96 protein-coding genes and 1 pseudogene (1 of these 97 only partly in view) are annotated in these 115,343 nt (G+C 66.9%); 50 read left to right on the forward strand and 47 right to left on the reverse strand.

All coding sequences use genetic code 11. The features are described from left to right. Positions 1-25: 25 nt before the first annotated feature. The 6 genes from V9K93_RS05325 to leuB are packed head-to-tail and all read left to right on the forward strand — an operon-like array spanning position 26 to position 6,592. A complete protein-coding gene (locus V9K93_RS05325; protein ID WP_136640140.1) occupies positions 26-1,117 on the forward strand; it encodes a threonine dehydratase in 1,092 nt (363 codons plus the stop codon). Continuing rightward, entirely contained in the window at positions 1,114-2,700 is a 1,587-nt protein-coding gene (locus V9K93_RS05330) for a 2-isopropylmalate synthase (RefSeq protein ID WP_337302169.1), read from the forward strand. Before V9K93_RS05325 ends, V9K93_RS05330 begins: the two co-directional genes overlap by 4 nt. Before the next feature lie 10 nt (positions 2,701-2,710). Continuing rightward, positions 2,711-3,484: a class I SAM-dependent methyltransferase gene (locus V9K93_RS05335; protein ID WP_337302170.1), complete on the forward strand. Its 774-nt coding sequence runs from the start codon at positions 2,711-2,713 to the stop codon at positions 3,482-3,484. Between the two features lie 60 nt (positions 3,485-3,544). After that, the gene (gene leuC, locus V9K93_RS05340) at positions 3,545-4,963 is read left to right on the forward strand and encodes a 3-isopropylmalate dehydratase large subunit (RefSeq protein WP_337302171.1); all 1,419 of its coding nucleotides are present in this window, start codon (positions 3,545-3,547) and stop codon (positions 4,961-4,963) included. Beyond that, entirely contained in the window at positions 4,963-5,541 is a 579-nt protein-coding gene (gene leuD / locus V9K93_RS05345; protein WP_136638940.1) for a 3-isopropylmalate dehydratase small subunit, read from the forward strand. The genes leuC and leuD overlap by 1 nt, the downstream gene beginning before the upstream one ends. Beyond that, positions 5,531-6,592: a 3-isopropylmalate dehydrogenase gene (gene leuB / locus V9K93_RS05350; RefSeq protein ID WP_337302172.1), complete on the forward strand. Its 1,062-nt coding sequence runs from the start codon at positions 5,531-5,533 to the stop codon at positions 6,590-6,592. The genes leuD and leuB overlap by 11 nt, the downstream gene beginning before the upstream one ends. 48 nt (positions 6,593-6,640) lie before the next feature. On the opposite strand, the gene V9K93_RS05355 is transcribed toward leuB, so the two are convergent. Further along, positions 6,641-7,675 (reverse strand): hypothetical protein, encoded by a 1,035-nt coding sequence (locus V9K93_RS05355; RefSeq protein ID WP_337302173.1) that lies wholly within the window; start codon positions 7,673-7,675, stop codon positions 6,641-6,643. A gap of 114 nt (positions 7,676-7,789) precedes the next feature. Then, the gene (locus V9K93_RS05360) at positions 7,790-8,563 is read right to left on the reverse strand and encodes an SDR family oxidoreductase (RefSeq protein ID WP_222388408.1); all 774 of its coding nucleotides are present in this window, start codon (positions 8,561-8,563) and stop codon (positions 7,790-7,792) included. Positions 8,564-8,679: 116 nt separating this feature from the next. Between V9K93_RS05360 and V9K93_RS05365 the strand changes: the two genes are divergently transcribed. After that, a complete protein-coding gene (locus V9K93_RS05365) occupies positions 8,680-9,588 on the forward strand; it encodes a LysR family transcriptional regulator (protein WP_093817962.1) in 909 nt (302 codons plus the stop codon). Positions 9,589-10,110: 522 nt separating this feature from the next. Here V9K93_RS05365 and V9K93_RS05370 read toward each other — a convergent pair. Next, entirely contained in the window at positions 10,111-13,272 is a 3,162-nt protein-coding gene (locus V9K93_RS05370; RefSeq protein ID WP_337302174.1) for an efflux RND transporter permease subunit, read from the reverse strand. 3 nt (positions 13,273-13,275) lie between these two features. Then, positions 13,276-14,403, reverse strand: coding sequence for an efflux RND transporter periplasmic adaptor subunit (locus tag V9K93_RS05375; protein WP_337302175.1), 1,128 nt, complete (start codon positions 14,401-14,403; stop codon positions 13,276-13,278). 123 nt (positions 14,404-14,526) lie between these two features. On the opposite strand from V9K93_RS05375, the gene V9K93_RS05380 reads away from it, so the two are divergent. The 3 genes from V9K93_RS05380 (at position 14,527) to V9K93_RS05390 (ending at position 17,366) form a co-directional block, all read left to right on the forward strand. Further along, positions 14,527-15,207: a TetR/AcrR family transcriptional regulator gene (locus V9K93_RS05380; RefSeq protein ID WP_046985263.1), complete on the forward strand. Its 681-nt coding sequence runs from the start codon at positions 14,527-14,529 to the stop codon at positions 15,205-15,207. Positions 15,208-15,343: 136 nt separating this feature from the next. Next, entirely contained in the window at positions 15,344-15,991 is a 648-nt protein-coding gene (locus V9K93_RS05385; protein ID WP_006390984.1) for a protein-L-isoaspartate O-methyltransferase family protein, read from the forward strand. A 16-nt stretch (positions 15,992-16,007) separates the two neighbouring features. Further along, positions 16,008-17,366: a TolC family outer membrane protein gene (locus V9K93_RS05390; RefSeq protein ID WP_046985261.1), complete on the forward strand. Its 1,359-nt coding sequence runs from the start codon at positions 16,008-16,010 to the stop codon at positions 17,364-17,366. Positions 17,367-17,465: 99 nt separating this feature from the next. Here the strand turns inward: V9K93_RS05390 and V9K93_RS05395 are convergent, their stop codons facing one another. Further along, positions 17,466-18,716 carry an amino acid transporter gene (locus V9K93_RS05395; protein ID WP_337302176.1) on the reverse strand — a complete coding sequence of 417 codons (1,251 nt, stop codon included), beginning with the start codon at positions 18,714-18,716 and terminating at the stop codon, positions 17,466-17,468. Between the two features lie 219 nt (positions 18,717-18,935). Beyond that, positions 18,936-20,234, reverse strand: coding sequence for a lipid IV(A) 3-deoxy-D-manno-octulosonic acid transferase (waaA, locus tag V9K93_RS05400; protein ID WP_046985259.1), 1,299 nt, complete (start codon positions 20,232-20,234; stop codon positions 18,936-18,938). A gap of 59 nt (positions 20,235-20,293) precedes the next feature. Between waaA and V9K93_RS05405 the strand changes: the two genes are divergently transcribed. Next, positions 20,294-21,211: an LpxL/LpxP family Kdo(2)-lipid IV(A) lauroyl/palmitoleoyl acyltransferase gene (locus V9K93_RS05405; protein WP_046985258.1), complete on the forward strand. Its 918-nt coding sequence runs from the start codon at positions 20,294-20,296 to the stop codon at positions 21,209-21,211. A 100-nt stretch (positions 21,212-21,311) separates the two neighbouring features. Here V9K93_RS05405 and V9K93_RS05410 read toward each other — a convergent pair whose 3' ends face one another. From V9K93_RS05410 to V9K93_RS05420, 3 genes are read right to left on the reverse strand one after another with little or no spacing between them, the layout of a single operon-like run. Continuing rightward, entirely contained in the window at positions 21,312-22,643 is a 1,332-nt protein-coding gene (locus V9K93_RS05410; protein WP_046985257.1) for an O-antigen ligase family protein, read from the reverse strand. After that, a complete protein-coding gene (locus tag V9K93_RS05415; RefSeq protein ID WP_295379140.1) occupies positions 22,624-23,739 on the reverse strand; it encodes a glycosyltransferase in 1,116 nt (371 codons plus the stop codon). Before V9K93_RS05415 ends, V9K93_RS05410 begins: the two co-directional genes overlap by 20 nt. 15 nt (positions 23,740-23,754) lie before the next feature. Continuing rightward, positions 23,755-23,952, reverse strand: a complete 198-nt coding sequence (locus V9K93_RS05420) for a zinc-finger domain-containing protein (RefSeq protein ID WP_012512052.1) — start codon at positions 23,950-23,952, stop codon at positions 23,755-23,757. Between the two features lie 421 nt (positions 23,953-24,373). Here V9K93_RS05420 and V9K93_RS05425 point away from each other — a divergent pair, with 421 nt between their 5' ends. Further along, positions 24,374-27,742 carry a GH92 family glycosyl hydrolase gene (locus V9K93_RS05425; RefSeq protein WP_337302177.1) on the forward strand — a complete coding sequence of 1,123 codons (3,369 nt, stop codon included), beginning with the start codon at positions 24,374-24,376 and terminating at the stop codon, positions 27,740-27,742. After that, positions 27,739-28,479 (forward strand): basic secretory protein-like protein, encoded by a 741-nt coding sequence (locus V9K93_RS05430; RefSeq protein ID WP_337302178.1) that lies wholly within the window; start codon positions 27,739-27,741, stop codon positions 28,477-28,479. The genes V9K93_RS05425 and V9K93_RS05430 overlap by 4 nt, the downstream gene beginning before the upstream one ends. Positions 28,480-28,974: 495 nt before the next feature. On the opposite strand, the gene V9K93_RS05435 is transcribed toward V9K93_RS05430, so the two are convergent. Continuing rightward, a complete protein-coding gene (locus tag V9K93_RS05435; RefSeq protein ID WP_136638946.1) occupies positions 28,975-31,266 on the reverse strand; it encodes an NADP-dependent malic enzyme in 2,292 nt (763 codons plus the stop codon). A 229-nt stretch (positions 31,267-31,495) separates the two neighbouring features. Further along, positions 31,496-32,839 carry a dicarboxylate/amino acid:cation symporter gene (locus V9K93_RS05440; RefSeq protein ID WP_253078774.1) on the reverse strand — a complete coding sequence of 448 codons (1,344 nt, stop codon included), beginning with the start codon at positions 32,837-32,839 and terminating at the stop codon, positions 31,496-31,498. Between the two features lie 332 nt (positions 32,840-33,171). On the opposite strand from V9K93_RS05440, the gene V9K93_RS05445 reads away from it, so the two are divergent. Together V9K93_RS05445 and V9K93_RS05450 are read left to right on the forward strand one after the other, a co-directional pair. Then, a complete protein-coding gene (locus tag V9K93_RS05445) occupies positions 33,172-34,341 on the forward strand; it encodes an OprO/OprP family phosphate-selective porin (protein WP_046985251.1) in 1,170 nt (389 codons plus the stop codon). 66 nt (positions 34,342-34,407) lie between these two features. Then, positions 34,408-37,050: a hybrid sensor histidine kinase/response regulator gene (locus V9K93_RS05450; protein WP_046985250.1), complete on the forward strand. Its 2,643-nt coding sequence runs from the start codon at positions 34,408-34,410 to the stop codon at positions 37,048-37,050. A 401-nt stretch (positions 37,051-37,451) separates the two neighbouring features. On the opposite strand, the gene V9K93_RS05455 is transcribed toward V9K93_RS05450, so the two are convergent. From V9K93_RS05455 to V9K93_RS05470, 4 genes are read right to left on the reverse strand one after another with little or no spacing between them, the layout of a single operon-like run. Continuing rightward, positions 37,452-38,102 (reverse strand): response regulator, encoded by a 651-nt coding sequence (locus V9K93_RS05455; RefSeq protein ID WP_337302179.1) that lies wholly within the window; start codon positions 38,100-38,102, stop codon positions 37,452-37,454. 60 nt (positions 38,103-38,162) lie between these two features. After that, complete coding sequence (locus V9K93_RS05460; protein ID WP_046987162.1) at positions 38,163-39,218, reverse strand: ABC transporter substrate-binding protein; 1,056 nt, start codon at positions 39,216-39,218, stop codon at positions 38,163-38,165. After that, on the reverse strand, positions 39,215-40,606 hold the full coding sequence (locus V9K93_RS05465) for a sensor histidine kinase (protein ID WP_046987161.1): 1,392 nt from the start codon (positions 40,604-40,606) through the stop codon (positions 39,215-39,217). The genes V9K93_RS05460 and V9K93_RS05465 overlap by 4 nt, the downstream gene beginning before the upstream one ends. Then, positions 40,599-41,288, reverse strand: coding sequence for a response regulator transcription factor (locus V9K93_RS05470; RefSeq protein WP_046987160.1), 690 nt, complete (start codon positions 41,286-41,288; stop codon positions 40,599-40,601). The genes V9K93_RS05465 and V9K93_RS05470 overlap by 8 nt, the downstream gene beginning before the upstream one ends. A 245-nt stretch (positions 41,289-41,533) precedes the next feature. Between V9K93_RS05470 and V9K93_RS05475 the strand changes: the two genes are divergently transcribed. The 5 genes from V9K93_RS05475 (at position 41,534) to V9K93_RS05495 (ending at position 47,957) form a co-directional block, all read left to right on the forward strand. Next, complete coding sequence (locus tag V9K93_RS05475) at positions 41,534-42,673, forward strand: OprO/OprP family phosphate-selective porin (RefSeq protein ID WP_046987165.1); 1,140 nt, start codon at positions 41,534-41,536, stop codon at positions 42,671-42,673. A gap of 75 nt (positions 42,674-42,748) precedes the next feature. Next, complete coding sequence (locus V9K93_RS05480) at positions 42,749-44,077, forward strand: CitMHS family transporter (RefSeq protein WP_046987164.1); 1,329 nt, start codon at positions 42,749-42,751, stop codon at positions 44,075-44,077. Between the two features lie 24 nt (positions 44,078-44,101). Next, positions 44,102-44,842, forward strand: a complete 741-nt coding sequence (gene phbB / locus V9K93_RS05485; RefSeq protein ID WP_012481221.1) for an acetoacetyl-CoA reductase — start codon at positions 44,102-44,104, stop codon at positions 44,840-44,842. A 149-nt stretch (positions 44,843-44,991) separates the two neighbouring features. Further along, a complete protein-coding gene (locus V9K93_RS05490; protein ID WP_337302180.1) occupies positions 44,992-45,528 on the forward strand; it encodes a hypothetical protein in 537 nt (178 codons plus the stop codon). Between the two features lie 134 nt (positions 45,529-45,662). Beyond that, positions 45,663-47,957 (forward strand): TonB-dependent receptor, encoded by a 2,295-nt coding sequence (locus tag V9K93_RS05495; RefSeq protein ID WP_046987158.1) that lies wholly within the window; start codon positions 45,663-45,665, stop codon positions 47,955-47,957. A gap of 438 nt (positions 47,958-48,395) precedes the next feature. On the opposite strand, the gene V9K93_RS05500 is transcribed toward V9K93_RS05495, so the two are convergent. Then, the gene (locus V9K93_RS05500; RefSeq protein ID WP_136639609.1) at positions 48,396-49,649 is read right to left on the reverse strand and encodes a flavohemoglobin expression-modulating QEGLA motif protein; all 1,254 of its coding nucleotides are present in this window, start codon (positions 49,647-49,649) and stop codon (positions 48,396-48,398) included. A 210-nt stretch (positions 49,650-49,859) separates the two neighbouring features. After that, positions 49,860-50,969 carry a ribosome small subunit-dependent GTPase A gene (rsgA, locus tag V9K93_RS05505; protein ID WP_426355188.1) on the reverse strand — a complete coding sequence of 370 codons (1,110 nt, stop codon included), beginning with the start codon at positions 50,967-50,969 and terminating at the stop codon, positions 49,860-49,862. A 114-nt stretch (positions 50,970-51,083) separates the two neighbouring features. On the opposite strand from rsgA, the gene V9K93_RS05510 reads away from it, so the two are divergent. From V9K93_RS05510 to V9K93_RS05520, 3 genes are read left to right on the forward strand one after another with little or no spacing between them, the layout of a single operon-like run. Next, entirely contained in the window at positions 51,084-52,358 is a 1,275-nt protein-coding gene (locus V9K93_RS05510) for a pyridoxal phosphate-dependent aminotransferase (protein ID WP_046983015.1), read from the forward strand. A 3-nt stretch (positions 52,359-52,361) separates the two neighbouring features. Then, positions 52,362-52,979, forward strand: coding sequence for an SGNH/GDSL hydrolase family protein (locus tag V9K93_RS05515; protein ID WP_046983012.1), 618 nt, complete (start codon positions 52,362-52,364; stop codon positions 52,977-52,979). A 4-nt stretch (positions 52,980-52,983) separates the two neighbouring features. Continuing rightward, positions 52,984-53,700 carry a methyltransferase domain-containing protein gene (locus V9K93_RS05520; protein WP_295381536.1) on the forward strand — a complete coding sequence of 239 codons (717 nt, stop codon included), beginning with the start codon at positions 52,984-52,986 and terminating at the stop codon, positions 53,698-53,700. A 68-nt stretch (positions 53,701-53,768) separates the two neighbouring features. Here V9K93_RS05520 and V9K93_RS05525 read toward each other — a convergent pair whose 3' ends face one another. Further along, positions 53,769-54,548, reverse strand: coding sequence for a polysaccharide deacetylase family protein (locus tag V9K93_RS05525; RefSeq protein ID WP_046983010.1), 780 nt, complete (start codon positions 54,546-54,548; stop codon positions 53,769-53,771). 59 nt (positions 54,549-54,607) lie between these two features. On the opposite strand from V9K93_RS05525, the gene grxD reads away from it, so the two are divergent. After that, on the forward strand, positions 54,608-55,534 hold the full coding sequence (gene grxD, locus V9K93_RS05530; RefSeq protein WP_337302181.1) for a Grx4 family monothiol glutaredoxin: 927 nt from the start codon (positions 54,608-54,610) through the stop codon (positions 55,532-55,534). 120 nt (positions 55,535-55,654) lie between these two features. On the opposite strand, the gene V9K93_RS05535 is transcribed toward grxD, so the two are convergent. Together V9K93_RS05535 and V9K93_RS05540 are read right to left on the reverse strand one after the other, a co-directional pair. Further along, entirely contained in the window at positions 55,655-56,194 is a 540-nt protein-coding gene (locus tag V9K93_RS05535) for a DUF924 family protein (RefSeq protein ID WP_046983008.1), read from the reverse strand. A 43-nt stretch (positions 56,195-56,237) separates the two neighbouring features. Then, complete coding sequence (locus V9K93_RS05540) at positions 56,238-57,014, reverse strand: AMP nucleosidase (protein ID WP_005414446.1); 777 nt, start codon at positions 57,012-57,014, stop codon at positions 56,238-56,240. A 153-nt stretch (positions 57,015-57,167) separates the two neighbouring features. Here V9K93_RS05540 and V9K93_RS05545 point away from each other — a divergent pair, with 153 nt between their 5' ends. The 5 genes from V9K93_RS05545 to V9K93_RS05565 all read left to right on the forward strand — a co-directional run bounded on the left by V9K93_RS05545 (position 57,168) and on the right by V9K93_RS05565 (position 61,945). Then, positions 57,168-58,577, forward strand: a complete 1,410-nt coding sequence (locus tag V9K93_RS05545; protein ID WP_337302182.1) for an amidohydrolase — start codon at positions 57,168-57,170, stop codon at positions 58,575-58,577. Beyond that, complete coding sequence (locus V9K93_RS05550) at positions 58,577-59,839, forward strand: amidohydrolase family protein (RefSeq protein WP_337302183.1); 1,263 nt, start codon at positions 58,577-58,579, stop codon at positions 59,837-59,839. The genes V9K93_RS05545 and V9K93_RS05550 overlap by 1 nt, the downstream gene beginning before the upstream one ends. A gap of 20 nt (positions 59,840-59,859) precedes the next feature. Further along, on the forward strand, positions 59,860-60,492 hold the full coding sequence (locus V9K93_RS05555; protein WP_046983005.1) for a 2-hydroxychromene-2-carboxylate isomerase: 633 nt from the start codon (positions 59,860-59,862) through the stop codon (positions 60,490-60,492). Positions 60,493-60,587: 95 nt separating this feature from the next. Further along, a complete protein-coding gene (locus V9K93_RS05560; RefSeq protein WP_046983004.1) occupies positions 60,588-61,529 on the forward strand; it encodes a DegV family protein in 942 nt (313 codons plus the stop codon). A 77-nt stretch (positions 61,530-61,606) separates the two neighbouring features. Beyond that, positions 61,607-61,945, forward strand: a complete 339-nt coding sequence (locus tag V9K93_RS05565; protein WP_046983003.1) for a hypothetical protein — start codon at positions 61,607-61,609, stop codon at positions 61,943-61,945. 110 nt (positions 61,946-62,055) lie between these two features. Here V9K93_RS05565 and V9K93_RS05570 read toward each other — a convergent pair whose 3' ends face one another. From V9K93_RS05570 to V9K93_RS05585, 4 genes and pseudogenes are all read right to left on the reverse strand, one after another. Then, positions 62,056-63,468 (reverse strand): efflux transporter outer membrane subunit, encoded by a 1,413-nt coding sequence (locus V9K93_RS05570; RefSeq protein WP_337302184.1) that lies wholly within the window; start codon positions 63,466-63,468, stop codon positions 62,056-62,058. Further along, a pseudogene (locus V9K93_RS05575) lies at positions 63,465-64,554 on the reverse strand (HlyD family secretion protein). The gene V9K93_RS05570 and the pseudogene V9K93_RS05575 overlap by 4 nt, the downstream one beginning before the upstream one ends. Positions 64,555-64,575: 21 nt before the next feature. Further along, entirely contained in the window at positions 64,576-66,105 is a 1,530-nt protein-coding gene (locus tag V9K93_RS05580; RefSeq protein ID WP_046983000.1) for an MFS transporter, read from the reverse strand. A gap of 154 nt (positions 66,106-66,259) precedes the next feature. Beyond that, entirely contained in the window at positions 66,260-67,177 is a 918-nt protein-coding gene (locus V9K93_RS05585) for a LysR family transcriptional regulator (RefSeq protein ID WP_012512076.1), read from the reverse strand. A gap of 141 nt (positions 67,178-67,318) precedes the next feature. Here V9K93_RS05585 and V9K93_RS05590 point away from each other — a divergent pair, with 141 nt between their 5' ends. Continuing rightward, entirely contained in the window at positions 67,319-67,765 is a 447-nt protein-coding gene (locus V9K93_RS05590; protein WP_046983014.1) for a universal stress protein, read from the forward strand. Positions 67,766-67,770: 5 nt separating this feature from the next. Continuing rightward, a complete protein-coding gene (locus tag V9K93_RS05595) occupies positions 67,771-68,241 on the forward strand; it encodes a hypothetical protein (RefSeq protein ID WP_046982999.1) in 471 nt (156 codons plus the stop codon). 29 nt (positions 68,242-68,270) lie between these two features. On the opposite strand, the gene V9K93_RS05600 is transcribed toward V9K93_RS05595, so the two are convergent. The 5 genes from V9K93_RS05600 to frmR all read right to left on the reverse strand — a co-directional run bounded on the left by V9K93_RS05600 (position 68,271) and on the right by frmR (position 72,607). Then, positions 68,271-69,716: a GGDEF domain-containing protein gene (locus V9K93_RS05600; RefSeq protein WP_337302185.1), complete on the reverse strand. Its 1,446-nt coding sequence runs from the start codon at positions 69,714-69,716 to the stop codon at positions 68,271-68,273. Between the two features lie 186 nt (positions 69,717-69,902). Further along, positions 69,903-70,733, reverse strand: coding sequence for an S-formylglutathione hydrolase (fghA, locus tag V9K93_RS05605; RefSeq protein ID WP_337302186.1), 831 nt, complete (start codon positions 70,731-70,733; stop codon positions 69,903-69,905). Between the two features lie 63 nt (positions 70,734-70,796). Further along, on the reverse strand, positions 70,797-71,156 hold the full coding sequence (locus V9K93_RS05610; RefSeq protein WP_046982996.1) for a YqcC family protein: 360 nt from the start codon (positions 71,154-71,156) through the stop codon (positions 70,797-70,799). Between the two features lie 8 nt (positions 71,157-71,164). Then, positions 71,165-72,274, reverse strand: a complete 1,110-nt coding sequence (locus tag V9K93_RS05615) for an S-(hydroxymethyl)glutathione dehydrogenase/class III alcohol dehydrogenase (protein WP_046982995.1) — start codon at positions 72,272-72,274, stop codon at positions 71,165-71,167. Between the two features lie 57 nt (positions 72,275-72,331). Beyond that, positions 72,332-72,607, reverse strand: a complete 276-nt coding sequence (frmR, locus tag V9K93_RS05620; protein WP_005411009.1) for a formaldehyde-responsive transcriptional repressor FrmR — start codon at positions 72,605-72,607, stop codon at positions 72,332-72,334. A gap of 212 nt (positions 72,608-72,819) precedes the next feature. On the opposite strand from frmR, the gene V9K93_RS05625 reads away from it, so the two are divergent. After that, complete coding sequence (locus V9K93_RS05625) at positions 72,820-75,912, forward strand: TonB-dependent receptor domain-containing protein (RefSeq protein ID WP_295381562.1); 3,093 nt, start codon at positions 72,820-72,822, stop codon at positions 75,910-75,912. Between the two features lie 47 nt (positions 75,913-75,959). On the opposite strand, the gene V9K93_RS05630 is transcribed toward V9K93_RS05625, so the two are convergent. Further along, positions 75,960-76,865 (reverse strand): LysR family transcriptional regulator, encoded by a 906-nt coding sequence (locus V9K93_RS05630; protein WP_295381564.1) that lies wholly within the window; start codon positions 76,863-76,865, stop codon positions 75,960-75,962. A 131-nt stretch (positions 76,866-76,996) separates the two neighbouring features. Between V9K93_RS05630 and V9K93_RS05635 the strand changes: the two genes are divergently transcribed. After that, positions 76,997-78,100, forward strand: coding sequence for an alkene reductase (locus V9K93_RS05635; protein ID WP_046983013.1), 1,104 nt, complete (start codon positions 76,997-76,999; stop codon positions 78,098-78,100). Positions 78,101-78,199: 99 nt separating this feature from the next. After that, the gene (locus V9K93_RS05640) at positions 78,200-78,616 is read left to right on the forward strand and encodes a VOC family protein (protein ID WP_337302187.1); all 417 of its coding nucleotides are present in this window, start codon (positions 78,200-78,202) and stop codon (positions 78,614-78,616) included. Positions 78,617-78,628: 12 nt separating this feature from the next. Here V9K93_RS05640 and V9K93_RS05645 read toward each other — a convergent pair whose 3' ends face one another. Further along, complete coding sequence (locus V9K93_RS05645; protein ID WP_136639620.1) at positions 78,629-79,324, reverse strand: DAPG hydrolase family protein; 696 nt, start codon at positions 79,322-79,324, stop codon at positions 78,629-78,631. Positions 79,325-79,400: 76 nt separating this feature from the next. On the opposite strand from V9K93_RS05645, the gene V9K93_RS05650 reads away from it, so the two are divergent. Next, positions 79,401-80,063, forward strand: coding sequence for a TetR/AcrR family transcriptional regulator (locus V9K93_RS05650; protein WP_046982990.1), 663 nt, complete (start codon positions 79,401-79,403; stop codon positions 80,061-80,063). Between the two features lie 48 nt (positions 80,064-80,111). On the opposite strand, the gene V9K93_RS05655 is transcribed toward V9K93_RS05650, so the two are convergent. Further along, entirely contained in the window at positions 80,112-80,996 is an 885-nt protein-coding gene (locus V9K93_RS05655) for a LysR family transcriptional regulator (RefSeq protein WP_046982989.1), read from the reverse strand. A 107-nt stretch (positions 80,997-81,103) separates the two neighbouring features. Here V9K93_RS05655 and V9K93_RS05660 point away from each other — a divergent pair, with 107 nt between their 5' ends. Continuing rightward, positions 81,104-82,162 (forward strand): NAD(P)-dependent alcohol dehydrogenase, encoded by a 1,059-nt coding sequence (locus tag V9K93_RS05660; RefSeq protein WP_032129891.1) that lies wholly within the window; start codon positions 81,104-81,106, stop codon positions 82,160-82,162. 91 nt (positions 82,163-82,253) lie between these two features. Here V9K93_RS05660 and V9K93_RS05665 read toward each other — a convergent pair whose 3' ends face one another. Beyond that, positions 82,254-83,618, reverse strand: a complete 1,365-nt coding sequence (locus V9K93_RS05665) for a glutamate--cysteine ligase (protein WP_295381571.1) — start codon at positions 83,616-83,618, stop codon at positions 82,254-82,256. A gap of 152 nt (positions 83,619-83,770) precedes the next feature. Here V9K93_RS05665 and V9K93_RS05670 point away from each other — a divergent pair, with 152 nt between their 5' ends. The 3 genes from V9K93_RS05670 (at position 83,771) to V9K93_RS05680 (ending at position 86,942) form a co-directional block, all read left to right on the forward strand. Continuing rightward, positions 83,771-84,475 carry a VIT1/CCC1 transporter family protein gene (locus V9K93_RS05670; RefSeq protein ID WP_337302188.1) on the forward strand — a complete coding sequence of 235 codons (705 nt, stop codon included), beginning with the start codon at positions 83,771-83,773 and terminating at the stop codon, positions 84,473-84,475. After that, entirely contained in the window at positions 84,472-85,296 is an 825-nt protein-coding gene (locus tag V9K93_RS05675) for a helix-turn-helix transcriptional regulator (protein ID WP_046982986.1), read from the forward strand. The genes V9K93_RS05670 and V9K93_RS05675 overlap by 4 nt, the downstream gene beginning before the upstream one ends. Positions 85,297-85,967: 671 nt before the next feature. Further along, the gene (locus V9K93_RS05680; protein ID WP_337302189.1) at positions 85,968-86,942 is read left to right on the forward strand and encodes an MBL fold metallo-hydrolase; all 975 of its coding nucleotides are present in this window, start codon (positions 85,968-85,970) and stop codon (positions 86,940-86,942) included. A 120-nt stretch (positions 86,943-87,062) separates the two neighbouring features. On the opposite strand, the gene yihA is transcribed toward V9K93_RS05680, so the two are convergent. After that, the gene (gene yihA / locus V9K93_RS05685; protein ID WP_041864681.1) at positions 87,063-87,665 is read right to left on the reverse strand and encodes a ribosome biogenesis GTP-binding protein YihA/YsxC; all 603 of its coding nucleotides are present in this window, start codon (positions 87,663-87,665) and stop codon (positions 87,063-87,065) included. 155 nt (positions 87,666-87,820) lie between these two features. Between yihA and V9K93_RS05690 the strand changes: the two genes are divergently transcribed. From V9K93_RS05690 to V9K93_RS05705, 4 genes are all read left to right on the forward strand, one after another. After that, a complete protein-coding gene (locus V9K93_RS05690) occupies positions 87,821-88,621 on the forward strand; it encodes a c-type cytochrome (protein WP_136638981.1) in 801 nt (266 codons plus the stop codon). A gap of 106 nt (positions 88,622-88,727) precedes the next feature. Continuing rightward, positions 88,728-89,378, forward strand: coding sequence for a thiol:disulfide interchange protein DsbA/DsbL (locus V9K93_RS05695; RefSeq protein ID WP_337302190.1), 651 nt, complete (start codon positions 88,728-88,730; stop codon positions 89,376-89,378). Positions 89,379-89,484: 106 nt separating this feature from the next. Beyond that, entirely contained in the window at positions 89,485-90,312 is an 828-nt protein-coding gene (locus V9K93_RS05700; protein WP_136638980.1) for a thiol:disulfide interchange protein DsbA/DsbL, read from the forward strand. 53 nt (positions 90,313-90,365) lie between these two features. Next, positions 90,366-91,103, forward strand: coding sequence for an endonuclease/exonuclease/phosphatase family protein (locus V9K93_RS05705; RefSeq protein WP_211195202.1), 738 nt, complete (start codon positions 90,366-90,368; stop codon positions 91,101-91,103). A gap of 218 nt (positions 91,104-91,321) precedes the next feature. Here the strand turns inward: V9K93_RS05705 and V9K93_RS05710 are convergent, their stop codons facing one another. Then, positions 91,322-92,197, reverse strand: coding sequence for an EamA family transporter (locus tag V9K93_RS05710; protein WP_295379886.1), 876 nt, complete (start codon positions 92,195-92,197; stop codon positions 91,322-91,324). A 72-nt stretch (positions 92,198-92,269) separates the two neighbouring features. Between V9K93_RS05710 and V9K93_RS05715 the strand changes: the two genes are divergently transcribed. From V9K93_RS05715 to fhuE, 3 genes are all read left to right on the forward strand, one after another. After that, positions 92,270-92,752 carry an Lrp/AsnC family transcriptional regulator gene (locus V9K93_RS05715; RefSeq protein ID WP_295379923.1) on the forward strand — a complete coding sequence of 161 codons (483 nt, stop codon included), beginning with the start codon at positions 92,270-92,272 and terminating at the stop codon, positions 92,750-92,752. A gap of 77 nt (positions 92,753-92,829) precedes the next feature. Beyond that, the gene (locus tag V9K93_RS05720) at positions 92,830-93,381 is read left to right on the forward strand and encodes a M23 family metallopeptidase (protein ID WP_295379888.1); all 552 of its coding nucleotides are present in this window, start codon (positions 92,830-92,832) and stop codon (positions 93,379-93,381) included. A gap of 179 nt (positions 93,382-93,560) precedes the next feature. After that, positions 93,561-95,693: a ferric-rhodotorulic acid/ferric-coprogen receptor FhuE gene (gene fhuE, locus V9K93_RS05725; RefSeq protein ID WP_337302191.1), complete on the forward strand. Its 2,133-nt coding sequence runs from the start codon at positions 93,561-93,563 to the stop codon at positions 95,691-95,693. 131 nt (positions 95,694-95,824) lie between these two features. On the opposite strand, the gene V9K93_RS05730 is transcribed toward fhuE, so the two are convergent. Further along, positions 95,825-98,686 carry a TonB-dependent receptor plug domain-containing protein gene (locus V9K93_RS05730; protein ID WP_337302192.1) on the reverse strand — a complete coding sequence of 954 codons (2,862 nt, stop codon included), beginning with the start codon at positions 98,684-98,686 and terminating at the stop codon, positions 95,825-95,827. A 101-nt stretch (positions 98,687-98,787) separates the two neighbouring features. On the opposite strand from V9K93_RS05730, the gene V9K93_RS05735 reads away from it, so the two are divergent. Further along, complete coding sequence (locus V9K93_RS05735) at positions 98,788-99,390, forward strand: hypothetical protein (protein WP_337302193.1); 603 nt, start codon at positions 98,788-98,790, stop codon at positions 99,388-99,390. A 9-nt stretch (positions 99,391-99,399) separates the two neighbouring features. Here the strand turns inward: V9K93_RS05735 and V9K93_RS05740 are convergent, their stop codons facing one another. Then, positions 99,400-99,807 (reverse strand): ExbD/TolR family protein, encoded by a 408-nt coding sequence (locus V9K93_RS05740; protein WP_337302194.1) that lies wholly within the window; start codon positions 99,805-99,807, stop codon positions 99,400-99,402. Positions 99,808-99,958: 151 nt separating this feature from the next. Here V9K93_RS05740 and V9K93_RS05745 point away from each other — a divergent pair, with 151 nt between their 5' ends. After that, positions 99,959-101,944, forward strand: a complete 1,986-nt coding sequence (locus V9K93_RS05745; RefSeq protein WP_337302195.1) for a transglycosylase SLT domain-containing protein — start codon at positions 99,959-99,961, stop codon at positions 101,942-101,944. A gap of 153 nt (positions 101,945-102,097) precedes the next feature. Continuing rightward, positions 102,098-103,318 (forward strand): multifunctional CCA addition/repair protein, encoded by a 1,221-nt coding sequence (locus tag V9K93_RS05750; protein WP_337302196.1) that lies wholly within the window; start codon positions 102,098-102,100, stop codon positions 103,316-103,318. 241 nt (positions 103,319-103,559) lie between these two features. Here the strand turns inward: V9K93_RS05750 and V9K93_RS05755 are convergent, their stop codons facing one another. From V9K93_RS05755 to V9K93_RS05770, 4 genes are all read right to left on the reverse strand, one after another. Continuing rightward, on the reverse strand, positions 103,560-104,564 hold the full coding sequence (locus tag V9K93_RS05755) for an RHS repeat-associated core domain-containing protein (protein ID WP_337302197.1): 1,005 nt from the start codon (positions 104,562-104,564) through the stop codon (positions 103,560-103,562). Positions 104,565-104,679: 115 nt separating this feature from the next. Then, positions 104,680-105,114, reverse strand: a complete 435-nt coding sequence (locus tag V9K93_RS05760; RefSeq protein WP_136638968.1) for an SseB family protein — start codon at positions 105,112-105,114, stop codon at positions 104,680-104,682. Positions 105,115-105,163: 49 nt separating this feature from the next. Continuing rightward, the gene (locus V9K93_RS05765) at positions 105,164-105,499 is read right to left on the reverse strand and encodes a hypothetical protein (protein WP_337302198.1); all 336 of its coding nucleotides are present in this window, start codon (positions 105,497-105,499) and stop codon (positions 105,164-105,166) included. Positions 105,500-105,502: 3 nt separating this feature from the next. Next, on the reverse strand, positions 105,503-106,540 hold the full coding sequence (locus V9K93_RS05770) for a S41 family peptidase (RefSeq protein ID WP_337302199.1): 1,038 nt from the start codon (positions 106,538-106,540) through the stop codon (positions 105,503-105,505). Between the two features lie 417 nt (positions 106,541-106,957). Here V9K93_RS05770 and V9K93_RS05775 point away from each other — a divergent pair, with 417 nt between their 5' ends. Continuing rightward, on the forward strand, positions 106,958-107,389 hold the full coding sequence (locus V9K93_RS05775) for a hypothetical protein (RefSeq protein WP_337302200.1): 432 nt from the start codon (positions 106,958-106,960) through the stop codon (positions 107,387-107,389). 105 nt (positions 107,390-107,494) lie between these two features. Here the strand turns inward: V9K93_RS05775 and V9K93_RS05780 are convergent, their stop codons facing one another. The 6 genes from V9K93_RS05780 to V9K93_RS05805 form a co-directional block, all read right to left on the reverse strand. Next, positions 107,495-110,521, reverse strand: a complete 3,027-nt coding sequence (locus tag V9K93_RS05780; RefSeq protein ID WP_337302201.1) for an autotransporter family protein — start codon at positions 110,519-110,521, stop codon at positions 107,495-107,497. A gap of 264 nt (positions 110,522-110,785) precedes the next feature. Next, the gene (locus tag V9K93_RS05785; RefSeq protein WP_337302202.1) at positions 110,786-111,853 is read right to left on the reverse strand and encodes an acyltransferase family protein; all 1,068 of its coding nucleotides are present in this window, start codon (positions 111,851-111,853) and stop codon (positions 110,786-110,788) included. Beyond that, positions 111,853-113,001: an N-acetylglucosamine-6-phosphate deacetylase gene (gene nagA, locus V9K93_RS05790; protein ID WP_136638962.1), complete on the reverse strand. Its 1,149-nt coding sequence runs from the start codon at positions 112,999-113,001 to the stop codon at positions 111,853-111,855. Before nagA ends, V9K93_RS05785 begins: the two co-directional genes overlap by 1 nt. Further along, a complete protein-coding gene (locus V9K93_RS05795; protein ID WP_097048877.1) occupies positions 113,001-114,029 on the reverse strand; it encodes an SIS domain-containing protein in 1,029 nt (342 codons plus the stop codon). Before V9K93_RS05795 ends, nagA begins: the two co-directional genes overlap by 1 nt. 7 nt (positions 114,030-114,036) lie before the next feature. After that, positions 114,037-115,104: a LacI family DNA-binding transcriptional regulator gene (locus V9K93_RS05800; RefSeq protein ID WP_006391719.1), complete on the reverse strand. Its 1,068-nt coding sequence runs from the start codon at positions 115,102-115,104 to the stop codon at positions 114,037-114,039. Between the two features lie 39 nt (positions 115,105-115,143). After that, positions 115,144-115,343, reverse strand: the 3' end of a protein-coding gene (locus V9K93_RS05805; protein WP_006391721.1) for a sugar MFS transporter. It continues 1,090 nt past the right edge of the window; 200 of the gene's 1,290 nt are visible here — the last part of the coding sequence; its start codon lies off the right edge, out of view; it ends in the stop codon at positions 115,144-115,146.

Here is a 115,343-nt window from a genome sequence, read left to right on the forward strand (position 1 = left end):
GTCGCCTGCCCCTCGCTGGTGGTCCATGCCGGGCGCTGACACCAGCAAGGAAAGCGATGTCGGCGACGTAAGCGTCGCCGACGTACTGGCAGCGCAGGCACGCCTGCGCCGCTTCCTGCCGCCCACGCCGCTGCACCATGCCGAGCGCTTCGGCACCTGGCTGAAGCTGGAAAACCTGCAGCGCACCGGCTCCTACAAGGTGCGCGGTGCGCTCAACGCGCTGCTGGCCGGGCGCGAGCGCGGCGACACCCGTCCGGTGATCTGCGCCTCGGCCGGCAACCATGCCCAGGGCGTGGCCTGGGCCGCCTACCGCCTGGACGTACCGGCCATCACCGTGATGCCGCACGGCGCGCCGGCCACCAAGATCGCCGGCGTCGCCCACTGGGGCGCGACCGTGCGCCAGCATGGCAACAGCTATGACGAGGCCTACGCGTTCGCGGTTGAACTGGCGCAGCGCCACGGCTACCGCTTCCTGTCCGCCTTCGACGATGCCGACGTGATCGCCGGCCAGGGCACGGTCGGCATCGAGCTGGCCGCGCACGCGCCGGACGTGGTGATCGTGCCGATCGGCGGCGGCGGGCTGGCCTCCGGCGTAGCGTTGGCGCTGAAGTCGCAGGGCGTACGCGTCGTCGGTGCGCAGGTGGAAGGTGTCGATTCGATGGCACGCGCGATCCGCGGTGACGTGCGCGAGATCGCCCCCGTTGCCTCGCTGGCCGATGGCGTGCGGGTGAAGATCCCCGGCTTCCTGACCCGCCGCCTGTGCACCTCGCTGCTGGACGACGTAGTGATCGTGCGCGAGGCTGAGCTGCGCGAAACCCTGGTCCGCCTGGCGCTGGAAGAACACATCATCGCCGAGGGCGCCGGTGCGCTGGCATTGGCCGCCGGCCGCCGCGTCGCCGGCCGCCGCAAATGCGCGGTGGTCTCCGGCGGCAACATCGATGCCGGCGTACTGGCCGGCCTGCTCACCGACATCCGCCCACGCCCACCGCGCAAACCGCGGCGACGGCGCAGTGAATCCCCGCGCTCGCCCAGCAAGGCCAGCGCCATCGTTCCCCCCACCTCTTCCCCTTCCCCCCTGCAAGCCGTCACGCCCGCTGTCGAGGAGATTTCCCTGTGACCACCATCGAACGAATTACCACCCCGCGCATCCGCATCTTCGACACCACCCTGCGTGACGGCGAGCAGTCCCCCGGCTGCAGCATGAGCCCGCCGCAGAAGCTGGTGATGGCGCGTGCGCTGGATGAACTGGGCGTGGACATCATCGAGACCGGCTTCCCGGCAAGCTCGCAGTCCGACCGCGAAGCAATGGCGCTGATCGGCCGCGAACTGCGCCGCCCGAGCCTGAGCCTGGCGGTGCTGTCGCGCTGCCTGCAGGCCGACATCGAAACCTCGGCGCGTGCGCTGGAAGCCGCTGCCAACCCGCGCCTGCATGTGTTCCTGTCGACCAGCCCGCTGCACCGTGAGCACAAGCTGCGGATGACCCGCGAGCAGGTACTGGAATCGGTACGCAGGCACGTAGCGCTGGCCCGCTCCTACATCGATGACGTGGAGTTCTCCGCCGAGGACGCCACCCGCACCGAACTGGACTACCTGATCGAGGTCTCGCGCGTGGCGATCGCTGCCGGCGCCACCACCATCAACCTGCCCGACACCGTCGGCTTCACCACGCCGGAAGAAATCCGCACGATGTTCCAGCAGGTCATCGCTGGCGTGGCCGATGTGCCAAACGCGGCCAACGTGATCTTCAGCGCGCACTGCCACAACGACCTGGGCCTGGCCGTGGCCAACTCGCTGGCCGCCATCGAAGGCGGCGCACGCCAGGTCGAGTGCACCGTCAACGGCATCGGCGAACGTGCTGGCAACTGTTCGCTGGAAGAGATCGCGATGGTGCTGAAGGTGCGCCAGGCCTTCTACGAGCAGGACAGTTCGATCAACACCCCGCGCATCGTCGGCACCTCGCAGCTGCTGCAGCGCCTGGTCGGCATGCCGGTACAGCGCAACAAGGCCATCGTCGGCGCCAACGCGTTCGCCCACGAATCGGGCATCCACCAGCACGGCATGCTGCGCCACCGCGGCACCTACGAAATCATGCGTCCGGAAGACGTGGGCTGGGAGGATTCGCAGATGGTGCTGGGCCGCCACAGTGGCCGCGCCGCCGTCGAAGCGCGCCTGCGTGCGCTGGGCTTCTGGCTGGACGAAGACGAACTGAAGCTGGTGTTCGAGCAGTTCAAGGGCCTGTGCGAGCAACAGCGCGTGGTCACCGATGCCGACCTGCAGACGCTGATGCAGGGCGGTTCCACCACGCAGGGCTATCGCCTGGCGTCGATGACCATCAGCGACGTCGGCAGCCGCGCCAATGCACTGGTCGAGCTGTCCGACCCGGACGGCAACCGCGTGGCCGAGACCGCGCAGGGCGACGGCCCGGTCGATGCGCTGTTCGGCGCCTTGTCTGCCTCCACCGGCGTACAGCTGATGCTGGACAGCTACCACGTGCACAGCGTCGGCATCGGCGCCGATGCGCGCGGCGAAGCCAACCTGAGCGTGCGCCACGAGGGCGTGGAGTACGACGGCACCGGCACCAGCAAGGACATCATCGAAGCCTCCGCGCTGGCCTGGCTGGACGTGGCCAACCGCCTGCTGCGCCAGCGCCAGGCCAGCGCCCCCAGCAGCACCGACGTTGCCACCCCCGCCACCGCCTGAGGAACCCGACATGAGCGCCTTCGACACCACGGCACTGCCCGCAGGGCAGCACTGGAATGCCCAGGACTATGCAATCGACGCCGGCTTCGTGCCGCTGCTCGGCGGCGCGGTATCGCGCCTGCTCGACCCGCGCGCCGGTGAACGCATCCTCGACCTGGGCTGTGGCGACGGCGTGCTCAGCACTGAGTTGGCGCTCAGCGGTGCGCGCATCCACGGTGTGGATGCTTCGCCGGAGCTGGTGATCGCCGCACGTGCACGCGGCGTCGATGCGCAGGTGATGGACGGCCACGCGCTGTCGTTCGACAGTGAGTTCGATGCGGTGTTCAGCAACGCGGCACTGCATTGGATGAGCAACCCCGACCGGGTGATGGAAGGTGTGCGCCGCGCACTGCGCCCGGGCGGCCGCTTCGTTGCCGAGTTCGGCGGCCATGGCAACGTGGCCACGATCATTGCCGCGGTGCAGGCCGCACGCGTGGCCCATGGCCACGGCGCCAGCGCATTCCAGTGGTACTTCCCTACTGCCGACGCCTATGCCGACCGCCTGCGCCAGCATGGCTTCCAGGTGCAGCTGATCGAATCCGTGCCGCGCCCGACCGCACTGCCGACCGGCGTGGCCGGCTGGCTGCGGGTGTTCGCTGCGCCACTGCTGGACGATCTGCCGGCGGAGGCACGCGCCACCGTGCGCGAGGCCGCTGCCGCCCTGCTGGCCGAGCTGCCGCGCGATGCCGCCGGCCAGCCGCTGGCCGACTATGTGCGGTTGCGGGTACTTGCCCGTCGCCGCTGACGTGATCCATTCGTTATCTTTTCCGATGTTCGCAACTTCGTACTTCTGCCAGGCACACGCATGACTTCCGCACCCCGCACCCTGTACGACAAACTGTGGGACGCCCACGTGGTTGTCCCCGAATCCGACAGCGCGCCCGCCGTGCTGTACATCGACCTGCACCTGATCCACGAGGTGACCTCGCCGCAGGCATTCACCGAGCTGCGCGAGCGCGGCCTGGCTCCGCGCCGACCGGATCGCACCAAGGCGACGATGGACCACTCCACGCCGACCCTGCCGGCTGCAGCCGACGGCAAGCTGCCCTATGCCAGCGCCGCCTCCGAAGCCCAGGTCGCCACGCTGGCGCGCAACTGCGCCGAGCACGGCATCGAACTGTTCGACATGGCCTCGGACAATCGCGGCATCGTTCATGTGATCGCCCCTGAACAGGGTTTCACCCAGCCGGGCATGACCATCGTCTGTGGTGACAGCCATACCTCCACCCACGGTGCATTCGGTTCGCTGGCCTTCGGCATCGGCACCAGTGAAGTCGGCCACGTACTGGCCACGCAGTGCCTGCTGCAGCGCAAGGCGAAGACCCTGGCGATCAGCGTCGATGGCACCCTGGCACCCGGCGTTGGTGCCAAGGACGTGGTCCTGCACATCATCGGCGTGATCGGCGTCAACGGCGGCACCGGCCACGTGATCGAGTTCCGTGGCAGCACCATCGAAGCGATGGACATGGAACAGCGCATGACCCTGTGCAACATGTCGATCGAGGCGGGCGCGCGCGCCGGCATGGTCGCGCCGGACCAGGTGACGTTCGATTTCGTCGCCGCCACCCCGCGCGGCCCCAAGGGTGCCGACTTCGAGGCGGCCGTCGCACGCTGGACGCAACTGCGCAGCGACGAAGGCGCGCGCTTCGACAGCGAGGTGCATATCGACGCCGCCGATATCCGCCCGACGCTGACCTGGGGCACCCATCCCGGCACCGCCATCGCGGTGGATGCACCGATTCCCGCTGCCAACGACGCCGCTGCGCAGAAGGGCCTGGACTACATGCACTTCGAGGCAGGCAAGGCGCTGGCCGGCACGCCGGTGGACGTAGTCTTCGTCGGCTCGTGCACCAATGGCCGCCTGAGCGACATGCGCGAAGTGGCCCAGGTGCTGCGCGGTCGTCGCGTCGCTGAGCGCGTGCGCATGCTGGTGGTGCCGGGCTCGGAGATCGTCAAGCGCGAAGCCGAGGCCGAAGGCATCCATGAGATCGTGCGCGCGGCCGGTGCAGAATGGCGCGAACCGGGCTGTTCGATGTGCATCGCCATGAATGGCGACCTGGTTGCCCCCGGCCAACTGGCGGTCAGCACCAGCAACCGCAACTTCGAAGGCCGCCAGGGCCCGGGCTCGCGCACGCTGCTGGCCTCGCCGATGAGTGCTGCGTGGGCCGCTGTGCAGGGCCACGTCGCCGATGCCCGTGAGCTGTTCGCCCAGGAGGTGGCCTGATGAGCGGCTTCCGCACCCTGAGCTCGGCCAGCGTGGTGCTGCGCCAGACCAACATCGACACCGACCAGATCATTCCGGCGCGGTTCCTGTCCACCACCGAACGTGCTGGCCTGGGCCGCAATGCGTTCAACGATTGGCGCTGGCAGGCCGATGGCTCGCCCGTGGCGGACTTCGCCTTCAACCAACCGCACAATGCCGGCCGCAGCATCCTGCTGGCGGGCCGCAACTTCGGCTGCGGTTCCTCGCGCGAGCATGCACCGTGGGCGCTGACCGACCTCGGCCTGCGTGCCATTGTCAGCAGCGAGATCGCCGACATCTTCCGTGGCAACTCGCTGAAGAACGGCCTGCTGCCGATCGTGCTGGACGAGGCCGATGTGCAGGCGCTGATGCAGCGCCCGGACGATGAACTGACCATCGACGTGGCCAGCCGCGAACTGCGCACGCCCGATGGTCGCGTCTATTCCTTCCCGCTGGATGGTTTCTCGCAGACCTGCCTGCTGGAAGGTGTCGACCAGTTGGGATATCTGTTGGGCCGTGTCCCTGAAATCGAACGTTACGAGAGTGAGCATGCACGCTGAAATTGTTGTCCTGCCCGGTGATGGCATCGGCCCGGAAGTGGCCGCCGCGGCAGTCGCCGTCCTGAAGGCCGTCGCCGAACGTTTCAACCACACCTTTGCCTTCAGCGAACACGATATCGGTGGCATTGCCATCGATCGCCATGGTGAACCGCTGCCCGCCTCCACCCTGGCTGCCTGCCAGGCTGCCAACGCGGTACTGCTGGGTGCGGTCGGTGGCCCCAAGTGGTCCGACCCGAACGCCAAGGTGCGCCCGGAACAGGGCCTGTTGGCGATCCGCAAGGCGCTGGGCCTGTACGCCAACCTGCGCCCGGTGCGAACCCATGAAGCCGCGCTGCACGCCTCGCCGATCAAGGCCGAGCTGTTGCAGGGGGTGGACTTCGTGGTCGTGCGCGAACTGACCGGCGGCATCTACTTCGGCGACAAGACCCGCGACGCCGACAGCGCCAGCGATCTGTGCCGCTACACCGTGGTGGAAATCGAGCGCGTGCTGCGCAGTGCCTTCCGCCTGGCGCAGCAGCGTCGCGGCAAGGTCACCTCGGTGGACAAGGCCAATGTGCTGGAAACCTCACGCCTGTGGCGTGACGTGGCCGCGCGCATCGGCCGCGAGGAATTCCCCGACGTTGAACTGGAGCACCAGCTGGTCGATTCGATGGCGATGCACCTGCTGGCCAAGCCGCGCGAGTATGACGTGATCGTCACCGAGAACATGTTCGGCGACATCCTCACCGACGAGGCCTCGATGCTGGCCGGCTCGCTGGGCCTGCTGCCGTCGGCATCGCTGGGCGAGCCGGGCGCGGTCGGCATCTACGAACCCATCCACGGTTCGGCGCCGGATATCGCCGGTAAGGGCATCGCCAATCCCTACGCAACGATCTTCAGCGCGGCGATGCTGCTGCGCCATTCGCTGGGGCTGGAAGACGAAGCAGCAGCAGTGGAAGCGGCAGTGCACGCGGTGCTGGACGATGGCGTTTTCACCGCAGACCTGGCCGCCAAGGGCCACGCGGTGAGTACCGCCGCCGCGACAGATGCGGTGCTGGCGAAGCTGGGCTGATGCATGACGGTGCCGGGCACTGCCCGGCACCGACGCGCACGCATTGGGCTACCGTCCTCTGTAGACCGCCTTGGACGTCGCACACCCCATCAGTGTGCGCCCATCGGTGGTGCGCACCACGAAGCGCTCGCGCGGCCGCTCCTGCAGAGGTGCTGCCGGCAAGGTCCAGATGATTTCCCCGGCCGCCGTAGCACCTGGAATCGCCGCCTGAAGTGCATCGTCGACGGGCACCATGCCCAGGTCCGCTGCAACATGGCCTGACGCGTAACTGGGCTCGATCATCACCGACGCCACGGCCAGGCCATGCACGGTGATCGGCGCATCGAGCGCTATCCGCTCACAACGGGAGCCGCCTTCGCGAGCCATGCATGCAGGTGCGTCCAGCGCGCGTACCTGCGCCGGCCACCCAAGCGGGCTGTGCGCGCTGACACGCGTCCAGAATTCGCCAAAGCGCTGCCAGGCCTCCGCGTCCGCGCGGCACTCCAGAACCGCTACCAGGTCCTCGCGCAGGCGGTCGGCCGCCTGCTGGTCGTCCAGTTTCTGATATCGCTCCCGGTAATCACACGACAGGCGGTTGCCTGCGCCCTCGCTTCGTATCACCCGCCAGGCCTGTGCCGCCGCAGCAACGTCCGACGCTGGTCGCCACCAGGCCCGGAACGGCTCGTGCAGCGTGCTGGTCCGCATCCGCAGGCCGTCCTCGGCCACGATCCGCTCACGCTGCACCGCATCGAGGAACATGCCCAGACCGAGGTCGTCAGCCAGCAGCTCGCGGGTGGTGATGCCGTTGGCGGTGATGGGCGCAGGCAGTTCGATGCGCGTGACCGCGCTCTCGATCTCGGGGTGATCGGCTGCGATGAAGCGCCAGCCACGCAGGTGCGCCGGTCGTTCCGTTGCAGAGCCATAGCGGACGACCCGCAGCTGGCTGCCCAGTGCCTGCCGCACCGCAGGTGTCGCGCGGCATTCCAGCACTGCGATCAGGTTCTGCTGGAACTGCTGGGCATCGGTTCCTGCGGGCGTTGCATCGGCAACGCCGCTGGAGGCAATCAACATCAACGTGAAAGCGTGGAACGTGCGAGGGAACATGCTGGCACTCCGGGCCCAGAACAGCCGGCTATTGTGCCCGTGGACGGCCTGCAGGATGAATCGTCGAGCATGGCGCGACGCTTCAGGTCCGCCCCAATCGCGCGTGATTCGTCTCTACTTGGTGGTGTAACCGCCATTGACCAGGATGGTCTGCCCAGTCATCCACCAGCCATCGGTCACCAGGAAGCGGATCCACGGCACGATGTCGGCGATGTCGGTCAGGCCGGTACGGGTGAAAGGCGACAGCGCCGCGGCAGTCTTGTGGTAGGCCTGCGCATCGGCACTCTCGGCCGGATAGAAGAACGGCGTATCCATCGGCCCGGGTCCGATCGCGGTCACCGAGATTCCACGCTCGCCAAACTCCTTCGATGCCGCGCGGGTGAAGTGTTCCACCGGCGCCTTGGTGCCCGCGTAGCTGGAATAGAACGGCGTGAACGCGCCCAGCAGCGACGTGACCAGCGTGCAGATGCGGCCGCCGTCGTTGACATGGCGTCCTGCCTCCTTGAGGAAGAAGAAGGCCGTCTTCGCATTGACCGCGCTCATCTGGTCGTACTCCGCTTCGCTGATGTCCAGCATCGGCTTCTTCAGCACTTTGCCGACGGTGTTGATGGCGATGTCGGGGCGACCGACGGCGGCGACCGCGTCGGCGAACAGACGCTCCATCGCAGCGGCCGAGGTCAGATCGGCCTGCAACGCCACGGCCTTGGCACCTGCGGCCTGCACCGCCGCAACGGTCGCCTCGGCGTCGGCCTGGGTGGCGGCGCTGTTGTAGTGGATGACGATGGCCTTGGCGCCCTGTTCGGCGAAGTCGCGGGCGATCAGCCCGCCGAGGTTCTTGGCACCGCCGGCGATCAGCACGGTCTTGCCCTGGATACGGTGGTCGGTCATGGCATCGGTCTCGGGAAGAGGCTGCCGGGCTGGCAACCCTGTGCCGACGACGATATCGTGCAGAAATTGCGGATAAAGACCGCAACATTGACTTAACTTTCCAAAGCGGGCGAACAATGGACCGGATCGAGCGTTTCCGCATCTTTGCCCGGGTGGTGGAGTGCACCAGCTTCACCCGCGCCGCCGACCAGCTCGGCCTGCCCCGCTCCACCGTCTCGGCGGCCGTGGCGGAACTCGAGCAGCGCCTGGGCACGCGCCTGCTGCAGCGCTCCACCCGCAGGGTCTCCACCACCCACGATGGCGACACGTTCTATGTTCGCTGCCTACGCCTGATTGCCGAGGTGGAAGACGCCGAGTCGCTGTTCCGCCAGGACGACGCACAGCCGAGTGGCCTGTTGAAGATCGATGTACCCAGCCGGATCGGCCGCCGCATCATCGCCCCGGCGCTGCCGGACTTCTTCGCACGGCACCCCCAGGTCGAGCTGGACCTGGGCATGACCGATCGCGCGGTGAATCTGATCGAGGACGGCTGCGATGCGGTGCTGAGGGTGGGGCAGCTGGGCGACTCCAGTCTGGTGGCCCGCACGCTGGGCCAGCTGGACTTCGTCAACGTTGCCGCGCCGGCGTACCTGCACGCGCACGGCGTGCCGCAGCACCCCACCGACCTGCAGCAGCACCGCGCGGTGAACTATGCGTCGCCGACCACGGCGCGGGTGGAACCGTGGGAATGGCAGGACGGCGACCAGCTGCGCACGCTGCCGATGCCGGGCTGGGTGCGGGTGAACAGCGCCGAGGCGTCGATTGCCTGCTGCGTCGCGGGGCTGGGACTGCTGCAGATTCCACGCTACGACGTGCAGGCCGAACTGCAAACCGGTGCGCTGGTGGAAGTGATGCCCCAGTACGCGGCGCAGCCGCTGCCGGTGACCCTGTTGCTGCCGCACCGGCAGCATCGCGCGCAACGTGTGCAGGTGTTCCTGGATTGGCTGGTGCCGCTGCTGCGTGAGCGGCTGCAGTTGCAGGGGTGATCGGCCGGGCGGCTGCCCGGCGCCCGCCGAGGCAACTGCAACTGCAAAAGCAACTGCAAAAGCCAGAGCGGCTCTGGGTTGTTGCTTGGTTGGCGGGGAGGGGGCAGCTGGCGGGACACGCCGCAAGTACATCCCTGTAGGCTCGGCCACGGCATCCATGCCGTGGACGGTCCCGCCACCTGCCCCCTCCCCGCCTCCGATCATTTCCCGATGACGGTCGGTGGATCCACGCCGTGCGTGGATGAGGTGTATCCGACCCCAACCATCAGCACGCGGCTGTTGCTGTTGCCTTTGCTTTTGATCTTCTACTTTCTCTTCCTGCGGTGCAGGCCACAGGAAACTGTCAGGGGCCGGGTGGGTGGGCTGGGCGGGGGTGTCAGCCGCATGGATGCGGCTGCCAAGCCTACAAGGACGTACTTGCGGCGTCCCCCGAACAGCCCACCCACCCGGCCCGGACCAGCGATCCCGCTTCTGAACCCACCGCAGAGGGGGCTCAGCCCGGTGGCCGGGAAACCCGGGGCGTCACGCCCCGGATTCGTCCGGCTTGACCCGGAACCATGCCGCGTACAACGCCGGCAGGAACACCAGGGTCAGCACCGTACCTACGATCAGGCCGCCCATGATCGAAATCGCCATCGAGCCATAGAACGCACTGCGCGAGAGCGGAATCATTGCCAGCACGGCCGCCAATGCAGTCAGCACGATCGGGCGGAAACGGCGCACCGTCGCATCGATGATCGAATGCCAGCGGTCATGCCCGGCGTCGATATCCTGCTGGATCTGGTCGATCAGGATCACCGAGTTGCGCATGATCATGCCGGCCAGCGCGATCGTGCCCAGCAGCGCCACGAAGCCGAACGGGGCGCGGAACAGCAGCAGGAACAACGTGGCACCAATGATGCCCAGCGGCGCGGTCACCAGCACCATCGCCGCGCGCGAGAAGCTGCGCAGCTGCAGCATCAGCAGCGTGGCCACCACGATCAGGAACAACGGCATGCCGGCCTTGATCGAGTTCTGCCCACGTGCCGAATCTTCCACCGAGCCACCGGTTTCCAGCAGGTAGCCACTAGGCAGTTCGGCACGGATGCCGTCCAGCGTTGGCACGATCTGCTGCACCACGTCCAGCGCCTGCATGCCGTCGCTGATGTCGGCACGCACGGTCACCGTCGGCAGGCGGTTGCGATGCCAGATGATGCCGTCCTCGAAGGCGTATTCCAGGCGCGCGACCTGCGACAGCGTCACCGCCGTGCCGCTGCTGGTGGGCATCGCCAGGCTGCCGATCAGATCCAGCTGCGCGCGCTCGTTGTCCGGGCCACGCAGCAGCATCTCGATCTGGCGGTTGCCTTCGCGGTAGGTGCTGACGCTCATGCCCGACAGCGAACTGCTGAGGAACTGGCTGACCTGCGCGCTGCTGACGCCCAGTGCACGTGCTCGGTCCTGGTCGATCACCAACCGCACCACTTTGCTCGGCTCGCTCCAGTCCAGATTAACGTTCATCACGTGCGGGTTCTCCCGTACCTTGGCCTCGACCTGGCGCGCGATCGCCTGCACCTGTGCGATGTGCTCGCCGGATACACGCATCTGCACCGGGTAGCCGACCGGCGGGCCGTTCTCAAGCCGGGTCACGCGCATCTGCACGTCCGGGAACTGCTTGATCACGTCCTTCAGCATCCAGTCGCGGGTCGCTTCGCGGGCCTTGGCGTCTTCGGTGAGCACCACGAACTGGGCGAAGTTGGTGGCCGGCAGCTGCTGGTCCAGCGGCAGGTAGAAGCGCGGCGAACCGGTGCCGACGTAGGCCACGTAGTTGCTGATGCCTTCGCGCCCCTTCAGCAGCTTCTCCAGCTTGTCGGCCTGCGCCTGGGTGGCGGCCAGCGATGCGCCTTCGGCCAGTTCGATGTCCACCATCAGTTCGGGCCGGGTGGAATCGGGGAAGAACTGCTGCGGCACGAAGCGGAACAGCATCAGCGAGCCGATGAACAGCGCGATGGTCGCACCGATCACCCACCAGCGATGGCGCAGGCAGGTATCCAGGAAACCCCGGAAGCGGGTATAGAACGGCCGCTGGTACGGGTCATGGTCGTGCGCATGCTCCTTCGGCGCGATCCAGCGCGCGAGCGCCGGATGGCGGTCGGCCCACTGCAGGCGCTTGGCGCGCCAGCGACCGGCCAGGCTGTCGGGCTTGGGCAGCTGCGGATTGAACAGGTCCGGCAGCATCTTGTCGCCCAGGTACGGGATGAACAGCACCGCTGCGATCCAGGACACCACCAGCGCGATGGTCACCACCTGGAACAGCGAACGGGTGTACTCGCCGGTGCTTGAGGCCGCCGTTGCAATGGGCAGGAAGCCGGCCGCGGTGATCAGCGTGCCGGTCAGCATCGGGAACGCGGTCGATTCCCAGGCAAAACTGGCCGCGCTCAGGCGGTCGTAGCCCTGCTCCATCTTGGTGGCCATCATCTCCACCGCGATGATCGCATCGTCCACCAGCAGGCCCAGCGCCAGCACCAGCGCGCCCAGCGAGATCTTGTGCAGTCCGATGTCGAAGTAGTGCATGACGAAGAAGGTCATCGCCAGCACCAGCGGAATGGTCACGCCCACCACCAGGCCGGTGCGCAGGCCCAGCGAGAAGAAGCTGACCAGCAGCACGATCACCACCGCTTCGGTCAGCACCTGCACGAACTCACCCACCGACTCTTCCACCGCGTGCGGCTGGTCGGACACCTTGCGCAGCTGCATGCCGGCCGGCAGGGTCTTCTGCAGCCGCTCGAACTCGGCATCCAGGGTGGCACCAAGTTTCAGGATGTCGCCGCCATCCTTCATCGCCACCGCCAGGCCGATCGCATCCTGGCCCATGAAGCGCATCTTCGGCGAGGCCGGATCGGCAAAGCCACGCTTCACCTCGGCGATGTCGCCCAGGTGCAAGGTCCGCTCGCCGGCCTGGATCGGGAACTTGCGGATGTCTTCGATCGAATCGAACTGGCCGGTCACGCGCAGCTGCACGCGATCGGTCGGGGTCTCGAAGAAGCTGGTGGCGGTCACCGCGTTCTGGTCGGCCAACGCCTGCTGCACCTGCTGCAGCGACACGCCCAGCGTGGCCAGCTTGGTGTTGGACAGTTCGATCCAGACCTTCTCGTCCTGCAGGCCGACCAGGTCGATCTTGCCGACGTCGGGCACGCGCTGCAGTTCCAGCTGGATGCGGTCGGCAAAGTCGCGCATCACCGCGTAGTCGAAGCCTTCGCCGGTCAGCGCATAGATGTTGCCGAAGGTATCGCCGAACTCATCGTTGTAGAACGGCCCGACGATCTCGCGCGGCAGCGTCGCCTTGATGTCACCCACGCGCTTGCGCACCTGGTACCAGAGATCGGGAATCTGCTTGGAACGCAGGCTGTCGCGGGCCATGAAGATCACCTGCGATTCGCCCGGGCGGGAGTACGAGCGGATGAACTCGTACTCGCCGGTGTTCATCAGCGCCTTCTCGATCGGCTCGGTTACCTGCCGCGAGACCTGCTCGGCGGTGGCGCCAGGCCACATTGTGCGCACCACCATCGCCTTGAAGGTGAAGGGTGGATCTTCAGACTGACCCAAGTGCTTGTAGGACCAGGCGCCGATGACGGCGAAGGCCAGCATCGCAAACAGCACCAGCGGGCGATTGCCCAACGCCCATTCGGAGAGATTGAAGCGGCGCACGGATCAGTGCCCCTTGCCTGCGGCCGGCGTGGCCGCCGGTGCCAGCACCGGACGATTCTGGCGGTCGACCGGCGTCACCACCTGGCCTTCGCGCAGCAGATGGCCGCCGGCAGCCACCACCCAGTCACCCGCGGCCACGCCGGACAGCACCGGCACCGCCTGCGCACCATAGGCACCGACCGTCACCGGGGTGGCCTTCAGCGCACCATTGGACGGATTGACCACCCACACGCTGGCCTTGCCATCACTGCCGCGCAGCACCGAGCCGAGCGGCAGCTGCAGGGTGCCATTGCGGCCAGCCGCGGCGAACACCCGCGCGCTCTGGCCCAGTTCGACTTCGCTCAAGGCTTCCGGCGCCAGGCTGACCCGCGTGGCATAGGTGCGCGCCTGCGCGTCGGCGGCCGGCGCGATCTCGCGCAGGGTGCCCGGCAGCAGCTGGCCCGGGCGGTTCCACAGTTCCACCTGCACCGACTGACCGACCTTGTAGTCGCGGATGCTGCTTTCCGGCAGCGCGATCAGCACTTCGCGGCCACCATCTGCGGCCAGGGTGAACACCGTCTGCCCGGCACTGACCACCTGCCCGGCTTCGGCCTGGCGGTTGGCGATCACGCCGTCGGCCGGCGCGCGCAGCTGCGCGTACTCGGCCTGGTTGCGGGCCACCGCCAGGTTGGCGCGGGCGGCATTGGCCTGGCCCTGCGCGGCCTTGAACGCGGCGGTCTGCTGGTCCAGCGCCGAGCGGCTGACAAGTTGGTCCTCGGCCAGCTTGGCGTAGCGCTTCTGGTCATCGCGGGCGCGCACCAGGTCGGCTTCCGCCGCCGCCAGCTGCGCCTGCGAGGCGGCTGCCTGCGAGGCGTAGTCGGCCACGTCCAGCTCGGCCAGCAGCTGGCCCTTCTTCACGCGCTGCCCGGCGTCAACATGACGCTTGATCAGGTTGCCGCCGACCCGGAACGACAGCGGGCTCTCCTGGCGGGCGCGTACCTCGCCGGGGTAGGCCGCCGGCGCCTGTCCGTCCTGCGTGGTGGGATGCACCACCAGCACCGGAATGGCCGCCACCGGTTCGGCGGCCTGCCTGCCACAGGCTGCCACCACCACCGCCAGCACGCCAACACCCAACCAACGCATGTTCTTCATGAGGTACAAGACCTGAAAAGGGGATCCGGGGGAACGCGTCGGCAACATACTGTTGCGACACGGACATTAGTGAACCAGTCGGTATAGTATAAATATCGAACCGCTTGGTCTAGTATTGTCGTGATGAGTTCTCCCACTTCCCGCAAGCCGTCGGCCAAGCCCGCTGCCAAGGCCGCCGGACCCGGGCGTCCCAAGGACCTCGGCAAGCGCGCGGCGATCCTTGAAGCAGCCAAAGCACTGTTCATCGAACAGGGCTATACGGGTGTGAGCATGGACACCATCGCCGCTCAGGCCGGCGTCTCGAAGCTGACCGTGTACAGCCACTTCGGCGACAAGGAGACCCTGTTCTCCGAGGCAGTGCAGTCAAAATGCATTGAAATGCTGCCTGACGCGCTGTTCGTGGCCGACGCGGACGGCCCGCTGCGCGACCAGCTGATCGGTATCGGCCTGGCCTTCTTCGAGCTGATCACCTCCGATGCTGCGATTTCCATCCAGCGCATGATGATGGCGCCGGAAACCGATGAGCGCTTGCGCGAGCTGTTCTGGCAGGCCGGTCCGGAGCGCACCTGCGAGGCCCTGGCCGACTTCCTGCGCGCGCGCGGTGCGCGAGGCGAACTGGAGATCCCCGACTATTACCTGGCCGGCCAGCAGTTCCTGACCCTGGTCAAGGGCGAAGTGCACATGCATATGATGTGCGGCATGCCACTGTCACCGGTGGAATGCGACCCTCTCACCCACGTGACCGCCAGCATCGACTTCTTCCTGCGCGCCTACGCGCCAAGAGGGGCCGGGACGGCCGGATAACCAAAACTGAACGAACCGGAGGTCGCGATGACTTCCGGCACTGCGACCCCGGCTACCCGGCAGCTGATGCTCTGGGCGCGCCGCCGGCCTCCGGCACCGGTAAAATGGCCGGCCCACTGCGCTGGATTTGAACCTCATGACGATTGATTACGCCCACGCCCGCGAACTGATGGTGGAACAGCAGATCCGTCCCTGGGACGTGCTGGACATCAAGGTGCTCGACGTCCTGGCCCGCCTGCCGCGCGAGGCCTTCGTCGCCGACGCGCACCGGGCGCTGGCCTACGCCGATGTTGAACTGCCGATCGGCCATGGCCAGAAGATGATGAAGCCGGTCATCGAGGGCCGTACCCTGCAGGCACTGGACCTGCAGCCGGGTGACGAAGTGCTGGAAATCGGCACCGGCAGCGGTTTCCTGTCGGCCTGCATTGGCGCGCTGGCGCGCGACGTGCTGAGCCTGGAGATCGACCCGGAGCTGGCCGCCGCCGCACGCGCGCGCCTGGATGCTTCCGGCCTGGGCACCAACGTCCGCGTGGAAGTGGCCGACGCCCTGGCCTGGCAGACCGAACGCCGCTTTGACGTGATCTGTGTCACTGGTGCCGTCGACGTGGTGCCGTCACAGTTCGCATCGTGGCTGCGTCCGGGTGGTCGCCTGTTCGTGATCCATGGCCGTTCGCCGGCGATGGAGGCCCTGCTGGTCAAGGCCGACGGCAGCAGCGAGTCCCTGTTCGAGACCGATATCGATTACCTGCGCGGTGCCGCCCCGGCACCCCAGTTCCACCTCTGAGTCCAAGGAAGCCGCAATGATCCGCCGATCCCTCGCTGTTGCGCTGGCCACTGCCCTGCTGCCGTTGTCCGCCCATGCCGCCGACCTGCTGCAGGTCTATGAAATGGCGCGCAATGGTGACCCGCAGCTGTCCGCCGCCGAATCCACCCGGCTGTACGACAAGGAAGGCGCCGTGCAGGCGCGTGCTGCCCTGCTGCCGCAGATCGACGGCACGGCCACACTGAACCGCTCGCGCAGCGAAGCCGACCATGACGCCAACTCCGGCACGGTCACCAGCAAGCGCCGCAACTACACGATCAACGGCAGCCAGACGCTGTTCAACTGGACCCAGATCAACAACCTGCGTTCGCAGCGCGAACTGAGCAAGGCAGCGGACTTCACCCTCGATTCGGCCAACGACAGCCTGATCGTGCGCACCTCGGCGGCCTACTTCAACGTGCTGGTGGCGATCGAATCTCTGAACGCCGCACAGACCAATGAAGCGGCCGCGAAGAAGCAGTTCGACTTCGCCGACAAGCGCCTGGAAGTGGGCCTGGCGCCGATCACCGACGTGCACGAAGCACGCGCCCAGTACGACCAGGCGCGCGCCAACACCATCGTTGCGCAGAACACCCTGGCCGATAACTATCAGGCGCTGACCGAACTGACCGGCCAGCCGGTGGTCAACCTGCGGGGCCTGCCGGCGGACTTCCGCCCGGAAGTGCCGGCCAACCGCGGCAACATCGACGAGCTGGTGCACCAGGCCAGCACCCAGAATCCGGCGCTGAAGGCGCAGGAACTCAAGGTAAGTGCCGCCGAAGCCGGCGTGCAGGCCGCCCGTGGTGGTCACTACCCCACCCTGTCGCTGGGCGGCAGCTGGGGCAAGAGCGCGACCTGGGGTGACAGCACCGGCGCCGGTTCGCTGTCGCCGGACGCTCGTACCAACAGCATCGGGCTGACCCTGAGCGTGCCGATCTTCTCCGGCGGTGCCACCCAGTCCGGCGTGCGTCAGGCGTTGGCCCAGCGTGACATCGCCCAGGACGGCTACGAGCAGCAGAAGCGTGCCCTGGACCGCAACACCCGCAATGCCTACCAGACCCTGGTGCAGGGCATCAGCGAAGTGGAAGCCCGCCGCCTGGCGGTGGTTTCGGCGCAGAGCGCGTACGACGCGTCGCAGGTCGGCCTGGAAGTCGGTACCCGTACCGTGCTGGACGTGATCCAGAACCAGCGCATCCTGTTCTCGGCGCAGCTGGACTATGCACAGGCCCGTTACACCTTCCTGCAGAACCGCTTGCTGCTGAGCCAGTCGCTGGGCGCGCTGGACGTGGCCGAGCTGCAGGACGTCAACCGCCTGCTGACCCAGGACGCGGGCAACCCGGCAACGACCACGAACTGAGTCGTCGCCCTGCCGGCAACGAAGAAGCCACCCGCGAGGGTGGCTTTTTTGTGGACGCCGCATGCACACGCATCCACGCATGACGCGGAACTACCGGCATCAGCCGGGCCATGCGCGCAGTTGCAGCACCGCCGACAACAGGCATAGTGCCGCCGCCAAGGGCGCAAGCACCGGCATCGTCGCCGACCATCGCGAGCCGCGCGACACCTCGATGCGGTGCCGCGTGCGCAGCGCTCCCAGGCACAGCGCTGCCGTCACCAGCAAGGCCACCGGGCCAGGCAGCACCGGCAGCCACCCGATCGGCACCCATAGCGCCAGCAAGGCCGAGAGCAGAACGACGACCACGGTCGCCAGCGTTTTCCTGGGCCCGCGTTCCTCTTCCCATGCCACTGACCACATCCCCATTGCCAGATGTGCGGCCAGCAACACCAGCACCAGTAGCAGCGCCGCCAATCCGGTCATGCCGGCGAAAGGCAGCAGCGGCAGCAGCCACTGCAGTTCCGGATGGCCTTGCAGTGCCACCGACAACGGACGCGTGCTGTCCAGTGCCGGGAACGCGACCAGCCCAGCCTGCAGCGCGGCCAGCAGCATCAACAGCAGCATGGCCAGCAGCACCATCACCGCCAGCACCCTGGACTGCTGCGATACCGTTCGAAGGCGCAGGCCGGGAAAGCCCAGCGCCAGACCGACGCTGGCAAACACGCCCAGCAACGACACGCTCGCGGCAAGCACGCCACCCAGCCCGAAGTGATAGGGTGCGGTTGCCTCTGGCAACCAGGGAATCCAATGAGCGTAGTGCACATGCCGCGCCGCCAGCGCCAGCAGCAGCACACCAATACCGATCTTCACCGTCAGCAGCGCGCAGACCAGCAGTGCTGCACGCCGCGGCGGCAACACCGCGAACATTCCCAACGACAGCGCACCGGCAGCCGCCAGCAACGGGCCCGGCAGCCAGCTGTCCGTGCTGATGCCTCGGCTGGCCAGCACCGCATGTAGATGCAGGGCGGCGGACTGCGCGACGCCTGCGGCCGTCGCCACCAGCTCCAGCAGCAATACGGCGCCCAGCAGGCCGGCGAGGCCCCTGCCCCAACTTGCAACCAGCAGCCCGTGCAGGCCATCCGCGCCTGGCCGTTGCTGGCGCACTACCTGCAGGCAACACAGCACAAGTCCGGCAGCCAATGCGGCCAGAAGCAGACTGAGCACGATCGCTGGACCGGCCTGGGCAGCGGTGTACTGGCCGACCCGCGCCACCACGTTTCCTCCCAGCAGCAGCGTCAACGCAACCACCGCCAGATGTTCCTTCCCGGGATGCAGTCCGCCGACGCCATCCCTGCTGCTGCCGCCATCCATCGCAAGTCCTCTTGATATCCGCCCAGATGCGGGCGACCGCAGGCTGGCAGCCCGCGCCAAGGGGCGGTATCAGATTCCGTGCGGTCTATGCCGCGATGTGATCGCACGCACGCTGTCTTCTACACAACCGGTCCGGCGGCGACAGGAATCCAACCGCTAAGCAGAATTGATGCAGGCGTTCACGACAGCCCGGCTGCGGGCAGAGAAACTGCCCCTTGCCTATCGGCGAGGCGGCGGCAGGTGCGGCGCAACCAGCTCCAGCGTGCGCTGCAACGCGCCGCGACCATTGCTGACCAACGTGCACCCGGCACGCGCCATCTCTTCGCGCGCCTGCACGCTGTCGAGCAGATGCTGCAGCAGATCGCCAACCGCCTGCACATCCTCGCCGATCAGCAATGCACCGGCCTCACGCATGCGTCGCGAGATCTCGGCGAAGTTATGCAGGTGCGGACCGGTCACCGTCGCCGTACCCATCGCTGCCGGTTCCAACAGGTTGTGGCCGCCGATCGGCTGCAGGCTGCCACCGACGAACGCAACCTGTGCGCAGGCGTAGAACGGCATCAGCTCGCCCAGGGTATCGATGACGAACACATCGGTATCGGCCTCGGGCCACTGCTTCGCGCGACGGGTCGCCACGTTCCAGCCCTGTTCGCGGGCCAGGGCTTCCACTTTGGGGAAACGCTCGGGGTGACGCGGCGCCCACAACAGCAGCAGGCCGGGGTGCTGCTGGCGCAGGCGTCGATGCAGATCGACCACCGCTTGTTCTTCGCCGTCATGGGTACTGGCCGCGATCCACACCGGGCGCCCGGCCGGCACGCGTGCATGGAACTGTTCGACAAAGCCCTGTACCTCCGGCGTGGCGATATCGAACTTCAGATTGCCCAGCGCCTGCACCTGTTCCGGCACGGCGCCCAGCTGCACGAAGCGCTCGGCATCATCCTGCGACTGTGCGGCAACGCAGGTGACGGTGCGCAGCGCGCGGCGGATCAGTGCGGCCAGCAAACGGTAGCCTCGCAACGAACGCGCCGACAGGCGGGCATTGAGGATATAGACCGGGATGCGGCGGTCGCGGCAGCCGAACAGCATGTTCGGCCACAGTTCGGTTTCCAGGATCAGCGCCAGGCTGGGCTGGAAATGGCCAAGAAAGCGGTTGACGCTGCCCGGCACGTCGTACGGCAGGTAGACATGGTCCAGCGCATCGCCCCACAGCGCGCGCACGCGCTCCGAGCCTGTCGGAGTGATGGTGGTGATGACCCAGCGGATGTCCGGGCGCTGCTGGCGCAGGGCGTTCACCAACGGGGCGGCGGCGTTGACCTCACCCACCGACACCGCGTGCAGCCAGACCCGCGGCTGTCCGCTGGGCTGCGGGTAGGACGCGTAGCGTTCGTCCCAGCGCCGGAAGTATTCACGGACCCGGAAACCCCGCCAGACCAGGTGGTACACCGTGATCGGCAGCAGGATGTAGAGCACGGCTGAATACAGGCCGCGCAGGATCCATTCGACAGGGTCTTTACGCATGCGGCAAGGATACGGGAGCCCCCCGGGAAAGACACGCGGCCGGGTTGGTAGAATGGGGAATGTCCGATGCCTCCACCGCCGTCCGCCCGTCGCTGCGCGATCCCCGCAACTGGCCGATGTTCGCCGTCATGTTCGGCGCTTTCGCCATCGCCCGCCTGCCGTGGATGCTGCAGCGTGCGCTGGGCCGTGGCGTCGGCTGGATCAGCTGGCGCCTGCTTGGCAGCCGTCGCCGCGCCGCCGAGGTCAACCTGCAGCTGTGCTTCCCCGAGAAGGACGAAGCCTGGCGCCAGCGCCTGGTCCGCGACAGCTTCGATGCACTGGGCGTGGGCGTGTTCGAGTGCATCCGCGCCTGGTGGGGCAGCATCGACCGCATCCGCCCGCAGGTGCAGATCGAGGGTCTGGAACATCTGCGGCAGATGCAGGCCGAGGGTCGCGGCGTACTGCTGGTCTCCGGCCACTTCATGACCCTGGAGATGTGTGGCCGCCTGCTGTGCGACTACGTTGACCTGTCGGGCATGTACCGCAAGCACAAGAACCCGGTGTACGAGTGGGCGGTGAAGTTCGGCCGCCTGCGCTACGCCAAGGCGATGTACGCCAACGAAGACATCCGTGCCACGGTGCGCCACCTGAAGAAGGGCGGCTTCCTCTGGTACGCGCCGGACCAGGACATGCGCGGCAAGGACACCGTGTTCGTGCCGTTCTTCGGCCACACCGCGTCGACCATCACTGCCACCCACCAGCTGGCACGGATGACCGGCTGTGCGGTGATCCCGTATTTCCACCGCCGCGAAGGCGGGAAGTATTTCCTGAAGATCGGCGCGCCGCTGGAGAATTTCCCCAGCGAAGACGTGGAAGCCGATACCACGCGGGTCAACCAGGCCATCGAAGCGATGGTGCGCGAGGCGCCCGACCAGTACCTGTGGATCCACCGCCGTTTCAAGCGCCAGCCCGGTGGGCGGAGCGATTTCTACAAATAACCGGATGCGGTGGAATGGCCGGCGTGCTCATGGTAGTCGCCAACCTTGGTTGACACCGATGAACCGAGTCCGGTCCCGAGGAGCCAACCAAGGTTGGCAACTACTGGCTCGGCGGAGATTCATCCGATTCGCGTGCCAGCAGGCTGCCGGCGAACAATGCGGCCAGCAGCACCGTCAGGCCACCCCAGAACGCGGAATAGAACGCGAGGTGGGTGTTGAGCGGAAACACCGTGACCGCCAGCGCCAGCATTGCCGGGCGCGCTCGCTCGCGGGCGGCGGCGGGCGCGAAACGCCACGCACGCCAGGCCTGGGCGACCGCGGCCAACCACAGTAGCAGGCCGAGCACGCCGGTTTCAGCAAGGATTTCCAGCACGATCTGGTGTGCATGCAAGGCCGGAGCATTGCCCCACACCGCAGGGCCCTCCTCAGCCACGCAGTCCGGATAGGCATCGCGGAAGCCACGTGCGCCAACGCCATTGACCGGATGCGCCTCGATCATGCATGCAGCGGCTTCCCATATCCGGGCGCGACCCGACAGCGCTTCATCAACGCCTTGTCCGCCATCGTCCCAGGCCATCGCTGTGCGTGCCATGCGATCGCGCAGCTGCGGCACGCTGGCGGCCAGCGCTCCTGCTCCGAGAACAGCGACCAGGGCCAGCACCGCCAACCGCTTCCAACCGAACTGGCGCACGCCGCTGTAGGCCAGCACCAGCGCGAAAGTGATCCATGACGCGCGCGAGCCGGCCAGCAGCAGCACGCAGCCCAGTGCCACCGCTGCCAGCACCCAGCCCAGGTTGCCGAAGCGGCGCGCCACTGGCAGCAGCAGGAACGGCGACAGGCTGGCCAGCACCTGCCCGAACTTCAGGTTGCACGGACCCAGTGCGCCACTGAGGCGGTCGGCCAGCGCGGCCTCGTCGGCCGGGCACAGTGCATGGCCGCTCACGGCCAGCTTCAGGTGTTCCAGCGACCAGAACCACGGGCTGGTACCGGCGGCGGCCTGCACCAGCGCATCCAGCGTCCAGGCAGCGGTGATCAGCGCCAGCCCGCCGAAGGTCAGCCGCCGCCGTTCCGGCGTGGCCACAGCAATTGCCACCAGCCACATGAAGGGCAGATAGCGCAGGCCGGCGGCGGCCTTGGTCCACGACGCCGCCGGATCGATGGCATCGAACGCGGAGAACGCCTGCGGCAGCCAATAGCCGAGGAACAGGATCGAGGTCAGCGCCCACGCCGCCGTGCTCAACAGGTGCGGGCGGCGCTGCAGCCGACGCATGACCATGCGCGCGGCAGCATACAACGCGCCAAGTCCGAGCACGGTTTCGGCGATGCCCGGCAACGGCCACATCGCCACGTACGCCAGCACCCACCAGGGCGCCCAGCGCCCGGCGCGGTCGTCGCGCACGATGACGGCAGGATCAGCCGGCGAGGTCGGCATAGAGGCGGAGGGTATCGCGCTGCATGGCCTGCAGGGTAAACGGGATGCGGGTCGGCAAGGACGGCGGCTGCGCCAGCAGGGCCAGCGCGCGTTCACCCAGTGCGCGCGCATCACCAAGCGGCACCGCGCCGCTGGGCTGCAGCTGACGCAGTAGTTCGCCGACGCCGCCATGGTCCCAGCCCAGTACCGGGCGACCGACCGACAACGCCTCGACCACGGTGCGGCCGAACGCTTCGGGCTTGTCCGACAGCTGCAGCACCAGGTCGCTGGCGGCATAGGCCTGGGCGATGCGCGCGGTCGGCGTGCTGATCTGCACCGCATCGGCGATCCCCAGCGCCACCGCCTGCCTGCGCAGATCAGCAACGTAGGCTTCGCGGCCGGGTTCATCAGTGCCCAGCATCCACAGCTGTGCCGGCACACCGGTGGCGCGCACGTCAGCCAGCAGCTGCAGCGCGTGTGCGTGGCCCTTCAGGCGGGTACCCCGCCCTGGCAGCAGCAGCAGCGGCCCTTCAACCTGCGTCAGCCACGGGTAATCCGCGGCCAGCGCCAGCCGCGGACGGCGATCGGCACGCGCCACGCGCGGGAACTGGCCGACATCGACGCCGCGCGGAATCACCTTCAGCCTCGCTTCGGGAACCGTCGGATAGTGCCGCTGCACATAGTCGCGCACGGTGTTGGACACGCAGATCACGCGTTCTCCGCTGGTCATCACCGCGCTGTAGCGACTGGGCGAATTCAGGCCGTGCACGGTAGTCACCCAATGTGGGCGCTGTGCGGCGGGCATCGCACGGATCGCGTACAGACCCAGCCAGGCCGGCAGCCGCGAACGGGCATGCACGATATCCGCCCCGACCTCGGTGAACAGGCGACGCAGGGTCGGCAGGTGACGCAGGGTCAGCAGCGACTTGCGGCCGATATCGAGGGTGAGGTGCTCGGCACCACTATCGAGCAACGGCTGTACCAGGCGACCGCCAGCGGACACCACCAGCGCGCGATGGCCGGCAGCCACCAGCGCCGCTGCAATTTCAAGGGTCGAGCGCTCGACACCGCCGGAGTGCAGCGCCGGCAGCAACTGCACCACGGTCAATCGGCGCATCGATCGAAGGCCTGCTTAGTCGGCCAGCACGAACACGGAGCCGCAGTACGCGCACTTCGCTTCGCCGTTGGGCTCGTCTTCAATCGGCAGGTACACGCGCGGATGCGAGTTCCACAGCGCCATTTCCGGCGTCGGGCAGCTCAGCGGAAGATCGCTGCGGTGCACGGTGTAGCGCTTTTCGGCGTTGGCGGGCGCGGTGGCGGTATGGCTCATGGCGGATGTCGATGAACGGGTTGCGAGGCCTGCGATTCTAGCATCCGGGCTGCCCCGACATTGCGCCGCAACAGGTCTTTGCGCACGCCGCGGTCATTCCATGCGTCTTTGCGCTGGGCATCGAAGGGCGCCGCCCCAGGGATTTCGCCGATCGATCCGCCTGGTTGGCACTGGAAATCGTCCGACAGCGATATTTTCCGCATTTGGATCGAACTAAATGGCACTTGTCAGGCCGCGATGGCTGTTGCAGGATCGGGCCAGGTCGTAACCCGACCTGCCCAATCCGACCCGATCGCATGGCCCGCCCCCACCGGACCGGCATCGCCTCTACCACTGCCAGCCTGGCGGACGGAGCGATGCTGCCCGTGGTGTCCGCCGATGCGGGTTCTGCCTGCCGCCTGCCCCTCCGGGAGACCCTTGCATGACCCTGTCCGATCCGCGCCGCGCCCTGCTTCCGCTCGCCCTGGCCCTGGCCTGTGCGACCACTGCGATGCCGGCACTGGCACAGGGGCTGCAGACCTCCTTCGAACCCGGCGAACCGGCGCCAGTGCAGGCAGCAGGTGCGCCGCAGGTGACGATCGGCAACGGCCCCGCCGCGCCCTACACCGCCAAGCGCAACGCCGGCTACAGCGGCCTGCATGCACTGCGCTACAGCAGCGAAGGCGGTAGCGCGCGGCGCGAGCTGTTCAAGGCGGACATGACCATCGAGGCCGATACCACCCTGTCGTGGCTGGTACTGCCGGAGATCGTCGGCAAGGACACCGTGGCCTCGACCTATGTGTCGCTGGACCTGCTGCTGGACGACGGCAGCCGCGTTTCCGCCAGCGCCGCGCGTGACCAGCATGGCGTGGCCATCGGTGCGCGCGCGCAGGGCGATTCGAAGACGCTGTATCCGCAGCAGTGGGCGCGCAAGGCGGTGCGGCTGGGCGACGTGGCCACGCTGAAGGGCCGCCGCGTGGTGGCGATCGAACTGGAAGTAGCCAGTGCCGACGGTGCACCGGTCTCCGGCTGGATCGACGATGTGCGCCTCGACGCGCAGCCACGCCAGCAACCGCAGCGCGTCTCCGACTGGGTGCTGACCACCCGTGGCACCCAGGCCAACGGCACATTCTCGCGCGGCAACAATTTCCCGGCCACCGCTGTGCCGCACGGGTTCAACTTCTGGACCCCGGTGACCGATGCCGGTGCGCTTAACTGGCTGTACCGCTGGAACGAGCAGAACGACGCGCAGAACCGGCCGCAGCTGCAGGCGCTTGCGTTGAGCCACCAGCCCAGCCCGTGGATGGGCGACCGCCAGACCTTCCAGGTGATGCCCTCGGCCAGCCGTGGTGTGCCGGAGGCAGACCGCCGCAAGCGCGCACTGTCGTTCGACCGCGCTCATGAAAGTGCACGCCCGTACCGCTACGACGTGCGCTTCGACAATGGCATCGCGGCCTCGATCGCACCGACCGACCATGCCGCATTGTTCCGCTTCGACTTCCCCGCAGACGGCAATGCCAACCTGCTGTTCGACAATGTCGATGCACGTGGCGGCCTGACCCTGGACGCTGCGACGCAGACGCTGTCCGGCTACACCGATACACGCAGCGGCCTGTCCAACGGCGCCAGCCGCATGTACGTGGTAGCGAGCTTCGACAAGCCCTGGCGCAGCAGCGGCCGTCTCGCTACCGGCCGCCCCACGGGCTACATCACGTTCGACACCGGTAGCGAGCGTCGGGTGACCATGCGCATCGCCACCTCGTTGATGTCGGTGGAACAGGCGCGGCACAACCTCGCGCTGGAGATCGCCACAACCGACACGCTGGAAAGCGTGGCCGGGCGCGCCCAGGACGCATGGGACGCACGCCTGGCCCGCTTCGATATCGGCGATGCCAGCGACGACCAGAAGACCACGCTGTATTCCAGCCTGTACCGGCTCTACCTGTACCCCAACTCCGGCCACGAGAACGTGGGCAGCGCGGCGGCGCCGGACTGGCGCTACGCCAACCAGGCCAGCGCCAGCGCCAGCGCCAGCGCCAGCGCCAGCGACGACAATACCGACGGCAGCGCGACCCGCAGCTTTGCCGCCGTGCGCGATGGCAAGGTGTTCGTCAACAACGGCTTCTGGGACACCTTCCGCACCACCTGGCCGGCCTATGCGCTGTTTACTCCGGAGGATGCCGGGCAGCTGGTGCAGGGTTTCATCGAGCAGTACCGTGCCGGCGGCTGGATCGCACGCTGGTCGTCGCCGGGCTACGCCGACCTGATGGTCGGCACCAGCTCCGATGTGGCCTTCGCCGATGCATGGCTGAAGGGCATCGGTGGCTTTGACCCGGCCGAGGCCTACGCCGCCGCGCTGAAGAACGCGACGGTGGTACCGCCGGACCGTCATGTCGGGCGCAAGGGCATGGAGCGCTCGACCTTCCGTGGCTACGCCAACGCCGACGTGCACGAAGGCATGTCGTGGACGATGGAAGGTGCCCTCAACGATTTCGGCATCGCCAACATGGCCGAGACGCTGGCCAAGCGCGCGACCACGCCCGTCGCACGCGAGCGCTACGGCACCGAGGCCGACTACTTCCGTCATCGCGCCGCCAGCTACGCGACGATGTTCGACCCGGCCGTGGGCTTCTTCCAGGGCCGCAGGGCCGATGGCCGCTGGCGGGTGGACCCCAAGCACTACGACCCGCGGGTGTGGGGCCACGATTACACCGAATCCAATGGCTGGACGTTCGCCTTCACCGCCGCGCACGATGGCGAAGGCCTGGCGGCGCTGTACGGTGGCCGCGACAGGCTGGCCGCCAAGCTCGATGCGTTCTTCGCCACCCCGGAAACCGCCGATCCGGCACTGGCCGGCTCCTACGGTGGCACCATCCACGAGATGACCGAAGCGCGCGACGTGCGCATGGGCATGTACGCGCACAGCAACCAGCCGGCGCACCACATTCCATGGATGTACCTGTATGCCGGGCAGCCGTGGAAGACCCAGCAGCATGTGCGCGAGATCCTGTCGCGGCTGTATGTCGGCAGCGAGATCGGTCAGGGCTATCCGGGAGACGAGGACAACGGCGAGACTTCGGCATGGTATGTGCTGGCCTCGCTGGGCCTGTACCCGCTGCGCATGGGCGCGCCGGAGTACGTGATCGGCTCGCCTGCATTCCAGCACGCACGGGTGGAGCTGCAGGGCGGCGCGGTGCTGACCGTGAACGCGGCCAACAACTCGCGCGAGAACGTCTATGTGCAGTCGCTGAAGATCAACGGCACGCCGTGGACGAAGACCTGGGTGCCGCACGACGTGATCGCCAAGGGTGCGACGCTGGACTTCGTGATGGGACCACAGCCGTCGCGCTGGGGCAGCGGCGTGGATGACGTGCCGCGCTCGCTGACCGCACGCGGCCAGCGCCCGCAGCTGCTGCACGACCTGCTCGGCAGCGGCGCCAAGGCGACGTTGGCCGATGGCCGTGCCCTGCCCGCGCTGGTTGATGACGATGCCACCACCACGGTGGGCCTGGGCGGTGGCGCAACCATCGCGCTGACCGGCCTGACCGACGGCACCCCGACGATGTACACGTTGACCAGTGGCGACGGCAGCATCCGTGGCGGCGAATGGGCGCTGGAGGCACGCAACGGCAATGGCAGCTGGGCCGTGCTGGACCAGCGCAGCGGCGAAGACTTCGAATCCGCCCGCCAGACCCGTCCGTTCCGCATCGCCAAGCCTGGCCGCTACAGCGAGTACCGCCTGCGCCTGCTGGCACCGGGCCGACTGCCGCTGGCAGAGATCGAACTGTTGGCAGCCAGCACCGTACAATGAGCCCTATGCGCTACCGTCTGCTGCCCCTGGCCCTTGTTGCCCTGTCCTTCTCCAGCTTCGGCCAGACCCAGGCGTTCGATACGCAGCTGACCCGCGATGGCGTGACGCTGAACTACCAGGACGCCCGTGGCGCCCTGGCCGCGCCGCAGCGCAAGCGCCTGATCGACACGTTCTACTTCGCCTACCTGCGTGAGCGCGCGGACTTCCGTCCGGCGGCGCCATCGATGGTCCGCATCGTGATCGATCCTGCCTACACCGGCATCGCCTTCGTCGGCGACAAGGACCAGGCGGCGACCATCACCATCAATCCGGGCTGGCTGGCACAGCATCCCAACGACATTGACCTGGTCACCCACGAAGCGATGCACATCGTGCAGGGCTATCCCGGCTACGGTGATGCGCGGGTGCCGGGCTGGCTGGTGGAAGGCATTGCCGACTATGCGCGTGATCGCTACGGCATGGACAACGCGGCCACCGGATGGACGCTGCCCGGCAAGGTCGAAAAGGGGCAAAACTTCGACAGCGGCTACCGGGTCACCGGCGCCTTCCTGAAGTGGGCCGAGGCCGAGCATCCGGGCCTGGTGCTGGCGCTGGACAAAGCCCTGCGCGATGGCCGCTACACGCCTGCGCTGTGGCAGAAGCAGACCGGCAAGCTGTTGCCGGCACTATGGGCGCAGTACGCCAAGCCGCGCTCGGATGCGCCGCCGCCGCCGCCAACACGCCGCGGCAAGCGCTGACGGATAGCGCCGGGCCATGCCCGGCGGAATGCAGAGCGCCGCGCTGCGCGCTCGCCAGGCATGGCCCGGCGCTACCCGATCTCACAACCCTCGTGGTCGCTACATCGTGGCCGGCCAACGCCTCAGCGCGACTGCACGAAGCCGGCGTACAGCGCGAACAGCTGCCGGAAATAACGACGCGTCACTCGATTGCGCATGGCACCCTCGCCAATGGAAAGTTGGTCGGGCCCAGGGCAGGAAGGCCGGTCCGGTCCCTTCCCGCGGCCGGGCCACGTGGGCGTATTGGACCGTAGTGGCGTTGCAGGGTAATGACCGGGTTGCGTAGCGCGTGTGGCACAGGCCGGCGGGCGGTAGAGCCGGCCGCTGGCCGGCTGTCGTCGTACCTGGACTTCATTGGGGTTGCCGGCCAGCGGCCGGCACTACCCGTTTCCGCTTTGCTGAAACAGAAACGCGCCCCGGGGGGCGCGCTTCTGCAGCCGGAATCGGAAAGAAGGCTTACGCCTTCTTTTCCGCTTCGAGCTGCTTGCGGATCTGCGCATCGACCGCGGCAATCGCGGTCATGTTCAGGATCCGGCGCGAGGTCGCGCTGGTGGTCAGGATGTGCACCGGCTTGTTCACGCCCATCAGGATCGGGCCGATCGCCACGCCGTCGGTGAACACGCGCACCAGGTTGTAGGCGATGTTGGCCGCTTCCAGGTTCGGCAACACGAACAGGTTGGCACGGCCCTGCAGGGTCGAACCCGGCAGCAGTTTCTGGCGCAGCGCTTCATCCCATGCGGTGTCGCCCTGCATCTCGCCATCCACGTTCAGACGCGGGTTGCGCTTGAGCAGCAGCTCGCGCACCTGGCGCATCTTCAGCGCATCCTTCGAGTCGTGGCTGCCGAAGTTGGAGTGCGACAGCAGCGCCACCTTCGGTTCCACGCCGAACAGCTTCATGCGGTAGGCGGCCTGCAGGGTCGCTTCGCACAGCTGCTCGGCAGTCGGGTCTTCCTGCACGTGCGTATCGACGAAGAAGAACACGCCCTGCTGGTTGATCACGCCAGTCATCGCCGAGGTCGAGGTGACCTTCGGCTCCAGCGGCAGCACGCTGCGCACGTAACCCAGCTTCTTGTGGAAACGGCCGACGATGCCGGTCAGCATCGCGTCGGCCTCACCACGGGCCACCATCACCGCCGCGATCAGGGTCGGACGCGAACGCATCAGGTTCTTCGCCGCGGCCACGGTCACGCCACGACGGCCGGTCAGGCCGTGGTAGTACTGCCAGTACTCGTTGAAGCGCGGGTCGTCATTGATGTTGGTGACTTCAATGTTCTCGCCGATCTTCAAGCGCAGGCCCAGACGCTCGATGCGCGACTCGATCACTTCCGGGCGACCGATCAGGATCGGATGCGCCAGGCCGTCATCGACCACGTTCTGCACCGCCTGCAGCACCACCTCCTCTTCGCCTTCGGCGTAGACCACGCGCTGCTTGTCACTGCGTGCGCGGTCGTAGACCGGCTTCATCATCAGGCTGGTGCGGTAGACGAACTGGGCCAGCTTGTCGCGGTAGGCGCCCATGTCGGCGATCGGACGGGCGGCCACGCCCGAATCCATCGCAGCCTGGGCCACCGCAGCCGACAGCTCCACCAGCAGGCGGCGGTCGAACGGGCGCGGAATCAGGTATTCGCGGCCGAAGCTCGGGGTCTCGCCGCCATAGGCCGAACCCATGTCGGTGGCCGCACGACGCGCCAGCGCGGCGATCGCGCGCACGCAGGCGATCTTCATTTCCTCGTTGATCGCGGTCGCGCCCACGTCCAGCGCACCACGGAACAGGTACGGGAAGCACAGCACGTTGTTGACCTGGTTCGGGTAGTCCGAACGGCCGGTACCGATGATCGCGTCCGGGCGCGCCGCGCGCGCCAGTTCCGGCATGATTTCCGGGGTCGGGTTGGCCAGCGCGAAGATCACCGGATCCGGCGCCATCGTCTTGACCATGTCGGCGGTCAGGATGCCCGGCGCCGACAGGCCCAGGAAGATGTCCGCACCGGCGACGATCTCGGCCAGGGTGCGCTTGTCGGTGTCGCGCGCATAACGCTGCTTTTCCGGGTCCAGATCGGTACGGCCGGTGTGGATCACGCCCTCGCGGTCGAAGGCCAGGATGTTTTCCGGCTTCAGGCCCAGCTGTACCAGCATGTTCACACAGGAAATGCCAGCCGCGCCCATGCCCGTGGTCGCCAGCTTCACTTCCTCGATCTTCTTGCCGGTGATCGCCATGGCGTTGAGCACCGCCGCACCGACGATGATCGCCGTGCCGTGCTGGTCGTCATGGAACACCGGGATCTTCATGCGCTCGCGCAGCTTGCGCTCGACGATGAAGCACTCCGGTGCCTTGATGTCTTCCAGGTTGATGCCGCCGAAGGTCGGTTCCAGCGAGGCGATGATGTCGACCAGCTTGTCCGGGTCGGTTTCATCCACTTCGATGTCGAACACATCGATGCCGGCGAACTTCTGGAACAGCACGCCCTTGCCTTCCATCACCGGCTTGCCGGCCAGTGCGCCGATGTTGCCCAGGCCCAGCACCGCGGTGCCGTTGGAGATCACCGCCACCAGGTTGCCGCGCGCGGTCAGCTCGCTGGCCTGCTGCGGGTCGGCCTTGATCGCTTCACAGGCATATGCCACGCCCGGCGAATACGCCAGCGACAGGTCGCGCTGGGTCAGCATGGGCTTGGTAGCGGAAACCTTGATCTTGCCCGGCGGGGACATCCGGTGGTAATCGAGGGCGGCCTGTTTGAAATCTTCGTTGGACATCGATGTGGGTTACATGAATGGGCAGAAGGGACAGGGGATCATACCCCCGTTGGAGCGCTCGGACCTGTCGCTACCCTGTCGCAGTCATGCTGCGACCGCACAATTCCGGGGCGTATGCGACGGCCTGAAGGGACAGCTTCGGCGCTGGCCATGACAGCCATGGGACGCCTTGAAACGCTGCGGGGCCGTACCACTGTCGTGATCGGCCCCGCAGTACCACACACCTGGATCAGCCCTTGGCCGGCAGTGCCTCGGGCACCGCGTCGATCGGCGGCGGCAGCTCGCTCTCGCGGCCGTCCAGCGCCAGCTGCAGGCGGTTGCGGTCCAGCGCGCCTTCCCAGCGCGAGACCACCACGGTGGCCACGGCGTTGCCGATGAAGTTGGTCAGCGAGCGGCACTCGCTCATGAAGCGATCCACGCCGAGGATCAGTGCCATGCCGGCCACCGGCACTTCCGGCACCACCGCCAGCGTAGCGGCCAGGGTGATGAAGCCGGCACCGGTGACACCCGCTGCGCCCTTGGAGCTGAGCATGGCGACCAGCAGCAGGGCGATCTGGTGGCCCAGGGTCAGTTCGGTATTGGTGGCCTGGGCGATGAACAGCGCGGCCAGGGTCATGTAGATGTTGGTGCCGTCCAGGTTGAACGAGTAGCCGGTGGGAACCACCAGGCCGACCACCGACTTGCTGCAGCCGGCGCGTTCCATCTTCTCCATCAGCGACGGCAGCGCCGACTCCGACGAGGACGTGCCCAGCACCAGCAGCAGTTCGGCCTTCAGGTAGCGCGCCAGCTTGAACACCGAGAACCCGCACAGGCGGCAGACCACGCCCAGGATCACCGCTACGAACAGGAACGCGGTGAGGTAGAACGAGCCGACCAGCCAGGCCAGGTTGACCAGCGAACCGACGCCGTACTTGCCAATGGTGAAGGCAATCGCACCGAAGGCACCGATCGGCGCGGCCTTCATCAGGATGTGCACCAGCTTGAACACCGGGGCGACCAGCGCCTCCAGGAAGCTCAGGATCGGCTTGCCTTTCTCGCCCACCGATGCCAGGGCGATGCCAAACAGCACCGCGATGAACAGCACCTGCAGGATGTTGCCATCGACGAAGGCGCTCACCAGCGTCTTCGGAATGATGTCCATCAGGAAGCCGACCAGGGTCAGGTCGTGCGACTTCTCGACGTAGCTGTGCACCGCGGTCTGGTCGAGCTCGGCCGGGTTGATGTTCATGCCGGCGCCCGGCTGCACCACATGCGCCACGATCATGCCGACGATCAGCGCCAGCGTGGAGAAGAACAGGAAGTACGCCATCGCCTTGGCGAATACGCGGCCCACCGTGCGCAGGTGGGTCATGCTGGCGATGCCGGTGACGATGGTCAGGAAGATCACCGGCGCGATGATCATCTTCACCAGATTGATGAAGGCATCGCCGAGCGGCTTCATCTTCTCGCCAACCAGCGGTTCGTAGTGGCCGAGGATGGCGCCCAGGACGATCGCCACGATCACCTGGAAGTACAGCTGGCGATAGATCGGCAACGGCTTTGCAGGCGCCGGGGCTGCGGTCGGGATGTGCATGGCGGACTCCGGAAGGGGCGTTTTCAGGCACGTACGGCCCCAGCACTGCACGGGAACCGTTACCGTGGAAACTGCTCGCAGGCCCTGTGCTGCACGCGCAGGGGGTGCGACCAATGGACGCCTTTGTACGCGCCGGGCACGCCGGCGCAGATAACCTATTGGTACTAGCCCCCCGGTTCAGGTGGCAGCGGTGCCTACACTGGCGCCGCACCGCCCGATCACGGGGAGGCCGGTGGCCCGAGCTGAACGGCCGGGCGCGTCATTGCGAAAGTTCCGGCCCTTGCGGCCGTTGTTGTCCTGTCCACACGCAATCTGAGAGAGCCGCACACAACATGCGCCCGATTCCCACCTTGCTGGCCTTGTCGCTGGCCGCCCTTCCCGCCTTCGCTTCGGCTGCCGATTTCGACAACTGGCCGACCAAGTACGCCTTCGGCGACGGCACCGAGCTGGCGGCCACCGCCAACATCGCCTACGACTACAACGATTTCTCCTCGGGCAGCGGCCTTGAGGATGACGATGCCGTGCGCCGCAAGGAATTCGGTGCAACGCTGAAGAAGAAGGGCGTCTACGACGCGATGGTCTACTACGACTTCCAGGCCGACACCTGGCTGGACGTATTCGTGCGCTTCGAGAGCAAGGCCTTCTTCGGCCGCGACATCGGCCGCTTCCGCTTCGGCTACATGAAGACCCCGGTCGGCCTGGATGCGAATACCTCCTCGCGCGCCGGCAGCTTCCTGGAAACCGCGCTGCCCGTGCAGGCCTTCTACGCAGGCCGTCGTACCGGCGTGGAATGGGTGCTGGAACGCCCGCAGTACCTGTTGCAGGCCGGCGCCTATGGCGGCAAGGACCTGCAGGGTGACAACCCCGGCACCACCCAGGCGGTGCGTGCGGTGTGGACCCCGGTGAAGGCACCTGGTGACGTAATCCACCTGGGCCTGGCCTATTCGCAGGAAAATCCGCGTGGTTACAGCGATGGCCGCGACGTCCACCACGAAGCCAGCGCACGCCTGCGTGCCCGCCCGGAAGCCGGCCTGACCGATATCCGCTTCGTCGATTCCGGCGCGCTGGTCACCGCCGACCAGATCCGGCGCACCGGCCTGGAAGGCGTCTGGATCCGCGGCCCATTCTCGCTGCAGGCCGAAGCCCTGCGCGCCACGGTCACCCGCAATGACGGCAAGCCCGACTACACCGGCAGCGGCCAGTACGCGATGGCCAGCTGGGTGCTGACCGGCGAATCGCGCCCGTACAACGCCGGTGCGGTGGCCAACATCAAGCCGGCCCACGACTACGGCGCGGTGGAACTGGTGGCCCGCTACAGCCGCCTCGACCTCGACGACGGCAGCATCCTCGGCGGCCGCCAGCACGACCTGACCCTGGGCGCGAACTGGTACCTGACCAGCCATTTCAAGTTCCAGGCCAACTACGTGAAGGTCGACGCCAGCCGTCGTGGCGTGCACAGCACGCCGGAGATCTTCGAACTGCGCGCGCAGATGCACTTCTGACCCCTTCCACGTCAGACCCCGGCGGGCGTGCACGTCACGCCCGCCGGCCCTGCGTAGACTGCCGCCATGTACTGGCTCAGCCGCCACCGGATGCTGTTGCTCACCCTGCTGGTCATGGTCGGCGGCACCGTGCTGTGCGCCGTCGCCGCCGGCCACTACGCCTGGCGACGCGCCCTCGGCGACGAGAGCAGCCAGGTGCAACGCCAGCTTCAGCTTTACGGCCAGGGGCTGCAGCAGCGTATCGACCGATTCGGCACGTTGCCGCAGGTGCTGGCGCTCGATCCGGATCTTCTGCACGCACTACGCGTGCCACCCTCGCCCACCGAACGGCAGCGGCTGAACCTCAAGCTGCAACGTGCCAATGAAGTCACCCGCGCTTCCACCCTGACTCTGGTCGGTCACGATGGCGTGGCCGTGGCGGCGAGCAACTGGGACCAGCCGACCACCAACGTCGGCGAGAACTACAGCTACCGCCCCTACTACCGCCAGGCACTGGCCCAGGGCCGTGGCCGCTTCTACGGGATCGGCATGACCACCGGCGTGCCCGGCTACTACCTGTCGCAGGCCATCGAGGAAGACGGCAAGCGACTGGGCGTAGTGGTGATCAAGGTCGAGCTGTCCGCACTGGAACAGGAATGGCTGAGCAGCCCGGACGTGGTGCTGGCCAGTGACGACCACGACGTGGTGTTCCTGGCCAACCGTGACAGCTGGCGCTACAGGCTGCTGCGCCCGCTGGGCGCCGATGAGCGCCGCGAGATGCTGGATGCGCGCCAGTACGCCGACCGTGCCCTGCAGCCACTGCGCGCACGCACTGAAGACGTGCTGGCCGACGGTGGCCGCATGGTGCGCCTGCTGGATCCTGTACTGCCGCAGCCGATGCTGTGGCAGAGCCTGCCGCTGCCAGCCGAGAACTGGAACCTGCACCTGCTGCACGATGCCAGTGCCGCCACTGCAGCCGGGCGAGCCGCGGCCCTGACCGGTGGCGCAGCGTGGCTGGCACTGGGCTTCCTGGTGCTGTTCGTGCAGCAGCGGCGGCGCCTGGCCAAGCATCGACTGCGCAGCCGCCGCGAACTGGAAACCCTGCTCAAGCAGCACGCACAGGAACTGCGCACCGCACAGGATGGCCTGCTGCAGGCGGCCACCGACGCCGACAGCGGACTCAGCCGCAGCCTCGAACACCTGCCGCAGGGCGTGGTGGTGATCGATCGCGAGTTGCGCCTGGTTGCCTGGAATTCGCGCTATCTGGAACTGTTCCGCTTCCCGCTGGACCTGGTACGCGTGGGCCGGCCGATCGAAGAGCTGTTCCGCTTCAACGCCCGCCGTGGCCTGCTCGGTCCCGGCCCGGTCGACGAGGCCATCGAGCGCCGCCTGAACCACCTGCGCAGTGGCCGCCCGCACATGCGCGAGAGCGAGAAGGATGACGGCACGGTGCTGGAAATCCGCGGCAATCCGCTGCCTGACGGCGGCTTCGTCACCAGCTACGCCGACATCACCAGCTACAAGAATGCCGCGCGCGAACTGCGCTCGCTGGCCGATGCACTGGAACATCGGATTGCCGAGCGCACCCGTGACCTGGACGAAGCACGCCGCGAGGCCGAACAGGCCAACCGCTACAAGACCCGCTTCGTCGCCTCGGCCGTGCACGACCTGCTGCAACCGCTCAATGCCGCGCGCATGTTCGTTTCGGTGCTGCGCGGCAAGCTGAGTGACCCGGTGCAGCAGCAGACCAGCGACCACATCGACGCTGCACTGGCCGCGCAGGATGCGATCCTCAACAGCCTGCTGGATATCGCCCGGCTGGAATCGGGCAGCCTGCCGACCCGTGTACAGGCCTTCCGGCTCGGGCCGCTGCTGCAGACGCTCGCACGCGAATTCGGCATCGCCGCACAGTCGCGTGGGCTGGTGGTCGACTGGATCGATACCAATGCCGTAGTGGTCAGCGATGAGGCACTGCTGCGCCGCATCCTGCAGAATTTCCTGTCCAATGCACTGCGCTACAGCGAGCGCGGCCGCGTGCTGCTGGGCTGCCGACGCCGCGAAGGGCTGCTGTGGATCGAAGTGCACGACCAGGGTCCTGGTATTCCGGACGCGTTGCAGGGCGAGATCTTCGAGGAATTCCGCCGCCTGCATGATGGCCAGCAACGCGGTGCCGGCCTCGGCCTGGCGATCGTCGACCGTATCGGCCGCCTGCTCGGCCATCCGATCCGGCTGCGCTCGCAGCTGGGCCAGGGCAGCGTGTTCGCGGTGGGCGTGCCATTCGGCGAGGCCAGCGCGATTCCAGCCACTGCACCACCTCCGGTGCTGGTGCAGGAGCCTGCTGCGGACAATCCCCTGCGCGGGTGCCGGGTGTGGGTGATCGACGACGACCCGCACGTGTGTGCAGCCAGCCGCGCGTTGCTGGAGCGCTGGGGCTGCGAGGTGGTGCTGGCCGACGGCCCGCAGGCCGCGCTGCAGCTGGCCACCGCCGGAACAGTGCCGGAGCTGGTGCTGCTGGATGTACGCATGGGCGACCACCATGGACCGGTGCTGTACGAGACATTGGCAGAGCTGTGGCAGGCCCGTCCGCCGGTGGTGCTGGTCACCGCCGAACGCGATGCGGGATTGCGTGAGATGGCCGCCGAACGTGGCTGGGGAATGATGGCCAAGCCGGTGAAGCCGCCGGCGCTGCGGGCGCTGATGAGTCAGTTGCTGGTGCGGCATCGCGGGTGATTCCAGCCAACGGCGCAGCCCCTCGTGGGTGGTGTCTGGTTGGTCGTGGAAAGCAAAAGCCGTGGGTGGGCCGCTTTTTTTTGTAGAGCCGAGCCCACGCTCGGCTGCTTTGGGCGGGTCCGCGAAGCCGAGCATCGGCTCCGCTCTACACGAGAAAGCGCAGCGCGCGACCCGCTTTTGATCTTCTTTTTCTTCTCCGTGGGTGGGAGAACACCATGAACTGTCAGCGGCCGGGTGGGTGGGTAGTGCGGGGTGTCCGCGGCATGGATGCCGCGGCCAAGCCCCCATGGATGGGTTTACGGCGTCCCCGCACTACCCACCCACCCGGCCAGCCCTCAGCAATCCGGCTCTCGGTGACCAACCAGGCACCACCCACGAGGGGCTGCGCCGTTGGTTGGAAACTACAACCCGGTGCCGGCGTCGCCCTCAGGCTCCAGCGCCTTCACCAGCACTGCGGCCTGCGTGCGGCTGTGGCATTCGAGCTTCTTCAGGATCGCGGTGACATGCACCTTCACCGTGTTTTCCGCCAGACCCAGCGTGTAAGCAATCTGCTTGTTGAGCAGGCCATCGGCCAGGCACAGCAGCACGCGGAACTGCTGCGGGGTCAGCTGCGCCAGGCGGCTGGCCAGCAGCGCATCGGCCTCCGAACGCTCGGCGGCCATCGCCGGGAACCACAGGCCCCCATCAAGCACGGCCTGCACCGCCTCGCCGATGGTCTCGGCCGGCGCCGACTTCGGGATGAAACCGGCGGCACCGAACTGCTGGGCGCGACGGATCACACGCGGGTGGTCGTTGGACGAGAGGATGACCACCGGTATGTCCGGATGCGAGCCGCGCACGTGCAGCAGCGCGGAAAAACCGTGTGCGCCGGGCATGGTCAGGTCGAGTAGCACCAGGTCCACATCCGGGTGCGCGTCGAGTGCCTCAGCCAGCGCTTCGGCGCTGGCAACCTCGCGCACCTGCACCAGCGGCAGGCTCTGCCGCAATGACTGCACCACCGCCGAACGCAGCAGCGGGTGGTCATCGGCGATCAGGATGGTGTATTCGCTCATGCGGCCATTGTACGGGCAGCCAACGGCCTCCGCCGGGCATGGCCCGGCGCCATCAGGGCATCAGCGCCCCGCCGGCTCCACGCTGCTGCGCCACGCATCGAGGAACTGGCGCCGCTTGAGCGCGTCCAGGTACACCAGCAGGCCGGGACCGAGCTGGATCGGGCGGCGGCTGCGGCCGGGTGCATTCGCGCCGCGTGCACTGCCGGTGACGATCGGCATCAGCCGCGCCTCGCGCGACAGCACCTGCTGGCCGCGTGGCGACAGCAGGTAATCGAGGAAGCGCCGCGCTTCTTCCGGGTGCGGACCCGTGCGCGGAATCACTGCGGTACGCAGCACCACCAGCGTGTAGTCCTCGGGTTCGACGATGGCCAGCGGCGCGCCGGCATCGACACGTGCCTGCGCGTAGGAGCCGAGCACGTTGTAGACCAGCGACAGCTGACCGCTGGCCAGCTGGTCCAGCAGCACGCCGGTGCGCTCTTCGCGCACCACGTCGTTGTCACCGAGCGCACCCAGCAATGCACCGGCGATGCTGCCACGCTGCGCGTCCTGGGTCGCCAGCAGGTAACCGACACTGCTGCGCTCGATGTCATAGGTGCCGACCTTTCCGCGCAGCGGCGCGCCCTCCGCGCGCAGCCGGTCCAGCAGCTGACGCCGGGTGTGCGGCACCTTCGCTGCAGGCAGCGCTCGGGTGTTGTAGACCATGACCACCGGCTCGTAGCTGATCCCGAACGCCTCGTTGCGCCACTGCGCCCAGGCCGGCAGCGCAGCGGTCTGCGCCGAACGGTGCGGCAGTGCATGGCCGTCGTTGACGAGCTTGGTCTGCAGATCCATGCCGCTGGAGATCAGCAGGTCCGGCGATGCAGGTCCGGCGCGGTCATGCAGGTAACGCGCGTACAGGTCCTGGGTGATGATGTCCTCGTACACCACTTCGGTGCCGGGATGCAGGCGCTGGTAGTCGGCGATGACCACCGCGAACACTTCGATGTCGGTGGTGCCGTGGATGCGCAGCTGCGCAGCCGCCTTTCCCTGCGCAGGGAAGCGGCGCACGTCGCCCGGCGCGGCCAGCACCGGCACGGCCAGCAGCAGGGCAACGGCAGCGGCGAACAGGCGGATCATGAACTGCTCCGGGGCAGGCGGATGGTAGCGATCAAGCCGCCCTGCGGACGGTTGCTGAGGTCGATGCGGCCGCCGTGGCTGTCGACCACGCGCTTGACGATGGCGAGGCCGAGGCCAGCACCGCCGGACGGCGCACCTTCGCCACGGGCAAAACGTTCAAAGACGCGCTCTGCGTCTGCTGCGGCAATCCCGGTACCGTGGTCGGCAATGGTCAGCACCGCCTGCCCACCTTCCACGGTCAGTGCGATCTGCAAGGGGCCATCGCCACCGTACTTCAGGGCGTTGTCGACCAGGTTCTTGATCGCCTCGCGCAGCAGCAGTGCATCGCCATGCACCTGCACCGGCTCGGCGGTCATCGCCAGTTGCACGCGCGGCGCCGGGCCGGCCTGCGGCAGCGCTTCATGCAGGGCCTGGTGCACGGTCTCGGCCAGGTCCACCGTCGCAAAGCGCTGCAGGTGCGAACGATGGATCACGCTGGCATCGCTGAGCAGCTGGTTGAGCAACCGGCTCATATGGGTGGCGTTGCGCTCGATCGCCTGCAGGCTGCGGCGCATGTCTTCCGGGTCGTCGTCGTCCAGCGCCAGCTGCGCCTGCGCACGCAGCGCGGCCAAGGGCGTGCGCATCTGGTGCGCGGCCTCGGCCATGAACGCACGCAGGGTTTCATTGCTGCTGGACAGGCGCTCCATGAAGCGGTTCAAGGCGGCCACCATCTGGTCCATCTCACGCGGCACGCGCGCATCCAGCGGTTTCAGGTCGGACGGCTCGCGGCGCGACAGCTCGCGTTCCACCCGCACCAGCGGCCGGAACGCGCGGTGCACGCCAAAGGCCACCAGCGCCAGCAGCAGGCCGGACAGCACACCGATCGCCAGCAACGCTCGATTGACCAGGTCCTGCGCCACCGCTTCGCGGGCGCGCCGGGTCTGGCCGACCTGGACCTGCACCTCGCCCTGCGCCGAGGCGGCCGCGAAACTGCGGCCGACCACCACGAAGCGCACGGTCTCGCCGCTGTAGGCGGCATCGAACAACTGCGGTTGCGTGCCGGGCCGGCGCGGCGGCTCCGGCAGGTCGCCATAGCCGGTGATCAGGTTGCCGCGGCTGTCGGCGACCCGATAGAACACGCGATCCTCCGGCGCCATCGCCAGCAGGTCCAGCGCCGCATAAGGCAGGTCGACCTGCCATTGGCCGTCGACCAGGGCCACCGAATCGGCGATGGACAGCGCCGAGGACACCAGCAGGTGATCATAGGATCGGTTGGCGGCGCGCTGGCCGTAATCGCGTGCGGCGAAGAGCAGGGCCACCGCGAACACCGCCAGCAGCACGCCGAGGTAGAGCAGCAGGGTGCGCCGCAACGAACCCGGCGCCGCAGTCGCAGCACGTGCGTCAGCCATCGGCGTCGGCATGGGTATCACTGGCTTCCAGCAGGTAGCCGACACCGCGCACCGTAGTGATGCGCAACGGCGCAGCGGCCAGTTTTTTTCTCAGGCGACCGATGTACAGCTCGATCGCATTCGGACCGGCCTCGTCATCGAAGCCGAACAGGCCATTGCCGATTTCGTCCTTGCCGACCACCTGGCCGAGGCGGCCGACCAGAATCTCCAGCAACCGGTACTCGCGGTTGGGCAGTTCGATCGGTTCGCCGTCGAGACTGACGCGGTGCGCGGCATTGTCGAACTGGAACCCCCCGATCTGCACCACCTCACTGGCCTGGCCACGCGCGCGGCGCAGCAGCACGCGGCAGCGCGCTTCGAACTCGCGGAAATCGAATGGCTTGCCCAGGTAATCGTCGGCACCGACATCCAGCGCCTGCACGCGATCTTCGATGCCATCGCGTGCGGTCAGCATCAGCACCGGTGTGCTGTCACCACGCTCGCGCATGCCTGCGAGCACCCGCAGCCCATCCAGTTTCGGCAGGCCGATATCCAGCACCACCAGATCAAAACTCTGGTAGCGCAGCACGCTGGCGGCGGCCAGGCCATCGGCCTGCCAGTCCACGGCGTGCCCACTGCGGCGCATGCGGCGGATGATGGCATCGGCCAGATCCTGATTGTCTTCGACCAGCAGCAGGCGCATGGGCACGGGGGTGGGAGGGGAAACGAATGCTACCGCGTGGAGCGGGATGGCGTCCGCCGGGCATGGCCCGGCGAGCGCAGCGGCAACGATCCTCGCTGCACCGCACAAATCGCTGACAGGACGATGACAGCTTGCCCGACCCAGACTGCGGCCGCGCACCGTCCGGTGCCCACGATTGCCGCGCGCCTGGCGTGCACCTGGGAGGGTTTGTGGAATTCACGTTTGCCTGGCGGCGCCCTGCCGCCATGATGGCTATGGCTGCCCTGTCGGCGCCGGCCTTCGCTGCCGAAGACGACCGTCCGGTCACCGCCAGCCTGGGCGGCCGCCTGCACCTGGACTTCGCCACCTTCGACAACGACAACCGCGGTACGCCGAACAAGGACGACACCGAGATCCGCCGCGCCTGGGTTGACGTTTCCGGCAAGTTCTTCGTGGTCGACTACAAGCTGGAAGCCGACTTCTCCGGCGACCGTGTCGAGGCCAAAGACGTCTACCTGAGCCGCAGCTTCGGTGATGCCGGCCGCCTCACCGTGGGCCAGTTCAAGCAGTATTTCTCGCTGGACGACCGCACCGGTTCCAACTATGGCAGCTTCCTGGAGCGCGGCAACGCCGGCACCACGCTGGCCCCGCTGTACCGCCTGGGTGCGTCGTGGCAGGCCAATCCGGGTGACTTCACCTGGGCGGCCAGCATCTACAGCCTGGAAAGCATCGACGCCTGGCAGGTGAAGGGCCGCGCCGCCGGTGGCCGCATCACCTGGGCCCCCGCGCCCAGCGAGGGCGACGTGCTGCACCTGGGCCTGTCGCTGGCCCGCGAGGCCTACGACAACCCCGGCGCCAACGGCACTCCAGGCCTGAGCATCCGCCCGCGCCCGGCCGGCCATCTGTCCGATGAAAGCCGCCTGACCCTGGTCAACTTCTCCGCCGGCCGCGATACCGACGTCAACAAGTGGTCGCTGGAATACGCGCAGGTGCGCGGCCCGCTGTCCTGGCAGGGCGAATTCAGCGGCGCCACCTTCGATGACGGTGCCCAGCGCGGTGACGTGATGGCCGCCTACGGCATGCTCAGCTGGTTTGTCACCGGCGAGAGCCGCGCCTACGACCGCAAGACCGGCCGCTTCGCGCGGGTGAAGGATATCCGCCACAAGGCCGGTGCCTTCGAGCTGGCATTGCGCTACGACCAGATGTGGGGCGCGCAGCACCTGGACGGTGCGCCGGACCTGCGCCGCGGCAGCACCGAAGCCTGGACGCTGGGTGGCAACTGGTACCTGCGCGACAACCTGCGCTTCATGCTCAACGTCATCGAAAGCCGCAACCGCGACCGCCTGGCCGGGGTCACGGTGGACCGCACGCGCGCGGTCACCGGCCGCCTGCAGTACGACTTCTAAGCCCGCAATCCCGGGCATGCCGCCCGGGCCCCTTCCACTCCCCCACGTCCTGTTTTCGCAAGGAGTCCGCAGATGATGCTGAGCATCCTCGGCTTTGGCATGGTCATTACGTTCATGTACTTGATCATGAGCAAACGCCTGTCGCCGCTCGTCGCCCTGATCACCATCCCCATCCTGTTCGCGCTGATCGGTGGCTTCGGCGCCGGCCTCGACGAGATGATGCTGGAGGGCATCAAGAAGATCGCGCCGACCGGCGTGATGCTGATGTTCGCCATCCTCTACTTCGGCGTGATGATCGATGCGGGCCTGTTCGATCCGCTGGTGCGGATCATCCTGCGCTTCGTCAAGGGCGATCCGATGAAGATCGTGCTCGGCACCGCCGTGCTGGCGATGCTGATCTCGCTCGATGGTGATGGCTCCACCACCTACATGATCACCGTCTCGGCAATGCTGCCGCTGTACCAGCGGCTGGGCATGAACGCGCTGAACATGACCTGCGTGACCATCCTCGCCGGCGGGGTGATGAACCTGACGCCGTGGGGTGGCCCGACCGCACGCGCGGCCACTGCACTGCACGTGGACCCGGCCGATGTGTTCGTGCCGCTGATCCCGTCGATGGTGATCGCCTGCGCCGGCGTGCTGCTGCTGGCCTGGTACCTGGGCCTGAAGGAACGCCGCCGGCTGGGTGTGGTGACCCTGCCCAAGGGTGGCAGCTGGATGGACAACAGCGTGTCCGACGACAGCAATGCGCTGCCGACGGTGGAAGACGCCGAGGACATCAAGCGTCCGAAGCTGCTGTGGGTGAACCTGGCCCTGACCGTGGCACTGATGACCGCGCTGATCATCGGCATCCTGCCGATGCCGGTCCTGTTCATGGTCGGTTTCGCCATCGCCCTGGTGATCAACTACCCGAACCTGGCCGAGCAGCGCCGCCGCGTCGTCAACCATGCCGGCAACGTGCTGTCGGTGGTGTCGCTGATCTTCGCCGCAGGCATCTTCACCGGCATCCTCAACAACACCGGCATGGTCGAAGCGATGTCGCACAGCTTCCTGGCCGTCATTCCGGAATCGTGGGGCCCGTACCTGGCGGTGATCACCGCCGTGGCATCGATGCCGTTCACGTTCTTCATGTCCAACGACGCGTTCTACTTCGGCGTGCTGCCGATCCTGTCCGAGGCCGCCGGCAACTACGGCATCACCCCGGTGGAAATGGCGCGCGCCTCGCTGGCCGGCCAGCCGGTGCACCTGCTCAGCCCGCTGGTGCCGTCCACCTACCTGCTGGTAGGCCTGGCCAAAGTCGAATTCGCCGACCACCAGAAGTTCACCCTGAAGTGGGCCATCGCCATCTCGATGCTGCTGATGGTCGGCAGCCTGCTGTTCGGCCTGTACCCGCTCGCCGCCTGACCTCTTACCAAGGAGCCTTCTGCAATGACGCTTCGAATCGCTTACGTCACCAGCGGCATGGGCAGTGTCGGTACTGCCATCTGCCAGAGCCTGGCCCGCAGCGGCCACACCGTGGTTGCCGGTTGCGCGCCGAACTCGCCGCGCAAGGCCAACTGGCTGCGCGAGCAGCGCGAACAGGGCTTCGACTTCATCGCCTCCGAAGGCAACGCTACCGACTGGGCCTCGACCAGCGCCGCGTTCGCCAAGGTGCGCGCCGAAGTCGGTGAAGTGGACGTGCTGGTCAACAACTCCGGTGGCAGCCGCGACCTGCTGTTCCGGCAGATGACGGTGGAGGACTGGAATGCGGTGATCGCCTCCAACCTCAACTCGCTGTTCAACCTGACCAAGCAGGTGGTCGACGGCATGGCCACGCGGGGCTGGGGCCGCATCATCAACATCGGTTCGGTCAGCGCCCACAAGGGCCAGATCGGCCAGGTGAACTACGCCACCGCCAAGGCCGCGATGCATGGCTTCAGCCGTGCGCTGGCCGCGGAAGTGGCCTCGCGCGGGGTCACCGTCAACACCTTGTCGCCGGGTTACATCGCCAGCCAGGCCATCAGCAGTTTCCCGCCAGATGTGCTGGACCGGCTGGCCGCCTCGGTGCCAGTGCGCCGCCTGGGCCGTCCGGAAGAAGTGGCCGGCCTGTGTGCGTGGCTGGCCTCGGATGAAGCCTCGTACGTGACCGGCGCCGATTATCCGGTCAACGGTGGCCTGTACATGGGGTAAGCCCTCGTCCACGCAGTACGTGGACCGCCTCCCCCACGGAGTGCGCGGGGCCGGAGAACCTTCGCTTGCGGGGGTGATCCGGCCCCTTTTTTCTTGCCTGTACCCGGTGCGTGCTATACCGGCAGCATCCGTGAACCGGAAGTTCACCCATGCAGCGTCTGTGGTGGGGAAACCTTGCGATCCTGCTGCCTGCACTGTGTGCGGCGGCCGCACCCGACCAGCTGCCGATGGCTGACGACGTGCAGGCAGATCGTCTGCTCGAACTGACCCGCAGCTGGGGCAAACCGTTGCCCCGCGCGGCGCGTCTGGAAGACCTTCGCGCCATGCTGCCAGCGACAATGGCCATCATCGAAACACCTTATGCATTGCCGGGCATCACGCTGCCACCGGTGGCCCTGTCCCCACCGCTCCAGATCACCGGCGGCATGGTCCTGCTGCAGGCCGATCGCCAGCACGTGCACTCCGTGCGCCTGGATGTCGGGGGCGCATGCGTGACGCGTCGGCAGATCGTCCAGCGCCAGGTCGCGCCAGCGCGCGTGCTTCCTCCTTCAGGCCACGCCCCGGAACAGGCATTGACGTTGAGCTACCCATCCCCGGATCGATGGGTGAGCTACCTTTTTCCCGGATTGCATCACGCGTGCGTCGCGCAGGTGATCCTCAAACCGGCAGATGCACCGCCGCCGTGACAGGAATGTTGCAGGTTGCACACCACCCTGCACCGTTCGTTGGTTTTCCGTAAAGAAGGTTTCATGTTCCGTTCGCATAGTGGCCATGCACCGCGCATCCGTGCCGGTGACCACCCCCAATGCAACGGACCACCATGCAGACCCGACACCTGACGATCGCCGTGGCGATCGCGCTCTCCGCCGCCAGCGCCCATGCCGCCACCGCCGCCGATACCGGCGCCAGCACCGATGCCGCGCTGAACGCGCAGACGCTGGATACTGTCTCCGTGATCGGCCAGGGCGAGACCCGCCAGGTGCAGCGCATCACCACGGTGGACAAGCAGGTGCTGCCGCCGGGCACCAGCGGCCAGAAGATCCTCGACCGCCTGCCAGGCGTGTCGGTGCAGTCCAACGATGCCTTCGGTGCCAACGAGGAGTCGCAGACCATCAGCCTGCGCGGCTTCGACAAGAGTCGCCTCGGCTACACGCTGGACGGCATCCCGCTGGGTGACAACAGCTACGGCAACTACAACGGCCTGAGCATTGCCCGCGCGATCATCGCCGAGAACCTGGCCGGCGCAGAGCTGTCGCAGGGCATCGGTTCGCTGGGCGTGGCCTCGACCAGCAACCTGGGTGGCACCATCCAGTACTTCTCGATGGACCCGTCGACCGAATTCGGTGGCCGCGCCAGCGTCACCGTTGGCGACAACAGCCAGCGCCGCGGCTACCTGCGCGTGGACACCGGCGACATCAACGGCTTCTCGGCCTACGTCTCCGGCGTACACCAGGACCAGGATATGTGGGCCGCGCCGTACCAGAACCAGACCACCCGCCAGTTCAATGCCAAGGCGGTGTGGAACGTGGGCGACCATCGTTTCGGTGCGTTCGTCGCGACCTCGCGCGCCAGCCAGGCCAACTACGCCTACCTGTCCAAGGACATGCTGGCGCGCGGCTTGGGCTATGACTGGAACATCTACGCGCCGGACTGGGAGCGCGCCGTCGCCGCCGCATACTGCGCACCGGGCACGCTGGACCGCAGCAAGTGCAAGTTCAGTGGTGGCGTCAACAGCATCGACGATGCGTACTACCAGAGCCGCGCACTGCGCGACGACAACCTCTATTCGGTCGATGCCGACCTGCGCCTCGGTGAGCAGGGCCGCCTCAAGCTGCTGGCCTACCACCATGACAACCGTGGCCAGGGCCACTGGTGGGCACCGGGCCAGCCGTCCTACCCGGGAACCGACAAGATGCTGCCGATCTCGATCCGCAGCACCAACTACACGATCAACCGCGACGGCCTGACTGCCGCGCTGTCGTGGACGGTGGGCATCCACGAGCTGGAAGCCGGCCTGTGGTACGAGCAGAACGACCATAACGTCTCGCGCAACTTCTACTACATCAGCGGTCCGTTCCTGGACGACCTGTACCTGAAAAACCCGGACCGCCTGCTGTTCAACCAGGACTTCGACATCCGCACGCGCCAGTTCTACGTGCAGGACCGCATGCGCTTCCTCGACCAGCGCCTGACCGTGGACGTCGGCATCAAGAGCCCGAACACCCGCATGCGCGCCACCGCCAACCCGGGGGTGGAAACCAGCATCGCCTCGGGCACGCTGACTGCCAAGGAATCGGTGCTGCCGCAGCTGGGCCTGGGCTTCAAGCTCAACGCCAACAACGAGCTGTTCGCCTCGTATGCCGAGAACATCGCTGCCTTCGTCGGCGGTGGCAGCGGCGGCCCGCTGCAGGTGTCGCCGGAATCGTTCGCGGCCAGCGCCGGCCTGGAGCCGGAGAAGTCGAAGAGCCTGGAAGCCGGTTTCCGTACTTTCGGTGAGAAGTACCAGGCGTCGATCGCGGCCTACAACGTGAAGTTCGACAACCGCCTGCTGTCGCTGAACCCGTGCTCAAGCATCGAAGTCGGCACGCGCCCGGAGTGCGTGACCCGTTTCATCAACGTCGGTTCGGTAAAGAGCCACGGCGCGGAGCTGACCTTCATACTCAAGCCGATCGACGGCCTGCAGTGGTACAACGCGCTGTCCTGGAACAAGACCACCTACGAGGACGACTACCTGTCCGGCGGCGCGGTGGTGCCGGTGGCCGGCAAGATCACCGTGGATACGCCACAGCGCATGGCCTCCAGTGAAATCAGCTGGAACCGCGATGGCTTCTTTGCCAGCCTGCGTGCCAAGTACACAGGCAAGCGTTACTACACCTACACCAACGACCAGTCGGTGCCGGGCGTGACCACCTTCGACGCCGGTGCGGGCTACGACTTCGGCCCGGGCATGGGCCTGCGCAACGTGCGGGTGTCGTTGAACGCGACCAACCTGACCAACAAGCGCTATGCCGGCCAGCTGAGCTCGTTCGCACCGACCGATCCCAAGGGCACGCGTTATGCGATTCATGCGAGCGCACCGCGGCAGCTGTTCATGACGGTGGCGGCGGAGTTCTAAGTCAGAAGCAGGCGCTGCGGCGCGTTGATTGTTCCTGCATGGCGTGGGTAGGCAGGCCCATGCAGGACACGCCGTAAACCCATCCATGGGGGCTCGATCGGCGCATCCATGCGCCTCACGGTCCTGCATGGGCCTGCCTACCCACGCTGGACAGTTCCCCGCGCCGGCGCGGAGACAATTGAAAGCAAATGCAAAAGCAAAGAGCCGGGCAATGCCCGGCTCTTTGCTTTTCAAGCTTTTCAAACGCAATCCCTCTGGTGGATTGCTGGCCGTCTCGCGGGAAATCGTCTGGAGCGGGGGGCTTGCGCTGGCCAGGACCGTCCACGGCATGGATGCCGTGGCCGAGCCTACAGGGACGTACTTGCGGCGTGTCCTGGCCAGCGCAAGCCCCCCGCTCTCTCCGATATCAATCAAGACGCCACAAGTCGCCAACGCATTTCATTCCGGCGCCAGCTGGTCCATCCGTATCCGGTTGGCGAACAGCGAGAACGCCAGCATGCCGGCCAGGCCGTTGGCGCGACTCACCCAGTGCGGCAGCCAACGCGGCGGCTTCAATACACCGGACTCGAACAACGGCGCGAACGCAATCGCATCGGTCAGGCTCATCTTGCCGGCGAACAGCCATCGGCAGACCTGCAGGCGATCCTCGGCCAGCATGTGGCGGAAGAAGGTATGCACCGACACCAGCCCGCGCAGGTACACCGTGTCCTTGGTGAAGGCCAGGCCGCCACTCGGCGGCACACCGCGGAACACCCGCTGCGCCGAGGCGAAGCTCTCTTCCGGGTTCTGCCCGGCATCGCAGAAGTAGCGGAACACCTCGATGAAGTCCGCACCTTCGCGCGCCATCGCGATTGCCTCGGTACGCAGGCTGATGCGCTTGAGGCGCTCGATGTCGATGCTGCCGGTGATCTGTTCAGCGAACGTCGCCAGCCCTTCCTGGGTGGCGGTCACCCGTGGCGAGGACAGTGCCAGGCTCGGCAGCACAGGCTGCTCACGGCCGTTCAAGGCGGTCAGCGAATGCACCAGCGCTTCGTGGTGGAACAACTGCGCGCGGTCGTAGGCGCTGAAGCGCGCACTGGTGCGCAGGCGGATGCGGGTCGGGCCGGCGGCGGCCTTGGACACCAGCTCCGGATCGAGCTGCACCTGGATGATGCGCGACTCGAAGAACGCGTCCAGATCGTTCTGCAGCTGCAGTTGCAGGGCAATGGCCGAAACCGGCACCTGCTCTTCCGGCGCCAGCAGTTCGTGATCGAGTTCGGCAGCAATCTGGATGAAGTGACGCGCCGCTTCGCGCGTGCTTGGGCCATTGCCCGGCAGCGGCTGCTCGGGGGCGCCGAACAGCTGCACCGAGCAGGTATCGACCGCAGCCGTGCCCAACCCTTCCAGAAGCTGTGCGGCCAGGTCCCAGCTCTGCGCCGACTGCCGCACGTAGTGACCCAGCGGATGGCTGTCATCGCAGTCGGCGGCAATCGCGGCCAGCGCGCGGCGCTCTTCGCTGAAGTTGAGCCGAGGGTAATCCACCTTCGGCAGCACCGGCTGGCCACGCGCCACGCTGTCCAGGAACGGTGCCTGCAGCGTTGCCGGCCAGCTGGTCAGGCCCAGCAGGCGGATGCCTCCCACGGCCTCGACCAGGCGCGCATCGAGCGCTGCATGGTGGGCCACGTCACGGTCCAGCGTCGCGGTCGGTTCCATGCGCGGACTATAGCGCCCTGCCCTTGCTTTGGTAGGTGCCAACCTTGGTTGGCATCCGCCGAAGGCGGGCTTCGGACAGATTCGTGCCAACCAACGTTGGCACCTACCAGGAGCGGGCAGTTGGCATCCACCCGAAGCAGGCAGAGGCGGGTTTCATTGCAGGGGTCAGAGCCCATTGCCGCGCGATGGGATCCGACCCCGCAGTACCGATCAACGCCTACGCGGCTTGCCGGCCGGGCGGAACTGCTGCCCCTTGCCCTTCCTGCCACCCCGCTCCTGCGCGGTCTCGGCCTGGCGAACGGCCAGCTTGGCCGCGGCGGCGGCCACTTCTTCCTTCAGCTTGAAGTAGTTCAGCAGCCGGCTTTCTTCAATCTCGCCCGCGTCGATCGCCGCACGCACCGCACAACCCGGTTCCTGCTGATGCATGCAGTCGTTGAAGCGGCACTGCGCCGCCAACGCTTCGATATCGGCGAAACCGCCTTCGGCCAGCGTCTCTTCACCGGTTGGCTTCAGTTCGCGCATGCCGGGGGTGTCGATCAGACAGGCGCCCATCGGCAGCGGCATCAGCGCGCGATGGGTGGTGGTATGGCGGCCACGCGAGTCATTGGCGCGCACCGCATTGGTCTTCATCCGCTGCTCGCCCAGCAGGGTGTTGGTCAGCGTCGACTTGCCGGCACCGGATGATCCCACCAGCACCACGGTGCGGCCCGGGCCCAGCCATGGTTCCAGCACCGCCACGCTGTCGGCATCCAGGCCGTTGATCGCATGCAGGGCGATGCCCTGCATCTCCAGCTCTTCCAGCACCGCCAGCGCATCCTCGCTGTATTCGGTCTGGTCGGCCTTGGTCAGCACCACCACCGGCTCGGCACCGCCACCGCCGACCAGCAGCAGGTAGCGCTCGATGCGGCGCGGATTGAAGTCGGCATCCAGGCCACAGACGATGAACACCGTATCGATGTTGGCCGCGATCACTTGCTGGTGGTAATGCTCGCCGGCCGCGCCACGCTTGATCGCGGTACGCCGCGGCAGCAGGGCAACGATGCGGATGCCATCCAGCAGCACCCAGTCGCCCACCGCCGGCCGTTCGTGGCTGGGGAAGCGCGGGCGCTGCCATTCCGGCAGCGATTCGGCCTTGATCGCCGCATCCGGGCCATCGGCCACGACATAGTGCGTTCGATGCTGTTCGATCACCCGCGCCGGGCGGGCCTGCGGGTGGGCGGCCATCACAGCCTGCCACTCGGCCTGCTGCGCCGGGCCCGGCCAGGGCCAGCCGATGGTCTGCAGGGCGGTAAAATCGGGAGTCTGGGTCATCGCCGCCATTCTACCTGTGCCAGTGCCCCGCCAGCCCAACAACGGCAAGCCCTGGGGCCTTGCCATGCGCTGCAGCAATTCCGCTACCATGGAATCCCCATGCCATTCGACGGCCCACCGCCCATGTCCACCCCCTCGCCCAAGCCCCTGGTCATCCGCGAGCGCCTCTCCGAAGTGCGCTATGAAATCCGCGGAGAACTGGCTCGACGAGCGCGGGAGCTGGAGGCGCAGGGCCGCAAGCTGATCAAGCTCAACATCGGCAACCCCGGTGCGTTCGGCTTCCGTGCACCGGAACACCTGCAGCGCGCGATCGCCGATGACATGGGCCGCACCGATCCCTATACCCACCAGCAGGGCCTGCCGGAAGCGCGTGAAGCCATTGCCGCGGCCTACGCCCGTCGCGGTGCGCCCGATGCACACCCGGATCGCGTCTTCGTCGGTAACGGCGTCAGCGAGCTGATCGACCTGTCGCTGCGGGCGTTGCTCAACCCGGGCGACGAAGTGCTGGTGCCCTCGCCGGACTATCCGCTGTGGTCGGCCTCGACCATCCTCAATGACGGCCGCCCGGTGTATTACCGCTGTGCGCCGGAGAACGGCTTCCAGCCGGACCCGAGCGAAATCGAGACGCTGGTGTCCTCGCGCACCCGCGCCATCGTGCTGATCAACCCGAACAATCCCAGCGGCGCCAGCTACCCGCGCGAGCTGCTGGAACGCGTGGTCGAGATCGCGCGCCGCCACAACCTGCTGCTGCTGGTCGACGAGATCTACGACCAGATCCTGTACGACGACGCGGTCTTCCAGCCGGTCGCGCCGCTGGCCGGCGACCACCCGTGCCTGACCTTCAGTGGCCTTAGCAAGGTGCACCGCGCCTGCGGCTGGCGCGTGGGCTGGGCCCACCTCAGCGGCGACGATGCGCGCCTGGGTGACTTCCGCGCCGCACTGGACCTGCTGGGCGCGCTGCGCCTGTGCGCCAACGTGCCGGGCCAGTACGCCATCGATGCTGCGGTGAATGGCCCGGATACCATCTCCGGACTGTGCACCCCGGGTGGCCGCCTGTATGAAACCCGCCGCGCGGTGATCGAGGCCTGCGAAGCCAGCGAGCACCTGTCGCTGGTCGCGCCGGCCGGTGCGCTGTACGCGTTCCCGGCCGTGGTCGGTGCCGCAGCCAAGGGCTTCGACGACCATGATTTCGCGCTGGACCTGATGAACAACGAAGGCGTGCTGGTGGTGCCGGGCTCCAGCTTCAACGTGCCCTACCGCCATCATTTCCGCGTGACCCTGCTGCCGGAAGCCTCGGTGATGCGCGATGTGTTCGCCCGCATCGACCGCGTGCTGGCCCGCCGTGCCGAGGACGCGACCAAGGTCGTGCCGCTGAAGCCACGCCGCTCGGTGGCCTGAGCCGTGGCGCTGTCCTACCTTGCGCTGGGCGATTCGTACACGATCGGTGAAGCGGTGGCGGTCGAAGGCCGCTGGCCGCACCAGCTGGCCGCCGCCCTGCGCGCGCAGGGCGTGGACCTGGCCGAGCCACAGACCATCGCCACCACCGGCTGGACCACCGATGAGCTCGACGCCGGCATCGACGCAGCCGCGCCGCAGGGCCCGTTCGATTTCGTCAGCCTGCTGATCGGCGTCAACAACCAGTACCGCGGCCGACCGCTGGACGAGTACCGCCTGCAGTTCCAGGCGCTGCTGCAGCGGGCAATCGGCTTTGCTGCCGGCCGCGCCGAACGTGTGCTGGTGCTGTCCTTCCCGGATTGGGGCACCACCCCGTTCGGTGCTGGCAGTGGCCGTGACCTGGCCGCGGTCGAGATCGAGACCGACGAGTTCAATGCGGCCGCTGAGGTGATCAGCACCCGGCTGGGCGTGGCCTTCGTCGATATCACCGACATCAGCCGCGACCGCGGCACCGATCCGGCGATGATCGCCGAGGACGGCCTGCACCCCTCGGCGCGGATGTATGCGCTGTGGAGCGAGCGGGCACTGCCGGTGGCCGCGCACCTGCTTGGCGGCACGGACTGAAGCGATGGACGGCATGCCACGGACTGGCACGCCGCTGCCCTGCACTCCTCTGACGAGCGCGCAGTCTCGCTTGATCGCCGAGGCATTCCGTCCAGCGCAGGCCTGGGGCAACCGCCGCGACTACTACTACGCCCGCAGCAAACTCGGCAGCGACCCCCTGTACGACGGCGTGTTGCAGCACCTGCCTGACGACGGGCAGCCGCTACTGGACCTGGGCTGCGGACTGGGCCTGTTGGCCCACGTGCTGCGCCAGCGTGGCGGTACCCAACGCTACCTGGGCGTAGACGTGGATGCCGCCAAGATCACGCGCGCCCGGCGCGCTGCCGTCGATCTGCACGATGTGCACTTCGATTGTCTGGACCTGCAGGCGCCGCTGCCGGCACGGGCCGGGCACGTATTGCTGCTGGATGTGCTGCAGTACCTGGACGCGGGTCCGCAACAGGCGCTGCTGCGCGCGGCCAGTGCGCGGGTGGCCCCCGGTGGCCGCCTGCTGCTGCGGACGCCGCTGGCCACCGGCGATGGCCGCGACCGCACCACCCGGGTGGCCGACCGGTTGGCCTGGCTGGTTGGCTGGATGGGCACGCGACCGTGCCACTACCCCGATCCAAAGGTGCTGCAGGCGACGCTGACCGAAGCCGGATTGCAGGTGACGGCCCCCCGGCCGCTGCACGGGCGTACCCCCTTCAACAGCTGGCTGCTGGTGGCGCACCGCATCCGCTAGCGCCGCGCCATGCCCGGCGGATTCCATCCATGCCGCTGCGCTCGCCGGGCGTGGCCCGGCGCTACCGGTTATCCGGGCGGCAGTTCGGCCTTCAACCCACGCTCATCGAGCGCCTGCAGCACGCGCTCGATGATCTCCAGGTTGTGGCCGTGCGCCGCACCTTCATGCAGCAACACGATGGCACCCGGGCGCAGGTCAGGCAGCAGCCGTGCCAGCACGCCGTCCGGCGTGCAGTCGACCCCGTCGTAGCCGCGCGCGCTCCAGCCCACCCGGACCAGTCCCAACCGCTGCAGCACCGGCGCCACGAACGGGTTGGTCATGCCCACCACCGAGCGGTACCAGCGCACCGGCTGGCCACTCAGCGCCTGCAATGCGTGCTGGCAGCCCTCGATCTCGGCATGCATCGCGGCCGGGCCAAGCCGCCAGAAGCGGGCCTGCGGGTGGCTGAGGCTGTGGTTTCCCAGGTCATGCCCGCGGCGCAGGATCTCCTGCACCAGTTCCGGCTGCGCCAGCGCGCGCGCGCCCACCAGAAAGAAGGTCGCACGCGCCTGGTGGCGGTCCAGCAGGTCGAGCACGGCACCAGTTTCCTGGCTGGGGCCGTCATCGATGGTCAGCCACACCGTGTTTCCGGCCTTCGGTAACCGGGCCAGCACGGGCGCATAGAAACAGCTGTTGGGCAGGAACACCGGCACCATGAACAACGCATGGCTGGCCACCAGCAGCGGCAGTCCCCACTGCCAGCCGGCCAGCACCCAGGCCAGGATCACGACCATCTGCGACGCCACCAGCCAGGGCAGCCAGCGCCAGGGGCGGGCCGGGATGCGATGCAATGTTCCTTCGCTGCTCATCCCCCATGATGCCATGGGGGTTAGAATTGACGATTCGAATTCCCGGAACCCAGACGTCCATGTCCCTCGATCCCGCCCTGCGTTCGCGCATCGAAACCATTCTCAACGACAACCGCGTCGTGCTGTTCATGAAGGGCCAGCCGTCGATGCCGCAGTGTGGTTTCTCGGCCAAGGCCGTGGGCGCCCTGCAGGACCTCGGCATCGAGTTCGCCCATGTCAACGTGCTGGCCGACCAGGAAATCCGTGAAGGCATCAAGGCCTATGGCGACTGGCCGACCATCCCGCAGCTGTACATCGACGGCGAACTGGTCGGCGGCAGCGACATCGTGCTGCAGATGGCCGCCAGCGGCGAGCTGAGCAGCGTGCTCGGCCTGGCCGCGCCGGACCGCACCCCGCCGAACATCACCGTCACCCCGGCCGCCGTGGAAATGCTCAAGGGCGCGCTGGCCGACGCCCCGGGCGCCGCCCTGCAGCTGAGCATCGACGCCGGCTTCCAGCCGAACTTCCAGCTGGCCCCGCACGACGAAGGCGCGATTGCCGCCGAATCCAACGGCCTGCGCGTGCAGTTCGACCTGGCCAGCGCCCGCCGCGCCAACGGCATCACCATCGACTGGGTGGACGACATCCGCGGCAAGGGCCTGGCGATCGACAACCCGAACGCGCCCAAGCCGGTGCAGGAAATCAGCGTGCGTGATGCCGACGACCTGGTGCGTGCCGGCAACGTGATGCTGGTGGACGTGCGCCCGGCCGAAGAACGCGCCATCGCCGCTGTCGGCGTGCCGTTCAAGAGCTTCGATGGCAACGGCCGCGCCGAGCTGGAAGCCCTGCCCAAGGACACCGCCCTGGCCTTCCTGTGCCACCACGGTGGCCGCAGCGCGCAGGCAGCAGAGCAGTTCCGTGCGCTGGGCTTCACCAAGGTGTTCAACGTCACCGGCGGCATCAACGCCTGGTCGGACGAAGTGGACAACGGCGTGCCGAAGTACTGATCGGCTGCGCTTGATGCATAGGAAAAACGCCGGCGAAAGCCGGCGTTTTCTGTTGAGCCCATCCACGCATGGCGTGGATCTACTCCTTCCGTGCCCCAAGCGCGGGGGCTGACGTTCCGGTTACCCGGCAAACCCGCCTTCGGCGAGGTAGTCCAGTTCTTCCGGCGTCGGAATGCGGCCAACCACCGCGTTGCGGTGCGGGAAGCGGCCGAAGCGGCGGATGATGTCGCGGTGCAGTTCGGCGTACTGCAGGTATTCCTTGTCACCCAGCACGTCGAACATCGCCACCGAGCGGTCCTGGTCCAGCGGATCCTCGGAATGTTCGAACGGCAGGTAGATGAAGGCGCGCAGCTTGGGCACCAGCTGCAGATCCAGGCCTTCCTCGATGGCACGCGTGGCGTAGTGCCGCGCCAGGCCGTCGGTCGCATAGGAATGCGCGGTACCACGGAAGCAGTTGCGCGGAAACTGGTCCAGCAGCAGCATCAGGGCCAGCGCCCCTTCGGCACTGCCCAGCCAATGTTCGCGCGCGCGCGACGCCGCTGCGAAATGCTCATCCAGAAACAACTGGCGGAACTGCGCGTCGAACGCGTCGTCGCGGGCGAACCACTTCGCAGGGCCCGCCTCCTTCCAGAATTCCACCACTTGCGCGGCAACGTCCATTACCTACTCCCAGGCCCGGACGCCCCGCGCCCGGCCTTCATCATCATTCGTCGAAGCGCAGGTGGCGGACCGACTTGCCGTTGCGCCGGATAAGCTTAAGCGCCTCGATGCCGATCTGGATATGGTTTTCCACGAACTGGGAGCTGACCTTGGCATCGGAGGCCTCGGTCTTGACCCCGTCCGGGATCATCGGCTGGTCCGAAACCAGCAGCAGCGCGCCGCTGGGGATGTGGTTGGCGAAGCCGGCGGCGAACACGGTGGCCGTTTCCATGTCGATGGCCATGCAGCGCATTGCCCGCAGCCGCTCCTTGAAGGCCTCGTCGTGCTCCCAGACCCGGCGGTTGGTGGTGTAGACGGTGCCGGTCCAGTAATCGTGGCCGAGGTCGCGGATCATGGTCGAAACCGCACGCTGCAGCGCGAAGGCCGGCAGCGCCGGTACTTCCGGCGGCAGGTAGTCGCCCGAAGTGCCCTCGCCGCGGATCGCCGCGATCGGCAGCACCAGGTCGCCCAGCTGGTTCTTGCGCTTGAGGCCGCCGCACTTGCCCAGGAACAACACTGCCTTGGGCATCACCGCCGACAGCAGGTCCATGATGATCGCGGCGTTGGGGCTGCCCATGCCGAAGTTGATCATGGTGATGCCATCGATGGTGGCACTGGCCATCGGCCGGTCCAGGCCGATGACCGGCGCACCGGTCAGCTCCGAGAACGTATGCAGGTAGCCGCCGAAGTTGGTCAGCAGGATGTGCTGGCCGAACTGGTCCAGCGGTACGCCGGTATAGCGCGGCAGCCAGTTGTCGACGATTTCCTGCTTGCTCTTCATGGACGGTCCGGTACGGCGGGGGACCGGCTATTTTCGGCCAGCCGGGCGATGCCGTCGAGCAGCCGCATGCCACCATGTGAAGAAGGTCACTTGGCAAACACGCCGCCGCCCGGCTAGCGTCGGCGGCTTGGACTACGCCGCGAGGGGAACTGCATGGCATCGACGTTGTTGCACGCCGGGGTGGCATTGGCGCTGCTTTCATTGAGCACGGCACCGGCAGTGGGCGCCTCGCGCTTCGTCGCCGATCCCTACCCCAGCACCTACCAGGCCCATCCCGATGCGCCAGTGCTGATCCAGAACGCCACCGTACTGACCGGCACCGGCCAGCGCCTGGACAACGCCGACGTACTGCTGCGCGATGGCCGCATCGTCGCGGTCGGCCGCCAGCTGCAGGCCGACCCCGGCATCACCCGCATCGACGCGCAGGGCAAGTGGGTGACCCCGGGCCTGATCGACGTGCACTCGCATCTGGGCGTGTACCCCAGCCCGGGGGTTGGCGCGCACAGCGACGGCAACGAGATGACCGCACCGGTCACCGCCAACGTCTGGGCCGAACACTCGGTGTGGCCGCAGGACCCCGGCTTCGCCACGGCCCTGGCCGGTGGCGTGACCAGCATGCAGGTGCTGCCGGGTTCGGCGAACCTGGTGGGTGGCCGTGGCGTGACCCTGAAGAACGTCCCGGCCATCACCTACCAGGCCATGAAATTCCCCGGTGCGCCGTGGGGGTTGAAGATGGCCTGCGGCGAGAACCCGAAACGGGTCTACGGCGAAGGCAAGGGCGTGACCCCGGCCACGCGGATGGGCAACGTGGCCGGCTACCGCGCGGCCTTCATCGATGCGGCCGACTACATCGCCAAGAACAAACCCAAGCCGGCCAAGCGCAAGGGCTGGTTCGGCAGTGACAAGGGCGACAGTGCCGGTGATGCCGGCGGCAAGCGCGATCTCAAGCTGGACACGCTGGCCGGCGCCATCGAAGGCGACATCCGCGTGCACATCCACTGCTACCGCGCCGACGAGATGGCCACCATGCTCGACCTGGCCAAGGAGTTCGGTTTCAAGGTCGCTGCGTTCCACCACGGCGTGGAGGCCTACAAGCTGGCCGACCGGCTGGCTGCCGACGGCGTCTGCGGTGCGCTGTGGGCCGACTGGTGGGGCTTCAAGATGGAAGCCTTCGACGGTATCCCGGAGAACATCGCGCTGGTCGACCGCCCGAAAAACAGCTGCGCCATCGTCCACTCCGATTCACCCGAGGGCATCCAGCGCCTGAACCAGGAAGCGGCCAAGGTGATGGCCTCCGCGCGACGCGCACGCATGCCGGAGATCACGCCCGAACGTGCCATCACCTGGATGACCGCCAACGCCGCCAAGGCGCTGGGCATCGAAGGCCAGACCGGCAGCCTGGAGGCCGGCAAGATGGCCGACGTGGTGGTGTGGAATGGAAATCCCTTCAGTTCGTACGCACTGGCCGAGCAGGTCTTCGTCGATGGCCGACGCCTGTACGACCGCAACGCGCCGCGAGCAACGCCGCGTTCCGATTTCCAGCTTGGCCAGGAGGTGCGCTGATGGGCGTGTTGAACAAGCGCCGCCGGGCATGGCCCGGCGCTACCTTGGTTGCGCTGTTGTTGATGACAACCGCAGCCTCGGCGCAGGACCTGTTGGTGCGCAACGCGACGGTGCATACCGCCAGCGCGCGCGGCAGCCTGCAGAATGCCGATGTGCTGGTGCAGGGTGGCGTCATCCGCGCGGTGGGCAACGGCCTGTCGGCACCGGCCGGCGCCACCGTGGTCGAGGCCAATGGCCGCCCACTGACGCCTGCACTGTTCGGCGGCATCACCGAGACCGGCATCGAAGAAGTTTCCGGTGAATCGAGCACGGTGGACAGTTCGCTGAAGATCGGCGAGCAACCGCTGCGGCCGGAATTCGACGTCAGCCTCGCCTACAACCCGGCCTCAGTGCTGATTCCGGTCACGCGGCTGGAAGGCATCGGCTTCACTGCGTTGGGGGCAGCCACCGGCGGTGGCTTCGTGGCGGGCCAGGGCGGCGTGATGCGGCTGGATGGCAGCATCGACCCGATCGGTCCGCGCGCGCTGTTCCTGCGCATCGGCGCAGCGGCCTCAGAACTGACCGGTCATTCGCGCGCCGCACAGTGGATGCTGCTGCAGCAGATGATCGACGAGGCGCGTGGCCAAGTGGCTGCGGACTCGCCGCATGCATTGCTGACCCCCGCCGGGCGCCGCACGCTCAGCCGTTACCTGGCCGGCCAGGGCCGCATCGTGGTGGAAGTGGACCGTGCCGCCGACATCCGCCAGCTGCTGCGCTGGGCCGCCCGCGAGAAAGTGAAGATCGCCATCTCCGGCGCCAGCGAAGCCTGGCAGGTGGCCCCGGAACTGGCCGCTGCGCACGTGCCGGTGTTCGTCGACGTACTGTCCAATCTGCCCGCCAGCTTCGACCAGATCGGTGCCACCCTGGAAAACGCTGCGCGCCTGCAGCGTGCCGGCGTAGCGGTCTCCTTCGTGCAGCGCGGCGACGCCAGCCACAACGCACGCAAGATGCGCCAGCTGGCCGGCAATGCGGTGGCCAATGGCCTGCCCTGGGCCGATGGCCTGGCCGGCCTGACCCGGGTACCGGCGCAGGCGTTCGGCGTGGCCGACCAGATTGGCAGCATCGAACCCGGCAAGCGTGCCGACCTGGTGCTGTGGGAAGGCGACCCGCTGGACGTGGCGCACTATGCAGAGCAGGTCTGGCTGGGTGGTCGTGCAATGCCGATGCGCTCACGGCAGACCGAACTGCGCGACCGCTACCTGCAGCGCAACGCGCAGCCCTGACCGCACACGAGGACACACCGATGGCCACACTGCGCTGGTATTTCGATTTCATCTCGCCCTATTCCTACCTGCATTGGCAGAAGCTGAAGCAGCTGCCGCAGTTCGCGCAGATCCAGACCGTGCCGATCGCCTTCGGTGCGGTGCTGCACCACCTGGGCAACCTCGGACCTGCGGAGATTCCGGCCAAGCGGCGCTTCATCTACCGCCAGCTGCTGTGGACCGCGCAGGCCGAGGGCACGCCGCTGCGCTTCCCGCCGGGTCATCCGTTCAACCCGTTGTCCGCCCTGCGCCTGTGCCTGGCCGCCGGCGCCAGCGCGCAGGCGGTGGACGTGCTGTTCGACTGGATCTGGCGCGACGGCAATGCCGCCGACAGCGCCGAGGCGCTGCGCGAGCCCGGCACCCGGCTGGGCATCGATGATGTCGCCACGGCCATCGCCGAACCGGCGGTCAAGGAGCAGTTGCGGCGCAATACCGAGGCCGCGATCAGCGCCGGCGTGTTCGGTGTGCCGACCCTGGCCATCGACGGGGAACTGTTCTGGGGCAACGACGCCCACCCGCTGATGGCCGCGGTTCTGGCCGATCCTGGCCTGCTGCAGCAGCCCGAATGGCAGCGCCTGGCCAGCCTGCCGGTGGCGGTGCAGCGCAGTCGCTGAACAGGGCGTGGCGCGTTTCCCTCGCGCGCCTGGCTGGGATTTGAGATAGATTTCACGTTTCCGAACCTACAACCGCCCTGGAGGGGGAGCCGCGGATGCGCATCGGAATCGTCGTCGACTCGGCCTGCGACCTGCCGCAGGCCTTCATTGCCGAACACAACATCGTGCTGCTGCCGATCACCGTACGGATCGGCGAAGCGGTGCTGGCCGATCACCGCGATGAGCAGGCTACGCTGAGCTTCCTGCATGCGCATGTGGCCGAGCACGGTGCTGAAGCGGAGACCATTCCCTTCAGCGTCAACCAGATCCGCGACCTGTTCCTGCAGCAGCTGGTGATCGATTACGACCACGTGTTCTGCATGACCATCACCAAGACCCGTAGCCCGATCCACGACAACGCGCTGCAGGCCAGTTTCGCCATCCTCAACGACTACAAGCCGGTGCGTCAGGCGGCCGGCTACAACTCGCCGTTCGCGCTGCGCGTGCTCGACACCCAGAACCTGTTCGCCGCCCAGGCGGTGACGGCGGTGGAAGCGGTGCGCCTGCGCGACAGCAACGCCAGCGTGCAGCAGATCCGCGAGCGGCTGGAGGAACTGGCTGGCAACGTACACGGCTACATGGTCACCCGTGACCTGTACTACATGCGCGCGCGTGCGCGGCACAAGGGCGACCGTAGTGTCGGCCTGCTCAGCGCCGCACTGGGCAGCGCGCTGGACATCAAGCCGGTGCTGCATGGCTACCGCGGCGAGACCGGGCCGGTGGCCAAGATCAAGGGCTTCGACAACGCCGTGCAGAAGCTGTTCGCGGTGGTCGGCCAGCGTGTGCGCGCCGGGCTGATGACACCCACGGTGTGCGTCAGCTACGGCGGTGAGCTGGACGAGCTGCGCACCCTGCCCGGCTACGCGCAGCTGAAGGAAATCTGCGCCACCCATGGCGTGACCGTGTACGAATCGGTGATGAGCCTGACCGGCATGGTCAACGTCGGCAAGGGCGCGGTCACCGTGGGCTTCGCCGATGGGCCGCATCGGTTTGAATGAGGGCCAACGCAGGCTGGTATCTGCACATCGATTCCACCGCGACTGTGCCAGCCTTTCCACACTTCAAGGAGAACTCCATGCCTGCGCAGTACCACATCAGCCTGCCCGACCCGTCCAAGGCCCGCGGTAACGACCCCGACCTGTCCTTCCATTCGCAGGGTGCGGCCGGCTTCGCCGAAGAACTGCAGGATGCCCTGCGCAACGGCACGCTGTTCGAGCGCTGGAAAGCCAAGCAGCCCGACCCGGATGCGGTGGAACCGCAGTGGGGCGTGACCGATCCGGAGGCCACCGTGACCGGTGAGCAGAAGGACCTGCGCATCAACCTGGTCGCCACCACCCGCATCGACAGTGACGTGTTCAAGCAGCGCCTGCGCCTGCTCGCCGGCAGCCACTGGGAGCTGCGCGACGTGCGTTGAGGCCATGCGCTGGTAGATGCCAACCTTGGTTGGCGCTTCTGAAAAAAGCTGCCAACCAAGGTTGGCAACTACCGACGAACCGCCGGGCATGGCCCGGCGTTTCCATTTCCCTACCAGCCACCGCCCAGCGCGCGGTACAGCTCCACCCGCGCGATCGCGGCGGTGGCCTGGCTTTTGGCCAGCGCGGCCTGGTTGTCCAGCGCAATGCGCTGGGTGGTCAGCACATCCAGCATGTCGACCACACCGGCCTGGTACTGCCGACGCGCCGTACCCAGTGCGGTCTCGCTCTCATCCACCGCCACGTGCAGCTGCACCGTGCGCTGCTGCTCGGCACTGTAGCCATCAATGGCGTCGTCCACTTCATGCCAGGCCTGCAGCACGGTGCGGCGGAACTGCAGCGACGACTGTTGCTGCTGCAGCTTGCTCAGCGCCAAGTTGGCCTTCAACCGGCCGCCCTGGAAGATCGGCACGCTGATCGACGGCCCCATGCTGAAGCGGTGCGCGTTCCAGCCGTCCAGATCATCCAGCTGTTTGGCCTGGAAGCCAGCGTCGCCATTCAAGGTGATGCGCGGCAGGAAACTGGCCTTGGCCACGCCGATGCCGGCCGTTGCCGCATGCAGTGCCGCTTCGGCACGACGGATGTCCGGGCGACGCTCGGCCAGTTCACTGGGCAGCCCCACCGCTACGGTCGGCAACGCTGGCCAGTCACGGCGTGCATCCTGCAGCTGCGCGTCCAGCGCCTGCGGCGGCTGGGCCAGCAGGAACGCCAGCACATTGCGCAACTGCGATTCACGATGCCGCAGCGGCGCGATGCGTGCCTGCAGCGATGCCACCTGCGCGGACGCGCTGGACACCTGCAGCGTGCTGGCAACGCCCTGCTGCTGGCGTGCCTCGGTCAGGCGCTTCATGTCGAGGGCGATGCTGAGGTTGTCCTCGGTGATCGCCAGCAGCTGCCGTGTCGCACGCAGCTGCAGGTAGTCACGCGCGGTTTCCGCCAGCAGCGCAATGCGCACCGCGTGTGCATCCTCCTCCGCCATCTGCACGCGTGCATCGGCCGCTTCCACCTGTCGGCGCACGCGCCCCCACAGGTCCAGTTCCCAGCTCAGGCCGATACCGGTCTGGAACAGCCCATAGTCATCACGGCCGCCATTACCGGATGGATCATTCAGGCCCACTTCGCTGTTGCGTGCGCGCACGCCACTGGCGCTCGCGCTGACGCTGGGCAGGCGATCAGCGGCAGTGATGCCGCGTGCGGCGCGGCTCTGCTGCACGCGGTTGGCCGCCAGCTGCAGGTCCAGGTTGGCCGCCAGCACCTGGCTGGCCAGCTGGCCCAGCAGTGGATCATCGAAGCCGGCCCACCAGGCCGCGTCCTGGTCGATGGCGTTGCCGGCGACGGCCTCACCCTGCCAGTCGCTGGGCAGTTCCGCCTGCGGGCGCACGAAGTCCGGCCCCATCGTGCAGGCAGCCAGGACCGTGCACACGCTGGCCGCAACGAAGGTGCGGAACACGGTGACCGCGCTCATGCACCCTCCTCGCCTTTGTGGCCCTGTTCGCGCTGCGCACTCTGCGCACGCGTGCCGCTCCCCAGGTCAACGCTGGCTTCCACCGACATGCCGGCACGCAGCTGCTCCAGCAGCGGCTGACCCGGCTCCAGCACGATCTTCACCGGAATACGCTGCACCACCTTGGTGAAGTTGCCGGTGGCGTTTTCCGGCGCTACCGCGGCGAAGGTGACGCCGGTCGCCGGTCGCCGGTGCGATGCTGTCGATGTGCCCGCGCAGCGGCTTGCCCGGGAACACGTCCACCTTCAGTTCGACCTGCTGGCCGGCCTGCATGCGGGTCATCTGCGTTTCCTGGAAGTTGGCGACCACGAAGGCGCGCTTCAGCGGCACCACCGCAGTCACCGGCGTACCCGGGGTCAGGTAGGCACCCACGCGCACTGCGCGACGACCGACCACGCCATCGATCGGTGCACGCAGCACGGTGTGCGACAGATCCAGTTCGGCGCGCGCCTGCGCCGCTTCTGCGCGTTGCACCGCAGCCTGCGCGGCCTGCACGCCCGCGCTGAGGATGTCGGTGCGCTGGCGTGCGGTCGACAGCGCGGCCTGGCCCTGCTGCAGATGCGCACTGGCCACGGCCTGCTTCGATTGCGCCTGCTGTGCGTTCTGTACGGTACCGGCGCCGTCACGGGCCAGTTCGCGGTAACGCTGCTGGTCGGCACTGGCCAAGGTCAATTCGGAACGGCTGACATCGACGCTGGCCCTGGCCTGTTCGATCAGCGAGTCCTGCTGGGCCAGCGCGGCCTGCGCGTTGGCAAGCTGTGCACGGGCATTGGCCAGGTCGGCACGGGCCGCCTGCAGTGCTACCTGGTAGTCGCGGTCGTCAATGCGGGCAAGCACGTCGCCGGCCTTCACCGACTGGTTGTCCTCCACCTCCACGGCACTGACAAAGCCGGGAATCTTCGGCGCGACCAACGTGTAATCAGCCACCACGTACGCGTTGTTGGTGGCCTGGTGGCTGCCATCGCGCAGCAGCAGCCAGGCGCCGATGGCCAGGGCCAGCACGCCCAGGCCCAGGCCGGTGTGGAGAGTGGTTCTATTGATCGTCATGAGGGGGTTCCTGCGAAAGGTTCAGGCCACGGCACGTGGCGGATGGATGCGGGTGGGCATCCAGGCAATGAGGGGAATGAAGGCCAGCGCGACCAGCGCGACCACCCAGTACAGGTCGGCCGAGGTCAGCGCCTGTACCTGTGCATGCAGGCGCGCGCCCAGCTGCGGGCCCTCGGCCAGCCACGGTTGCTCGCCAAGGCGGTCGACCAGCACGGTGGAATGGAAATGACGGCGGCCCTGGGCGACGGCATCAAGCACGCCGCTGGCGAGCACTGCAGCGAAGCCCTTGACCGTGTTGAACCACGCCGAGGCAAACGGGCCGTCCTGCGGTGGCAGGCCGTTGGTCGCCAGCATCAGCAGCGGCAGTACCGCCATCGGCTGGGCAAATACCTGCAGCAGCTGCACCCACAGGAAGTTGTCGCGGATCCAGGCCACATCCAGATGCGAGCCCAACCAGCACGCCAGCGCCAGCATCGCCAGGCCCGTGGCCTGCACCCAGCGGCAATCCACCGCGCGAACGTTCAACAACGCCGCCACCAGCGGCAGCGCGATCGCCTGTGGCAACGCCACCCACAGCAGCATCGGCGCGGTCTGCAACGGCCGGTAGCCCTGCACGCTGGCCAGGAAGCCGGACGGGATCGAGATCACCGCCAGCAGCACGAACAGCACGCCGCCCAGCGTCACCAGCGAGTAGCTGAGGTTGCGGTTGGCCAGCAGCTGCAGCTTGAAGAATGGCAGCGGATGGAACCATTCATTGATCATGAACAGCACCATCAAGCCGGCACCGCCACCGATCATCAGGGTGATCATCGGCGAGTCGAACCAGTTCAGGCGCGGGCCCTGCACCAGGCCCAGCACCAGCAGCACCAGCGCCGGCAGGCCCAGCGCCAGGCCCACGCCGTCGAACTGGGCGAAGCGCTCCAGCCGCAGCGGGTCCTGTGGCAGGCCCCAGCTGACCATCGCCATAGCGGCCAGGCAGTACGGCACGATCTGCCAGAACGCCCAGTGCCAGCCCACCTGCTCGACCCAGAACGCGGCCAGCGGCGTGCCCATGCTGGGGCCGAACGTCGCCGTCAGCGCATAGCCGGCCAGGCCATACAGCTTGATGCCCGGCGGCAGGAAGCGCAGCGCCACGCTCATCAGCAGCGGCGGCAGCGCGCCACCGCACAGACCCTGCAGCGCGCGCAGCAGCAGGAAAGTCTGCAGGTTCGGGGCAAGCGGGCACAGCACACCCAGCACCATGAAGCCACCGATCATCGCCAGCGCGAAACGGCGCAGCGAGAAGGTGGCGGCGCACCACGGAGCGAAGGCCATCGCGCTGACCGACATCGCGCTGTACAGGGCAACAATCCAGCTGCCGTCATCGACGCTGAAACCCATCGCACCGCGGATGTCGGCCAGGGCGACCTTGGTGATGTTCTCGTTGAAGCCCGACACCAGCACCGCCAGCAGCACGCCACACAAGCCGACCAGGACGCGGCGGTCGAGTCCGGGGGCGGCGGCGGGACGGGGCGCTGCGGTGGCCGGAACAGCAGCGGCCGGCGTACTCATCGCCGGGCACCGATCCGTGCAGTACACGGCATGTTGGGGGTCATTGGAATGCGCTCAGTGAAACTCCGGGGAGCGCAGTCTAGGGAGCCGTTACCTTGCGAAAAATGGCGTGACCGGCATCCCAGGCGTGCGTCCGGCGCACGCCTTCCGCCGATCAGTGGCGAGCCGCCTCGACCGAATCGCACATGCTCTTGATCGCCCGCCGCAGCCACTGGTGGGCGGGATCGTTGTCCATCCGCGGGTGCCAGGCCTGCACCAGCGCCACGGTGCGCACCGGTACTGGCAACGGGAACATGCGCAGCGGCAGGCCCATATGGGCGATGCGATCGAGCATCACGCTCGGCATCTGCGGCAGCACAAGATCCGAATCGGCAGCGGCGAAGATCGCGCCATGGAAGGTGGGAATCACCACCGCCACCCGCCGCTGCAGGCCCAGCGCTGCCAGTTCCTCGTCGATCGGTCCGTGCGCCAAGCCGCGCCGGGACACCGCGATGTGGTCGCAGGCGGCGAAACGTTCGGCACTGATATCACCATCGAACAAGGGATGGTCGGCGCGCGCCGCACCCAGCAGCGAGGTGGTGAACAGGTGCTGCACCTTGGTTTCCGGGCTGTGCTTGCCGGCGGTGCTGATGTACAGGTCGATCCGCCCCTGCACCATCGCATCGTCATCGGTATCGCCCTCAGGTACGAAGCGCAGCATGCAGCCAGGTGCCTGCTGGCGGAACACCTCGCGCAGCCGCCCTCCATAGCTGCCGATGAACACGTCGTTGGCGCGCACGCTGAAGGTCCGCTCCAGGGTTGCCATGTCCACTTCACGGCCGGCATTGAACACGCGGTGCGCCTGCTCGATGACATCACGGACCTGCTCGCGCAGTTCCAGTGCGCGCGGGGTGGGAGCCAGCCCACGGCCGGCGCGCACCAATACCGGGTCGCCAAGCGCGGTCCGGATCCGGCCCAGGGTACGGCTCATCGCCGGCGCGCTCAGGTTCATCCGCCGCGCGGCGGCGGCCACGCTGCATTCGTCGATCAGCACGTCCAGTGCCAACAACAGGTTCAGGTCCGGCAGGGGCATGACAGTCTCCAGTAAACCAGATGACTCTACGACACTCGCCACTGGCATGAAGTGCGTTTGACGCATTCATTGACTGCCGCGCACGGCATGGGTGCGCGCGGTGACATCGGCGACCATCCCTGGCCTGCAAAGGAGACATCCATGTTCACTACCCTGCTGGTCGCCCTCGACGGTGGCCCCCAGCACGCACGCGTGCTGGACCTGGCCGCCGCCATTGCCGGCCCCCGCAGCCGCCTGCACCTGCTGTGCGTGCTCGACCCCGAGTACGCGTTGGCCGCCGACGCCAGCGACGCCGACCGCGTCGAGTACCCCGAAGCCGCGCGCCAGCGCTCGAGGGCCGAAGCGATACTTGCCGAGGCACTGGCCGAGCTGCGCGAACGCGGCGTCGATGCCATCGCCCAGATTCCTTCAGGTGACCCCGGCGAAGTGATCAGCGACCAGGCCCGGCGCCTGAAATGCGACCTGATCGTGATCGGCCACCGCCATCTGTCCCGCCTGGAACGCCTGTTCGAACCCTCGATCGGGCAATGGACCATCGACCACGCGCCCTGTCCCGTGCTGGTGGAAACCCGCGACCCACAGCCCTAGCAACCATGGCCTCCCGTTCCCCGTTGTTTCCCACCCGCGTCAACTACCGCGCCTTCGGCCGCCAGTTCGGCCGTGGCGAACAGGCACTGCTGGCGGCGATACGCCAGCTGCACGATCCTGATCAACAGGCCGATGGACTCGCCCAGCTGAGCAGCCTCGGTATTGATCCCGAAGGCTGCGACGCGTTCGTCGGCCTGCTGCCGCTGCTGGCCACGCCCACCGCCCCGATCGACCTGTTGCCCGCCGGCTCACCGTTCATCGCGGCCAGCGAACTGGACCTGCTGGTCTGCCTGCTGCGCATCGCCCAGTGGCGGCATGCACGCCCGCGCGAAGATGACACGCTGGCACCGTTGCGCCAGCAACTGGCGCGCTGTGCGCTGGCCGTGCAGACGGCAAACCTGCCGTTGCGGCAACGCTCGTTGTCACCGGTCGGGCTGAGGCTGCTCGACCCGGCCGGCTGGCAGCGGCAACGCTGACCCAGCGCAGGGATGCGGATCCACGGCATTCAGCAGTCGATCGTGCCATGTGCGCTGCCTTCGTCATCAAGCACATGCGCATGCAGGACCACCCGGTTGCGGCCGGCACGCTTGGCGGCATACAGGCCGGCGTCAGCATCGGCCAGCAGCTGATCAGCGCTGGCCAGCGCCGGCGGATGCAGGTAGCCCACACCAACGCTGATGCTGACCCGTCCCTCCGGCAACGGAAGCACTTCCACCGCCTCGCGCAGGCGTTCGGCCAGTGCCAGCACACCGGACAGCGGGCTTGCCGGCACGATCACCGCGAACTCTTCACCGCCATAACGGGCAACACTGTCGCCGCCGCGACCGGCAATGGCCTTCAACACCGCGGCCACGGCCTGCAGGCAGCGATCCCCGGCGGGATGGCCGTGCTGGTCGTTGAACGCCTTGAAGTGATCGATGTCCACCAGCAGCAGGCCCAGCTCGCTGCCACTACGCCGCGCACGGTTCCACTCGGCCAGCAGCAGTGCATCGAACTCGCGGCGGTTGGCCACGCCGGTGAGGCCATCCTGCCGCGCCAGCTGGTCCAGGCCCGCCTGCCGCTCCATCAAGTCGGTCTGCAGCAGGATGCTGCGCAGGCCGAAGCCCAGCGTCGCCACCACGAACCCGCTGACTGCCAACGGCCGCGCGTGATCGACCACCAGCGTGCCGACCACCAGCAGCAGCAGCGGCAGGATCATCGGGCCAGCCGCCTGCACCGTGCGCGCCAGCCGCGGGTGAGGCACGGCGCCCGGCAGCGGTGCCCGGCTCAGCGCCAGCAACGCCAGCAGCAGGAACGGCAGGTCGATCAGCAGGTCGTTGTAGGCACCGAAGGAATCTTCCGAGGTGTAATGGTTGATGTAATAGGCCACCAGCAGGTAGGCCAGCGCATACAACGCCAGCGCGCGGAAGAAGCTGCGCCGCTCGGGCACGTCGCCGGCCAGCCAGCGCACCACCGCGAAGCCGGCGATGCACAGGTTCTGGATATCGAACATGCGCTGCATGCTGACCAGCGCCAAAGGATCGATCTCGACCCGGTCGGCGAACGACTGCGTATGTACGAAGAACAGTACGCCCAGCAGTGCCGCCATCGCTGCATCGATCAGGCTGATGCTCAGCCGCTCGCGTCGTGCACGGGCCAGGATGAACACCATCGGCACGCCATACAGCACGTACAGGAACAGGCTGGCCTGCGGGGTGATGTCGGCACGGCCAGCACCCAGTGCGTCGAACATGTTGATGGCCATGCCACCGGCCCACAGCAGCAGCGCCAGTGCGGTTGCACGCCAGCCCAGTGCTGCGCGGTCGCGACGGGCCCGCCACAGGCAGGCGGCAGCCGCCAACAGGGGCGCGCCGGTCAGGAACACGAACGAGCCGGCACCCGCCCCTTCCGGCCACAGGGCCAGCACCAGGCCATGGCACAGCACATACAGCAGCGCCAGCACTACCGGCATGCATCCCCCGATCCGCAAGGCCGTATGGACGCACGATAGTCCTGCCCGCGCCACAGCGGCGTGATCCACTGCGGCAAGACGACACTCCACGTGCACCGCCATGGTAGTGCCGGCCGCTGGCCGGCAGTCCCAGGGAATCACAGGGCTGCAGGTTGCCGGCCAGCGCCCGGCACTACCGGAAAGCCGTCAGCCGTGCAGGGCGCGGGCGTGGTGGGCGATGTGCTCGCCGATGAAACTGGCGATGAAGTAGTAGCTGTGGTCGTAGCCCGGCTGCAGGCGCAGGGTCAGCGGATGGCCGGCGGCATCACAGGCCTGCTGCAGGCGCTGCGGTTGCAGCTGGGTCTGAAGGAATTCGTCCGCCTCACCCTGGTCGACCAGCAGCGGCAGGCGCTCGCTGGCCACTGCGATCAGCTCGCAGGCATCCCACTGCGCCCAGTCGGCCGGGTTGTCCCCCAGGTAGGCATGGAACGCCTTCTGCCCCCACGGCACGTGGCTGGGTGCAACGATCGGCGAGAACGCCGACACGCTGCGGTAGCACCCCGGGTTGCGCAGCGCGATCACCAGCGCACCGTGGCCGCCCATCGAATGGCCACTGATCGCACGTGCATCGGTCACCGCGACGTTGGCTTCGATCAGCGCCGGCAGCTCCTGTGCCACGTAGTCGTGCATGCGGTAGTGCTTCGCCCACGGCGCACGGCTGGCGTTGAGGTAGAACCCTGCCCCCTTGCCGATGTCATAGCCTTCGGCGTCGGCCACGTCATCGCCGCGAGGGCTGGTATCGGGCGCGACGATGATCACGCCGTGCTCGGCCGCATAGCGCTGCGCACCGGCCTTGGTGATGAAATTCTGCTCGGTGCAGGTCAGCCCGCTCAGCCAGTACAGCACCGGCAGCTTGCGAGTCTCCGCCTGCGGCGGCAGGTACACGGCGAACTGCATGTCGCAGCCCAGCGTGGCCGAATGATGGCGGTAGACGTCCTGCCAGCCGCCGAAACAGGCGCGGTGTTCAATGCGTTCCATGGTGCTCTCCTGCGCGGCGCGTGAGCGCACGCGTGCTTCTGGTAGATGCCGACCTTGGTCGGCTTATCCACGCGCGGCGTGGATGCCTTTGTTGATCAGTTCATCCAGCTGCGCCAGCAGGCGCAGCAACGATTCGACGCCAGGCTGGCCATCAAGATTGCGATAGGCAGCCGCGGCCACATCGCTGCGCGGCGGCCACTGCCCGGCCGCGCGCGCCTCGTAAAGGCGTGGCAGGAATACCTGCGCAAGCCACTGCTCGAACGGCATGCCATCGTCGCTGCCGAAGGCCGAGGTCACCACACGCGGTGGCCACACCTCCCCCACTACCCAGCCCAGCGCACGCAACGCCTGCTCGATCGGGGCCACCAGGGCCGCGCGCGGGTCTTCCGCACGCGGCCGGTGCAGGGCATCCAGCCAGCCCATGACGCGGCTCAGTAGTGGACCACCGAACGGATCGACTTGCCTTCATGCATCAGGTCGAAGGCTTCGTTGATCTTGTCCAGGTCCATGGTATGGGTGACGAACGGGGCCAGTTCGATATCTCCCTTCATCGCGTCTTCCACCATGCCCGGCAGCTGGCTGCGGCCCTTCACACCACCGAAAGCAGTACCCATCCACTTGCGGCCGGTCACCAGCTGGAACGGACGGGTGGAGATCTCCTGGCCCGAACCGGCCACACCGATCACCACGCTCTGGCCCCAGCCACGATGCGCGCATTCCAGCGCCGCGCGCATCACGTTGACGTTGCCGATGCACTCGAAGCTGTGGTCCACGCCCCAGGTGGTCATTTCAACGATGACCTGCTGGATCGGCTTGTCGAAGTCTTTCGGGTTGATGCAGTCGGTGGCACCGAATTCGCGGGCCAGCTCGAACTTGGACGGGTTGGTGTCCACCGCGATGATGCGGCCGGCCTTGGCCTGGCGCGCGCCCTGGATCACTGCAAGGCCGATGCCACCGAGGCCGAACACCGCCACGCTGTCGCCTTCCTGCACCTTGGCGGTGTTGTGCACCGCGCCGATGCCGGTGGTGACGCCGCAACCGAGCAGGCAGACATGCTCCGGGTTCGCTTCCGGATTGATCCTGGCCAGCGAAACTTCGGCCACCACGGTGTACTCGCTGAAGGTCGAGCAGCCCATGTAGTGGTACAGCGGCTCGCCGTTGTAGCTGAAGCGGCTGGTGCCGTCCGGCATCACGCCCTTGCCCTGGGTGGCACGCACCGACACGCACAGGTTGGTCTTGCCGCTCTTGCAGAACAGGCACTCGCCGCACTCGGCGGTATACAGCGGAATCACGTGGTCGCCGGGCTTGACGCTGGTCACGCCCTCGCCCACTTCCACCACGATGCCAGCGCCCTCATGGCCCAGCACCACCGGGAACAGGCCTTCCGGATCATCGCCGGACAGGGTGAACGCATCGGTGTGGCAGACACCGGTGTGGGTGATCCTGACCAGCACTTCGCCTGCCTTCGGAGGGGCGACGTCGATCTCGACGATCTGCAGCGGCTGGCCGGGACCAAAGGCGACGGCGGCACGGGACTTCATGGTGGACTCTCCAGACATAAGGAAAACGGGATGCACGGCGCGGTGATGCGCCATCGCTTACTTCAGGTACGAGCGGATCAATGCGCTCATGTCGCGCACGCGTTCGGCGCGCTGTTCATCGGAGGCCGCAGGTTGGCCGAACTCCTCGCGCAGATGGGCCTCCATCACCTCGGACATCAGGCCGTTGACCGCACCACGGATGGCGGCGATCTGCTGCAGCACCGGCCCGCAATCGGCGCCGGCCTCCAGTGCGCGGTCCAGCGCATCGCACTGGCCGCGGATGCGGCGCACGCGGGCCAGGACCTTCTTCTTCTCTTCGGGGGAGTGCGGCATGGCGAACTCGCTCGGAACTATACTGGGGGATAGTATACACGCGCGAACGAATGAGGCCATATCGTGCTGGCGGAGCATGCTCCAGGGATAGACCAGTCCGTAAATATGAATGAATAATAAATAGATTCAATTGTTACTTTTTCATGACGTAGGGTACCGTGTTCGCCTCTGCGTTTATCCCTGAGTCACATTGGCGTGACCAGGGAGAAATCATGTACCGACCGTTGTTCGCCCGCAGTCGCTTGTCTGTCGCGCTGGGTTCGGCATTGGTGCTGGTGGCCGCCGCACCGGCCATGGCACAGCAGGCCGCCACGCAGGAAGAGAAAGCCGAGCCCGCCAGCAGCACCAAGACCCCCGTACAACTGGACCGGATCACGGTCACCGGTTCTCGCATCTACCGCGCAGGCTTCGACACGCTGGAACCGGCCGCGGTAGTCAGCCGCGAATCGATCGAGAACTATGGCGATACCAACCTCATCGATGCGGTAACCCGGATTCCCGGCGTCAGCGCGGGCGTCAGTTCGCGTGGCGACCAGGCCGGCTTCGGTGCCGGCGTCAACTTCGCCAGCAAATTCGGCCTGGGCAGTAATCGCCTGCTGACCCTGGTCAACGGGCGCCGCTTCGTGACCTCCACCCCGCCCACCATCTTTGGTGCTGGCGGCGGCTCTGGCATCCAGGTCGACATGAACGCCATCCCCAGCGTCATGGTGCAACGCATTGAAAGCCTGAGCGTGGGCGGTGCCCCCACCTATGGCTCGGATGCGATCTCCGGCGTCAACAACATCATCCTGCGCGACAAGTTCGATGGCGCCGAAGTCGAGCTGGGCTACGGTAGAACCAGCAAGAACGACAACGAGCGCTACTCCTGGTCGGCCATCTTCGGTACCGACTTCGCTGATGGGCGCGGCCACATCGTGGTGGCCGCCGAGCTGGACAACGCCGACGGTGTGAACGCGCTGCAACGTGATTTCTACCGCCAGGGCTACAGCCTGCAGGCCAATCCCACGGTGGCCAATGCCACTTCCCAGCCCCTGCGCCGTCCGACCAATGATGGCCGCATCGACGGCAGCATTCCGTTCAACACCGGGCCCCGCGATGGCATCCCCGACCAGGTCTGGATCCGCAACCGGCGCATTGCCAGCATGACCTTCGGTGGCCTGGTGATGCCGGCCACCGGCAGCTACACGCGCAACGGCCTGGGTGACATCCTTGGCTTCGGCCCGAACAAAGACAAACTGTGGCAGTTCAACAACGAGGGCAAGCTGGTCGAGTTCAACCCCGGCACCAGCTACGCGGGCGGCAATGCCTCCGGCGGTGACGGCCTGAACCTGTTCGAGACGGTGCCGTTGATCGCCGACCTCGAACGACGCTCGGTGTTCTCCACCGGCAGCTTCGACTTCACCGACAACGTGCGCGGCTTCTTCGAGCTTTCGCGATACGAAGCGACCGCCCGCGAAACCCTGGACCAGAACGTCTACAACGCGGTGTCCTTCGGCAATGCGCGCCTGGACGGTGGCGGTACCGCCAGCGGCGCGCTGACCTTCAGTGCCAGCAATCCGTTCCTCAGTGCGGAAACCCGCAAGATCCTCGCCGACAACGGCATCACCTCGTTCCGCCTGTCGCGTTCTTCGCGCGACCTGTCGATGAACAACGCCAGCACCGAAACCCGCCTGACCCGTGCGGTGCTTGGCCTGAGTGGTGCGTTCGAGGTTGGGAAACGCAACTTCAACTGGGAAGCCAGCGTCACCCACGGCCGTGGTGACTTCGACTACCTCGGCACCGGCCTGATCCAGCAGAACTTCATCAATGCGATCAACGTGACCACCGATGCCAGCGGCCGCATCATCTGCGATGCCACGAGCCCGGGCACTACGGCCGATGCGAACTGCCGCCCGCTGAACCTGTTCGGCGAAAACCAGGCATCACGCGAAGCCCTTGACTATGTCTCCACCCGTACCGTGGCCAAGGCGCAGACCCGCCAGACCGTCATCAATGCATCGGTATCCGGCGGCCTGTTCGATCTTCCCGGCGGCGAGCTGTCCGCGGCGGCCGGCTTCGAACACCGCCGCGAAGAAGGCTCCTTCACCCCCAGCGAGTACCAGCGTCTGGGCCAGGGCCGTTCGGTGCCGACCCAGGCGGCCGAGGGCAAGTACCACACCAACGAAGTGTTCGCCGAACTGCTGGCGCCACTGTTCAATCCCGACTGGGACCTCCCGGGCCTGCATCGCCTGGACCTGACCGCCAAGTTCCGCCGCGTCGACAACTCCATAGCCGGCGCGTTCAATGCGTTCACCTACGGCATCCAGTACGAACCGATCGCTGGACTGCAGCTGCGCGGCAACAAGACCCAGTCACTGCGCGCGCCCTCCATCGCCGAGCTCTACACCACCCAGCAGCCGGCCTACTACAACATCCCGGAAGTGTGCTCGCTGGACAATATCAGCGGCGGCTCCAATCCGGCGGTGCGTCGCCGCAACTGCCAGGCATTCTTCGCCGCTTACCCGGGCGCCGATCCGAATACCTTCCGCCAGCAACCGACCAATACGCTGGGCTCGACCAACGGCAGCACCCGCCTGCAGAACGAAACGGCGAAGTCGTGGACGGCCGGCATCGTGTTCGCGCCGGAATGGATCCCGGGCCTGCGCGTCGCCGCCGACTGGTATGACATCAAGATCAACAACGTGATCACCTCGCTGAGCGCCAACGACATCATCACCGGTTGCTTCGACAACGCCGACTTCAATGCCGCCAACGTGCCCAATGCCAACCGCTTCTGCGGCCTGGTGACGCGTGATCCGAACACCGGCGTGGCTACCAGCATCAAGACCGAGTATGGCAACGGCCCGGTGCTGATGTTCCGTGGCTGGACCGCCGAAGTCGGCTACCGTTGGGACCTGTCGCGCTTCGGCGTGCTGGACCTGGACTTCTACGGCTACATGCCGAAGAACCGTGGCCAGGCCGCGAACCGGGACGTGCCGTTCGTCGAACAGGCGGGCAGCTTCAACGAGCCCAAGCGCCAGTTCCGCTGGACCGCACAGCACCGCATCGGCAACTGGAACTACGGCGTGGCCTCCAACTACACCAGCCGCGCCCAATACACCATGACCGATACCCCGGAAAGTCGTCAGTACTTCTATCGAGACAGCTGGACCACCTGGGACGCCAACGTCACCTACCGCATCACCGATGCCGCTCGCGTGACGTTGTCGGTGATCAACGTAGGCGACGACATCGGGCCGTTCCCGTATGTGCTGGATTCACTGGGCCGTCGCTACATGGCCAGCCTGCGCTACAACTTCAAGTAGGCCAGGCGCAGCGGTTCCACAGGCGGGGCCCGGTTTCCGGGCCCCGCTCAATCGAACAATCCCTCACCCGCCAACCGGGTCAGTTCATCCACCACGTAGCGCACCTTCGGCCGCAGGTGGCGCGTCGGTGGCCACAGCGCATGGATGTCGATGTGCCGCTGCATGTGCTCGTCCAGCACCGATTGCAGTGCGCCGGATTCCAGGTGGCGACGCAGCAGTGAAACCGGCATCTGGCAGATACCGAGCCCGGCGATGGCCGCTTCGATCACCGCGTCGCCGTCATTGAGTTGATACGGCGCACTGGGAATGAACGTTCCCTCGTCCTCCTCGCTGCCGATCCGCCACCAGACCGGCTGGCCATGGCGGAAGCCGACGATGCTGCGGTGCTGCGCCAGTTCCTCCACCGTGCGCGGCACGCCATGTGCCTGCAGGTACGCCGGCGATGCACACGTGACCAGGCGCTGGCGACCCAGCCGGCGCGCGACCAGATGCTCGGCATGGTGCAGCCCACCAAACCGGATCAGCAGGTCGATGCCCTCTTCGACCGGATCTACAAAGTGATCGGTGAAGGTCAACGTCAACTGCAGGTCCGGGTACTGCCGGCACAACCGCAGCAGCACCGGCAGAACCACCAGCCGCCCGAACGAGGACGGCATGTCGATGCGCAGCCGCCCGCTGGGCAGGCCGGCCGAACCCAGGCAGGCCTCGGCCGCGGAGATCTCTTCCAGCGCCGCCGCACACGACGCGTAGTACGCCTCCCCATCGGTGGTCAGTGCGATGCGCCGCGTAGTGCGGTGGAACAGGCGCACCCCCAACCGTGTTTCCAGCCGGGCGATGGCCTTGCCCACGGCCGAGCGCGAGATGCCCAATGCATCGGCGGCCTCGGTGAAGCTGCCCGAGCGTGCGGTAGTGACGAACGTCACCAAGCCATTCAAGGATTCCAGCGGCAGCATCTCTTACACCCCCATTGGGGACAGATAGTCCCGCACCAAGGGAGATCGAAGCGCTTTATGCGCCCGCATGTCAACTCCATCCTGTGTGCATCGCGCCTGTGGCGCCTCTCCCCCGCACCGAGATGACCGACATGACCGCCGCCCTCTTCCACCCCTACGACCTCGCTGGAGCCGCCCTGCGCAACCGCATCGCAATGGCGCCGATGACCCGCGCCCGCAATCCCGGCTCGATCGCCAACGCGCTCACCGCGCAGTACTACCGGCAGCGCGCCAGCGCCGGCCTGATCATCAGCGAAGGCACGCCGGTCTCGCCGCAAGGCCAGGGCTACATCGACGTGCCGGGCATCTGGTCAGCCGAACAGGTGGCCGGCTGGAAGCTGGTCACCGAGGCGGTGCATGCCGCCCAAGGCACGATCTTCGCCCAGCTCTGGCATGTGGGCCGCATGTCGCATTCCTCGCTGCAGCCCAATGGCGGCCAACCGGTAAGCGCGGGTACGCGCACGGTGGCCAGCGCGCCGAAGAACACCTCATTCGTGTATCTGGACGATGGCAGCCGAGGCCATGCTGATCCCACTCCGGCACGTGCACTGGCCACTGAAGAGATCCCGGCCATCATTGCCGACTTCGCACGGGGCGCCGACAACGCCATCGCCGCCGGCTTCGATGGTATCGAGCTGCATGCGGCCAACGGCTACCTGTTCGAACAGTTCCTCAACCCGCTCATCAACGAACGCGAGGACCGCTACGGCGGCTCGCTGCCCAACCGCACGCGATTGATCCTGGAGACCGTCGACGCGATGGCCCAGCGCATCGGCGCCCACCGCATCGGCGTGCGCCTGGCGCCGAACAACCTCACCTTCGACATGCCGTACTACCCCGACAACGAGGCCACCTATCTGTATCTGGCCGAGGAACTGGGCAAGCGCGGGCTGGCCTATGTGCATCTCAACGACAACCTGCAGGCAGGGCAGTCGGTGCTGGGCGAAGCGTTCCTGCAGCAGTTCAAGCAGGCCTACGGTGGCACCGTGATCCTGGCCGGTGGCATGACCCGCGAGCGCGCCCTGCAACTGGTCGAGGCCGGCACCATCGACCTGGCCGCGTTCGGCCAGCCGTTCATCGCCAATCCAGATCTGGTCGAGCGCCTGCAACGCGATGTTGCACTCGCCATACCCGATCGCGGCACCTATTACGGCGGCGGCGAAGCTGGCTATCTCGATTACCCGCGCGCACAGTAGATCCCCGCCATGCGTGGATGCGGCCGCACCCGCACAGCGCCGGTGCGCCGCATCGCACAGCGGGCGTACACTGCCCGCCCGGATTCACTGGATACGCCCATGGATACGCCCACCGCATCATTCATCGTCAATCTCGACGTTCCCGATCTTGCGGTGGCTGAGGCCTTCTACACCGAAGCCTTCGGCCTGCAGATCGGCCGCCGCCTCGGCCCGGGCGCCGTGGAACTGCTCGGCGGACCAACGCCGCTGTACCTGCTGCAGAACGAGGCCGGCAGCGCCGCCACCGAGGACGGCGACGTGCGCGATTACGAGCGCCATTGGACGCCGCTGCACCTGGACTGGGTGGTGAATGGCATCGAAGCGGCGTTGGCACGTGCGGTTGCGGCCGGGGCAACACTCGAGCAGCCGCTGCGCGAACATCGCTGGGGTCGCATCGCCGTGCTGGCCGATCCTTTCGGCCACGGTTTCTGCCTGATCCAGTTCAGTGGCGAAGGCTACGACGCGTTGCTCGAATGACCAGCGCGTGGTTCACCACGGCAACGGCACTGCCTCGCCGTTGGCACGCTCGCCGTAGTACAGCGACGGCAGCAGGCGGGAAAGAAAACTGAACTCCGTGTAGCAGTGCTTGAGCAGGCCCAGGCCTACCGCATCGCTGGCATCGCGTTGCGGATCGGTGCTGTCCAGGCCGAGCACGAAACGGCTACGCAGCACGCAGCCGAACGGGGTATCGCGTGCCACATGCAACATCTGCCCGTCGCAGGGATCACCGTGCGCATCCAGACGCACGTGATCACCAAAACCGATGCGCGCGGCGATCACCGCCGACACATCTCCTGCTTCCTGCGCCGCCCGCAGGTGCTCGGGTGCGAGCAGCGTGCTCGGGTCATGGAACTTCAAACGCGCCGCCACCGGCGGGATGTCGGCGAGCGATTCCACGGCATGGATGCTGGCGCCGTGGTAGCTGCGTCCGCGCTGCCAGGCCTCATCCCAGCCGCGATGTTCGACATGATCGACTGGATGCCACCAACGGATGTGCTGGGTGGTCTCGAAGAAGGTAAACCACCAGTCCAGCATGCGGCCCTTGCAACCGTGCAGGTCAGTGCGCACCGCCACCAGCAAGGTGCCATCTTCCCGGCGCTGGATCCCGGTTTCCAGATGCATCGGTGCCGGGTCGAGCAGATCGTGGTGATCCAGCCAGGCGCGTGCGTTCACAGCGGTATCCATGAAGGTCTCCTACGGGGTTCGGATGCCCGACAATACGGAAACGTTTGTCGTTTCTCAATTACCCGGATGAGTTAAGATGGGCGCAATGAACAGCACCACCCTGCCCGAGCCCTCAACGCCGACCCGCCGCCGCGGCCGTCCTGCGCGGCCGGAAGCCGAAGTCCGCCACGCCGTGCTGCAGGCCACGCTGGAGCTGTTGCTGGCACAGGGTTACGAGGCCACCACCATCGAAGCGGTGGCGGCGCATGCCGGGGTGGCGAAGAAGACCGTGTACCGCCACGCCAGCAACCGCGAGGAACTGGTCGGGTTGGCGGTGCGCGAGTGGACCGACGGCTTCGCGCCGCAGCTGCAGCGCGATGCGCGCGACAGTGACGAGGTACTGCCGCTGCTGCAGGTCATCCTGCAGGCAGTGTGTGCACAGGCGCTTTCGCCGCAGGCGGTGCAGGTGTTCCGTCTGCTGGCGACGGACTTTCCCGGCAAGGAAGCGCTGCTGCAGGCCTACCTGGACAACGGCATCGAGCGCTGCCGGGCGCTGTTGGCCGACTGGCTGGCACGGCAGCAGCAGCGTGGGCTGCTGCGCGAGGGAGATGCCGCGTGCATGGCACGGCTGATCCTGGCGATGGCCGTGGCCGAGCCACTACGCGAACGCGTGATCGGTGTGGTGGCCGAGGATGCGCCGGTAGAGGTGCATCTGCGCGAGTGCATGGCGTTGTTGGCGCCGGTGTTGCAGGCGCCGTAGCGTGGCGCCATCCACTCATGGCGTGGATCTACTGGAGCAGACCAGCATTCACTCCCGCAACATATCCACGAACGCGCGCAGCGCACCGGGCATCTGCCGCTGCTTCGGGTAGTACAGCGCGAAGCCGGCGAACGGCTCGCTCCAGTCTTCCAGCACCGCCACCATCTGGCCCGATTCGATGTAGGGCCGCGCGGTGTCTTCCAGCACGTAAGCCAGGCCGATTCCATCGAGCACCGCGCCAACCACGGTGCCCTGCTCGCCCAGCGTCAGCCGTCCGGGCACGTCGATCTCCAGCGCCTGCCCGCCGCGCTCGAACTGCCACTTGTACAGATGCCCGCTGGCGAAGCGGAAGCGGATGCATTCGTGTGCAGCGAGATCGCGCGGATGCTGTGGCGCGGGGTGACGCCGCAGATAGTCCGGCGAGCCGACAATCAGCCCGCGCAGCGGTGGCCCCATAGGCACTGCCACCATGTCCTCGGGCACGAACTCGTGCAGGCGCACGCCCGCGTCGTAGCCCTCGGCCACGATGTCGACCAGGCCGTCGTTCTCGGTCAGCTCCACCCGCACGTCGGGATGGGCGCGCAGGAAGCGCGCCAACCGCGGCCCCAGCTGGGTCGACACCGCCGCGCGGGTGGCGTTGATGCGCAGCAGGCCAGCCGGGACAGCACGGAACTGATTCATCTCCTCCAACGCATCGTGCACCTGCCCCAAGGCCGGCTGCAGGCGCTCCAGCAGCCGCTGCCCGGCCTCGGTCAGGGCCACGCTGCGGGTGGTGCGATGGAACAGGCCCACCCCCAACCGTTCTTCCAGCGCGCGGATTGCATAGCTCACCGCCGAGGTCGACAGCGCCAGCTCGGCGCCGGCACGGCGGAAGCTGCGGTGGCGGGCGACTGCGGCGAACGCAGCCAGGTGGGAGAGATTGTCAGTGGCCATGATTGTGCAGTTTCACTTGATGAATCATGCCGATATCCGTGCTTCTTGCCGCTGGGTACGGGGCGTATTGTAAAACGCCTTTCGACAAACCCTGCCAAGGATTCCCCATGTCCCTCGCCCGTGGTTACGCCGCCCATTCACATACCGACCCACTGATCCCGTACGAGTTCGAACGCCGCGCGGTCGGCCCGGACGATGTGCGTATCGAGATCCTCTACAGCGGCATCTGCCACTCCGACCTGCACCAGGCCCGCGACGACTGGGGTGGTTCGATCTACCCGATGGTGCCGGGCCACGAGATCATCGGCCGCGTGACCGAGGTCGGCAGCAACGTCACCCGCTTCAAGGTCGGCGACCATGCCGGCGTTGGCTGCATGGTCGATTCCTGCCGCCACTGCGATGCCTGCGAGCACGATCTGGAGCAGTACTGCGCCGAAGGCGCGACCTGGACCTACAACGGCCGTGAACGCGAAAGCGGCGCGCCCACCTACGGCGGCTATTCCGACCACGTGGTGGTCGAACAGCGCTTCGTGGTGAAGGTGTCCGAAACGCTGGACCTGAAGGCGGCCGCGCCGCTGCTGTGCGCCGGCATCACCACCTGGTCGCCGCTGCGCCACTGGAAGGTCGGCCCGGGCCAGAAGGTCGGCGTGATCGGCCTCGGTGGCCTCGGCCACATGGGCGTGAAGTTCGCCAAGGCGCTCGGCGCGCACGTGGTGATGATCACCACCACGCCGGAAAAGGGTGCCGACGCCAAGCGCCTGGGCGCCGATGAAGTGCTGGTCTCGCGCGATGCCGCGCAGATGAAGGCGCACGCGGGCAGCTTCGACTTCCTGCTCAACACCATTCCGGTCGGCCATGACACCAATCCGTACATGGGCCTGCTCAAGCGCGAGGCCACCATGTGCCTGGTCGGCGTGCTGACCGAACTGGACCCGCCGCTGACCGGTGGCAGCGTGATCTTCGGCCGCAAGCACCTGACCGGTTCTGCGATCGGCGGCATGGCCGAGACCCAGGAAATGATGGACTTCTGTGCCGAGCACGGCATCGTCAGCGATGTCGAGATGATCGACATCAAGAACGTCAATGAAGCCTGGGAGCGCATGGCGAAGAACGATGTGCGCTATCGCTTCGTGATCGACATGGCGACGATGAAGAACGCCGCCTGATCCAAGGCAGGTGTGAAAAAGAAAAACCCCGGCAATGCCGGGGTTTTTCTTTTGGTAGTGCCGGCCGCTGGCCGGCAACCCCGCAAGGCGATCAATACGCGAACTCGCGGAACACCGGATCGACGTCGCCGTGCCAACGGCCATGGAACAGCGCCAGCTTGCGCTCGGCGGGGGTCAGGCCGGACTCGACAATTTCCTGCAGCACGTCCAGGAACTTGCTCTCGTCCTGGCCGTCGGCATTGCGTGCGGCACGGCGCTTGAGGCCTTCCACGGAAATCTTCACCGCCTCGCGGGCCAGGTCACGCACGCTGCCATTGCGGAACGGCAGGTTCATCGCATGCTTCGGCACGCCGTCACGCAGCGCATGACGCTCGGCCAGGGTGAAGTCACGCACCAGATCCCACGCCGCATCCAACGCGGTGTCGTCGTACAGCAGGCCCACCCAGAAGGCCGGCAGCGCACACAGCCGGCTCCATGGGCCACCATCGGCACCGCGCATTTCCAGGTATTTCTTCAGGCGCACTTCCGGGAACGCGGTCGTGGTGTGGTCCGACCAGTCGCGCAGCGTCGGCAGCTGGCCTGGCAGCACCGGCAGCTTGCCCTGCATGAAGTCGCGGAAGCTCTGGCCGCTGGCATCGTGGTAGACGCCATCGCGGTAGGAGAAATACATCGGCACATCGAGCAGGTAGTCGACATAGCGCTCGTAACCGAAGCCGTCCTCGAACACGAAGTCGAGCATGCCGGTACGATCGGCATCGGTATCGGTCCAGATGTGCGAGCGGTAGCTGAGGTAGCCGTTCGGCTTGCCTTCGGTGAACGGCGAGTCGGCGAACAGTGCGGTGGCGATCGGCTGCAGCGCCAACGACACGCGGAACTTCTTCACCATGTCCGCTTCGCTGGCGTAATCCAGGTTCACCTGCACGGTGCAGGTGCGGGTCATCATGTCCAGGCCGAGCGAACCGACCTTGGGCATGTACGAGCGCATGATCTTGTAGCGGCCCTTGGGCATCCACGGCATTTCATCGCGCGTCCACTTCGGCTGGAAGCCCATGCCGAGGAAACCCAGCTGCAGCTCGCCGGCCACCTGCGCCACTTCATTGAGGTGGGTGCCGGTTTCCACGCAGGTCTGATGGATGGTTTCCAGCGCCGCACCGGACAATTCCAGCTGGCCGGCCGGTTCCAGCGTCACCGAGGCGCCATCGCGCAGCAGGGCGATGGTGTTGCCGTTCTCCTGCACGGGTGCCCAGCCGAACCGCACCAGGCCATTGAGCAGCGCTTCGATGCCGCGCTCGCCTTCGAAGGTCGGCGGACGCAGGTCATCCAGGCGGAACCCGAACTTCTCGTGCTCGGTACCGATGCGCCACTGCGCGCGGGGCTTCTCGCCGGAGGCGATCTCCGCCACCAGCTGCGAGCGGTCGGTAATGGGCGTATCGGCGACGTGGCTGGGGCTCGACAAGGGGAGGACTCGCTGGACAGTGGCAGGGGATGTGGGGCTGAGGGCCTTGCATCGCAAGGGCGCACTATAGCGTGGCACTTCATCGCGTCATGCGACGGTGACGGGTTTCAGCATCCTACCGACACCCTCTTGACCCTCGTACACTCAGGGCCATGAGCCGCCATTCACGACATCCCGAGCTGCACCGTGCCGATCGCGTCGGCTGGCTGCGGGCCGCCGTACTGGGCGCCAACGATGGCATCGTCTCGGTCGCCGGCCTGGTGGTCGGCGTGGCCGCCAGCGGCGCCTCGGCCAGCACGATCCTCGCCACCGGCGTGGCCGGCACCGTGGCCGGCGCGATGTCGATGGCCGCCGGCGAGTATGTGTCGGTACAGACCCAGGCCGATACCGAAAATGCCGATCTGGCGATGGAGAAGCGTGAGCTGCACGAAGACCCGCACAGCGAACTGGACGAACTGACCGCGATCTACCGCCATCGCGGGCTGGAGCCGGCGTTGGCGCGCCAGGTTGCCGAACAGCTGACCGTCCACGACGCGCTGGGTGCCCACGCCCGCGACGAACTGGGCATCACCGAGGAACTGCGCGCGCGGCCGTTGCAGGCCGCATTGGCGTCGGCCGCCGCCTTCACCTGTGGCGCCGCGCTGCCGGTGCTGACCGCGCTGCTGGCACCGGCCGACAAGGTGGCGATGATGACCACGGCCAGCACCCTGCTCGGCCTGTGCCTGACCGGCGCAATGGCCGCCCGGGCCGGCGGTGCTTCGCCTGCACGCGGTGCGATCCGGGTAATGTTCTGGGGCGCGCTGGCGATGGCCGCCGCTGCCGGTGTCGGCAGACTGCTGGGAGCCCACGTGTCATGACCACGATGCTGCCACCGGCCGTCGCCCTGCTGGCAGAGATGGCCAGCCTGGCCGGCTGCGAGCGCGCCGAAGGCTATGCCTGCATCACTGCGCGCCGCGAACACGGCGCCAGTTCGGTGGAAATTCCACAGCCGCAGTTCGCAATCCTGCTGGAAGGCCGCAAGCAGGTACGCACCGCGCATCAGTCGCTGGATTTCGTGCCCGGCGACATCCTGCTGATCACCCAGCGCTGCCGCATCGATGTAGTCAACACGCCCGACCCGGGGACCGGCCGCTACCTCAGTGCCATCGTACCGCTGTGTGCCGAAGTACTGGCCGCGGCGCGCACGCTGTGGAGCGAAGCGCTGCCCAGCCCCGGCCCGATGATGGGGCGGTTGCCATTGACCGAGCATGGCGCGGTGCTGCGACAGTGGCGGCAATCGCTGCAGGACGGCCGTTACAGCGACGCACGGCTGGCCCTGGCCTCGCTGGTACTGACCCTGTGCCGGCAGGGCCATGGCAACCTGCTGCTGCCGCAGGTACCGAGCCTGGGTGAACAGATCCGCGACCGCATCGCCGCCGAACCGGCCCGCGACTGGCAATCACGCGATGTGGAAGAGCAGTTCGCGCTGAGCGGCGCGACCCTGCGCCGTCGGCTGGCAGCCGAGCGCACCAGCCTGCGGCAGTTGTTGACCGAGGCGCGGCTGGCACATGGAATGACGTTGCTGTACACGACGGATCTGCCGCTGAAGACCGTGGCCGCACGCGCGGGCTACCGGTCTGCCGCCAGTTTCAGCAAGCGCTTCGCCGAGCAGTACGGGCTGGCTCCTACAGACATTTGAGGGTGTTCGGCAGGGCTGCGCCCTGCACCCGCAGAGGCAACGGCAACAGCCGAAGCAACAGCAACAGCGTGCATTCCGTGGGATGGCGGGGCACTGTGGGCTTGCGGGGACGCCGTAAACCCGTCCGTGGGGGCTTGGTCGCGGCATCCATGCCGCTCACACCCCGCAACCCCACAGTGCCCCGCCTTCGATAGATTCCGGCGGCTGTTGGTAGGTGTCGACCTTGGTCGACACATCTGTCAGATATCGAATGAAATTCTGGGGTCAGATCCAACAGATCGAGGAAAACTGTCGAAGGCGGGGTGGGTCCGGTTGCGGGGGCGTGAGCCGCATGGGCCCGAGGCATGCCTCGGGCGGGTTGGGCAGGACGCCCAACCCGGGCCTTGCCGTGTGCGCAGGACAGCGCACACGAGCAAGCGGCGACCGAGCTTACATGGACGTACTTGCAGCGTCCCCCGCAACCGGACCCACCCCGCCATCCCACGGATAGCCGCTGTTGCTGTTGCTGTTGCTGTTGCTGTTGCTTCGGCTTTTGCCTCTGCGGGTGCAGGGCGCAGCCCTGCAGACACCCCTTCCCTGAGCATTCCGCGTAGTGGTTTGAGCGCCGCGCGCACACCGGCCACGGCAGGCTATGCAGCAACGGAATTGCCCGTCATCCACCGAGAACCGCCATGACCCTGCGTCACCTGCCGCTGCACGGCGCCCTGCTGCTGGCCCTGTCTTGCCTGCCGCTGACCGCGCTGGCCGAAGCCACCTCGCCTGCCCCCACACAACAGGTGCCCGGCGTCTACCACCAGCGCGTCGGGGCGCTGCAGGTCACCGCCCTGTTCGATGGTGTGGTCGCACTGGGCCGGCAGGAAGTGGTGGACGTGCCGCCGACGCTGGTCAGCCGCCTGCTGGAAGGTCGCTATGTGCCGGAAGACAAGAAGGGGCTGCAGACCGCGATCAACGCTTTCCTTGTGCGTCAGGGCAATCACCTGACCCTGGTCGATACCGGTACCGCGCAGTGCTTCGGTCCTGGCCTGGGCCAGGTGCTGGGCAATCTGCGTGCTTCCGGCGTCGACCCGGCCGAGGTGGATGACGTGCTGCTGACCCATGCCCATCCGGATCACCTGTGTGGCGTACTCGACGCGCAGGGCAAGCCGGCCTACCCGAACGCCACGGTGTGGCTGTCCAAGGCCGATGCCGGTTACTGGCTCAACCCGGCCAGCGAGGCCAGTGCACCGCAAGGCGTACGCTTCGCCTTCCCACTGGCACGCAACGCGGTAGCGCCGTACCAGGCCAGCGGCCATCTGCGTACCTTCAGCCCCGGCGATGCCCTGCCCGGCGGTGCTGTGGCGATGGATACCCATGGCCATACCCCGGGCCATGTCTCCTACCGGTTCGACAGCCTGGGCCAGTCACTGCTGGTGTGGGGTGATGTGCTGCACTTCCACGCGGTGCAGTTCGCGCACCCGGAGGCCGCGTTCGAGGCCGATTCGGACCGCAAGGCGGCCATCACCAGTCGCCGCAGCCTGCTGCAGCAGGCCACCGCCAACCGCTGGTGGGTGGCAGGTGCGCACCTGCCGTTCCCCGGCCTGGGCCATGTGCGCAGCGAGGGCCAGGCCTATGCCTGGGTGCCGGCGGAGTATTCGCCGCTGAAATGAAACCTTGCAGAGCCGAGCTCATGCTCGGCTCTTCGGGGTCTCGCCGCGCTGCGCGCGGCAGCCGAGCATGGGCTCGGCTCTACAGGAATGCCGCCGGGCGTCGCCCGGCGCACCTTGTTCTTATTCCAGCCCCAGCCAGCCGCCGATGATGCCGCGGGCTTCGTCCACACCGGTGCGGGCGGCGCCGGAGAACACCTGCACGCTGACCGTATCCCCGAAGGAGGAGTGCAGTTCCTTGCGCACCTTCTGCAGGGTCTGCATCTGCTGGCTGCGGCTCAGCTTGTCGGCCTTGGTCAGCAACGCATGCGCCGGCAGGCCACGCTGCACGGCATAGGCCAGCATCTGCCGGTCGTAGTCCTTCAGCGGGTGGCGGATATCCATCACCACCACCAGCCCCCTCAGCGCATTGCGGGTGCGGAAGTAGCGGTCGATGAAGGCCTGCCAGTGCGCCTGCAGGTCCAGCGGCACCTTGGCGTAGCCGTAACCGGGCAGATCGACCAGATGGGCTTCCGGGGTCACCTGGAAGAACACCAGCTGCTGGGTGCGGCCGGGGGTCTTGGAGACCCGGGCCAGGCTGTTCTGGCGGGTCAATGCGTTGAGAGCACTGGACTTGCCGGCGTTGGAGCGGCCCGCAAAGGCCACTTCGGCCCCCTCATCGGGCGGCAGCTGCCCCATGTTGTGGGCAGAGAGGTGGTATTGAGCGCGTTCGATGAGCAATGACATGTGCATAGGATCGCATGTTGCGGCACCGCGCGCCCGGCCCAGGGCCCTCTGCCGGGAAAATGCTGCACTGCTGCGTTGACCGTGCGCGGAAACGGCGTTGATAATCCGGGCGATGCCGTGGCTGCCGCCCGGCCCGGTCCATACGGAGCTTTAGCATGCGCCACGCTCGCGTTCTTGCCGTATCCGCCCTTGCCACTGCCGTAGTCGTTGCCGCCGCTGCGTTCGCGCAGACCACGTTGACCCCGCTGCCCGACAACGGGCCGATCAACACCGCCTCGCTGGAGGTGGATTTCAGCAAGACCCACTGGGGCGATGCCAAGGCAGGCCAGACCAAGGCCTCGGCCTGCGCGGCCTGCCATGGCGCCGACGGCAACTCCACGGTGGAGATGTACCCGTCCATCGCCGGCCAGAGCGAACGCTACGTGGCCCAGCAGATGGCCCTGATCGCCAACGGCCAGCGCAGTTCCGGTGCGGCGGTGGCGATGGTGCCGTTCGTGCAGAACCTCACCCCGCAGGACATGCGCGATATCGGCGCGTTCTTCGCCACGCAGAAAGCCACCGCCGGCATCGCCGACGACACGGCGGTCACCGAAGGCCCCTACAAGGGCATGAAGTTCTATGAGATCGGCCAGCAGCTGTACCGCGGCGGCGACGCCAAGCGTGGCCTGCCGGCCTGCATGGCCTGCCACGGCCCCAGCGGCGCCGGCAATCCGGGCCCGGCCTACCCGCATATCGGTGGTCAGCACGCCAGCTACGTCGCGCGGCGCCTGCAGGAATACCAGGCCGGGCAGACCCACGAGACCGACAAGGCGCACTTCCAGATCATGGCTGCGGTCGCGCAGAAGCTGAGCGAGCAGGAGGTGCAGGCGCTGTCGAGCTACCTGCAGGGCCTGCACAACAAGGCCGATGACGTGGCTGCCGCGCCTGTGCCGGCACAACCGGCCGCCGCCCCCTGACCACCATTGGTCGGCCCGGGCCGCCACCACGGCCCGCGCCTGCGGTATGTTTCCTTCACGCCGGCGACTGCGCCGGCGTTGCTTTTTTCAACGGAGATGCGTGTCGATGAGGTTGATTTCCCGCCTGCTGTTGCCCCTGCTGGTCCTGCTGCCGCTGGCTGCCAGCGCCGCCACCCCTGCCAACGCGCCGCTGGTGGAAGGCAAAGACTACGAACGCATCGCCCAGCCGGGCCCGTTCCAGCCGCTGGCCGGCAAGATCGAGGTGGTCGAAGTCTTTGGCTACACCTGCCCACACTGCGCCCATTTCGAGCCGCAGCTGGAAGCCTGGGCGGCCAAGCTGCCGGCCGACGTGCGCTTCACCCCGGTCCCGGCCGCATTCGGTGGCGCCTGGGATGCCTGGGCGCTGGCCTACTACGCCGCCGACCAGGTAGGCGTGGCCAAGCGCAGCCACGCGGCCGTGTTCAAGGCCCTGCATCAGGATGGCTCGCTGCCGATGCAGAACGTCTCGGCCGATGAGCTCGCCAACTTCTACAAGGCCTATGGCGTGACCCCGGACCGCTACATCCAGGCCCTGCGCAGCGATGCGGTGCAGAAGAAGGTCGACGCGGCCCGCGCCTTCGCCCAGCGCACCAAGATTCCGGGCACCCCGGCGATCATCATCAACGGCCAGTACCTGGTGCGTGGCAACAGTTTCGACGACCAGCTGCGCATCGCCTCGGCGCTGATCGCCCAGGCCCGCGCCGCCCGCGGCCGCTGAACCAATACACACCATCGACACGGCGCTGTCGCCGCCGCATGTCATCATTTCCCTCTGGCCGGCACTGGTTGCCGGCCCCACCTATCCAGATGCTGGAGACGTTTCCATGAAGATCCGTTACGCCCTCGCACTCGCAGCGCTGCTGCCGATCCTGGCCGCCTGCAAGGCCGACGATGGCAGCACCAACACCACCGCCGCCCCGGCTGAGCCGACCGCCGCTCCGGCCACCACCGAGCCGGCAGCACCGGCCGCTGGCAGCGAAGGCGCCGCCCCGGCCGCTGAAGGCGACAAGGCCCCGGCTGAAGCCGCACCGGCCGCGGCACCGGCCCCGACCACCGCCGCACTGACCGGCCCGGCCCCGGTGGAAGGCGCCGACTACCAGGTGATCCCGAACGGCCAGCCGTTCCAGCCGGCCGCCGGCAAGATCGAAGTGACCGAGATCTTCGGCTATGTCTGCCCGGCCTGCGCAGCATTCCAGCCGCTGGTCGGCCCGTGGAAGGCCGGCCTGCCGAGCGATGTGAACTTCGTCTACGTGCCGGCCATGTTCGGCGGCACCTGGGATGACTACGCCCGTGCCTTCTACGCCGCGCAGACCCTGGGCGTGCAGGAAAAGACCCACGAGGCGCTGTACGCCGCCATCCACTCGCAGAAGACCCTGAAGGGCGAGCGCGGCCGTGACTCGGTGGACGACATCGCCAAGTTCTACGGCGCCTATGGCGTGGATCCGAAGCAGTTCGCCGCCACCATGGGCAGCTTCGCGGTGAATGCCAAGACCAACTCGGCCAAGCAGTTCGCCCAGCGCAGCCAGATCAGCGGCACCCCGTCGATCATCGTCAACGGCAAGTACCTGGTGAAGGGCAAGAGCTTCCCGGACATGCTGCGCATCGCCGACCACCTGATCGCCCGCGAGCGCGGTGCGGCCCAGGCTCACTGATCCAAGAGAAGCTGTTCCCGGCCGTGACTTCCCCCCACACACGGACCCTGCGCTTGCTGACGGCCAACATCCAGGCCGGCTCAAGTACCCGCCGCTACAGTGACTATGTGACCCGCAGCTGGTCACATGCACTGCCGGCGGGTCGCAAGCGCAGCAGTCTTGACGCGATCGCCACCTTGGCACGCGAACACGACATCGTCGGCCTGCAGGAGGCCGACCCGGGCAGCCTGCGCTCGGGCTTCACCAACCAGACCCACTACCTGGCCCAGCGCGCCGGCTTCAACTACTGGAGCCACCAGCCGAACCGGCGCATGGGCGGGGTCGCTTCCAGCGCCAATGGCCTGCTGAGCAAACTGGAACCGGTGGAAGTACAGGACCACGCCCTGCCCGGCCGCATCGGCGGGCGCGGCGTACTGCTGGCCAAGTTCGGGGATGGCGAGGACGGCCTGGCGGTGGCGGTGGCCCATCTGTCGCTGGGGGCGGGTTCGCGGATGTCGCAGCTGGGCTTCATCGCCGAGCTGCTGTCCGACCACCCCAACGCCGTACTGATGGGCGACTTCAACTGCCTGGCCGAACGCCCGGAAATGCAGGTGCTGTACCAGAAGACCCGGCTGCAGCCACCCGGCTGCATCGTGCCGACCTTCCCCAGCTGGCGCCCCGACCGCGCCATCGACCACATCCTGGTCAGCAGCGGCCTGCAGACCCGCAGCGTGGAAGCCGTACCGGCGGCGTTCTCCGATCACCTCGCGCTGGCGATGGCGATCGACGTACCGGCCAACGCCCTGCGCTGAGCGCTTCCGCTGCGCTCGCCGGGCATGGCCCGGCGCTACCGCCCCTGGTAGGGGCCAACCTTGGTTGGCACGCCGCTCTGGTGGGTGCGGACCACTGCCCTGGTGGGTGCCAACCTTGGTTGGCACGCTGCCCTGGTGGGTGCCAACCTTGGTTGGCACGCTGCCCTGGTGGGTGAGGACCGTTGGTCCGCACGCTCTCCGCCGGTCACGGCCCGGCGCTACCCCGCCTGCACCACCGGCACCTTCAGCCGTCGTGCCGTCATCGTGCTGCCCACCGAGGCCAGCACCGTGCAGCCGATGGCTAGCCACTGCAGTCCATGCAGGTGCTCGTGCAGCAGCAGCATCGCCCACAGAGCGGCCACCGCTGGCTCCATGCTGATCAGGATGCCGAAGGTCTCCTTCGGCAGGCGTTTGAGCGCCATCATCTCCAGCGACATCGGGATCGCGCTGGACACCAGCGCCACCAGCAGGCCAGCGGCCAGGATCCTCGGATCGAGCAGCGCGGCGCCGGCATGCACCACGCCCACCGGCACCACCACCAGCGACGCGGCCAGCAGGCCCAGCGACACCGAATGCCCGGCATGCAGGTGACCGGCACGCTTGCCGAACACGATGTACAGGCCCCAGCACGCCGCCGCACCCATGGCATACAGCACGCCGGCCGGATCCAGCGCCGGGCCGCCACCGATCGGCAACAGCAACAGCAGCCCCACCGCCGCGCAGCCCACCCACAGGAAGTCGATCGGTCGTCGTGATGACAGCATCGCTACTGTCAGCGGGCCGGTGAACTCGATGGCCACCGCGATGCCGAAGGGGATCGTGCGCAGGGCCATGTAGAACAGCAGGTTCATCAGGCCCAGGGTGAGCCCGTAGCGCAGGATGGTGATCGCATCCACGCGGCTGGTCTTCCAGCGCCACGGCCGCCAGAACAGCAGCAGCAACAGCGCCGAGAAGCCCACCCGCAATGCGCTGGTGCCCTGCGCGCCGATCAGCGGGAACAGGTGTTTGGCGTAGGACGTGCCGATGGCCAGCGAGGTGACCGAACCGAGCACTGCCAGCGCCGGCAACATCGGCGCGAATCGTGAAGTCTGCATGCGCAAAGTCTATTGCGCCGGCGCCGAGCACTTGGCTCAATTGACAGCCCGTTCGTGCAATTTCTGCTCACCATGGCCATCGCCCCCGTGCTCGACAGTTTCGACCGCACCATCCTCGACCTGCTGCAGCGGGACAACACCCTGCCGCAGCGCGAGATCGCCGAGGCCGTGCACCTGTCCACTCCTGCGGTGCAGCGCCGGATCAAGCGCCTCCAGGACAGTGGCGTGATCGCGGCCAATGTGGCCGTGGTTGCCGCGGCCAAGGTGGGGCGGCCGCTGACCATCATTGTCGAGGTGCGCGTGGTCAGCGAGCAACGCGAACGCGTGGCGCCGTTCAAGCGCCGCGTGCAGGACGACCCGGCCGTGCAGCAGTGCTATTCAATTACCGGTGACGGCGATTTCCTGCTGCTGCTTTCGGCGGCGTCGATGGAGGAGTACGAGACGATCACCGAGCGGTTGTTCGGTGGCGATGACAACATCGAGCGCTTCCGCACCTCGGTGGCACTGGGCACGTTGAAGCGGAGTTTCGAAGTGCCGCTGCTGCCAGTTCCATAGCGTCGAGCCATGCACGACTGCCTTACTACCGCAAAGCAACAGCCGTCGAGCATGGCTCGACGCTACAGCCGGAGACCATGAGCACATTCCCCTCTCCTGCCCACCGCCTGCGCCGCTGGCTGCTGCGCGGCCTGTGGCTGGGCATTGCCATCGTTGCCGCGATGATGCTTTGGAACAGCCCATGGGCGGCCGCGCCGAAAATGCTGTGGGCACTATCGCGGATGCCGCCGGCCACCGAACTGCCGGTGCCGGTGGAGGGTGTACGCCCCCGGCAGATTGCCGACACCTTCGGCGCGCCGCGAGGCCGTGACCGCTCCCACGCCGGCATCGACATCTTCGCCAAGCGCGGCACGCCGGTGCGCAGCGTCACTGCCGGCGTCATCGCGGATGTCAGCGAACGCGGGCTCGGCGGCCGCCAGGTCTGGGTGATCGGGCCCGGGCGCGAGCGCTACTACTACGCGCATCTGGAAGGCTGGGCCGAGGGCCTGGCGCGCGGCCAGGTGGTCCAGCCCGGCGACCTGCTCGGCCACGTCGGCGACAGCGGCAACGCCAAGGGCACGCCGCCGCACCTGCACTGGGGCATCTACGGCGCCGACGGTGCACGCGATCCACTGCCACTGCTGCGCTGACCCATTTTGTACCGTCAAGCATGCCCGACTGCCTTCATCGTTCATGGTTTGTAAATGGGAATAGTTCGTATTACCATTTCTTTCGTTTCCGGTGGTGCCAGGACGGCCTGCCCGCCCTTCCCCTACCCGTAAGCCCTCCTGGATGCCGGCCGAACGCGCGTGCTCGTCCAGGATTTCCCATGACCCGTCCCGCCTTCCGTACCCTGCAGCCGCAGCGGCTGTCCATTGCCGTGTTCGCTGTTCTCTGCACCGTGGCCCCGGCCGCCTTTGCCGACACCGCCGCCGACCCGACCACGCTGGACAAGGTGGTGGTCAAGGGCGAGCGTGCCGAAGGCTATTCGGTACGCCGCACCTCGGCCGGCACCCGCTTCGACCTGGCACCGCGCGAGATCCCGCAGTCGGTCAGCATCATCAGCCACCAGCGCATCGAAGATCAGAAGCTGGACGACATCATCGACGTGCTGGCCAACACCACCGGCGTGACCAGCACCCAGTCCGACAGCGAGCGCACCGAGTTCTACGCGCGCGGCTTCTACATCGATGCCTACCAGTTCGACGGCCTGCCGACGCAGATGGTGCAGAACTGGAGCTACGGCGATTCCGGCCTGGACCTGGCCCTTTATGACCGCGTGGAAGTCGTGCGCGGCGCCACCGGCCTGCTCAGCGGCGCCGGCAATCCATCCGCATCGGTGAACCTGATCCGCAAGCACGCCGACAGCGCCGAGCTGACCGGCAGTGTCTCGGTGAACGTGGGCAGCTGGGGCCGCACCCGCACCACCGTGGACGTGGGCAGTGCGCTGAATGCCAGTGGCACGGTGCGTGGCCGCGTGATCGGCAGCTACCTGGATACCGATGGCCAGATGGACCGCTACAACCAGCGCAAGACACTGGGCTATGCGGTGATCGACGCCGACCTGACCCCGGCCACGCAGCTCAGCGTGGGCTACGACTATCAGCAGAAGCGTGCCAACGGCGCAACCTGGGGCGGCTTCCCGATGTGGTACACCGACGGTAGCCCGACCAACTACCCGACCTCGTTCAATCCGTCGCCGGACTGGACCTACTGGGACACCACCAGCAAGCGTGCGTTCGCCACCCTGCAGCATGCCTTCAGCAATGGCTGGAAGTTCAAGATCGGTGCCACCCACGATCGCACCAAGGCCGACGACAAGCTGTTCTATCCGTCCTACACCGCGTTCGACAAGAATACCGGTGCTGGCGTCACACCGATGGCCGGTTTCTACAACACCGAGCGCAAGGTCGATGGCATCGATGGCTACATCGACGGACCGTTCCAGCTGTTCGGACGCGAACACCAGTTCATGGCCGGCCTGAGCTACAACAAGCGCGAGTTCGCCAACTATGGTGACTTCCAGATGGGCGGTCCCAATTGGAAACCGTTCGACAGCTATCTCAACTGGACCGGCAACATCGCCCAGCCGAACTGGAATCCGCTGGCGCTCGCCAGCCAGGGCACCATCACCCAGAAGGCCGGCTACGCGGCCGCACGCCTGTCCCTGGCCGATCCGCTGAAGCTGATCCTCGGTGCGCGTTACACCAACTGGAAGAGCGAAGGCGAGAACGACGACCGCGAGCACAAGGTGACCACCCCGTATGCCGGCCTGGTGTATGACATCAACGACACCTACTCGGCCTACGCCAGCTACACCGAGATCTTCCAGCCGCAGACCGCACGCGACCGCAACGACCGCTACCTCGATCCGGTTGATGGCAAGAGCTACGAGGTGGGTGTCAAGGGTGCCTGGTTCGACAACCGCCTGAACGCTTCGCTGGCGGTGTTCCGTATCGAACAGGACAACGTGGCCCAGGCCACCAGCGAACCGATCATCGGCCGTCCAGGCGAGTTCGCATCGATCGCTGCACGCGGCACCGTCAGCCGCGGCTTCGAGTTCGAAGTGAACGGCGAACTGGCACCGGGCTGGAATGCCACCTTCGGTGCTTCGCGCTATGTGGCCAAGGACATCAACGACGCCGACATCAACACCAACCTGCCGCAGACCGCACTGAAGCTGTTCACCAGCTACACCCCGCAGTCGCTGCAGGCACTGACCGTCGGCGGCGGCGCCAACTGGCAGAACCGCATCTACTACGCTGCGCCGGTGGTGGGCCGTTTCGAACAGGAAGGCTACGCGCTGGTGAGTGCCTTCTTGCGCTACCGCATCTCGCCGGAGTTCAGCGTGCAGGCCAACCTCAACAACCTGCTGGACAAGAAGTACTACTCGCAGATCACCGGTTACGGTGCGTACGGCGATGGCCGCAACGGCTCGCTGACGTTTACCTGGGCGTTCTGATCAGCTGCGGGGCACAACCGCCCCGCTCCTGTAGAGCCGAGCCCATGCCCGGATCAGAGAATCAGCCGAGCGTGGGCTCGGCTCCACACTAGCAAGGCAGCGCCGGAACTGACCGGCGCTGCCACGTCACATCAGAAGCGCAAATCCGCGCGCAGGTACCAGTAACGGCCACGCGGGATGTCATAGGTCGAAGCGTCGTAGCCGTTCAACGAGCACGACAGGCAGATCGGCGGATCCTTGTCGAACACGTTGTTCAGGCCAGCGGTCAGCTGCAGCCCCTTCATCCAGTCGATCTTGTAGCCCACCTGCATGTCGTGGAAGGTGGTGGCCGAGAGCGCATTGGTACCGGCGGCCTGGTTGCTGCACACCGGGAACGCAGCGGCATCTCCACAATTCTCGGTCAGCTCGGAGATGTGGCGCACCGTCCAGTTGGCGCTCCAGCGGTCCAGTGTCCAGCCGATGCTGGCATTGCTGGTCCATTCCGGAATCGAGCTGTCGGCCACTTCCACGCCCGGCTTCTGCGGCTGCTTCTGGCCAGCCGCGCCGGTAGCCTCATAGCGGCCGACGAAGGTGTTCTTCCAGCCCAGCTTGAACTGGCCGATGGAGGACTGTGGCAACGTCCAGAACAGGTCCACGTCCCAGCCATCTGTCTTGATCGAGCCGAGGTTGGTCAGGCGATTGTTGAAGCTGCTGACCGCACCGGTGCTGGCCCGGGTAATGCCATCACAGTAGACCGGGTCGAGCGTCTCCACGCACAGGTCCAGCTGGGTCTGCGCGTTGATCGCTTGGATCGCGCCGTCGATGGCGTGGCGGTAGAAGGTCACTTCCACGTCGAAGCGTTCCGACCACGAGGTGTTGTTGCCGAACCACGGGCTCCAGACGAAGCCGGCACTGAAGCTGCGCGAACGCTCCGGGTCCAGCTCGCGGTTGCCGCCGGTGGTCACCGAGATCTGCGAGTTGGCCTGCTGGAAGCCGGCCGGCACGCCCAGCGCAGCGCAGTTGGCCGCACTGCCGCGCGGCGGCGTACCGCCCAGGCCCACCGAGCAGGGATCGAACAGCTGCAGGTCGGCACGCGCCGCCGAGCCATACAGTTCGCCGATCGACGGCGCTCGGAAGCCTTCCGCATAGGTCGTGCGCAGCACGAAGTCATCGGTCACCTGCCAGCGCAGGCCGTACTTGGGCGTGAACTCGCCGCCGAAAGTCGAGTAATCCGAGTAGCGACCGGCCAGGCTCAGGTCCAGCTTCTTGCCGAACGAGGAGTCGGCGAAGATCGGCACGCTCAGCTCCAGGTAGGCCTCGTTGACGTCGTACGAACCCGAGGTCGGCTGCGATGGCACACCGTTGTAATGGCCAGCCACGGTCAACGGATCCGGCTGGTACGACCCCTCGTACTTGCGGTACTCGAAACCGGTGGCGAACGAGACCGGACCGGCCGGCAGCGAGAACAGTTCGCTGGACAGGTTGGCGGTGAACAGGCTCAGTTCGTTCTGGCTGCGGTCGCGCACCACCGGCTGGATCCACTTCAGCATGTCCGGCGTGATCGAGCCGACGCCGCCGAAGATGTTCAGCGGCACACACCCCGGCGTCGCCGCACAGATTGCAGGATCGCCCAGCGCCATGTTGACGTTGTAGATGTTGTAGCTGCCGTAGTTGGTCTGCTCGGCCTTGTTCTTGCTGTACATGCCGTTGACGTCCCAGTACCAGCTGCGATCAGCGGCATGGAAGTCACCGACCAGGCCGGTGGCGAAGTAGGTGGTATCCACCTTCTGCTCGAACACGCGCGCGCCGCCTTCCACCGGGCGGCGGCCGATCAGGCTCATGTTGCCGCCGGACACCAGATCGAAGCCGAACGGGTTGTACGGGTTCAAGCGCGACACCACGATGTTGTCGGCCAGCGGGTTGCCTGTGGCGCCATCGGGGCCGAAGAACAGCGGCTCCGGCCCGGCCTGGTTGGTCGACTCGCGGCGGTTGCCCAGTGCCTTGACGTACCACTGCACGTTGTCGGTGATGTCAAAGCGGAACTGACCGAACAGGCCTTTGCGCTCCGACGGCGTCAGCACCATGTTGTACTCGGCGAAGTTGAAGCGGTCGGCGCTGGTGAAGCAGTGGTAGTCATCACTGCGGTTGCAGCCGGCACTGCCGTCGTAACGCGGGTTGCCTACGCCGGTATTGGGCACGATGTCCTGCTCGGCACCGGTGTTGGGATCGACGAAGGCGAAGCGGCCCTGCGGAATGCCGCCGCTGCCGAAGGCCAAGCCAGTGCCGGGAATCGGGAAGCGCGACTGCTCGCGATCCTTGGCGAACACCGGATCCTGCTTGGTCCAGCTGGCGCCCAGGAACAGGCTGTAGCGGTCACCGCTCTTGCCCCAGGCCAGATCCACGCCCTTCTGCGTGCCGTCGCCCTTGCTGTACTCACCGTAGTTCAGTGTCACCTGCCCGCCGTCGAAATCGCGGCGGGTGATGATGTTGACCACGCCCGCAATGGCGTCGGAGCCATACAGCGACGACGCACCATCTTCGAGCACTTCAATGCGTTCGACGATGGCCAGCGGAATGGTGTTGAGGTCGGTGGCCGAGCCCACGCCGGACGCGGACGACTCATTGACCCAGCGGATGCCATCGACCAGCACCAGCACGCGCTTGGCACCCAGATGGCGCAGATCGACCTGCGCCGAGCCGGCGCCTACACCGCTGCCATCGGGGGGAAAGCCGAAGTTGCCGGACGAGTTGAACTTGGCATTGAGCGCCGAACCGGACCCGGTGAGCTGCTGCAGCACCTCGCCGATCGAGGTCAGGCCGGTGCGTTCGATGTCGCCGCGGGTCAGGGTCTGGATCGGTACCTGGCCTTCCACTTCAGCGCGCTTGATGCGGGTACCGGTCACTTCCACCGCATCGAGGTTGGTGGTGGATTGTGCAGCGGCACCCAGCGGTGCCAGGGCCGTCACGCACAGCGCAACGGCAACCGCCAACGGGCGGTGATGCAGGTGAATCATTCGCTCTCTCTCCAAAGGAATGTCGGGACATTGGCTGCCGCGCTCCCCCCTGCATGGCGGCAGCGTCTCCTTTGTAAACAAGTGGTAAAAGTCGCGGCGTGATGATCGACACTCTTTCACACGGAATTGACGCAAATAACGGGGGATTGCGTCATATAGCTACAGGCTATGACCGGACGATACTGTTCACAGCAGGCAGCCTTGATGCCGGCTGCGACAGCGCGCGCCGGGAACTGCCGCATTCATGGAAAAGGTCTTTGCCGGACCGTTTCAGGAATAGTTTGAAATTCCTTCATTCAGAAGGCACCGCTAATCGACCCAGCGCAGACTCGCACCTCCAGCCATTCGCGGGAGAGTCGATCATGAAAGCAGTGAGTGCGGTGCTGGGGGTCACGACGGTGATGACGCTGCTTCTTTCCCCAGCGGGCGAACCGAGAGCAGGCGGCCTGATCGAGTGCAACAACTGCCCTTCTCCCACCGATGCGGCCTTGGCCTCGGGAGAGGGATTGACGGTTGTGGTGGATTTCGAGAGAGCCGAGTTGACTGCTTTCGACGTCGAACATGACCCTGGGACCCGAAGGTGGCGAGCACATCCAACCCCGGTTCCAGCGCAGATTGAAATGGCTTTTCTGCGGATCCTGGATGCGACGCTGTCAGCAGGGCAAGCACCGCTCATGCAGCAATCACCGCATGAGCGGCAGTGAGACAACGCCCTATCGCACGAAGGCGATACGTTCCATGCCGGTGGCCTCGGCGGCGGCCAGGATCCGGGCCATGCCTTCGTACTCGGCCGACGGATCGGTGGCGATGCGCAGCTCCGGCAGGTTGCCGGCATGCTCGCCGGCCTGTGCCTGCAGACGCGCCTGCAGATCGCCGATGGTCATCGGCTGGCCATCCCAGCTCAGCTGGTTCGCCGCATCCAAGCGCAGTTCGATCGGCGGTGGCGGTTCGGGACGGTCGACCACGCGATCGGTGGCCTGTGGCAACTGCACGGCAATCGCCCGGGCCACGATCGGCGCGGTCACGATGAAGATGATCAACAGCACCAGCATCACATCCACCAGTGGCGTGACATTGATGTCCGCCAGCGGGCCGCTTCTTCCTGCGCTACTGAACGCCATGTGCCGCTCCCTGCAGCCGGGCCGTTCGCCCAAGGTCGACAGTACGGCTCCCGCAGCCCTGCGGGGCAGTGCCCGCCGCTGTGACATTCAGCTGCCGTTGCCGGCCAAGGACGTGCACGCAATGCGAAACTGAATTCAGCCTCTGCCCGCTATGCTGATCGCCATGACCCGACGCTCTTCGACCGCCCTGTCCCTGCTGCCCTTGGCCACCACGCTGCTGATCGGCTGCGCCAATGCCCAGTCCCTCGATGCCCAGAACGCGCAGCTGAAGGCCGCGATCGCGGCCGCCGAACGCGGCCAGTTCGATCCCGGCCAAGCCGCCGCACTCAGCCGCCATCCAGCATACGGCTGGCTGGAGTACGCCAACCTGCGCCGCAACATCGACACCGTCGATACCGCGCAGGCACAGGCCTTCCTCAAGCGCTATGACGGCCAGGCAGTGGCCAACACCTTCCGCAGTGTGTGGCTGCCCTCGGTCGCACGCCGCCAGGATTGGCCGACCCTGCTGGCCAACTGGGCGCCCACCGACAACGCAGGCCTGCGCTGCGCGCAGCTGACCGCACGCCAGGTGACCGGCAAGGTCGATCCACAGTGGATCAGTGAAGCGCAGGACCTGTGGCGCAAGAACGGCAAGTCGCTGCCGGACGGCTGTGATGCCGTTTTCGCCGTGCTGCAGGCACAGGGTGGTCTGAGCGACGCCCTGCGCTGGGAACGCATCGATGCCGCCGCCGACGCCCAGCAGCCGGCCGTGATGCGCAGCGCCGCACGTGGCCTGCCTGCCACCGACCTGACACTGGCCAACAACTACGCCGCCTTTGTCGATAAGCCCAATACCAGCGCGTTGAACTGGCCGCGCAACGAGCGCAGCCGGCGCATCGCCACCGATGGCCTGGCCAAGCTGGCCAAGGCCGATCCCGGCGCCACCGAACAGCAGCTGCCGCAGTACGCCCAGGCCCTCGGCCTGAGTGCCGACCAGCAGGGCCAGGTGCTGTACCAGATTGCGCTGTGGACGGTGGCCTCCTACCTGCCCGATTCGGCGCGCCGCCTCAACGCGGTGCCCGAATCGGCGTATGACGAACGGCTGCACGAATGGCGCGTGCGCGAAGCGATGTCGCGCGGTGACTGGCCGGCGGCGCTGACCGCGATCCGCAAGATGGCCAGCAAGCAGCGCAGCGACCCGCGTTGGCGCTATTTCGAAGGCCGCATGCTGGAGAAGACCGGCCAGGCCCAGCAGGCGCAGCCGCTGTTCCGCGAGGCCGCGCGTGCACCGACCTTCCATGGTTTCCTCGCCGCCGACAAACTGCAGCAGGGCTACACGCTGTGCCCGTGGAAGCCGAACGACAGCGCACAGGCACAGGCGGTGATCGCGCGCGACCCGGCCATCCAGCGCGCGATGGCGCTGTACCAGATCGATCGCGCTGGCTGGGCCGTGGCCGAATGGAACAGCGCACTGTCGCGCTTCGATGACACCCAGCGCCGCCTCGCCGTTCGCGTGGCGCAGGACAACGGCTGGTTCGACCGCGCCGTGTTCGCGCTCGGCAAGCAGCCGCAGGAACAGCGCCTGTACGACCTGCGCTTCCCGCTGCACCACGACGCCACCATCCGCCGCGAATCGGCGCGCAATGCGATCGATCCGGCCTGGGTGGCCGCCGAGATCCGCGCCGAGAGCACCTTCACCCCGCGCGCGCGCTCGCCTGCCAACGCCATGGGCCTGATGCAGGTGCTGCCGGCCACCGGTGCCGGCGTAGCCAAGTCGATCGGCCTGACCGGCTACGGCGGCGCCGACAGCCTGTACGATCCGGACACCAACATCGCCATCGGCACCGCCTACCTGCGCCAGCTGATGAACAAGTACGACGGCCTGCCGTACGTGACCATCGCCGCGTACAACGCCGGCCCGACCCCGACCGCACGCTGGCAGGGCCAGCGCCCGGGCTTTGATCCGGACCTGTGGATCGAGACCATCAGCTACAAGGAAACCCGCGAGTACGTCGCGCGCGTGCTGGCCTTCAGCGTGATCTACGACTGGCGCCTCAACGGCGATGCGCTGCCGCTGAGCGACCGCCTGATGGGCCGCCTGGTGGACAAGCGCAAGAGCTTCAGTTGCGCCGCCAACGCGGACCAGGGCGGGGATTGATCGCGAGCCGATGCCGGAGCGCCGGGTACGGCCTGGCGCTTGCCCCTGTGGAGCCGAACCCACGCTCGGCTGCCGCTCTGTCCGGTCGCGCTACCAGCTGATCAGCCGAGCATAGGCTCGGCTCTACAGGTCGGGCATGCCATCATGCCCCCCATGAAGATCTATCTTGTCGGCGGCGCCGTACGCGACCGCCTGCTGCAGCGCCCGGCCGGCGACCGTGACTGGGTCGTCGTCGGCGCCACGCCCACGCAGATGGAAGCGCAGGGCTTTACTGCGGTGGGCCGCGATTTCCCGGTGTTCCTGCACCCGAAGACCGGCGAGGAGTACGCGCTGGCTCGCACCGAGCGCAAATCCGGCCGTGGCTATCGCGGCTTCGTGGTCGATGCCGATCCGGCGGTCACCCTTGAAGAAGACCTGCAGCGCCGCGACTTCACCATCAACGCGATTGCCTGCGATGAGGAGACCGGCTCACTGGTCGATCCTTACGGCGGCCTACGCGATATCGAACAGCGTGTGCTGCGGCACGTCGGTCCGGCCTTTGTCGAAGACCCGCTGCGCGTGCTGCGCGCGGCGCGCTTCATGGCGCGCTTCGCGCCGCTGGGCTTCACCATCGCCGAAGAGACCATGGCACTGATGCGCGAGGTCGCCGCCAGTGGCGAGCTGGACGCGCTGGTGCCGGAACGCGTCTGGCAGGAACTGCGCAAGGCGCTGGTCAGTGAACGGCCCTCCGCCTTCCTGCACACGCTGCACGATGCGCAGGCGCTGGGCCCGATCCTGCCCGAGCTGGAAGCGCTGTATGGCGTACCGCAGCGTGCCGAATTCCACCCGGAAGTCGACACCGGCATCCACCAGGAAATGGTCAGCGACATGGCCGCGAAACTGGCGCCGGGTGATGACCTGGTCGGCTTCGCTGCCCTCACCCACGACCTCGGCAAGGGCTTGACCCCGCCGGAGGAATGGCCGCGCCACATCATGCACGAGCAGCGCGGCATCAAGCCGTTGAAGGAACTGTGTGCACGGCTGAAGGTTCCCACCGAACACCAGCAGCTGGCCGAGGCCGTCTGCCGTGAGCACTTGAACGTGCACCGCATCGACGAGCTGCGCGATGCCACCGTGCTGGAACTGCTGGGCCGCTGCGATGCGCTGCGCCGGCCAGAACGCGTGGCGCGCATCGCACTGTGCTGCGAGGCCGACAAACGCGGCCGGCTCGGTTTCGACGATGCCGACTACCCACAGGGCGAAACGCTCAAGCGCCTGCACCAGGCGGCGCTGTCAGTGCAGGCACGCGATCTGGATACCACGCATCTGAAGGGCCCGGCCATCGGTGAAGCACTGGCCAAGGCGCGGGTGAAAGCCATCGCCGCCGCCCGCTGAAGCACCGGGTAGTGCCGGTCGCTGGCCGGCACCTTCACATCTCCCGTCTATCGACGGCGCTTGCGCGAAAAATGGTCGACAGCATGAGCACCCAACAAGATGGGTTGCATCAAGAGGAACAGCCATCCACCCAACCGGAGCGTCTCCACCGGATTGAACCGGGTGATGAAGAATGCGACCAGTATGAATACGACTAGAAGCCCAAGCTCGTACACAAGGAGAGATCGATTAAAAAATCTCATCACTTCAACCTGTCCTCAGCGATTTTCTGTCCAGTTCCAACTGCGGCATCAGCACCGCGTTGGCCCGCATTAGACAATGCACCCTGTACCGCCCCTTGCTTTGCTCCAATTGCGCCGGCGCTCGCAGTCGCCTCTGCAATATGTGCACCGATGCCAGCAGGTGAACTCACTGGCGCCTTCATCATATTACTCACTGCCCCTTGAGTAGACGCCTGCGAAAAGTCACCAGCGAGTTTTCCAATTCCGCTGCCCGCCAAACTGCCAACACTCCCGCCGACAGCCGATAAGCCCAGTTGAGCGCTTGTCACTGGTGTTCCTTCGATTGCGCCCTGTGCAGCCGTACCCGCAACACCAGTCGCGGCACCCACCGTCGCTTGAATTGCTACGACCTGACCGATCGAAATCGTCCCTCTCGCCAGGGCTCCAACCACCAGGCCGCCGGTACCACCAGTTACAACTCCAGCAACGCCGGCAATTGCCAGCTCTGTCTTGTTGATTGGCTTTCCGGGATTCATGTACTTCTGAATCCCATAGTCCACCGCCATGCCACCGGCGCCTCCAAACAGGGCTGGGCAGATTGGACAACGGCCATCAGGATCTTTGAATGTGTAGGGTGAGTTGAATCCATATGCATAGGCATTGAAATGTCTCCCATCACCATTCCCGTACATTGTGACTGGATCCACTGACAAGAAACGCCCCAAGCCTGGATCGTAATAGCGCTGCTGCATGTAGCTCAGCCCAGTCGCCGAATCACTCACGTGCCCGGCGTAACCCACTCCATCTTCAATACCAGTTCCAATCTGCGCTCCGTACGGCTCATAGCTATAGCGCTTTGCCACCCGGCCAGTCTCATCTGACTCGGCAACTACTGACCCCAGAGCATCAGTATGAATATATGTAACTGTTTCCGCTTTGGATTCAAAAGCATAGATTACAGAGAAAACAGCGAAAACTAGACCAACACCTATCGACCGCATAGCTACTCTCTCCTTGAGCAGCATATTCGCTCTTAAGCTCTTCACCAATGCTCTTGCTCTTACATTCCCAAATCGAATGGCATATCAATGCCTAGCAGCAAGGAACGAAGAGGACGGTTCGATTTCTATGCCATCAATCTCAATGCGCCATGCCACGTGTGATCGCCGCCGCACGCTGCTTCAGCTGGGCCACGGCATCGGGAATCATCTCCATGCCCACATCCAGGCCCGGGTTCAGCACCAGGCCGACGCCGTCGCCGATACCGGCCAGCAGCGCGTGCACCGCGATCGGCATGGCATGGGCAAACTGCGGCAGCTGCTCGTGCCACAGGCCGGCGCGCTCGGGGGCGGTGAACACCGCGAACATCGCCTCGCCGTTCTCGCTGGTCAGCACCAGCGGCGAAATGCTTTCATCCCAGGCACCGTCTTCGCCGATGGCTTTGTCCAGCAGCACGAACGCCGTCGAAGTCAGCAGGCCATCGAGGAACTGTGCTGCGGTCAGCGTGCCGTCCTGGGCCTGCAGAAGGCGCACCTCGAGGTCGTTGAGGGGTTCGAACGGGGTGTCGTGGTCCATGGTCGGTTCCGGTACGTGATTGCAGGACAGACTTTAACAGCCCCGGCCCTCAACCGATGAATCCGTGCCGCCACAGCCAGCCCAGCAGGGCCAGCCCGGTTACCACCACCAGCATCAGCGGCAGGCCGAAGCGATGCCGCCACGGGATCGGCACCCCGCCCAGCTGCTGGTCCAGGGTGTCGGTGTCCAGCAGCCAACCGTGCCCGCAGCGGGTGCAGGCCAGCTCGTAACGGCGCTGGTAGGTGAAGCCGAACAGCAGGTCGATGCGCGCCATCCTGTAGCGCAACTGCGGGGCGAACTCGGTTTCCGTCTGGCAGCGCAGGCAGTGATGCGCTTCGGTGGGGCCGACGATCACCACCCGTTCCTGTTGGCCGATCAGGATCATGGGTCAGCGGCCCTGGCAGGCGGGTTGGGCCAGCAGCCATTGCTGGGCGGCGGCCAAAGTGGCGGCATCACCCTCGATGCGCTGGTCGGGCTCGATCTTCAACCCATCGCCACGATCATTGCGGTCGCGCATCACGCTGGTGGTCAGCAGCAGGCGACTGCCATCGGCAAGCGTGTGCACGACATTGCCGGTGGAGACACCCGCGGTCGGCTGGCCGAAACTCCGCGCCTGCGGGCGGCCACGCCACGCCAGCACCGAAGCCTCGCCCGAGCTGCCGGTGCGGGTCCCGAACAGCACCGCCACCGGCGCGCCAGGCTGCCGCAGCACATAACCGGACTGGCCGAAATCCAGCAATGGCTTGCCTGCCAGCTGCACAGCGGTCGCCGTCAACGTCCAGCGCTGCGGCCCGTGCGCGGTTTCGAACGAGCCCACGTCCTCGTTGTTCACCACCGAGGTGCGCAGCAGCGGGGCCATGCCCAGCAGCATCGGCCACATGGCGCCACCGCCGTTGTCCCGCAGGTCGACGATCCAGCCACAGCGCGCGCCGTCGTCCTTGCTGCGGATGACCTGCTGCCAGCGCGCGGCACGCTGGATGTCCTGGCGGAATTTTTCCTGCGGCGTCGCGCCGGGCGTGGAGGCATAGCCCTCGATGACCACCCAGCCGATGCGCGCATCCACCGCATCAGCGGCCCTGGCCCGGTCCACGGCGGCGGCACCGGCCTGCTGCGCACGCGCGAGGGATTCGCGCTGGCGCTGGGTCGTTGTCCACGCACCATGGTGGCCGGTGCTGAGCGCAATGGCTTCGCGCAGAACGGCCAGCCGTTGCGCGGGGTCGCCCTGCGCCGATTGCAGGCGTACGCGGGTGGCGGGCCAGTCCACCCGATCGCGATACAGCGCCTGGCGTTCAAGCAGGGCGAGGATCTCGGCCTGGGCCTCCGGCGAGGGTATCTCGACCGCGCTTGGCGTATCGGCCATGGCGCGGGTCGCCAGCAACACGAGCATCAGCGCGCCGATGCGACGCACTCCCTTGCGAACCTGCATGCGACGTTTCCTTGTCGTTGGGTCAGGCGCGCAGGATAGCTCGCGGGTGATGGTTTCCACCATGCGCGAACTGTCGTATCTGGCCCGGTCGCGGGTTGCAGCAAGACAGCGTGCACGCGATCAGCAAATTGCAACTTTGCCCATGTCATCGCCACGTAGAGCGCGAGAAGGTTACCTCCGTCGGCGCCTCCTGCGCTGGCCGGGATTGGCGTCCTGAATGAAGCTACCTGAAGTCGGGCTTGCGACCATGTCGCGGGCTCGAATACTGCACCGTCCGTCGTTCTGCGGCGGGCGGTGCGTGGGGATCCTTCCGATCCGCCGGCTTCGTTTCCTTTGGGTAGCTTCACCGGCACGCCAACCCGCACCGCCCGCCACCTTGCATTCCTGCAGGTGGCCCAGCCTTGTGAGGTTGCTGCCATGACCACGCTCTACCCCACCTACCCACGTCTGCATGTACTGCTCGGCGCAGCATTGCCCGGCCTGCAGCTGTCCACTACCGCCGCCGAAGCATTGGAAGATGCGCTCGCCGAAGTCTACGAACAGGCGCCGCCATCGGCATTCTTCGCGCGGTTGCGTGGTATCGCACACAGCCACGCGGCCGATGGGCAGTCGTGGCGCGAGCGGCAACTCAGCGAGGCGCGTGGTCGGGAACTGGCCGAGGCCACGCGCTGTCTGGCGGCGTTGTCTGCGTGTGGGGGTGTGTTGCTGGCCGCACAGTCGGCACGCGAGATGGATGATGCGGCGGCGCAGTGCCCGCCGCAGGTGGAGGAAGGGTTGCTGCATGCGGTGGTGGTGCTGGCCGATCATGCGGGTGGATTGGTGGCGCCGGGTGCAGGCGCGGGAGCGTGACGTCGTTGGATTCGTGTCGACCAAGGTCGACACCTACCAGAGCGGATCGTGGCCGTGACGGGATGAGTGCCGACCTAGGTCGGCACCTACCCAGGCCCGCGCTTGTCACCAATCCGCGCGCAGGCCGATGTTGCCTTCGATGATGCGGCGCTTCTCGTTGCGGTCGCCCCCCAGCTCGCGCGTGTAGTCGGCCACGGCATAGGCGCTGATGGTGCGGTTGAAGCGCCCGACCACACCCACGCCGGCTTCCAGTGCACGCGAGCGCTGCGAATTGATGATCATGTCGTCGTCGAAGCCGATGCGATCTTCGCCGGAACGACCATGCCAGTAATTGAGCTTGAAATACGGCTGCCAGCCGTTGTCGGCCAGCTGGTAGTCGCCGGCAAGGCGCAGTCCGATGCGGCCAGTCCAGGCATTGTCATTGTCGAAGCGCACGCTCGACACTTCATCGCGGCGATCGTCCAGCGAAGTGCGCTGCCAGATCACCTGCACCTGCGGCTCCAGCCACCATGCGGATTGCCCGAAGTGCAGCAGCGGCTTTCCGGCTTCCACCGACACGCTGGTACCGTCACCGCTCACGCCGAAGCCAAGCCCGCGCGAGGAACGCACGCGGCCGTCGTAACGGCTCTGCATCGCCACCGCATCGATGTAGCCGCCGCTGCTGTCGGTGAATGTCCAGTACAGGCCGACGTGCTTGTCATCCAAACGGCTCTGGCCCACCTGCACGTTTTCCCAGCCCAGTGCCAGGCCGGTGGTCTTGCCCTGCGCACGGGTACGTCCGACAAACACGCCAATCTGGTTGCGATGGTTGTCGTTGGCCACGGCCCACACATCCAGACCGGCCTGCAGGCCCATCACGTCGCCGTCGAAGCCCGGCTGCGCATCGCCCTTCCAGTGGATCTCGCTGCTCTGCCCGACCAACCGGCCCCATGCGGTACGCAGCGCACCCTGGTTGTACAGCAGGCGCTGCTCGCCCTGGCGCTCGTGGAAGGTACCCAGGCTGGCCAGCGAAGCCTCACGCAGCAACGGAGGCACCACCGCATAGGTGGCGGTCTCCACGCGGTACAGCGGCACCACCGCGCCTTCGGCGGGACGCGCACCCGGTGTCGGCGGCGCGCCGGTACCGGGCAATGCACCGCCGGCCACCGGCACGTCAGGCACCGCTGGATCGCTGGGTGGGGCCACCGGCGCGGGTTCTGGAGGCGGCGGTGGCGGTGCGGTCTCGCCCGCGGTCAGGTCCGGATCAGTGGCGCCTTCGGGCGGCGGTGGCGGCGCTGGGGTGATCGGCGGAGGTGGCGCCACCGGCGGCGTCACGGGCGGCGGTGTCGCGCTGCCGCCGCCGTTGGGTGCCGGCGTCGGCCCGCTGACCAACGTGGAGCGCAGATACCAGTTCTCGCCGGTGCCGGCACTGACGCCGCCCTTGAACAGGAAGTACTCGTAGGCACCCGCAGACACCGGCGCGAACAAGGAGAATGCGCCTGCTGCGGTGCTGCCACCATTCAAGGCCTGTACCACCAGAATGCCGTCTGCCAGCGTCGCCGCTCCGCCGCCGCCGGCGTTGAGAATGCCGATGCCGGTAGTGCCGGTTGCGGTGCCGCCATCGATCACCAGTCGGTCGCTGGTGGAATTGTCCGCGCCCAGCACGGTGCGCAGGTACAGGCCACCGCCGTCACCGCGATAGTTGCCGCGGACAGTGAACACATCCCCGGCGCCGCTACCGGTCAGGTCGATGCGCCCTGCATTGACCATCTCCACCAATGCACCACTGTTGAACGGACGGATGGCATGGCCGCCACTGCCTGCGTAGACCGTGCTGGTGTCATCCACGGTGAGCGAACCGGTGCCGCTGGCACTGTCGCCCAGCACCAGATCGCCGTCGAAGTTCAGCTCGGTGCTGTTGGCCAGGCTGATCGCTTCCCAGTTCTGGAAGCGCCCCACGCCTGCGGTCTTTACGTTGTTGAAGCTGAGCCTGTCGTCGCCTGCGCCACCGTCGAACAGCGGCACCGCGCCCATGTTGGCCTGGTTGAGGTTACTGAGGTTGGCTACATCGTTGTCCGGGCCCATGTCGATCGCGCCGTAGACGATGCCGCCGCCATTCCAGTTGAACGTGTCATTGCCGGTACTGAGCAGCACCTGGCCACGCACGGTGCCATCGGTGGTGGTCACGCTGTCATTGCCGCCGCTGACGCTGATATTGCCGCCGATGTAGGCCGTACCCGAGATGATGATGGTATCGGTGTCGAAGCCGGTGACCACGTTGCCCTCCACCGTGCCGCCGGACTGGTCCCACAGGTTCTTGTCCAGCTTCATGTTGACCCGGCCGATGCGGCCACCGGTCATCCAGGCCTGATCGCCATCCTCGAACGCGCCGACGATGCGGCCGCCACTCATGCGGAAGGTATCGATGTTGTCACCCTGCTGCAGGGCCCCGACGGTGCCGCCGGTCATGACGAAATCGTCGCGGCCGCTGCCCTGCGTCACCAGGCCAGTAACGGTGCCACCGTTGATCGTCATCTGATCATCACCGGCGCCCTGGTCGACACTGTCGATCGTTCCGTCGTTGAGCAGCAACACGTCGTTGCCATCCCCTTGCAGGACGCCGCCGGTAATGCTGCCGGCCTGCATCTCGAGGCGATCGTTGCCGGCACCGAACTGCACGCCAGTGCGGCCACTGATCGTTCCGCGGTTGACCAGAACGCTGTCACCAGTGCCGACGAACTGCAGGGCCACGTTGTTGCCCGTGCTGATGCTGCCGCTGTTCTCGACGCGGCTACCGCCACCAAGTTGGACGGCTACACCCCCCGTCGAACTGATCGCCCCCAGATTGGACAGCAGGTGACCACCTGCACCGACGAGCGAAATCGCACTTCCGCCGCCGCTCTGTTGCAGCTGTGCGGCATTGGCGACGTTGACGATGATGCCGGCCGCGCCACTGGCGGTGATGGGAACGGTCTGTGGATTCGGCGCATTGGCATCGCAGGTGACTGTCTGGCCGGCGGTCGGTGCCGAGTTGTTGCAGCCGGCCCAGGCGCCGCTGGCGGTCATCAGCATGACGGACGGGACGGCCAGGGCCTGCAGCACGGAAACGGTGAGGCGGCGCGGACGGAATGCGCGCGGGACGGCATGGGTCATACAGCACTCCTGGACAGGGGATCAGGAACTGCGGACATGCGGTACTGCGCAGGCAGTCTGCCGTGTGGTGAACGGTTCCGATAGGTGAAATTACGTGCCAGCCATCACAGTTCAGATGCGAACTTGATCGGGCATCACCTCACCTCTACCTGGCTGAAACTGTTCATCATGGCGGCGGGAGCGAGCCAGGCGGAGAGCATCCACGCGTGGTGTGGATCTACCGTCCCATGTGGTGGATCCACGCCATGCGTGGATGAAGTGCCATCAGATCTTCAGATAGATCTTCCGCCGGTCCAGCCACCACGCCACGCCCCACCACAGCGCGACGAACGCCAGCGCCTGCAGCATCGATGCCAGCTCGAGCGCCTGCGGCATCGCGGTGGCCAGCTGCTGCCAGATCCAGCCCCAGGCACCGGTCGCCATCAATGCCACCGACATCACCGATGCCCCGAGATACGCGGTGATCGCATTGACGCCGAAGCGCCGGCCCAGCGCCGGCCAGCCCTTCTGGTCGATCAGTATGTGGCCCAGCCACAGCGCCAGCGCGGCCAGGCCGCCGGCCCACAGCACGTAGCTGGGCGTCCACAGCTGTTTGTTCAGCGGCAACACGATGGCCAGCAGCAGGCCGAGCACAGCGGTCGCCACGCCCAGCCCGGCCAATGCCGCCGAACGCCCGTTGCGCAGCAGGCCACCGGCAAGCAGGCCGAGCACCGTGCTGGCAAGCGCGCCCAGCGTACTCAGCAATCCTTCCGGGTCATGTCCGAGCCCGGTATCGGCATGCCACTGGTAGATCCACGGTGCGAACAGCGTGGTATCCAGGCGGCTGGCCGGGTTGGTCCATGGCGCCAGATCACCGATGCCCAGCAGCAACACGGTATAGCCCACCAGCAGCGCGACCAGCACGCCGGACTGCACGCGCGGCCGTGCATACACCGCCAGTACACCCACCAAGGCTGCGCACACCGCGATCCGTTGCAGCACGCCCCAGATGCGGAAGTGATGGGTATGCAGCGCCCACCAGATCAGCAGATGCAGCAGCGCACCGGCCACCAGGATGCGCAGCGCGCGTTCCAGCACGCCACGCGCCAGTGCAGGTCGCGCCGACGCGTCCAGCGCGCGCGGCGCTACGCTGAAGGCCATCGACACGCCGACCAGGAACAGGAAGAACGGGAACACCAGATCGGTGGGCGTGCAGCCATGCCATTCCGAATGACGCAGCGGCGCGAACACCGCGCTCCAGTCACCCGGGTTGTTGACCAGCAGCATCGCCGCCACGGTGATGCCGCGCAGGGCATCGATCGAGCCCAGCCGGCGTGGCGGCGTACTGTTCATCAGGCAGCCTCGTACTGTCCGGCAATCCAGGTACCACGCACCTGCAGGGCATCATCCAGCAGCACCAGGTCAGCCTGGTAGCCCTCGGCGATGTGACCCAGACGATCGTCAACGTTGAGGAACTGCGCCGGATAGGTCGAGGCCATGCGCGCGGCTTCTGCCAACGGCTGGCCGAGCAGTTGCACGGTGTTTCGCACGGCAGTGGCCATGTCCAGCGCCGAGCCGGCCAGCGAACCGGCGGCATTGCGCACCACGCCATCGATGGCGGTGATGGTTTCGCCATACAGCACATAGCTGGGTTCATCGGCACCCACCGGTGGCATCGCATCGGTGACCAGCAACAGGCGGCCGCGCGGCTTGGCTGCCAGCGCCACGCGCAGGCTGGCCGGATGTACATGCACGCCATCGACGATGATGCCGATCCAGCTGTCGCGGTCTTCCAGCGCAGCGCCAACCGCGCCGGGCTCACGCCCCTGCAGCGGCGACATCGCGTTGTACAGATGGGTGAAGCCACGCACGCCGGCATCCAGGCCGGCACGGATCTCTTCGTAGGTGCCTGCGGTGTGCCCAGCGGCAACGATCACACCGCGCTCGACCAACGCACGAATGGTTTCCAGCGGCACGCGTTCCGGTGCCAGCGTCAGCAGGGTCACGCCGTTGTCCAGCGAGGCGGCCAGCGCGATCTCATCTTCGTCCGGTACGCGGAACTTGCTGGCATCGTGCGTGCCCTTGCGCGCCGGCGCGATGTACGGTCCTTCCAGATGGATGCCGATCACGCCTGGCACACCCTGCGCGATCGCCTCGCGCATCGCATCGATGGCTTCACGCATCACGCCCACGTCATCGCTGATCAGCGTCGGCAGCATCGCGGTGGTACCGAAGCGGCGGTGCGCCTGCGCGATGGTGCGCAGTGCCGCCACGTCCGGCGTGTTGTTGAACAGCGCACCACCACCGCCATTGACCTGCACATCGATGAAACCGGGCAGCAGCCAGCCACCGCCCAGATCAAACTGCTCGGCAGCCTGGCCCAGTTGCGGCGCTGCATCGGGCAGCAGCGCGCTGATGCGTCCGTGCTCGATCACCACCGCCAGATCATCACGGAACTCGTCGCCGGCAAGGACGCGAGCGTTGCGCAGGACCGTTGCCATCACACCGTCTCCGTGACCTTGTTCAAGTGCGGCGGCAGGTCCGGGTTGAAGCCACGACGCAGTGCCAGCGCGTTGATCGCGCGGTAGAAGCTCTGCACGGTCAGCAGCGGTGCGCACAGCGGGTGCGGCGCGGCGGCCACCGGCAGGTTGCCACCGGCACCGGCCATCCACACCTGCGCGCCACGCGAAGTGAATTCTTCGACGACAGCACGAGTGCCGGCGCCGGTTTCGTCGGGCTGGGCAAAAGCCAGCACCGGGAAACCGCGATCGACCAGCGCCATCGGGCCGTGCTTCACTTCGGCCGAGCTGTAGGCCTCGGCATGCAGGCTGCAGGTTTCCTTGAACTTCAATGCAGCTTCCTGCGCCGCGCCGAGCCCCAAGCCGCGCCCCAGCACGAACAGATTGGTCGCCTCGACCAGGCCCTCGGTCACCGGCGTCCAATCGCACTGCCAGGCCTCGCGCATCGCATCCGGCAGCAGATCCAGCGCATTGCGCAGGCTGCTGTCCTGCTTCCAGTACGCGGCCAGCTGCAGCAATGCGGCCAGCGAAGCAAGGTAGCTCTTGGTCGCTGCCACGCTCTTCTCGGCACCGGCATGCAGCGGAATGACCGTGTCGGCCAGCTGCGCCAACGGCGAATCCTCGACATTGACCAGCGCGATCACGCGCGCGCCGGCCGCCTTGGCGGCCTCGGCGTTGCGCAGCAGGTCCGGGCTCTTGCCCGACTGCGAGATGACGATGAACAGCGCGCCGCGCAGCTGCAGCGGTGCGGCATAGACCGACCCCACCGACGGCGAGGCCGAGGCCACCACCAGGCCCAGCTGGGTTTCCAGCAGGTACTTGCCGTAGGTGGCGGCATGGTCGGAGCTGCCACGGGCACAGGTGACCACGAACGGCGGCGGCGCCGCGCGCAGGCTGGCGGCCAGGGTCTCCATGGTGGCGTGGTTGCGCGAGAACTGGCGGGCGACCACGTCGGCCGCTTCAGCGGCTTCGGCGAACATCAGGGTGGAAGTGGGGTCTGACAGCGACATGGCAGGCTCAGGCAGGATCGGAAGGAAGGGGGCGTGCGCCGGCCGGGCGCATCGGCGCGGTCGAACCGCGCACCACCAGCTGCGGCACGAAGCCCTGGTTGTGCAGCGGTGCCGGCGCGTCGTCGTAGGCGTCGCTGCGCAGCTGTGCGATCAGCAGGCGCGCGGCATGGCGGGCGATGTCTTCGGTGGCCTGCTTGGCGGTGGTCAGCGGCGGCCATGACTGGCGCGAGAACGGGCTGTCCTCGAAGCCGGCGATGGACAGGTCGTACGGCACGTTCATGCCGGCCGACTTCGCTGCGGCCAGCACACCGGCGGCGATTTCGTCGTTGGAACCGAAGATGGCCGTGGGCGGTTCGCGCAGCGCCAGCAGGCGGCGCGCACCACGGAAACCATCGTCGAAGGTGTAGTCGCCCTGCACCACCAGGTGCTTGTCCACGGTCATGCCGTAGTCCTTCAGCGCGGCTTCGTAACCGGCGTAGCGCTCGCCCGAGGAACGGTGCGAGATGCCCCCCCAGAGGAAGCCGATGCGCTGGTGGCCCAGCTGGATCAGGTGCTCGGTGATCTCATAGGCGGCCTCACGGTCGTCGACGAACACGCAGGCGCCGTCGGCCGGGTCTTCGGTGGCGGCGATGATGCGTACCAGCTTGATGCCGCGCGCGGTCAGCGCCTGGATCAGGTCACGACGCTCGGACATCGGCGCGGTCAGTACCAGACCGGCCAGGCGCGAACGCTGCACCCAATCGGCCAGCTCGTCGGCCAGCAGCGGCGAGCTGGAATCGCAGGGATGGATCTGCAGGCCGAAGCCGGTCTCGCGGCACGCGGCCAGCACGCCGTTCTGCACGCCGATGATGTGGTACGGGTTCGGGTTGTCGTAGACCAGCCCGATCACGAAGGTGGTGCCACTGCGCAGGTTGCGCGCGGACGGATCGGGCTCGTAATCGAGTTCGGCGATGGCACGCAGCACCCGTGCACGGGTGGCCTGCATCACCGAAGGCTCGTTGTTGATCACCCGCGAGACCGTCTTCAGCGAGACCTTGGCCTTCTCCGCAACGTCCTTGATGGTCGCTCTGCGCATCGGTTTCCCCTGGGGTTGGCTGCCGTCCATCATCGCCGATCAGACCTTGTCCTGCGGCAGGCCGGCGCGATGGCCGATCACCGAATAGAACAGGATGTACAGGTAGCAGGGCACCATCAGCAGCACGAACACCAGCTGGAAGTCGATGTGCTGCTTGAGCACGGCGAACAGCTGCGGAATGATCGCGCCACCGGCAATGCCCATTACCAGCAGCGCCGAGCCGGTCTCGGTGAAACGGC

This window comes from Stenotrophomonas sp. CCNWLW162, from assembly GCF_037203745.1.
In the GTDB taxonomy this organism is placed as follows: domain Bacteria; phylum Pseudomonadota; class Gammaproteobacteria; order Xanthomonadales; family Xanthomonadaceae; genus Stenotrophomonas; species Stenotrophomonas maltophilia_AQ.

What these genes read in the sequence shown, in the direction of transcription:
- V9K93_RS05765 (WP_337302198.1), bottom strand. Translation starts at nt 105,499, where the DNA reads ATGATCCTGATCGGCCAACAGGAACGGGTGGTGATCGTCGGCCCCACC.
- V9K93_RS05640 (WP_337302187.1), top strand. Translation starts at nt 78,200, where the DNA reads ATGGATACGCCCACCGCATCATTCATCGTCAATCTCGACGTTCCCGAT.
- waaA (WP_046985259.1), bottom strand. Translation starts at nt 20,234, where the DNA reads ATGCGTAAAGACCCTGTCGAATGGATCCTGCGCGGCCTGTATTCAGCC.
- V9K93_RS05535 (WP_046983008.1), bottom strand. Translation starts at nt 56,194, where the DNA reads ATGGACGTTGCCGCGCAAGTGGTGGAATTCTGGAAGGAGGCGGGCCCT.
- V9K93_RS05745 (WP_337302195.1), top strand. Translation starts at nt 99,959, where the DNA reads ATGCTGATCGCCATGACCCGACGCTCTTCGACCGCCCTGTCCCTGCTG.
- V9K93_RS05550 (WP_337302183.1), top strand. Translation starts at nt 58,577, where the DNA reads ATGGGCGTGTTGAACAAGCGCCGCCGGGCATGGCCCGGCGCTACCTTG.
- V9K93_RS05635 (WP_046983013.1), top strand. Translation starts at nt 76,997, where the DNA reads ATGACCGCCGCCCTCTTCCACCCCTACGACCTCGCTGGAGCCGCCCTG.
- V9K93_RS05450 (WP_046985250.1), top strand. Translation starts at nt 34,408, where the DNA reads ATGTACTGGCTCAGCCGCCACCGGATGCTGTTGCTCACCCTGCTGGTC.
- V9K93_RS05490 (WP_337302180.1), top strand. Translation starts at nt 44,992, where the DNA reads ATGCAGCGTCTGTGGTGGGGAAACCTTGCGATCCTGCTGCCTGCACTG.
- V9K93_RS05415 (WP_295379140.1), bottom strand. Translation starts at nt 23,739, where the DNA reads ATGCGCCGATTGACCGTGGTGCAGTTGCTGCCGGCGCTGCACTCCGGC.
- leuD (WP_136638940.1), top strand. Translation starts at nt 4,963, where the DNA reads ATGAGCGGCTTCCGCACCCTGAGCTCGGCCAGCGTGGTGCTGCGCCAG.
- V9K93_RS05670 (WP_337302188.1), top strand. Translation starts at nt 83,771, where the DNA reads ATGAGCCGCCATTCACGACATCCCGAGCTGCACCGTGCCGATCGCGTC.
- V9K93_RS05475 (WP_046987165.1), top strand. Translation starts at nt 41,534, where the DNA reads ATGATGGCTATGGCTGCCCTGTCGGCGCCGGCCTTCGCTGCCGAAGAC.
- V9K93_RS05455 (WP_337302179.1), bottom strand. Translation starts at nt 38,102, where the DNA reads ATGAGCGAATACACCATCCTGATCGCCGATGACCACCCGCTGCTGCGT.
- V9K93_RS05600 (WP_337302185.1), bottom strand. Translation starts at nt 69,716, where the DNA reads ATGCCGGTAGTGCTGGCGCTGCTGTATGTGCTGTGCCATGGCCTGGTG.
- V9K93_RS05645 (WP_136639620.1), bottom strand. Translation starts at nt 79,324, where the DNA reads ATGGATACCGCTGTGAACGCACGCGCCTGGCTGGATCACCACGATCTG.
- V9K93_RS05385 (WP_006390984.1), top strand. Translation starts at nt 15,344, where the DNA reads ATGACGATTGATTACGCCCACGCCCGCGAACTGATGGTGGAACAGCAG.
- V9K93_RS05395 (WP_337302176.1), bottom strand. Translation starts at nt 18,716, where the DNA reads ATGGATGGCGGCAGCAGCAGGGATGGCGTCGGCGGACTGCATCCCGGG.
- nagA (WP_136638962.1), bottom strand. Translation starts at nt 113,001, where the DNA reads ATGGCAACGGTCCTGCGCAACGCTCGCGTCCTTGCCGGCGACGAGTTC.
- V9K93_RS05720 (WP_295379888.1), top strand. Translation starts at nt 92,830, where the DNA reads ATGAGCACATTCCCCTCTCCTGCCCACCGCCTGCGCCGCTGGCTGCTG.
- V9K93_RS05430 (WP_337302178.1), top strand. Translation starts at nt 27,739, where the DNA reads ATGAGCCCTATGCGCTACCGTCTGCTGCCCCTGGCCCTTGTTGCCCTG.
- fhuE (WP_337302191.1), top strand. Translation starts at nt 93,561, where the DNA reads ATGACCCGTCCCGCCTTCCGTACCCTGCAGCCGCAGCGGCTGTCCATT.
- V9K93_RS05435 (WP_136638946.1), bottom strand. Translation starts at nt 31,266, where the DNA reads ATGTCCAACGAAGATTTCAAACAGGCCGCCCTCGATTACCACCGGATG.
- V9K93_RS05445 (WP_046985251.1), top strand. Translation starts at nt 33,172, where the DNA reads ATGCGCCCGATTCCCACCTTGCTGGCCTTGTCGCTGGCCGCCCTTCCC.
- V9K93_RS05590 (WP_046983014.1), top strand. Translation starts at nt 67,319, where the DNA reads ATGTTCACTACCCTGCTGGTCGCCCTCGACGGTGGCCCCCAGCACGCA.
- V9K93_RS05520 (WP_295381536.1), top strand. Translation starts at nt 52,984, where the DNA reads ATGGACGGCATGCCACGGACTGGCACGCCGCTGCCCTGCACTCCTCTG.
- V9K93_RS05770 (WP_337302199.1), bottom strand. Translation starts at nt 106,540, where the DNA reads ATGCAGGTTCGCAAGGGAGTGCGTCGCATCGGCGCGCTGATGCTCGTG.
- V9K93_RS05355 (WP_337302173.1), bottom strand. Translation starts at nt 7,675, where the DNA reads ATGTTCCCTCGCACGTTCCACGCTTTCACGTTGATGTTGATTGCCTCC.
- V9K93_RS05510 (WP_046983015.1), top strand. Translation starts at nt 51,084, where the DNA reads ATGTCCACCCCCTCGCCCAAGCCCCTGGTCATCCGCGAGCGCCTCTCC.
- V9K93_RS05660 (WP_032129891.1), top strand. Translation starts at nt 81,104, where the DNA reads ATGTCCCTCGCCCGTGGTTACGCCGCCCATTCACATACCGACCCACTG.
- V9K93_RS05460 (WP_046987162.1), bottom strand. Translation starts at nt 39,218, where the DNA reads ATGATCCGCCTGTTCGCCGCTGCCGTTGCCCTGCTGCTGGCCGTGCCG.
- V9K93_RS05375 (WP_337302175.1), bottom strand. Translation starts at nt 14,403, where the DNA reads ATGAAGAACATGCGTTGGTTGGGTGTTGGCGTGCTGGCGGTGGTGGTG.
- V9K93_RS05655 (WP_046982989.1), bottom strand. Translation starts at nt 80,996, where the DNA reads ATGGCCACTGACAATCTCTCCCACCTGGCTGCGTTCGCCGCAGTCGCC.
- V9K93_RS05360 (WP_222388408.1), bottom strand. Translation starts at nt 8,563, where the DNA reads ATGACCGACCACCGTATCCAGGGCAAGACCGTGCTGATCGCCGGCGGT.
- V9K93_RS05760 (WP_136638968.1), bottom strand. Translation starts at nt 105,114, where the DNA reads ATGGACCACGACACCCCGTTCGAACCCCTCAACGACCTCGAGGTGCGC.
- V9K93_RS05800 (WP_006391719.1), bottom strand. Translation starts at nt 115,104, where the DNA reads ATGCGCAGAGCGACCATCAAGGACGTTGCGGAGAAGGCCAAGGTCTCG.
- V9K93_RS05440 (WP_253078774.1), bottom strand. Translation starts at nt 32,839, where the DNA reads ATGCACATCCCGACCGCAGCCCCGGCGCCTGCAAAGCCGTTGCCGATC.
- V9K93_RS05675 (WP_046982986.1), top strand. Translation starts at nt 84,472, where the DNA reads ATGACCACGATGCTGCCACCGGCCGTCGCCCTGCTGGCAGAGATGGCC.
- V9K93_RS05425 (WP_337302177.1), top strand. Translation starts at nt 24,374, where the DNA reads ATGACCCTGTCCGATCCGCGCCGCGCCCTGCTTCCGCTCGCCCTGGCC.
- V9K93_RS05785 (WP_337302202.1), bottom strand. Translation starts at nt 111,853, where the DNA reads ATGAACAGTACGCCGCCACGCCGGCTGGGCTCGATCGATGCCCTGCGC.
- V9K93_RS05420 (WP_012512052.1), bottom strand. Translation starts at nt 23,952, where the DNA reads ATGAGCCATACCGCCACCGCGCCCGCCAACGCCGAAAAGCGCTACACC.
- phbB (WP_012481221.1), top strand. Translation starts at nt 44,102, where the DNA reads ATGACGCTTCGAATCGCTTACGTCACCAGCGGCATGGGCAGTGTCGGT.
- V9K93_RS05525 (WP_046983010.1), bottom strand. Translation starts at nt 54,548, where the DNA reads ATGAGCAGCGAAGGAACATTGCATCGCATCCCGGCCCGCCCCTGGCGC.
- V9K93_RS05540 (WP_005414446.1), bottom strand. Translation starts at nt 57,014, where the DNA reads ATGAAGAGCAAGCAGGAAATCGTCGACAACTGGCTGCCGCGCTATACC.
- V9K93_RS05570 (WP_337302184.1), bottom strand. Translation starts at nt 63,468, where the DNA reads ATGAGCGCGGTCACCGTGTTCCGCACCTTCGTTGCGGCCAGCGTGTGC.
- V9K93_RS05325 (WP_136640140.1), top strand. Translation starts at nt 26, where the DNA reads ATGCCGGGCGCTGACACCAGCAAGGAAAGCGATGTCGGCGACGTAAGC.
- rsgA (WP_426355188.1), bottom strand. Translation starts at nt 50,969, where the DNA reads ATGGCGGCGATGACCCAGACTCCCGATTTTACCGCCCTGCAGACCATC.
- V9K93_RS05695 (WP_337302190.1), top strand. Translation starts at nt 88,728, where the DNA reads ATGAGGTTGATTTCCCGCCTGCTGTTGCCCCTGCTGGTCCTGCTGCCG.
- V9K93_RS05565 (WP_046983003.1), top strand. Translation starts at nt 61,607, where the DNA reads ATGCCTGCGCAGTACCACATCAGCCTGCCCGACCCGTCCAAGGCCCGC.
- leuB (WP_337302172.1), top strand. Translation starts at nt 5,531, where the DNA reads ATGCACGCTGAAATTGTTGTCCTGCCCGGTGATGGCATCGGCCCGGAA.
- V9K93_RS05650 (WP_046982990.1), top strand. Translation starts at nt 79,401, where the DNA reads ATGGGCGCAATGAACAGCACCACCCTGCCCGAGCCCTCAACGCCGACC.
- V9K93_RS05335 (WP_337302170.1), top strand. Translation starts at nt 2,711, where the DNA reads ATGAGCGCCTTCGACACCACGGCACTGCCCGCAGGGCAGCACTGGAAT.
- V9K93_RS05625 (WP_295381562.1), top strand. Translation starts at nt 72,820, where the DNA reads ATGTACCGACCGTTGTTCGCCCGCAGTCGCTTGTCTGTCGCGCTGGGT.
- V9K93_RS05715 (WP_295379923.1), top strand. Translation starts at nt 92,270, where the DNA reads ATGGCCATCGCCCCCGTGCTCGACAGTTTCGACCGCACCATCCTCGAC.
- leuC (WP_337302171.1), top strand. Translation starts at nt 3,545, where the DNA reads ATGACTTCCGCACCCCGCACCCTGTACGACAAACTGTGGGACGCCCAC.
- V9K93_RS05735 (WP_337302193.1), top strand. Translation starts at nt 98,788, where the DNA reads ATGATCGACACTCTTTCACACGGAATTGACGCAAATAACGGGGGATTG.
- grxD (WP_337302181.1), top strand. Translation starts at nt 54,608, where the DNA reads ATGTCCCTCGATCCCGCCCTGCGTTCGCGCATCGAAACCATTCTCAAC.
- V9K93_RS05410 (WP_046985257.1), bottom strand. Translation starts at nt 22,643, where the DNA reads ATGCCGACCTCGCCGGCTGATCCTGCCGTCATCGTGCGCGACGACCGC.
- V9K93_RS05585 (WP_012512076.1), bottom strand. Translation starts at nt 67,177, where the DNA reads ATGCCCCTGCCGGACCTGAACCTGTTGTTGGCACTGGACGTGCTGATC.
- V9K93_RS05495 (WP_046987158.1), top strand. Translation starts at nt 45,663, where the DNA reads ATGCAGACCCGACACCTGACGATCGCCGTGGCGATCGCGCTCTCCGCC.
- V9K93_RS05580 (WP_046983000.1), bottom strand. Translation starts at nt 66,105, where the DNA reads ATGAGTACGCCGGCCGCTGCTGTTCCGGCCACCGCAGCGCCCCGTCCC.
- V9K93_RS05380 (WP_046985263.1), top strand. Translation starts at nt 14,527, where the DNA reads ATGAGTTCTCCCACTTCCCGCAAGCCGTCGGCCAAGCCCGCTGCCAAG.
- V9K93_RS05470 (WP_046987160.1), bottom strand. Translation starts at nt 41,288, where the DNA reads ATGCGCCTGCTGCTGGTCGAAGACAATCAGGATCTGGCCGATGCCATC.
- V9K93_RS05555 (WP_046983005.1), top strand. Translation starts at nt 59,860, where the DNA reads ATGGCCACACTGCGCTGGTATTTCGATTTCATCTCGCCCTATTCCTAC.
- V9K93_RS05500 (WP_136639609.1), bottom strand. Translation starts at nt 49,649, where the DNA reads ATGGAACCGACCGCGACGCTGGACCGTGACGTGGCCCACCATGCAGCG.
- V9K93_RS05795 (WP_097048877.1), bottom strand. Translation starts at nt 114,029, where the DNA reads ATGTCGCTGTCAGACCCCACTTCCACCCTGATGTTCGCCGAAGCCGCT.
- V9K93_RS05680 (WP_337302189.1), top strand. Translation starts at nt 85,968, where the DNA reads ATGACCCTGCGTCACCTGCCGCTGCACGGCGCCCTGCTGCTGGCCCTG.
- V9K93_RS05615 (WP_046982995.1), bottom strand. Translation starts at nt 72,274, where the DNA reads ATGAAGTCCCGTGCCGCCGTCGCCTTTGGTCCCGGCCAGCCGCTGCAG.
- V9K93_RS05780 (WP_337302201.1), bottom strand. Translation starts at nt 110,521, where the DNA reads ATGACCCATGCCGTCCCGCGCGCATTCCGTCCGCGCCGCCTCACCGTT.
- V9K93_RS05545 (WP_337302182.1), top strand. Translation starts at nt 57,168, where the DNA reads ATGGCATCGACGTTGTTGCACGCCGGGGTGGCATTGGCGCTGCTTTCA.
- V9K93_RS05595 (WP_046982999.1), top strand. Translation starts at nt 67,771, where the DNA reads ATGGCCTCCCGTTCCCCGTTGTTTCCCACCCGCGTCAACTACCGCGCC.
- V9K93_RS05710 (WP_295379886.1), bottom strand. Translation starts at nt 92,197, where the DNA reads ATGCAGACTTCACGATTCGCGCCGATGTTGCCGGCGCTGGCAGTGCTC.
- yihA (WP_041864681.1), bottom strand. Translation starts at nt 87,665, where the DNA reads ATGTCATTGCTCATCGAACGCGCTCAATACCACCTCTCTGCCCACAAC.
- V9K93_RS05730 (WP_337302192.1), bottom strand. Translation starts at nt 98,686, where the DNA reads ATGATTCACCTGCATCACCGCCCGTTGGCGGTTGCCGTTGCGCTGTGC.
- frmR (WP_005411009.1), bottom strand. Translation starts at nt 72,607, where the DNA reads ATGCCGCACTCCCCCGAAGAGAAGAAGAAGGTCCTGGCCCGCGTGCGC.
- V9K93_RS05750 (WP_337302196.1), top strand. Translation starts at nt 102,098, where the DNA reads ATGAAGATCTATCTTGTCGGCGGCGCCGTACGCGACCGCCTGCTGCAG.
- V9K93_RS05390 (WP_046985261.1), top strand. Translation starts at nt 16,008, where the DNA reads ATGATCCGCCGATCCCTCGCTGTTGCGCTGGCCACTGCCCTGCTGCCG.
- V9K93_RS05365 (WP_093817962.1), top strand. Translation starts at nt 8,680, where the DNA reads ATGGACCGGATCGAGCGTTTCCGCATCTTTGCCCGGGTGGTGGAGTGC.
- V9K93_RS05690 (WP_136638981.1), top strand. Translation starts at nt 87,821, where the DNA reads ATGCGCCACGCTCGCGTTCTTGCCGTATCCGCCCTTGCCACTGCCGTA.
- V9K93_RS05740 (WP_337302194.1), bottom strand. Translation starts at nt 99,807, where the DNA reads ATGGCGTTCAGTAGCGCAGGAAGAAGCGGCCCGCTGGCGGACATCAAT.
- V9K93_RS05700 (WP_136638980.1), top strand. Translation starts at nt 89,485, where the DNA reads ATGAAGATCCGTTACGCCCTCGCACTCGCAGCGCTGCTGCCGATCCTG.
- V9K93_RS05755 (WP_337302197.1), bottom strand. Translation starts at nt 104,564, where the DNA reads ATGCTGCTCAAGGAGAGAGTAGCTATGCGGTCGATAGGTGTTGGTCTA.
- V9K93_RS05630 (WP_295381564.1), bottom strand. Translation starts at nt 76,865, where the DNA reads ATGCTGCCGCTGGAATCCTTGAATGGCTTGGTGACGTTCGTCACTACC.
- V9K93_RS05465 (WP_046987161.1), bottom strand. Translation starts at nt 40,606, where the DNA reads ATGGCTGACGCACGTGCTGCGACTGCGGCGCCGGGTTCGTTGCGGCGC.
- V9K93_RS05610 (WP_046982996.1), bottom strand. Translation starts at nt 71,156, where the DNA reads ATGGGCTGGCTGGATGCCCTGCACCGGCCGCGTGCGGAAGACCCGCGC.
- V9K93_RS05560 (WP_046983004.1), top strand. Translation starts at nt 60,588, where the DNA reads ATGCGCATCGGAATCGTCGTCGACTCGGCCTGCGACCTGCCGCAGGCC.
- fghA (WP_337302186.1), bottom strand. Translation starts at nt 70,733, where the DNA reads ATGGAACGCATTGAACACCGCGCCTGTTTCGGCGGCTGGCAGGACGTC.
- V9K93_RS05405 (WP_046985258.1), top strand. Translation starts at nt 20,294, where the DNA reads ATGTCCGATGCCTCCACCGCCGTCCGCCCGTCGCTGCGCGATCCCCGC.
- V9K93_RS05480 (WP_046987164.1), top strand. Translation starts at nt 42,749, where the DNA reads ATGCTGAGCATCCTCGGCTTTGGCATGGTCATTACGTTCATGTACTTG.
- V9K93_RS05775 (WP_337302200.1), top strand. Translation starts at nt 106,958, where the DNA reads ATGACCACGCTCTACCCCACCTACCCACGTCTGCATGTACTGCTCGGC.